114 protein-coding genes and 4 tRNA genes (2 of these 118 only partly in view) are annotated in these 115,343 nt (G+C 37.3%); 27 read left to right on the top strand and 91 right to left on the bottom strand.

The genetic code is table 11. The features are described 5' to 3' along the window. Positions 1 to 1,625, bottom strand: the 5' portion of a protein-coding gene (locus BELBA_RS08555) for a mechanosensitive ion channel domain-containing protein (protein ID WP_014772326.1). It extends 868 nt beyond the left edge of the window; only the first 1,625 of its 2,493 coding nucleotides appear in the window; its start codon is at positions 1,623 to 1,625; the stop codon falls past the left edge of the window. A 340-nt stretch (positions 1,626 to 1,965) separates the two neighbouring features. Between BELBA_RS08555 and BELBA_RS08550 the strand changes: the two genes are divergently transcribed. Further along, positions 1,966 to 3,462, top strand: coding sequence for a trypsin-like peptidase domain-containing protein (locus BELBA_RS08550; protein ID WP_014772325.1), 1,497 nt, complete (start codon positions 1,966 to 1,968; stop codon positions 3,460 to 3,462). 79 nt (positions 3,463 to 3,541) lie between these two features. On the opposite strand, the gene BELBA_RS08545 is transcribed toward BELBA_RS08550, so the two are convergent. Both BELBA_RS08545 and BELBA_RS08540 read right to left on the bottom strand, forming a co-directional pair. Next, a complete protein-coding gene (locus BELBA_RS08545; RefSeq protein WP_014772324.1) occupies positions 3,542 to 4,423 on the bottom strand; it encodes a hypothetical protein in 882 nt (293 codons plus the stop codon). Between the two features lie 10 nt (positions 4,424 to 4,433). Further along, the gene (locus BELBA_RS08540; protein WP_014772323.1) at positions 4,434 to 5,888 is read right to left on the bottom strand and encodes an MBOAT family O-acyltransferase; all 1,455 of its coding nucleotides are present in this window, start codon (positions 5,886 to 5,888) and stop codon (positions 4,434 to 4,436) included. Between the two features lie 273 nt (positions 5,889 to 6,161). Here BELBA_RS08540 and BELBA_RS08535 point away from each other — a divergent pair, with 273 nt between their 5' ends. Continuing rightward, entirely contained in the window at positions 6,162 to 6,371 is a 210-nt protein-coding gene (locus BELBA_RS08535; protein WP_014772322.1) for a hypothetical protein, read from the top strand. Between the two features lie 143 nt (positions 6,372 to 6,514). Here the strand turns inward: BELBA_RS08535 and eno are convergent, their stop codons facing one another. From eno to BELBA_RS08285, 50 genes are all read right to left on the bottom strand, one after another. Further along, on the bottom strand, positions 6,515 to 7,792 hold the full coding sequence (gene eno / locus BELBA_RS08530) for a phosphopyruvate hydratase (RefSeq protein WP_014772321.1): 1,278 nt from the start codon (positions 7,790 to 7,792) through the stop codon (positions 6,515 to 6,517). Between the two features lie 25 nt (positions 7,793 to 7,817). After that, a complete protein-coding gene (gene carA / locus BELBA_RS08525) occupies positions 7,818 to 8,915 on the bottom strand; it encodes a glutamine-hydrolyzing carbamoyl-phosphate synthase small subunit (RefSeq protein WP_014772320.1) in 1,098 nt (365 codons plus the stop codon). Positions 8,916 to 9,039: 124 nt separating this feature from the next. Then, positions 9,040 to 9,555 (bottom strand): 50S ribosomal protein L17, encoded by a 516-nt coding sequence (gene rplQ / locus BELBA_RS08520; protein ID WP_014772319.1) that lies wholly within the window; start codon positions 9,553 to 9,555, stop codon positions 9,040 to 9,042. A gap of 5 nt (positions 9,556 to 9,560) precedes the next feature. Further along, positions 9,561 to 10,550, bottom strand: a complete 990-nt coding sequence (locus tag BELBA_RS08515; protein ID WP_014772318.1) for a DNA-directed RNA polymerase subunit alpha — start codon at positions 10,548 to 10,550, stop codon at positions 9,561 to 9,563. A 31-nt stretch (positions 10,551 to 10,581) separates the two neighbouring features. Beyond that, positions 10,582 to 11,187 carry a 30S ribosomal protein S4 gene (gene rpsD / locus BELBA_RS08510; protein ID WP_014772317.1) on the bottom strand — a complete coding sequence of 202 codons (606 nt, stop codon included), beginning with the start codon at positions 11,185 to 11,187 and terminating at the stop codon, positions 10,582 to 10,584. 20 nt (positions 11,188 to 11,207) lie between these two features. Further along, on the bottom strand, positions 11,208 to 11,606 hold the full coding sequence (gene rpsK / locus BELBA_RS08505) for a 30S ribosomal protein S11 (protein WP_014772316.1): 399 nt from the start codon (positions 11,604 to 11,606) through the stop codon (positions 11,208 to 11,210). A 15-nt stretch (positions 11,607 to 11,621) separates the two neighbouring features. Further along, positions 11,622 to 11,999, bottom strand: a complete 378-nt coding sequence (gene rpsM, locus BELBA_RS08500) for a 30S ribosomal protein S13 (RefSeq protein WP_014772315.1) — start codon at positions 11,997 to 11,999, stop codon at positions 11,622 to 11,624. Positions 12,000 to 12,004: 5 nt separating this feature from the next. Then, complete coding sequence (gene rpmJ / locus BELBA_RS08495; RefSeq protein WP_014772314.1) at positions 12,005 to 12,121, bottom strand: 50S ribosomal protein L36; 117 nt, start codon at positions 12,119 to 12,121, stop codon at positions 12,005 to 12,007. Between the two features lie 6 nt (positions 12,122 to 12,127). Then, the gene (gene infA, locus BELBA_RS08490; RefSeq protein ID WP_009034195.1) at positions 12,128 to 12,346 is read right to left on the bottom strand and encodes a translation initiation factor IF-1; all 219 of its coding nucleotides are present in this window, start codon (positions 12,344 to 12,346) and stop codon (positions 12,128 to 12,130) included. 2 nt (positions 12,347 to 12,348) lie between these two features. Next, on the bottom strand, positions 12,349 to 13,122 hold the full coding sequence (map, locus tag BELBA_RS08485) for a type I methionyl aminopeptidase (protein WP_014772313.1): 774 nt from the start codon (positions 13,120 to 13,122) through the stop codon (positions 12,349 to 12,351). After that, on the bottom strand, positions 13,119 to 14,441 hold the full coding sequence (gene secY, locus BELBA_RS08480) for a preprotein translocase subunit SecY (protein ID WP_014772312.1): 1,323 nt from the start codon (positions 14,439 to 14,441) through the stop codon (positions 13,119 to 13,121). Before secY ends, map begins: the two co-directional genes overlap by 4 nt. 3 nt (positions 14,442 to 14,444) lie before the next feature. Next, positions 14,445 to 14,891 (bottom strand): 50S ribosomal protein L15, encoded by a 447-nt coding sequence (gene rplO, locus BELBA_RS08475; RefSeq protein WP_014772311.1) that lies wholly within the window; start codon positions 14,889 to 14,891, stop codon positions 14,445 to 14,447. A gap of 2 nt (positions 14,892 to 14,893) precedes the next feature. Further along, positions 14,894 to 15,073, bottom strand: coding sequence for a 50S ribosomal protein L30 (rpmD, locus tag BELBA_RS08470; RefSeq protein ID WP_014772310.1), 180 nt, complete (start codon positions 15,071 to 15,073; stop codon positions 14,894 to 14,896). A 4-nt stretch (positions 15,074 to 15,077) separates the two neighbouring features. Continuing rightward, positions 15,078 to 15,596 carry a 30S ribosomal protein S5 gene (rpsE, locus tag BELBA_RS08465; protein ID WP_014772309.1) on the bottom strand — a complete coding sequence of 173 codons (519 nt, stop codon included), beginning with the start codon at positions 15,594 to 15,596 and terminating at the stop codon, positions 15,078 to 15,080. An 8-nt stretch (positions 15,597 to 15,604) separates the two neighbouring features. After that, positions 15,605 to 15,952 carry a 50S ribosomal protein L18 gene (gene rplR / locus BELBA_RS08460; RefSeq protein ID WP_014772308.1) on the bottom strand — a complete coding sequence of 116 codons (348 nt, stop codon included), beginning with the start codon at positions 15,950 to 15,952 and terminating at the stop codon, positions 15,605 to 15,607. A 5-nt stretch (positions 15,953 to 15,957) separates the two neighbouring features. Further along, positions 15,958 to 16,515 carry a 50S ribosomal protein L6 gene (gene rplF / locus BELBA_RS08455; RefSeq protein ID WP_014772307.1) on the bottom strand — a complete coding sequence of 186 codons (558 nt, stop codon included), beginning with the start codon at positions 16,513 to 16,515 and terminating at the stop codon, positions 15,958 to 15,960. Between the two features lie 9 nt (positions 16,516 to 16,524). Next, positions 16,525 to 16,920 (bottom strand): 30S ribosomal protein S8, encoded by a 396-nt coding sequence (gene rpsH / locus BELBA_RS08450; protein ID WP_014772306.1) that lies wholly within the window; start codon positions 16,918 to 16,920, stop codon positions 16,525 to 16,527. Between the two features lie 83 nt (positions 16,921 to 17,003). Further along, entirely contained in the window at positions 17,004 to 17,273 is a 270-nt protein-coding gene (rpsN, locus tag BELBA_RS08445; RefSeq protein WP_014772305.1) for a 30S ribosomal protein S14, read from the bottom strand. Positions 17,274 to 17,275: 2 nt separating this feature from the next. After that, positions 17,276 to 17,836 (bottom strand): 50S ribosomal protein L5, encoded by a 561-nt coding sequence (gene rplE / locus BELBA_RS08440; protein WP_041779292.1) that lies wholly within the window; start codon positions 17,834 to 17,836, stop codon positions 17,276 to 17,278. Then, positions 17,829 to 18,173 carry a 50S ribosomal protein L24 gene (gene rplX, locus BELBA_RS08435; RefSeq protein ID WP_014772303.1) on the bottom strand — a complete coding sequence of 115 codons (345 nt, stop codon included), beginning with the start codon at positions 18,171 to 18,173 and terminating at the stop codon, positions 17,829 to 17,831. Before rplX ends, rplE begins: the two co-directional genes overlap by 8 nt. 2 nt (positions 18,174 to 18,175) lie before the next feature. Continuing rightward, positions 18,176 to 18,544 (bottom strand): 50S ribosomal protein L14, encoded by a 369-nt coding sequence (gene rplN, locus BELBA_RS08430; protein WP_009053184.1) that lies wholly within the window; start codon positions 18,542 to 18,544, stop codon positions 18,176 to 18,178. Between the two features lies 1 nt (position 18,545). Then, positions 18,546 to 18,809 carry a 30S ribosomal protein S17 gene (gene rpsQ / locus BELBA_RS08425; protein ID WP_014772302.1) on the bottom strand — a complete coding sequence of 88 codons (264 nt, stop codon included), beginning with the start codon at positions 18,807 to 18,809 and terminating at the stop codon, positions 18,546 to 18,548. Positions 18,810 to 18,817: 8 nt separating this feature from the next. Beyond that, complete coding sequence (gene rpmC / locus BELBA_RS08420; RefSeq protein WP_014772301.1) at positions 18,818 to 19,012, bottom strand: 50S ribosomal protein L29; 195 nt, start codon at positions 19,010 to 19,012, stop codon at positions 18,818 to 18,820. A gap of 8 nt (positions 19,013 to 19,020) precedes the next feature. Further along, on the bottom strand, positions 19,021 to 19,440 hold the full coding sequence (gene rplP / locus BELBA_RS08415) for a 50S ribosomal protein L16 (protein ID WP_010611207.1): 420 nt from the start codon (positions 19,438 to 19,440) through the stop codon (positions 19,021 to 19,023). Between the two features lie 22 nt (positions 19,441 to 19,462). Then, positions 19,463 to 20,197, bottom strand: coding sequence for a 30S ribosomal protein S3 (rpsC, locus tag BELBA_RS08410; protein ID WP_014772300.1), 735 nt, complete (start codon positions 20,195 to 20,197; stop codon positions 19,463 to 19,465). A gap of 9 nt (positions 20,198 to 20,206) precedes the next feature. Next, positions 20,207 to 20,596, bottom strand: a complete 390-nt coding sequence (gene rplV, locus BELBA_RS08405; RefSeq protein ID WP_014772299.1) for a 50S ribosomal protein L22 — start codon at positions 20,594 to 20,596, stop codon at positions 20,207 to 20,209. Between the two features lie 2 nt (positions 20,597 to 20,598). Beyond that, positions 20,599 to 20,877, bottom strand: a complete 279-nt coding sequence (gene rpsS / locus BELBA_RS08400; RefSeq protein ID WP_009034213.1) for a 30S ribosomal protein S19 — start codon at positions 20,875 to 20,877, stop codon at positions 20,599 to 20,601. Positions 20,878 to 20,879: 2 nt separating this feature from the next. After that, on the bottom strand, positions 20,880 to 21,704 hold the full coding sequence (rplB, locus tag BELBA_RS08395) for a 50S ribosomal protein L2 (protein WP_014772298.1): 825 nt from the start codon (positions 21,702 to 21,704) through the stop codon (positions 20,880 to 20,882). Positions 21,705 to 21,717: 13 nt separating this feature from the next. After that, positions 21,718 to 22,005 (bottom strand): 50S ribosomal protein L23, encoded by a 288-nt coding sequence (gene rplW, locus BELBA_RS08390; protein ID WP_014772297.1) that lies wholly within the window; start codon positions 22,003 to 22,005, stop codon positions 21,718 to 21,720. A 4-nt stretch (positions 22,006 to 22,009) separates the two neighbouring features. Then, positions 22,010 to 22,639: a 50S ribosomal protein L4 gene (gene rplD / locus BELBA_RS08385; protein WP_014772296.1), complete on the bottom strand. Its 630-nt coding sequence runs from the start codon at positions 22,637 to 22,639 to the stop codon at positions 22,010 to 22,012. A gap of 4 nt (positions 22,640 to 22,643) precedes the next feature. After that, the gene (gene rplC / locus BELBA_RS08380; protein WP_041779291.1) at positions 22,644 to 23,276 is read right to left on the bottom strand and encodes a 50S ribosomal protein L3; all 633 of its coding nucleotides are present in this window, start codon (positions 23,274 to 23,276) and stop codon (positions 22,644 to 22,646) included. A gap of 251 nt (positions 23,277 to 23,527) precedes the next feature. After that, positions 23,528 to 23,833: a 30S ribosomal protein S10 gene (gene rpsJ / locus BELBA_RS08375; RefSeq protein ID WP_014772294.1), complete on the bottom strand. Its 306-nt coding sequence runs from the start codon at positions 23,831 to 23,833 to the stop codon at positions 23,528 to 23,530. Between the two features lie 13 nt (positions 23,834 to 23,846). After that, on the bottom strand, positions 23,847 to 25,967 hold the full coding sequence (gene fusA, locus BELBA_RS08370; protein WP_014772293.1) for an elongation factor G: 2,121 nt from the start codon (positions 25,965 to 25,967) through the stop codon (positions 23,847 to 23,849). Positions 25,968 to 25,972: 5 nt separating this feature from the next. Then, the gene (gene rpsG, locus BELBA_RS08365; protein ID WP_014772292.1) at positions 25,973 to 26,440 is read right to left on the bottom strand and encodes a 30S ribosomal protein S7; all 468 of its coding nucleotides are present in this window, start codon (positions 26,438 to 26,440) and stop codon (positions 25,973 to 25,975) included. A 23-nt stretch (positions 26,441 to 26,463) separates the two neighbouring features. Further along, the gene (rpsL, locus tag BELBA_RS08360) at positions 26,464 to 26,847 is read right to left on the bottom strand and encodes a 30S ribosomal protein S12 (protein ID WP_014772291.1); all 384 of its coding nucleotides are present in this window, start codon (positions 26,845 to 26,847) and stop codon (positions 26,464 to 26,466) included. A 101-nt stretch (positions 26,848 to 26,948) separates the two neighbouring features. Beyond that, on the bottom strand, positions 26,949 to 27,272 hold the full coding sequence (locus tag BELBA_RS08355; RefSeq protein ID WP_014772290.1) for a DUF3467 domain-containing protein: 324 nt from the start codon (positions 27,270 to 27,272) through the stop codon (positions 26,949 to 26,951). A gap of 66 nt (positions 27,273 to 27,338) precedes the next feature. After that, positions 27,339 to 31,646, bottom strand: coding sequence for a DNA-directed RNA polymerase subunit beta' (rpoC, locus tag BELBA_RS08350; RefSeq protein WP_014772289.1), 4,308 nt, complete (start codon positions 31,644 to 31,646; stop codon positions 27,339 to 27,341). Between the two features lie 48 nt (positions 31,647 to 31,694). Next, the gene (gene rpoB / locus BELBA_RS08345) at positions 31,695 to 35,570 is read right to left on the bottom strand and encodes a DNA-directed RNA polymerase subunit beta (protein ID WP_014772288.1); all 3,876 of its coding nucleotides are present in this window, start codon (positions 35,568 to 35,570) and stop codon (positions 31,695 to 31,697) included. Between the two features lie 153 nt (positions 35,571 to 35,723). Next, positions 35,724 to 36,104 carry a 50S ribosomal protein L7/L12 gene (gene rplL / locus BELBA_RS08340; RefSeq protein ID WP_014772287.1) on the bottom strand — a complete coding sequence of 127 codons (381 nt, stop codon included), beginning with the start codon at positions 36,102 to 36,104 and terminating at the stop codon, positions 35,724 to 35,726. A gap of 51 nt (positions 36,105 to 36,155) precedes the next feature. Continuing rightward, on the bottom strand, positions 36,156 to 36,692 hold the full coding sequence (gene rplJ, locus BELBA_RS08335) for a 50S ribosomal protein L10 (RefSeq protein ID WP_014772286.1): 537 nt from the start codon (positions 36,690 to 36,692) through the stop codon (positions 36,156 to 36,158). Between the two features lie 2 nt (positions 36,693 to 36,694). Continuing rightward, entirely contained in the window at positions 36,695 to 37,393 is a 699-nt protein-coding gene (rplA, locus tag BELBA_RS08330; RefSeq protein WP_014772285.1) for a 50S ribosomal protein L1, read from the bottom strand. 10 nt (positions 37,394 to 37,403) lie between these two features. Then, the gene (gene rplK, locus BELBA_RS08325; protein ID WP_014772284.1) at positions 37,404 to 37,847 is read right to left on the bottom strand and encodes a 50S ribosomal protein L11; all 444 of its coding nucleotides are present in this window, start codon (positions 37,845 to 37,847) and stop codon (positions 37,404 to 37,406) included. Positions 37,848 to 37,850: 3 nt separating this feature from the next. Next, positions 37,851 to 38,408, bottom strand: coding sequence for a transcription termination/antitermination protein NusG (gene nusG / locus BELBA_RS08320; protein ID WP_014772283.1), 558 nt, complete (start codon positions 38,406 to 38,408; stop codon positions 37,851 to 37,853). Positions 38,409 to 38,425: 17 nt separating this feature from the next. Continuing rightward, on the bottom strand, positions 38,426 to 38,614 hold the full coding sequence (gene secE, locus BELBA_RS08315; protein ID WP_014772282.1) for a preprotein translocase subunit SecE: 189 nt from the start codon (positions 38,612 to 38,614) through the stop codon (positions 38,426 to 38,428). A gap of 18 nt (positions 38,615 to 38,632) precedes the next feature. Then, positions 38,633 to 38,703: transfer RNA gene (locus BELBA_RS08310), tRNA-Trp, on the bottom strand. 116 nt (positions 38,704 to 38,819) lie between these two features. Beyond that, entirely contained in the window at positions 38,820 to 40,007 is a 1,188-nt protein-coding gene (gene tuf, locus BELBA_RS08305) for an elongation factor Tu (protein WP_014772281.1), read from the bottom strand. A 67-nt stretch (positions 40,008 to 40,074) separates the two neighbouring features. Continuing rightward, a tRNA-Thr gene (locus BELBA_RS08300) sits at positions 40,075 to 40,146 on the bottom strand. A gap of 31 nt (positions 40,147 to 40,177) precedes the next feature. Beyond that, positions 40,178 to 40,250: transfer RNA gene (locus BELBA_RS08295), tRNA-Gly, on the bottom strand. 51 nt (positions 40,251 to 40,301) lie between these two features. After that, positions 40,302 to 40,384: transfer RNA gene (locus BELBA_RS08290), tRNA-Tyr, on the bottom strand. A gap of 152 nt (positions 40,385 to 40,536) precedes the next feature. Continuing rightward, complete coding sequence (locus tag BELBA_RS08285) at positions 40,537 to 43,137, bottom strand: M1 family metallopeptidase (RefSeq protein WP_014772280.1); 2,601 nt, start codon at positions 43,135 to 43,137, stop codon at positions 40,537 to 40,539. Between the two features lie 49 nt (positions 43,138 to 43,186). Between BELBA_RS08285 and BELBA_RS08280 the strand changes: the two genes are divergently transcribed. The 6 genes from BELBA_RS08280 (at position 43,187) to BELBA_RS08255 (ending at position 48,222) form a co-directional block, all read left to right on the top strand. Beyond that, on the top strand, positions 43,187 to 43,681 hold the full coding sequence (locus BELBA_RS08280; RefSeq protein ID WP_014772279.1) for an acyl-CoA carboxylase biotin carboxyl carrier protein subunit: 495 nt from the start codon (positions 43,187 to 43,189) through the stop codon (positions 43,679 to 43,681). A gap of 102 nt (positions 43,682 to 43,783) precedes the next feature. Further along, a complete protein-coding gene (gene pyrH / locus BELBA_RS08275) occupies positions 43,784 to 44,494 on the top strand; it encodes a UMP kinase (RefSeq protein WP_014772278.1) in 711 nt (236 codons plus the stop codon). Between the two features lie 16 nt (positions 44,495 to 44,510). Next, the gene (frr, locus tag BELBA_RS08270; RefSeq protein WP_014772277.1) at positions 44,511 to 45,071 is read left to right on the top strand and encodes a ribosome recycling factor; all 561 of its coding nucleotides are present in this window, start codon (positions 44,511 to 44,513) and stop codon (positions 45,069 to 45,071) included. A 159-nt stretch (positions 45,072 to 45,230) separates the two neighbouring features. After that, a complete protein-coding gene (locus tag BELBA_RS08265) occupies positions 45,231 to 46,811 on the top strand; it encodes a peptide chain release factor 3 (protein WP_014772276.1) in 1,581 nt (526 codons plus the stop codon). A gap of 78 nt (positions 46,812 to 46,889) precedes the next feature. Next, positions 46,890 to 47,624 (top strand): RluA family pseudouridine synthase, encoded by a 735-nt coding sequence (locus tag BELBA_RS08260; protein WP_014772275.1) that lies wholly within the window; start codon positions 46,890 to 46,892, stop codon positions 47,622 to 47,624. Between the two features lie 94 nt (positions 47,625 to 47,718). After that, complete coding sequence (locus BELBA_RS08255) at positions 47,719 to 48,222, top strand: SixA phosphatase family protein (protein ID WP_014772274.1); 504 nt, start codon at positions 47,719 to 47,721, stop codon at positions 48,220 to 48,222. 36 nt (positions 48,223 to 48,258) lie between these two features. Here the strand turns inward: BELBA_RS08255 and BELBA_RS08250 are convergent, their stop codons facing one another. Then, positions 48,259 to 49,020, bottom strand: a complete 762-nt coding sequence (locus BELBA_RS08250; protein WP_014772273.1) for a DeoR/GlpR family DNA-binding transcription regulator — start codon at positions 49,018 to 49,020, stop codon at positions 48,259 to 48,261. A gap of 124 nt (positions 49,021 to 49,144) precedes the next feature. On the opposite strand from BELBA_RS08250, the gene BELBA_RS08245 reads away from it, so the two are divergent. The 3 genes from BELBA_RS08245 (at position 49,145) to BELBA_RS08235 (ending at position 53,195) form a co-directional block, all read left to right on the top strand. Beyond that, on the top strand, positions 49,145 to 50,707 hold the full coding sequence (locus BELBA_RS08245; protein ID WP_014772272.1) for a glycerol-3-phosphate dehydrogenase/oxidase: 1,563 nt from the start codon (positions 49,145 to 49,147) through the stop codon (positions 50,705 to 50,707). A 251-nt stretch (positions 50,708 to 50,958) separates the two neighbouring features. After that, positions 50,959 to 52,449 carry a glycerol kinase GlpK gene (gene glpK, locus BELBA_RS08240; RefSeq protein ID WP_014772271.1) on the top strand — a complete coding sequence of 497 codons (1,491 nt, stop codon included), beginning with the start codon at positions 50,959 to 50,961 and terminating at the stop codon, positions 52,447 to 52,449. Beyond that, positions 52,449 to 53,195, top strand: a complete 747-nt coding sequence (locus BELBA_RS08235) for an MIP/aquaporin family protein (protein WP_014772270.1) — start codon at positions 52,449 to 52,451, stop codon at positions 53,193 to 53,195. Before glpK ends, BELBA_RS08235 begins: the two co-directional genes overlap by 1 nt. Before the next feature lie 229 nt (positions 53,196 to 53,424). Here BELBA_RS08235 and BELBA_RS08230 read toward each other — a convergent pair whose 3' ends face one another. From BELBA_RS08230 to BELBA_RS08220, 4 genes are all read right to left on the bottom strand, one after another. Continuing rightward, the gene (locus tag BELBA_RS08230) at positions 53,425 to 53,889 is read right to left on the bottom strand and encodes a hypothetical protein (RefSeq protein WP_041779290.1); all 465 of its coding nucleotides are present in this window, start codon (positions 53,887 to 53,889) and stop codon (positions 53,425 to 53,427) included. Continuing rightward, on the bottom strand, positions 53,886 to 55,067 hold the full coding sequence (locus BELBA_RS08225; RefSeq protein WP_014772268.1) for a DUF4221 family protein: 1,182 nt from the start codon (positions 55,065 to 55,067) through the stop codon (positions 53,886 to 53,888). Before BELBA_RS08225 ends, BELBA_RS08230 begins: the two co-directional genes overlap by 4 nt. A gap of 73 nt (positions 55,068 to 55,140) precedes the next feature. Beyond that, positions 55,141 to 55,317 carry a hypothetical protein gene (locus tag BELBA_RS19645; RefSeq protein WP_014772267.1) on the bottom strand — a complete coding sequence of 59 codons (177 nt, stop codon included), beginning with the start codon at positions 55,315 to 55,317 and terminating at the stop codon, positions 55,141 to 55,143. Between the two features lie 464 nt (positions 55,318 to 55,781). Then, positions 55,782 to 56,963, bottom strand: coding sequence for a DUF4221 family protein (locus BELBA_RS08220; protein WP_014772266.1), 1,182 nt, complete (start codon positions 56,961 to 56,963; stop codon positions 55,782 to 55,784). A gap of 452 nt (positions 56,964 to 57,415) precedes the next feature. Here BELBA_RS08220 and BELBA_RS08215 point away from each other — a divergent pair, with 452 nt between their 5' ends. Beyond that, positions 57,416 to 58,558, top strand: a complete 1,143-nt coding sequence (locus BELBA_RS08215) for an ATP-binding protein (protein ID WP_014772265.1) — start codon at positions 57,416 to 57,418, stop codon at positions 58,556 to 58,558. Between the two features lie 154 nt (positions 58,559 to 58,712). On the opposite strand, the gene BELBA_RS08210 is transcribed toward BELBA_RS08215, so the two are convergent. Beyond that, positions 58,713 to 59,852, bottom strand: a complete 1,140-nt coding sequence (locus BELBA_RS08210) for an acyl-CoA dehydrogenase family protein (protein ID WP_014772264.1) — start codon at positions 59,850 to 59,852, stop codon at positions 58,713 to 58,715. 234 nt (positions 59,853 to 60,086) lie between these two features. After that, a complete protein-coding gene (ade, locus tag BELBA_RS08205; RefSeq protein WP_014772263.1) occupies positions 60,087 to 61,721 on the bottom strand; it encodes an adenine deaminase in 1,635 nt (544 codons plus the stop codon). Between the two features lie 151 nt (positions 61,722 to 61,872). Here ade and cmk point away from each other — a divergent pair, with 151 nt between their 5' ends. From cmk to BELBA_RS08165, 8 genes are all read left to right on the top strand, one after another. Beyond that, the gene (gene cmk / locus BELBA_RS08200; protein ID WP_041779583.1) at positions 61,873 to 62,550 is read left to right on the top strand and encodes a (d)CMP kinase; all 678 of its coding nucleotides are present in this window, start codon (positions 61,873 to 61,875) and stop codon (positions 62,548 to 62,550) included. A gap of 13 nt (positions 62,551 to 62,563) precedes the next feature. After that, positions 62,564 to 63,466 carry a 4-hydroxy-3-methylbut-2-enyl diphosphate reductase gene (locus tag BELBA_RS08195; RefSeq protein ID WP_014772261.1) on the top strand — a complete coding sequence of 301 codons (903 nt, stop codon included), beginning with the start codon at positions 62,564 to 62,566 and terminating at the stop codon, positions 63,464 to 63,466. Between the two features lie 131 nt (positions 63,467 to 63,597). Beyond that, positions 63,598 to 64,983 carry a Na(+)-translocating NADH-quinone reductase subunit A gene (locus BELBA_RS08190; RefSeq protein ID WP_014772260.1) on the top strand — a complete coding sequence of 462 codons (1,386 nt, stop codon included), beginning with the start codon at positions 63,598 to 63,600 and terminating at the stop codon, positions 64,981 to 64,983. 5 nt (positions 64,984 to 64,988) lie between these two features. After that, positions 64,989 to 66,203: an NADH:ubiquinone reductase (Na(+)-transporting) subunit B gene (locus BELBA_RS08185; RefSeq protein WP_014772259.1), complete on the top strand. Its 1,215-nt coding sequence runs from the start codon at positions 64,989 to 64,991 to the stop codon at positions 66,201 to 66,203. Continuing rightward, entirely contained in the window at positions 66,190 to 66,966 is a 777-nt protein-coding gene (nqrC, locus tag BELBA_RS08180; RefSeq protein ID WP_014772258.1) for an NADH:ubiquinone reductase (Na(+)-transporting) subunit C, read from the top strand. The genes BELBA_RS08185 and nqrC overlap by 14 nt, the downstream gene beginning before the upstream one ends. 25 nt (positions 66,967 to 66,991) lie before the next feature. After that, positions 66,992 to 67,672, top strand: coding sequence for an NADH:ubiquinone reductase (Na(+)-transporting) subunit D (locus BELBA_RS08175; RefSeq protein ID WP_014772257.1), 681 nt, complete (start codon positions 66,992 to 66,994; stop codon positions 67,670 to 67,672). Positions 67,673 to 67,685: 13 nt separating this feature from the next. Beyond that, complete coding sequence (nqrE, locus tag BELBA_RS08170; RefSeq protein WP_014772256.1) at positions 67,686 to 68,297, top strand: NADH:ubiquinone reductase (Na(+)-transporting) subunit E; 612 nt, start codon at positions 67,686 to 67,688, stop codon at positions 68,295 to 68,297. Between the two features lie 83 nt (positions 68,298 to 68,380). Beyond that, positions 68,381 to 68,944: a DUF502 domain-containing protein gene (locus BELBA_RS08165; protein ID WP_014772255.1), complete on the top strand. Its 564-nt coding sequence runs from the start codon at positions 68,381 to 68,383 to the stop codon at positions 68,942 to 68,944. Between the two features lies 1 nt (position 68,945). Here BELBA_RS08165 and BELBA_RS08160 read toward each other — a convergent pair whose 3' ends face one another. Continuing rightward, a complete protein-coding gene (locus BELBA_RS08160; RefSeq protein ID WP_157466073.1) occupies positions 68,946 to 69,899 on the bottom strand; it encodes a hypothetical protein in 954 nt (317 codons plus the stop codon). 150 nt (positions 69,900 to 70,049) lie between these two features. Between BELBA_RS08160 and BELBA_RS08155 the strand changes: the two genes are divergently transcribed. Next, positions 70,050 to 70,229 (top strand): hypothetical protein, encoded by a 180-nt coding sequence (locus BELBA_RS08155; protein ID WP_014772253.1) that lies wholly within the window; start codon positions 70,050 to 70,052, stop codon positions 70,227 to 70,229. On the opposite strand, the gene BELBA_RS08150 is transcribed toward BELBA_RS08155, so the two are convergent. The 4 genes from BELBA_RS08150 to BELBA_RS08135 all read right to left on the bottom strand — a co-directional run bounded on the left by BELBA_RS08150 (position 70,226) and on the right by BELBA_RS08135 (position 77,732). Next, positions 70,226 to 71,443, bottom strand: a complete 1,218-nt coding sequence (locus BELBA_RS08150; protein WP_014772252.1) for an ISL3 family transposase — start codon at positions 71,441 to 71,443, stop codon at positions 70,226 to 70,228. The two genes, BELBA_RS08155 and BELBA_RS08150, sit on opposite strands and share 4 nt — an antisense overlap. A 315-nt stretch (positions 71,444 to 71,758) precedes the next feature. After that, positions 71,759 to 72,079, bottom strand: coding sequence for a thioredoxin (gene trxA / locus BELBA_RS08145; RefSeq protein WP_014772251.1), 321 nt, complete (start codon positions 72,077 to 72,079; stop codon positions 71,759 to 71,761). Positions 72,080 to 72,396: 317 nt separating this feature from the next. Beyond that, entirely contained in the window at positions 72,397 to 76,683 is a 4,287-nt protein-coding gene (gene dnaE / locus BELBA_RS08140) for a DNA polymerase III subunit alpha (protein WP_014772250.1), read from the bottom strand. Positions 76,684 to 76,895: 212 nt separating this feature from the next. Then, positions 76,896 to 77,732 carry a purine-nucleoside phosphorylase gene (locus BELBA_RS08135; RefSeq protein ID WP_014772249.1) on the bottom strand — a complete coding sequence of 279 codons (837 nt, stop codon included), beginning with the start codon at positions 77,730 to 77,732 and terminating at the stop codon, positions 76,896 to 76,898. Positions 77,733 to 77,884: 152 nt separating this feature from the next. Between BELBA_RS08135 and BELBA_RS08130 the strand changes: the two genes are divergently transcribed. Further along, the gene (locus BELBA_RS08130; RefSeq protein ID WP_014772248.1) at positions 77,885 to 78,409 is read left to right on the top strand and encodes an NADPH-dependent FMN reductase; all 525 of its coding nucleotides are present in this window, start codon (positions 77,885 to 77,887) and stop codon (positions 78,407 to 78,409) included. A 2-nt stretch (positions 78,410 to 78,411) separates the two neighbouring features. Here the strand turns inward: BELBA_RS08130 and ftsZ are convergent, their stop codons facing one another. The 13 genes from ftsZ to BELBA_RS08065 form a co-directional block, all read right to left on the bottom strand. After that, complete coding sequence (ftsZ, locus tag BELBA_RS08125; RefSeq protein WP_014772247.1) at positions 78,412 to 80,061, bottom strand: cell division protein FtsZ; 1,650 nt, start codon at positions 80,059 to 80,061, stop codon at positions 78,412 to 78,414. 114 nt (positions 80,062 to 80,175) lie between these two features. Continuing rightward, positions 80,176 to 81,504: a cell division protein FtsA gene (ftsA, locus tag BELBA_RS08120; RefSeq protein ID WP_041779582.1), complete on the bottom strand. Its 1,329-nt coding sequence runs from the start codon at positions 81,502 to 81,504 to the stop codon at positions 80,176 to 80,178. Between the two features lie 10 nt (positions 81,505 to 81,514). Next, positions 81,515 to 82,270 (bottom strand): cell division protein FtsQ/DivIB, encoded by a 756-nt coding sequence (locus BELBA_RS08115; RefSeq protein WP_014772245.1) that lies wholly within the window; start codon positions 82,268 to 82,270, stop codon positions 81,515 to 81,517. Next, the gene (gene murC, locus BELBA_RS08110; protein WP_014772244.1) at positions 82,260 to 83,654 is read right to left on the bottom strand and encodes a UDP-N-acetylmuramate--L-alanine ligase; all 1,395 of its coding nucleotides are present in this window, start codon (positions 83,652 to 83,654) and stop codon (positions 82,260 to 82,262) included. The genes BELBA_RS08115 and murC overlap by 11 nt, the downstream gene beginning before the upstream one ends. Beyond that, entirely contained in the window at positions 83,651 to 84,733 is a 1,083-nt protein-coding gene (murG, locus tag BELBA_RS08105) for an undecaprenyldiphospho-muramoylpentapeptide beta-N-acetylglucosaminyltransferase (RefSeq protein ID WP_014772243.1), read from the bottom strand. The genes murC and murG overlap by 4 nt, the downstream gene beginning before the upstream one ends. Positions 84,734 to 84,771: 38 nt before the next feature. Then, entirely contained in the window at positions 84,772 to 85,944 is a 1,173-nt protein-coding gene (locus tag BELBA_RS08100) for an FtsW/RodA/SpoVE family cell cycle protein (RefSeq protein ID WP_041779581.1), read from the bottom strand. Further along, entirely contained in the window at positions 85,944 to 87,296 is a 1,353-nt protein-coding gene (gene murD / locus BELBA_RS08095) for a UDP-N-acetylmuramoyl-L-alanine--D-glutamate ligase (RefSeq protein WP_014772241.1), read from the bottom strand. Before murD ends, BELBA_RS08100 begins: the two co-directional genes overlap by 1 nt. Position 87,297: 1 nt before the next feature. Then, a complete protein-coding gene (gene mraY, locus BELBA_RS08090; protein ID WP_014772240.1) occupies positions 87,298 to 88,509 on the bottom strand; it encodes a phospho-N-acetylmuramoyl-pentapeptide-transferase in 1,212 nt (403 codons plus the stop codon). Positions 88,510 to 88,513: 4 nt separating this feature from the next. Further along, entirely contained in the window at positions 88,514 to 89,974 is a 1,461-nt protein-coding gene (locus BELBA_RS08085; RefSeq protein WP_014772239.1) for a UDP-N-acetylmuramoyl-L-alanyl-D-glutamate--2,6-diaminopimelate ligase, read from the bottom strand. Then, positions 89,975 to 92,089 (bottom strand): penicillin-binding protein, encoded by a 2,115-nt coding sequence (locus BELBA_RS08080; RefSeq protein ID WP_014772238.1) that lies wholly within the window; start codon positions 92,087 to 92,089, stop codon positions 89,975 to 89,977. Further along, positions 92,086 to 92,466: an FtsL-like putative cell division protein gene (locus tag BELBA_RS08075; protein WP_014772237.1), complete on the bottom strand. Its 381-nt coding sequence runs from the start codon at positions 92,464 to 92,466 to the stop codon at positions 92,086 to 92,088. Before BELBA_RS08075 ends, BELBA_RS08080 begins: the two co-directional genes overlap by 4 nt. Before the next feature lie 4 nt (positions 92,467 to 92,470). Further along, positions 92,471 to 93,376 carry a 16S rRNA (cytosine(1402)-N(4))-methyltransferase RsmH gene (rsmH, locus tag BELBA_RS08070; RefSeq protein ID WP_014772236.1) on the bottom strand — a complete coding sequence of 302 codons (906 nt, stop codon included), beginning with the start codon at positions 93,374 to 93,376 and terminating at the stop codon, positions 92,471 to 92,473. 3 nt (positions 93,377 to 93,379) lie between these two features. Next, entirely contained in the window at positions 93,380 to 93,820 is a 441-nt protein-coding gene (locus tag BELBA_RS08065) for a division/cell wall cluster transcriptional repressor MraZ (RefSeq protein WP_041779287.1), read from the bottom strand. 591 nt (positions 93,821 to 94,411) lie between these two features. Here BELBA_RS08065 and BELBA_RS08060 point away from each other — a divergent pair. Continuing rightward, a complete protein-coding gene (locus BELBA_RS08060; protein WP_014772234.1) occupies positions 94,412 to 95,641 on the top strand; it encodes a peroxiredoxin family protein in 1,230 nt (409 codons plus the stop codon). Between the two features lie 263 nt (positions 95,642 to 95,904). Here the strand turns inward: BELBA_RS08060 and BELBA_RS08055 are convergent, their stop codons facing one another. Genes BELBA_RS08055 through BELBA_RS08045 form a run of 3 tightly spaced genes read right to left on the bottom strand, consistent with a single transcriptional unit; the run spans position 95,905 to position 98,731 of the window. Further along, on the bottom strand, positions 95,905 to 96,582 hold the full coding sequence (locus tag BELBA_RS08055; RefSeq protein ID WP_014772233.1) for a hypothetical protein: 678 nt from the start codon (positions 96,580 to 96,582) through the stop codon (positions 95,905 to 95,907). A 48-nt stretch (positions 96,583 to 96,630) separates the two neighbouring features. Beyond that, positions 96,631 to 97,170 (bottom strand): hypothetical protein, encoded by a 540-nt coding sequence (locus BELBA_RS08050; RefSeq protein ID WP_014772232.1) that lies wholly within the window; start codon positions 97,168 to 97,170, stop codon positions 96,631 to 96,633. Next, entirely contained in the window at positions 97,163 to 98,731 is a 1,569-nt protein-coding gene (locus BELBA_RS08045; RefSeq protein ID WP_014772231.1) for a hypothetical protein, read from the bottom strand. The genes BELBA_RS08050 and BELBA_RS08045 overlap by 8 nt, the downstream gene beginning before the upstream one ends. Positions 98,732 to 99,014: 283 nt before the next feature. Here BELBA_RS08045 and tnpC point away from each other — a divergent pair, with 283 nt between their 5' ends. Then, the gene (gene tnpC, locus BELBA_RS08040; protein ID WP_245531063.1) at positions 99,015 to 100,457 is read left to right on the top strand and encodes an IS66 family transposase; all 1,443 of its coding nucleotides are present in this window, start codon (positions 99,015 to 99,017) and stop codon (positions 100,455 to 100,457) included. 409 nt (positions 100,458 to 100,866) lie between these two features. Here the strand turns inward: tnpC and BELBA_RS08035 are convergent, their stop codons facing one another. From BELBA_RS08035 to BELBA_RS08005, 6 genes are all read right to left on the bottom strand, one after another. Further along, positions 100,867 to 101,937, bottom strand: a complete 1,071-nt coding sequence (locus tag BELBA_RS08035; protein ID WP_014772230.1) for a BF3164 family lipoprotein — start codon at positions 101,935 to 101,937, stop codon at positions 100,867 to 100,869. 50 nt (positions 101,938 to 101,987) lie between these two features. Next, complete coding sequence (locus BELBA_RS08030; protein WP_157466072.1) at positions 101,988 to 102,212, bottom strand: hypothetical protein; 225 nt, start codon at positions 102,210 to 102,212, stop codon at positions 101,988 to 101,990. Between the two features lie 544 nt (positions 102,213 to 102,756). Further along, positions 102,757 to 105,249 carry a hypothetical protein gene (locus BELBA_RS08025; protein ID WP_157466071.1) on the bottom strand — a complete coding sequence of 831 codons (2,493 nt, stop codon included), beginning with the start codon at positions 105,247 to 105,249 and terminating at the stop codon, positions 102,757 to 102,759. A 34-nt stretch (positions 105,250 to 105,283) separates the two neighbouring features. Continuing rightward, a complete protein-coding gene (locus tag BELBA_RS08020) occupies positions 105,284 to 105,745 on the bottom strand; it encodes a hypothetical protein (RefSeq protein ID WP_014772227.1) in 462 nt (153 codons plus the stop codon). After that, on the bottom strand, positions 105,735 to 106,910 hold the full coding sequence (locus BELBA_RS08015; protein WP_083833695.1) for a DUF4221 family protein: 1,176 nt from the start codon (positions 106,908 to 106,910) through the stop codon (positions 105,735 to 105,737). Before BELBA_RS08015 ends, BELBA_RS08020 begins: the two co-directional genes overlap by 11 nt. Positions 106,911 to 107,810: 900 nt before the next feature. Beyond that, positions 107,811 to 108,785 (bottom strand): polyprenyl synthetase family protein, encoded by a 975-nt coding sequence (locus tag BELBA_RS08005; protein ID WP_041779580.1) that lies wholly within the window; start codon positions 108,783 to 108,785, stop codon positions 107,811 to 107,813. A gap of 184 nt (positions 108,786 to 108,969) precedes the next feature. On the opposite strand from BELBA_RS08005, the gene BELBA_RS08000 reads away from it, so the two are divergent. From BELBA_RS08000 to BELBA_RS07990, 3 genes are all read left to right on the top strand, one after another. Beyond that, a complete protein-coding gene (locus BELBA_RS08000; protein ID WP_014772222.1) occupies positions 108,970 to 110,667 on the top strand; it encodes a 1-acyl-sn-glycerol-3-phosphate acyltransferase in 1,698 nt (565 codons plus the stop codon). Then, complete coding sequence (locus BELBA_RS07995) at positions 110,645 to 111,703, top strand: NAD(P)H-dependent glycerol-3-phosphate dehydrogenase (protein WP_041779579.1); 1,059 nt, start codon at positions 110,645 to 110,647, stop codon at positions 111,701 to 111,703. Before BELBA_RS08000 ends, BELBA_RS07995 begins: the two co-directional genes overlap by 23 nt. 100 nt (positions 111,704 to 111,803) lie before the next feature. Then, positions 111,804 to 113,090 (top strand): APC family permease, encoded by a 1,287-nt coding sequence (locus BELBA_RS07990; protein ID WP_014772220.1) that lies wholly within the window; start codon positions 111,804 to 111,806, stop codon positions 113,088 to 113,090. A 30-nt stretch (positions 113,091 to 113,120) separates the two neighbouring features. Here the strand turns inward: BELBA_RS07990 and BELBA_RS07985 are convergent, their stop codons facing one another. The 4 genes in view from BELBA_RS07985 to BELBA_RS07970 are tightly spaced (at most 48 nt apart) and all read right to left on the bottom strand, a layout consistent with a single transcriptional unit that may run on beyond the window. Then, complete coding sequence (locus BELBA_RS07985; RefSeq protein WP_014772219.1) at positions 113,121 to 113,426, bottom strand: type II toxin-antitoxin system RelE/ParE family toxin; 306 nt, start codon at positions 113,424 to 113,426, stop codon at positions 113,121 to 113,123. Further along, positions 113,423 to 113,644, bottom strand: a complete 222-nt coding sequence (locus BELBA_RS07980; protein WP_014772218.1) for an addiction module protein — start codon at positions 113,642 to 113,644, stop codon at positions 113,423 to 113,425. Before BELBA_RS07980 ends, BELBA_RS07985 begins: the two co-directional genes overlap by 4 nt. Positions 113,645 to 113,692: 48 nt before the next feature. After that, on the bottom strand, positions 113,693 to 114,670 hold the full coding sequence (locus tag BELBA_RS07975) for a YpdA family putative bacillithiol disulfide reductase (RefSeq protein ID WP_041779578.1): 978 nt from the start codon (positions 114,668 to 114,670) through the stop codon (positions 113,693 to 113,695). 34 nt (positions 114,671 to 114,704) lie between these two features. Further along, positions 114,705 to 115,343 carry the 3' portion of an NRDE family protein gene (locus BELBA_RS07970; protein ID WP_014772216.1) on the bottom strand. 132 nt of this gene lie beyond the right edge of the window, so only the last 639 of its 771 coding nucleotides appear in the window; the start codon falls outside the window, past its right edge — the gene reads right to left on this strand; it ends in the stop codon at positions 114,705 to 114,707.

Genomic DNA, 115,343 nt, shown 5'->3' with positions numbered 1-115,343 from the left:
ATTAAAGATCTTTCTGTAGAAAGAAAAACTCTGCTTTTCTCTATAAAAATGTCCAATAAAGAAATATTATCCAGAAAATAATAAGTCCAAATAAGGGCTGCTATTCCATAAAAAACTTTTTTTACACGCTTCTGAATTCCATGGAAATCAATAAAAGAGGTGAATTCGGTTTCTTTTTTTCGCCCTACTTCAATTTGCAAATAAATCACTTCCATAATTATCAACACAAACAAATAAAGCCCCACTGCCTGGGCAAAGCTCATTGTAGCGGCAGTTCCTAACAATTTGCTTAAAGTAAACCTTCCAAATACATTCGCAAGAATTGATAATACTTGCATTGCAATGTAAAATTTTACCAAAACCTCTATGAAAGTAGGAAGCAAATCCGGATTACTTCGTTGAAATTTTACTATTCTGAGAGCTAAAAAAATCCCAATAATACTCAGCGCAAAAAGATACCATCTTTCGGAATAATTAATGTCTCGATATAAATTGCTAACAGTATATATCAAAAATATAAATACGAAAGCCAGCCAATTTCTAAAAAGCGATTTCGGGAATTTACCATACAATAATACAGTCACTGTGACAACAATTATCCAATTCAAAACAGTGAGAAATGAGATCGTAGGGTTAGAAAAAATAAAAGGTAAGATTGGAAAAAAAACAACTATAACACTTAAAAAAGTATTCTTGGGGACATAATTGGCTCGTTCTAAAATAATATTTGAAAACTCCTTTTCTGCCTTTATCACCTTCAAAATATTATTGACCCACAAATAGAATAAAAGAAAGATGACACTTAAAAAAATTGTTAAACCTAATTGGTTTTTAATATACCTTGACAAAATCGCTTCATTTAATTTTAGAGACTCAAAAAACACTCCACTTAGATTAAGTGATGAATCTGTCTTAGATTTTTCCCATGGGAATGCCATATCTTTAGACAACAAGGCCTTTTCTGCCTTTCTCTTTTCAGCATCAATCATCTCCGAAAGTTCAGAGATTTTGATCATCATTCTTGAAATTCGAGTTTGATAATAAGCAGTAAAGACCCTTTGTTCGTTTAGAAGAGACTCAGTTTTTTCTGTTTGTTCTCTCAGCTGAACGATGGCTGTTTGATACTCTTTTAAAATTGAAGGGTCTCTAACATCCAATCTGAAAATTTGATCTTCTTTAATTTCCTGAATCTGCTCACGAACACTAACCAATTCTTCGGTTCTAGCAGTCACTTTTCGCTCTGCTACCTCAACTTGAGCACGGATATTTCTAAGCAGATTATCTAATTCATTTAAATATCGAATGCTAATAAGCGAAGTTGGGTCATTGAGTCTATTCTCTACTACTCCAGTAAGACGCTCTACCCAAGGAATATCTTCCATGATTTCGAGCGTATCCAACTCTTTACCCAAGATAAAATTCATTCTATTTAGCTGAATGGTATAATCCTGCCCCTTTCGAATACTACCTTCAAGAGAAGGTTTTTCCTCTTTATTTTTCTCTTGTTGTAGGCTCTCTTTTTCAGAAACCTTCAATAAGGTATCTAATCCCTGATAATCAAATAGAGTTGCCTCTGCCGAGGTTATCAAAAAAAATATGGAGATAAATATGCTGTAGAATTTCATATTTGTTTTTTACACTTTTCAAACCACTCTCAATATACATGATAAAATCAAAATTATTAAGTCAATTCACAATCCCCAAAATCTTCATTTCATTAACTGCTACCAAAATCAATGAAATTAATAGAAAAACATTGACCTAAGTAAAAGCTATTTTATAGAAAGTAAGATATTATTAAACTGATTTTGAAAATATATGTTAAATAGATGTGGGATTGACAAATCAATATAATCTGTTAAACCATGTTAAAAAACGCTATCAATCATCACAATAAGCTTGATTTTTGACAACTGTTGATTGTAAATTTCGTGTATCTTATTTCAAACATAAACGCAAAATGAAATGAATAAAAAGCAATTTTTCCTAGGTATTATCTTAGCCTCATTAATTGGTGGTATAGTTGCTTTAGCAGGTGTAAGCTATTTATCAAAGCAAAATACAGCAACCACCTTTTCTGAAAAACAAGATACAAGCTTCGTGAATTGGCTTTCAAATGACAAATTCACAGTTCCTGATGGAATTAACTTCGTAGCTGCCGCAGAGCTTGTGACTCCTGCTGTAGTTCATGTAAAGAGTTCAGTTACTGTATCTCAAAGACAAAGAGGTTCAGATCCATTTGAAGAACTTTTCGGATTTAGATCTCCCGAAAGAAACCAAATGCCCAGAGAGGCAAGGAGTTCTGGCTCTGGTGTAATTATTTCTGAAGATGGCTATATAGTCACAAATAATCACGTAATAGAAAATGCCACCAAAGTAGAAATATCCTTAGAAAACAATACGAGGTATACTGCAAGAGTGATTGGAACAGATCCTACGACTGATTTGGCCTTATTAAAAATTGAAAAGGATGGATTACCCTTCGTTAGGTTTGGGAATTCTGATGAGACAAATATAGGTGAATGGGTATTGGCAGTGGGAAATCCATTTGACTTAACTTCTACAGTTACTGCAGGCATTATCAGTGCTAAAGCAAGAAACATTGGCATTTTAAGAACAGGTGAAAATGATTTGTCTATCGAATCCTTTCTTCAGACTGATGCTGTCGTGAACCCAGGGAATTCAGGGGGTGCATTAGTCAATTTAGCAGGTGAATTAATTGGTATTAACACTGCGATTGCATCAAGAACAGGTACTTTCAATGGATATGCGTTTGCTGTTCCAAGTTCAATTGTCAACAAAGTAGTTGATGATTTACTCAAATACGGCACCGTTCAAAGAGGATTGCTTGGAGTCACGATAATAGATGTTTCCCCAGAGCTTATTGATCAGTTTGAGTTAGACATTAACGTCTCACAAGGAGTCTATGTAAATGGAGTAAATGAAGGAAGTGGCGGTGCAGATGCTGGCCTACAAAAAGGTGATATTATTATTGGTGTAGATGGGGTAAGCACAAATTCAGTTGCAAAACTTCAGGAAATGGTTGCAAGAAAGCGTCCGGGAGACCAAGTAAGTTTAAAATATCTTAGAGACGGAAAAGAAGAAGAAGTAAAAGCTACTTTGAAAAATATTTCTGGCGATACTAAAATAGTGAAAAAAGAGGTTCCAGTCGTGCTAGAATATTCAGGAGTCACTTTTGAGGATTTAAAATCGAATATTCAAGAAAAACTAAATATCCAAGGAGGAGCATCCATACTTTCAGTGGATAATAAAGAATGGGAAAAATCCGGAGCAAGACCGGGCTTTATTATTACCTCGATTATAGGTTCTGATGGAAGATACAGAATTAGTAACGCCAATGATGTCATCCAGATTTTAGGAGAAAATAAAGGAGAGGAAATAGTAATATTAGGTTTATATCCAAATGGCCAAGAATATTACTTTGAAGTTACTGTGGAATAAAGATTAATTTAGTGTTTGAGTTGTTTGGAAAAGACTGGTCAGTAGATCAGTCTTTTTTTTTGCTAGAAGCTCAGATTCCTTAGGGAATACTATCAATAGTATCAAACAAAATATCGGCAAAAACACCTCCCCCTTCTTTGTCCAAATGATCCATATCTCGGAAGAGTGAATCTTGTTCTAAGAGCAAATTGTCAAAATCCAATACTACTAGACCATTTTTAAAAAACAGACTATCAGCATGATAACTTTCTTCACCTAAGATCCCATAATACACTTTAGAAACTGGAAATCTCACTCCAAATAATTTAATGTTATTATCCTCACAGATAGAAATAATATTTTGGAGAGCTGCTGACATCTTTACAGAAGGGTCAGGCTTTTCAAAATAATTCTCAAATCGAGCTTTACTTTTTTCTTTTTGTTCCTCAACTGTTAATTTTTCCCATGGAATTTTGGAACTGCTCCCACCCCATTTGGAAAAAGCAAACAACTCTTCTTGAATGAAGTTCTTTATCACCAAACTGTAGCGGTCATTCAAGAAAATCAAATAATACTTTAAGTACTTATCATTGATATAATCAAAGTAATTTGAATAATCTTCTTTAGTCGTATAATACGCCGAACGATCTAAGTTATTTTGATTTTCTCTTGTAGGAGAAAGTGTATGATCGTCCACGCTTATATAAATTGTGTCAACATCTGTGTTTCTAATTAGGTATTTTAGCTTCCTTTCCATATCCAAATAAGAATCACTTTGACCTGAAAAATTATGGACATCATACTCCTCCGAAAAGTCTCCAATTGGAGTACCATGAGAATCTGCTAATAGAAAAGATGAAAATTTGAGATCAACATCTTCATAATCCTTGATATAAAAAAGTTTGATCAAGAAGAACATGAGCACATTTAAGACCAATAATAACAATAGAAAAATTGATGACTTTTTTAAGAATGACTTCATGGCTATCAAATTAAAATTGGAAATAAATGAATTCAATCTCTTCTGATGTATTTCCAAAAATATCTATTGAAAGAATAATCAATATATACATAGACCATCTAAAAAATCTACTTCTTTTTACTCCCAAATTTGAAATCGCATATTGCCCAACTCTGCCTTTCCATTCTATCAAGATAAATCCCGCAATCAAAACCAACAAAGTAAGAGCGCCTTCTAACTGAGTGAAATTAGGCATAGAAAATAAGCTTTTAGTGAATATCCCGCTAATGAAACTAGATGCATGACTCATATTTTCGACCCTAAAGAAGATCCAAGCAAACACCGTTAAGATAAAAGTACTCAATATGGAGATTGCTTCCCTGAAACTTGGCAATCGATTCCCTTCTGCGGGTACATCTAAATTTTTTCTATTTTTTCCTAAAATCAAAGAAGGAAGAAAATATATTGCATTGAGTGCTCCCCAAACTATAAAAGTCCAGTTGGCTCCATGCCAAAATCCACTGACAAGGAAAATGATAAATGTATTACGGATTTTTTCATACAGACTTCCTCTACTTCCTCCTAAAGGAATATAAACGTAATCTCTAAACCAAGTCGTCAACGACATGTGCCATCTTCTCCAAAATTCTGCAATGTCTCGAGAGAAGTAGGGGAATGCAAAATTCTGCATTAAATTAAACCCAAACAGTCTTGAGGTTCCTATAGCTATATCTGAATAACCTGAAAAATCACCATAAATCTGAAAGGCAAAAAAGAATGCTCCTAAAACTAAAGTACTGCCCGAATAATCTGAAGAATTATTAAAAATCAAATTGGCGTATTCTGCACAATTATCTGCAATTACCATTTTTTTAAACAAGCCCCACAATATTTGCTTTAAACCATCTACTGCAGCAGAAGAATCAAATATTCTCTTTTTATAAAACTGAGGCAAAAGATTTGTTGCACGTTCTATAGGGCCTGCAACTAACTGTGGAAAAAAGCTAACAAATGCAGTAAATGAAATCCAATCCCTTGTAGGTTCGAGCTTTCTTCTATACACATCAATAGAATAGCTCAATGTCTGAAAAGTATAAAAACTTATTCCGACAGGAAGAATAATATTCAGTGTATTAGCTTTTATAGGCATTCCAGCAATAGAGAAGGCTGTTATGAAATTATCTAGAAAGAAATTGTAGTATTTGAAAAAGCCGAGAAAACCTATATTAACTAAAATACTAATAATTAACAACCCTCTTCTTTTGAATCTATCCCCTTCCTTCCCTAATTCTATTCCTATTAAATAATCAACAAGAGTACTGAAAGCAATCAACGCTAAAAATCTCCAATCCCACCAACCATAAAACACGTAACTAGCTACTACAATTAAAAGATTTTGAGATCTTAAATTATTCTTAAAAACGAACCAGTATAAAAAAAATACAATCGGTAAAAAGACAGCAAAATCCAGGGAGTTGAAGAGCATGAATGAAAATTTCGAAAACCTTTTTTATAACCAGACAATCTACAAACTTAAAAAAAAAGTCTATTTATTAAAACGATTCAAAATAACCTCAAAAAATTCTTAAGGAAAACAAAACTTAAAAGAATGAAAAATCAAAACTATAATGCATTTAAAATCAATACCTTAAATATATTTTAACAGATAAAAATCAAGCCTACATAAACTATATAAAATAAGTGTTTCTAATGCGGAATTTGATCCTTATATTAAAGAAGTTTATAATTAAAATCACTCATGGGAAAATTTATCGAATCCAAACAGAAGGGTATTTGCCTTCAAACAAAAAAGACGATTAAAGTTGGAGACTCAGTATTTTACTTTCCTGGAAGAGGGATGTTTTGCATAGATTCTCAAATTTATCAAGAACATCTAAAAAATGGCGCTTATTCAGAAAATAACGAATCAGAGATAAGAGAAGATATTGCAGATATCTTTGTCGAATAGGAAATTAGGTCAGTTTCAACAAACAAATTGCACTCTACAATATAAGCCTTAGCTTGACTGCTAAGGCTTATTTGTTTATTGAACATCACAAAAAAAAGCAGCCCGAAGGCTGCTATAACTATATCTATTCAAACTGAATCATATTATTTCTTAGGGAAATAAGCTGATTCGCCCAATTGCTCTTCTATTCTAAGCAATTGATTATACTTTGCCATTCTATCAGATCTGGAAGCAGAACCAGTTTTAATCTGTCCGCAGTTTACAGCAACAGCCAAATCAGCTATTGTTGAATCTTCTGTTTCACCAGATCTATGCGACATCACAGCAGTAAAGCCCGCTTTGTGTGCTAGAGATATTGCATTCAAAGTTTCAGTTAATGTGCCAATCTGATTTACTTTAATCAAAATAGAATTGGCAGATTTCTCTTCAATTCCTCTTTGAAGGAATTTCACATTTGTAACGAACAAATCATCGCCCACTAATTGCACTTTATCTCCAATCTTAGCAGTCAACATTGACCAACCTTGCCAATCTTCCTCCGCAAATCCATCTTCAATAGAATCAATCGGATATTTTTCGGTAAGCTCAGCCAAATAAGCAACTTGCTCTTCTCTAGACCTGATTTTACCTGATTCACCTTCAAATTTCTTATAATCGTATTGACCATCTTCGAAAAATTCAGATGCTGCACAATCCAAAGCAATTGTGATTTCTTCACCAGCCTTGTAACCGGCTTTCTCAATAGCCTCAAGGATACAAGCCAAAGCTTCTTCAGTTCCTCCAGAGAAATTAGGAGCAAATCCTCCTTCATCACCCACGGCAGTACTTAGACCTTTGTCATGTAAGATTTTCTTCAAATGATGGAAAATCTCAGCACCCATTCTTATTGCTTCTGAGAATGTATCAGCACCTACAGGTCTGATCATAAATTCTTGAAACGCGATAGGAGCATCTGAGTGAGATCCACCGTTGATGATATTCATCATTGGAACAGGAAGTGTATTTGCATTCACACCTCCAATGTATCTATAAAGAGGCTGTCCAGCTTCCATAGCTGCTGCTTTAGCCACCGCCAAAGAAACACCAAGGATTGCATTTGCTCCCAGTTTACTTTTGTTAGGAGTACCATCAAGATCAATCATAATATGATCAATAAGATTCTGCTCAAAAACATCAAGTCCAAGTAATTCTGGAGCAATGACATCATTAACATTAGAAACCGCCTTTAAGACTCCTTTACCAAGATACTTTGATTTGTCACCATCACGAAGTTCAACAGCTTCATTGACACCTGTGGAAGCTCCACTAGGCACAGCAGCTCTTCCAAAAGCACCATTTTCAGTAAACACATCTACTTCAATAGTTGGGTTTCCTCTAGAGTCTAAAATTTGTCTTGCGTGAATTGATTGAATTAATGTCATAATTTTAATATGGTTTAAATAGGTTTTAATTTTTGTTCATTAAAGATACAAAATCATCAAATAAATACCTCGAATCATGAGGTCCTGGAGATGATTCTGGATGATACTGCACAGAAAATGCAGGTTTGTTCTTTAGTTTGATACCTGCAATAGTACCATCATTGAGATGGACATGTGTAATTTCAAGCTGATCATTGCTCTCAACACCCTCTCTTTTGACTACAAAGCCATGGTTTTGAGATGTAATTTCACTCTTTCCAGTCAAAATGTTTTTGATCGGATGATTCAAACCTCTATGACCATGATGCATTTTGTAAGTAGATACGCCACAAGCCTCAGCAAGTAATTGATGTCCCAGACAAATCCCAAATACTGGCTTTCCAGAGTCTAGTATTTCTTTCGTTGTTTTTACGGCGTAATCCATCACAGCAGGATCACCAGGCCCATTAGACAAGAAATATCCATTTGGATTCCATTCTTGCACTTCTTTAAAAGTAGTTTTGGCTGGAAAAACTTTGCAGTAAACACCACGATCAGCAAGGTTTCTCAATATATTTTTCTTGATCCCAAAATCCATACAAGCTACTCTCAGTGGCGAATTCTCATCTCCAAAGTAATAAGGCTCTTTAGTACAAACTTTAGAAGAAAGCTCTAAACCATTCATGTCAGGAACCAAATTCAACTGGGCTTTAAGCCCCGCTAAATCCTCTTCAAACTCTGAGCTAATTATTGCATTCATAGCTCCCTTCGAACGAAGATGTCTAACCAACATCCTTGTATCGATGTCAGCGATTCCTGTTATATCATGATTTACCAAATAATCTTGAAGCGAGCTGTCTGCATCAACTCTGCTGTATGTATTCGAAAAAGAATTTACTACTATTCCTGCTATAGTTGGCGAGTCTGATTCAACTTCCTCGTCAATCACACCATAGTTGCCAATATGAGAAGTTGTAGTAACTACAATTTGACCAGTATAAGATGGGTCAGTATAGATCTCTTGGTATCCTGTCATACCGGTATTGAAACATATTTCTCCACCATTTGTGCCTGGCTTTCCGATTAAAGTGCCACGGAAAATAGTTCCGTCAGCGAGTAGTAGGGTTGCTTTTTGTTTGTTCATTTTCACTGGAAGGTTTTACAAATTTAAGAAATTTCTAAAGATAAATATTCTTATACAGCAAAGGATATAAAAAAAGGGATTGAACAAAAGTCCAATCCCTCTCTATTAAGATAATAGCAACATATTATTCTGCAGCGTTATCATCTTTCTTATCATCTTCTTTAGCTTCTGTAGCTGTATCATCAGTCTTAGCAACTGTTTCTGTAGCAGTAGCAGCACCTGAACCTCTTCTACTTCTTCTAGTAGTTTTCTTAGCAGGTTTAGCGTCTTTCAACATCAATTCATTGAAATCAACTAATTCGATGATACACATTTCAGCATTATCACCAAGACGATTACCAGTTTTAATAATTCTAGTATATCCTCCAGGTCTAGTTGCAACTTTTTCAACTACTTCACCGAAAAGAGTCTTGATAGAATCTTTGCTTTGTAGATATGAAAATACAATTCTTCTGTTGTGTGTAGTGTCTTCCTTAGCTCTAGAGATAAGAGGCTCTACATATTTTCTCAATTCCTTAGCCTTTGCAAGCGTTGTAGAAATACGCTTGTGAAGAATTAGTGAGGAAGCCATGTTAGAAAGCATTGCTTTTCTATGACTTGCTGTCCTTCCAAGGTGGTTAAATTTCTTACCGTGTCTCATTTTATTTACTCTTCATCAAGTTTATACTTAGATAAATCCATTCCGAAGGTCAGGCCTTTTTCTTGGATTAATTGCTCCAATTCAGCAAGAGATTTTTTGCCAAAGTTTCTAAATTTCATCATATCAGAAATTTCCAATTTGGCAAGATCACCAAGCGTCTTCACGTCTGCAGCTTTCAAGCAATTAAATGCTCTAACTGACAGATCCAAATCACCAAGAGAAGTTTTCAATAACTTTCTCATGTGAAGGAATTCTTCATCAATAGGTTCAGGTTCCGAAACTCCAGTAGAGTCAAGTACCATAGTCTGATCAGAAAACAACATGAAATGCTGAATAAGAATCTTAGCTGATTCTTGAAGTGCCTTTTCTGGATGTATAGACCCATCTGTAGTAACCTCAAGGATCAATTTTTCGAAGTCAGTTTTTTGCTCTACCCTTGTATTTTCAATGCTATATTTCACGTTTTTGATAGGCGTAAAAATCGCATCAATTGGGATAACACCAAAAACTTGCTCCTTTGGTTTGGACTCTTCAGCAGGAAGATATCCTCTTCCCTTTTCTACTGTAAGTTCAACTTCTAAACTTTTTGACTCATCCAAGTGGCAAATCACCAAATCGGGATTCAAAACCTCAAAAGAGGAAGTAAATTTCGCGATATCTCCAGCAGTGAAAATAGACTGATTTTTAACTTCTACGGTAATTTTACCGTCGATAGCTTCATGAACCTTTTTAAATCTAACCTGCTTCAGGTTAAGAATTATATCAGTTACATCTTCTACAACTCCCTCAAGCGTGGAAAATTCATGAACCACCCCTGGAAGTTTCACAGATGTGATGGCATAACCTTCAAGAGAAGATAACAAAATTCTCCTCAAGGCATTACCAATGGTGACCCCATAGCCTTTTTCAAGTGGCTTGAAGGTAAATAGGCCGTGAAAATCATCTGCCTTTTCCATCACCACTTTTTCGGGCATTTGAAATGCTAGTATGGACATATCAATAGTTCTTTTTAAGTCTGAATTAATATTACTTAGAGTAAAGCTCGACAATCAGTTGTTCTTTGATATTCTCAGGAATATCATCTCTTACTGGAATGCTTACGAACTTACCTGCTAATGAAGTGTTATCCCACTCTAACCATGAATAACGCACTGTACCTTTTCCTGCCAAACTAGCAGTGATCGCTTCAAGAGACTTAGATCTCTCTCTTACCGATACAACATCACCAGGTTTTAAAGTATATGATGGAATATTAACCAATTCACCATTTACCAAGATATGCTTGTGAGAAGTCAGCTGTCTAGCAGCTCTTCTTGTTGGAGCAATACCTAATCTGTAAACGACATTATCCAATCTTGCTTCTAACAATTGTAACAAGTTCTCACCTGTAATACCTTGTTTTCTTGAAGCAATATCAAACATTTTGGAGAATTGTCTTTCCAAAATACCGTAGATGTATTTAGCTTTTTGTTTTTCAGCAAGCTGAATAGCATATTCAGACTGCTTTTTTCTTCTACCTCTACCGTGTTGTCCTGGAGGGTAGTTTTTCTTTTGAAGTGCCTTGCTTTGTCCTTCAATAGGCTCACCGAATTTTCTAGCAATCTTTGCCTTTGGACCTCTATATCTAGCCATTCTATATCTTCTTTAATGAATTAAACTCTTCTACGTTTTGGAGGACGACATCCGTTGTGCGGAAGTGGAGTCACATCAATAATCGTAGTCACATCAAGACCTACATTTTGTAATGTTCTTATAGCAGACTCTCTACCTGCTCCAGGACCTTTTACAAAAACCTCAATTTTTCTCAATCCTAAATCATATGCTACTTGACCGCAATTTTGCGCTGCCATCTGAGCTGCATAAGGTGTATTCTTCTTAGAACCTCTGAATCCCATTTTACCGGCAGAAGCCCAAGAGATCACCTGTCCAGAATTATTGGTAATAGAGATGATGATATTGTTAAAAGAAGCTTTGATATGCACTTGACCTACCGCTTCTACTTTAACTACTCTTTTTTTACCTTTAGCTTTATCGTTTCTTTTCTGAGCCATAATCTAAATCAAGATTTATTTAGTTGCTTTCTTCTTGTTAGCAACAGTCTTTCTCTTACCTTTTCTTGTTCTGGCATTATTTTTTGTCTTTTGACCTCTCAAAGGAAGACCTTTTCTATGTCTAAGACCTCTATAACAACCAATATCCATTAATCTTTTAATATTAAGCTGGATCTCAGATTTCAAAACACCTTCTGTTCTGTATTCTTCAGCAATAATATTTCTAATAGCGGTAGATTCTTCATCATCCCACTCACCCGCTTTCTTGTCAAAGGAAATGCCTGCTTTCTCTAGGATAGCCTTAGCTGCACTTCTACCTATACCGAAGATATAAGTAAGGCCGATTTCTCCTCGCTTGTTGTCTGGAATGTCAACTCCTGCAATTCTTGCCATAATTATTAACCTTGTCTTTGTTTAAACTTAGGATTTTTCTTGTTGATCACGTAAAGCTTTCCATTTCTTCTGATCACTTTACAGTCAACACTTCTTTTCTTGATTGATGCCTTTACTTTCATGACAGTTTATTTGTATCGATAAACAATTCTACCTTTAGAAAGATCGTAAGGAGAGAGCTCTAATTTTACTTTATCTCCTGGAAGAATCTTAATATAATTCATTCTCATTTTTCCTGAAATATGCGCAATCAACTGATGCCCATTTTCAAGCTCCACTTTAAACATTGCATTAGACAATGCTTCTACTATAGTACCATCTTGTTCAATAGATGTCTGTTTAGCCATATTTAGAATTTATAATTATCTTCTATATATTGATGTGTAGTCAGAATCTCGGTTCTATCCTTGAAAATGGCTACTGTATGCTCGTAGTGTGCTGATGCCTTTCTATCAGCAGTTCTTATTGTCCAACCATCTCTTTCTTGTACAATATTTCTGGTGCCAAGATTGACCATCGGTTCGATAGCTATAACCAAACCTTCATTGAGAAGAGGTCCGCTACCTCTTTTACCATAATTTGGAACTTCTGGAGCTTCATGAAGGTGTTTACCTAAACCATGACCAACTAACTCTCGAACTATTGTAAAACCTTTAGACTCGACAAACTTTTGAATTGCGTGGCCAATATCACCAACACGATTACCGAAAGTTGCTTTCTCAATCCCAAGATACAACGACTCCTTAGTCGCTTTGAGCAATGACAATATATCTGAAGAAACTTCACCGACAGGGTAAGTATAAGCGCAATCGCTATGAAAACCTTGGTGAAAGACTCCACAATCTACCGAGATTATATCGCCATCTTTCAATACGTAATTACTTGGAAAACCATGTACAACCACTTCATTTACTGAAATACAAAGTGATGCTGGAAAACCATTATATCCTTTGAAGGAAGGTACACCTTTGTGATCCCTTATATATTCCTCCGCAATTTTGTCAAGAAAAGAGGTTTGAACACCTGCTTTTACATGTTTAGCAACTTCCCCGTGGGCTTTGCCTAATATTTGAGCACTTTCTTTAATTAATTGGACTTCCTCGAAAGTCTTATATTGGATCATATCGCTGGAGCGTAATTAGAAGGATTATTTTTCATATTCCCACTTTTCATCATTCCTTCGTAATGTCTCATCAACAAGTAACTTTCAATTTGTCTCAAAGTATCCATGATAACACCTACCATAATTAGAAGAGAAGTACCACCATAGAATTGAGCAAACTCTCCACCAACTCCAGCTATAATAGCAAAGGCTGGTAAAATAGCTACTAATGCTAAAAGCACTGAACCAGGAAGCGTAATCCTTGAAATGATATTATCAATAAATTCTGATGTTGGAGCTCCAGGTTTGATACCAGGAACAAAACCACCATTACGTTTCAAATCCTCAGAAATCTGTTCAGGGTTAACTGTGATTGCTGTGTAGAAGAAAGTGAATAGAATGATCATTAAAGCAAAAACTAGATTATACTGCCATGATGTAAAATCAGAGAAAGTAGCTCCTATGTAATTTGCAATATCACTTTCACTAGACCAAATTTGAGCAATTAATGCAGGAAGAAACATCAATGACTGTGCAAAGATAATTGGCATTACACCAGAAGCATTAACCTTGATAGGAATATACTGTCTTTGACCCCCATAAACCTTTCCGCCCACGACTTGTTTTGCATATTGAACTGGAATTCTTCTAGTTGCCTCAGTAAGTGCTACTACACCATAAACAACAAAGAATAAAACCGCTGCTTCAATTAAAATGAGCAATAATCCAGAGGTTCCTTTTGATAACCCTTCTGCAATAATAGCTCCTGGGAATCTGGAGATAATACCAATCATTATCAACATCGAAATACCATTCCCAATGCCTTTCTCAGTGATTTTCTCTCCAAGCCACATACAGAACATAGTCCCAGCAGATAACAAAACAAGAGAACTAAACATAAAGAGGGTAGTACCTACCATTACTGCACCTGTTGGTAAAATAGTAGCCGTAATGTAGCCAATACCCTGAGCAACGGTAATTGCAATGGTCAAAACACGAGTAATTTGGTTGATTCTTTTTCGACCAGACTCTCCCTCTTTTTGTAATTTTTGAAAATAAGGTACTCCAACAGTCAATAACTGCAACACAATGGAAGCAGATATATAGGGCATAATTCCCAAACCAAAGATTGAAGCGTTACTAAATGCTCCTCCAAGGAATGTATCTATCAAACCGAAAATCCCTTCTGGTGCATCCTCTAATTTTGATGGATCAACACCAGGTAATACGATAAAAGAACCTAACCTGAATACAACCAGAAATCCAATTGTATTCCAGATACGGATTCTTAGATCTTCAATAGAAAAGATATTCTTAACTGTTGAGATAAACTTTTTCATTTATTAAATCTTGTTAACTGTTCCGCCAACTTTCTCAATAGCCTCAACAGCAGAAGCAGAGAAATAGTGAGCACTTACATTCAATTTCGCTGTAAGTTCGCCCATACCAAGGACTTTTACAACATCTTTCTTAGAAACTAATCCATGCTCAACCAAAACATCGAAAGTAATAGCATCTAAGCTATATTTCTCTGATAAATCTTGTAAAGCAGCAAGATTTATAGGCTTGCACTCTATTCTATTAAGACTTTTGAAACCAAATTTCGGTACTCTTCTTTGAAGTGGCATCTGACCACCTTCAAATCCTAATTTAGATTTGTAACCAGATCTAGATTTAGCCCCTTTATGACCTCTAGTAGAAGTACCACCTCTACCAGAACCAGTACCACGACCAATTCTTTTTCTATTTTTTACAGAACCTTCAGCAGGTTTTAATGTATGTAATTTCATGATTAAGCTTCCTCCACTTTTACAAGGTGACTTACTTTTCTTACCATTCCAGCGATCTGAGGAGTATTTTCAACTTCTACAGTTCTGTTGATTCTACCAAGACCTAAAGCTACAATCGTTGCTTTTTGATCTTTTGGTCTCTTGATAATGCTTCTTACTTGCGTTACTTTAATCTTAGCCATATCCTTAACCGTTAAAAACTTTTGACATTTTTACTCCTCTTTGCTGAGAAACGGCAATAGCATCTCTCAACTGCGTTAAAGCATCAATAGTCGCTTTTACTACGTTGTGAGGATTTGATGAACCTTTTGATTTAGCTAGAACGTCAGTAACACCAGCACTTTCAAGTACAGCACGCATTGCACCACCTGCGATAACTCCAGTACCTGGAGCAGCCGGTTTGATCAATACGAAACCACCACCATATTTACCTAATTGTTCGTGAGGAATAGTCCCTTTCAGGATTGGAACACGAACTAGATTTTTCTTAGCGTCTTCGATACCTTTAGTAATTGCGTCAGTCACTTCATTAGCTTTACCTAATCCGTATCCAACTACACCATTGCTATCTCCTACTACAACGATCGCAGAAAATGAAAATCTTCTACCACCTTTAACTACCTTAGCAACACGGTTGATAGCAACTACTTTCTCTTTTAGTTCTGTATCTGTTGCCCTTATGGGTTTTCTTTTAACTTGAGACATAATATCTATTAAAATTTAAGGCCACCTTCCCTTGCACCATCGGCAAGAGCTTTAACATTACCATGATATAAATAACCACTTCTGTCAAATACCACAGAAGCAACACCATTAGCAACTGCTCTCTCAGCCAATTTCAATCCTACTTCTTTAGAAACTGAAATAGTATTGTTTTTAGCACCAAGTTCTTTGGAAGAGGCTTGCGCAAGTGTATGACCCTTAAGGTCATCAACTAATTGAGCGTATATACCAGTATTGCTTTTAAATACTGACAAACGAGGTCTAGAATCTGTCCCGTTGATCTTTCTTCGGATACTTTTTTTGATTCTAAGTCTTCTTGAATTCTTATTAAAAGCCATCTTAATTATTTTTTACCTGCGGTTTTACCAGCTTTACGTCTTACAATCTCACCAACAAAGCGAACACCTTTACCTTTGTAAGGCTCTACTTTACGTAATGATTTGATTTTTGCTGCTACTTGTCCAATCAATTCCTTATCTATACCTTCTAAAGTCACTAAAGGATTTTTACCTTTTGGTGTCTCTGTTTTCAATGAAATTGAATCAGGAAGAGCAAAGAAAATGTTGTGTGAGTAACCTAGTGCCAATTCAAGAATTTGCCCTTGGTTCGAGGCTTTGTAACCCACTCCGACCAATTCTAATTCTTTCTTGTAACCATCGGAAACACCGATAACCATATTATTTAACAATGATCTATATAAACCATGAAGAGATTTATGTCTCTTTGATTCTGTAGGTCTTGTTACTACAATTTGGTTAGCTTCAACCGCAACGGTAATATCGGGATTCACATCCTGAGTTAGCGTACCTTTGGGACCTTTAACAGTGACAGTATTGTGTGCTGACACGTCTACAGTAACACCCGCTGGTAGATTTATTGGTTTTTTACCTATTCTAGACATAACGGTTAATTAATAAACGTAACAAAGTACTTCTCCGCCTATACCTTCAGTACGGGCTTCTTTATCGGTCATTACACCTTTCGAAGTGGACATAATAGCTACACCTAGGCCGTTGATAACTCTAGGTAGCTCATCATGTTTAACATATTTTCTTAGACCAGGCTTGCTAACTCTAGCAAGACTTACAATTGCATTCTGCTTCGTAGAAGGATTATATTTCAAAGCAATTTTGATAGATCCCTGAGGACCAACTTCTTCAAATTTGTAATTTTGAATATATCCTTTATCATGAAGAACTTTAGTAAGTTCTTTTTTGATATTAGAAGCGGGAATCTCAACGATTCTGTGAGATGCCTTAATGGCATTTCTTAATCTGGTCAAATAATCAGCTATTGGATCAGTCATATTTATATAAGTCTAACTGCACACCCATTTCGGGCGTGCAAAGTTACACAATGATTTTAAGAATAAAAACTTTTGTCCGATTTTTACCAGCTTGACTTAGTAACACCAGGAATTTTTCCAGCAGAGGCCATTTCTCTGAAAGTAACCCTGTTGATACCAAATTTTCTCATGTAACCTTTCGGACGACCTGTCAATTTACATCTATTATGAAGTCTAACAGGAGAAGAGTTTCTTGGTAACTTATCCAAAGCTTCGTAATCACCCGCAGCTTTTAATTCTGCTCTTTTCTTAGCGTACTTGGCTACAAGACGTTCTCTTTTTCTCTCACGAGCTTTTAATGATTCTCTTGCCATAATTATTCAGGATTATTTTTGTTGATAAAAGGCATTCCAAAAGCTTTAAGCAAAGAGAAGCTTTCTTCGTCTGTTTCGGCAGTTGTCACGAATGTGATATCCATACCTGAGATTCTGTTTACTTTTTCAATGCTGATTTCTGGGAAAATAATTTGCTCAGTAACACCAAGCGTATAATTTCCTCTTCCATCAAAACCTTTATCACTGATACCTTTGAAATCTCTTACTCGAGGAAGAGCAACAGTAGCCAGCCTATCAAGAAATTCGTACATTCTATCACCTCTCAAAGTAACCTTAGCTCCAATTGGCATCTCTTCTCTTAACTTAAAGTTAGAGATAGAGTTTTTTGCTTTAGTAGCTACAGCTCTTTGTCCTGTGATCAAAGAAAGTTCCTCAACTCCTTGATCTACTAATTTCTTGTCAGCAACTGCAGCACCAATACCTTTGTTCAACACAATTTTGGTCAATTTAGGTACTTGCATTGTTGACTTATACTGGAATTTCTCCTTTAATGCTGGAGCAATTTCAGTAAGATACTTATCTTTCATTCTAGGATTAGCCATTGATCACCTCCCCAGTTTTCTTAGAATATCTAACTAATTTTCCGTTTTCACCTAGTTTTCTACCAATTCTAGTAGCTTCACCTGATTTAGGATCTACCAACATAAGGTTACTAATATGTACAGCTGCCTCTCTTTTTTCAATTCCACCTTGAGGGTTTGTAGCAGTCGGCTTTACGTGTTTTGTTACTGTATTAATGCCTTCTACCACTGCTCTCCTTTTTTCAAGGTTTACAGAAAGTACTTTACCTGTCTTACCCTTATCATCACCAGCCAATACTTTTACAGTATCACCTGTTCTGATGTGTAATTTGGGTTGTTTATTGAATTTTCTTTCCATGATTACAATACTTCTGGGGCCAAGGATACAATCTTCATAAACTGCTTCTCTCTCAATTCTCTCGCGACAGGGCCGAAGATCCGAGTTCCTCTAGGTTCGTCGTTGTTATTAAGGAGAACAGCAGCATTATCTTCAAATCGGATATAAGAACCGTCTTTTCTTCTAATTTCTTTCTTTGTTCTCACGATCACCGCTTTAGAAACGGTTCCTTTTTTCATGTTACTAGAAGAAAGAGCGGATTTAACAGTCACTACAACTTTATCCCCGATAGAAGCATATCTTTTCTTGGTTCCTCCCAATACGCGGATCACAAGCACTTCTTTAGCACCTGAATTATCCGCTACGCTTAGTCTGGATTCTTGTTGTACCATGTTATTTAGCCTTTTCTATAATTTCTACTAATCTCCAACGCTTATTCTTACTCAGCGGACGAGTTTCGCTTATCTTAACGAGGTCGCCAGATTGGCATTCGTTATTCTCGTCATGAACCATAAATTTGGTAGTCTTGGCAACAAATTTACCGTAGATAGGATGTTTTACCCTTCTCTCGACGGCAACTGTGATGGATTTATCCATCTTGTTGCTGACTACTTTTCCTATTCTTTCTTTACGTAGATTTCTCTCAGTAGTAGCCATCTTGATTCTTATTTAGCTAATTGTGATGCCGTCAAAGCAGTTTTCAATCTCGCGATTGTACGCTTTGTCTCTTTTAATTTATTAGGATTCTCAATCGGAGAGATTGCATGGGCAAAACGCATCTTTGTCAAATTAGATTGCTCAGCAGCGATTCTCTCGATTAGTTCACTTTTTGAAAGTGAGTTGATTTCTGAATTTTTCATAGCTTTTATTATCCTACGTAATCCCTACGTACTACAAAATTTGTACTTACAGGAAGTTTCTGTTGTGCTAGTCTTAATGCTTCTTTGGCAACTTCAAGACTTACTCCAGTCGCTTCAAAAAGGATAGTTCCTGGCTTGATCACTGCTACCCAATACTCAGGAGCACCCTTACCTTTACCCATACGAACCTCTGCAGGTTTTTTGGTGATAGGCTTATCAGGGAATATTCTGATCCAAACCTGACCTTCTCTTTTCATCGCTCTCGTCATTGCAATCCTTGCTGCTTCAATTTGACGCGAGGTTATCCATCCAGCTTCAAGGGACTTGATACCAAAGTTGCCAAATGAGAGCGTGTGCCCTCTTTGTGCAATGCCTTTGACTCTGCCCTTGTGCATTTTTCTATATTTCGTTCTTTTTGGCTGTAACATGATTTCTCACTTAGGGTGAAAATTAGTTATTTCTCTTTCTTCTTTTTGGACCGCCTTCTCTTCTCTTTCCTCTAGCGTTATTTCCACCTTTTGGTTCATTGGCAGCACCTACATTCGGAGAAAGATCTCTCTTACCATAAACTTCGCCTTTGAAAATCCAAACTTTGATACCGATGATACCATAGATTGTGTTTGCTTCAGAAAGAGCGTAGTCGATGTCTGCTCTTAATGTATGTAGAGGGATTCTACCTTCTTTATACATTTCAGATCTTGCCATCTCAGCTCCACCCAATCTACCAGAAAGTTTCACTTTGATACCTTCTGCTCCTACTCTCATGGTAGCAGCTATAGATTGTTTCATTGCTCTTCTGAAAGAAATACGAGCTTGAAGTTGCTGAGCTATTGATTCTCCAACTAATTTAGCATCCATTTCTGGTCGCTTAATTTCAAAAATGTTTATTTGAACATCTTTGTTGGTCAATTTCTTCAACTCCTCTTTAAGCTTATCAACCTCAGCTCCACCTTTACCAATAACAACTCCCGGACGGGCAGTGTGTATTGTTAGGGTGATTCTTTTCAAGGTTCTTTCGATTATTACCTTAGAGATACCGCCTTTTGGAATTCTAGCATTTACATACTTTCTGATTTGTTGGTCTTCATAAAGCTTCTCGGCAAAATCCTTACCTCCGTACCAGTTAGAATCCCAACCTTTGACTACACCAAGTCTAAAACCAATAGGGTTTACTTTTTGTCCCATAGTCTAATCTTAATTAGAGTTTTCTTTTGTTTGTACTTCATCAGCGGTAACTGCAGTGCTGAATGCATCAACAACTAAAGTCACATGATTTGATCTTTTACGTATTCTGTGCGCTCTTCCTTGAGGAGCAGGTCTCAGTCTTTTCAACATACGACCACCATCAACTTGAATTGTTTTGATAAACAAATCAGCATCTTCAAGTTTTTCGTCTGGATTTTTTGCTTGCCAGTTGGCCACAGCAGAAAGAAGAAGTTTCTCTAATTTAATAGCACCATGATTTGGTGTAAACTTCAGTATACTTAATGCATGCCCTACTCTTTTACCTCTTACAAGGTCAGCTACCAATCGCATTTTGCGAGTAGAAGTAGGAACGTTGTTTAATCTTGCTATTGCTTCCATGATTATCTCTTTCCTTTATCTTTCTTGGCGATGTGACCTCTAAAGTTTCTTGTAGGAGCAAACTCTCCTAATTTATGACCTACCATATTGTCTGTTACAAACACTGGAATAAATTTATTTCCATTATGCACAGCAAAGGTATGGCCTACAAAATCCGGAGAAATCATTGATCTTCTCGACCAAGTCTTGATGACTGATTTTTTTCCGGACTCGTTCATTACATCCACTTTTTTGGCCAAGTGATGCTCTATATAAGGACCTTTCTTTAATGAACGTGCCATAGTTATTTAGATCTTTTACTGATAATGAATTTATTTGAATATTTTTTAGGAGATCTAGTCTTCTTACCTTTTGCAAGCAAACCAGTCCTAGATCTAGGGTGTCCACCTGATGAACGACCTTCACCACCACCCATAGGGTGATCGACAGGGTTCATGGCCACACCTCTTGTTCTAGGTCTTCTTCCTAACCAACGGTTTCTACCAGCTTTACCTAACACTACGTTCATGTGGTCTCCATTAGAAACAACACCAACAGTTGCCATACAAACACCAAGTATAAGTCTCATTTCCCCAGAAGGCAATTTAACTGTTACATACTTGCCATCTCTTGCAACTACCTGAGCGTATCCACCAGCACTTCTTGCTAAGGCGCCACCTTTACCAGGTTTTAACTCTAGATTGTGAACAATGGTACCCAAAGGGATATTTACCAATTGCATTGCGTTTCCAATTTCTGGAGCTACGCTTTCACCGGAAATCACTGTTTGTCCAACTTGCAAACCTTCCGGGGCAATAATGTAAGCCTTTGCACCGTCAACATAATATAATAGCGCTAGACGTGCTGTTCTGTTTGGATCATATTCAATAGATTTAACTACTGCTGGTACACCAAACTTCGTTCTCTTAAAATCAACGATTCTAAGTCTTCTCTTATGGCCACCTCCAATATATCTGGAGGTCATTTTACCTACATTATTTCTACCGCCTGACTTCTTCAAAGGAGCCAATAAAGATTTCTCTGGCTTTGATGCTGTAATTTCATCAAATGCAGGAGCGACTCTAAATCTGGTTCCTGGGGTTACAGGCTTTAATTTTTTAACTGCCATGATTTTGATTCAATTAAATTTCTCCGTAAAAATCGATTACCTCTCCTTCAGCAACTTGTACAATCGCTTTTTTGAAGGCATTGGTAAACCCACTTACAACTTTAGCTTTCGTGTATCTAGTTTTTGATTTACCTGCATATCGCATGGTTCTTACATCCACTACTTTTACACCATACATTTTCTCTACGGCTCTTTTGATTTCTGGCTTCTTCGCAGTTTTTTCAACTATGAATCCATAAACACCATTCTCGTTCATCGCAGAAATCTTTTCCGTAATCAAAGGTTTTTTAAGTATTTCCATTGTCTTACTTCAATAATAGGGTTTCTAAAATACCTACTGATCCTTCGCACAACATCAAACTGTCTGCGTTAAGTAGTTCGTAAGTGTTTACATCATTTACTGAAACAACCTTAGCTTTAGGTAAATTTCTGCTTGATAGATAAACATTTTTGTTGTCTTCAGGAAGAACCAAAAGTGTCTTCTTATCTGTCAAAGAAAGTCCATTCAAGAATGCTATGTAATCCTTTGTCCTTGGAGAATCAAATGAAACATTTTCCAAAATCATTAGGCTATTTTCTCTTACTTTATAAGTTAAAGCAGACTTTCTTGCCACTTGCTTCAATTTTCTGTTCAGTTTGAAAGAATAACTTCTTGGTCTTGGACCAAAAATTCTTCCTCCTCCTCTAAACACTGGAGATTTGATGGATCCGGCTCTTGCTCCGCCAGTACCTTTCTGCTTTTTGATCTTCTTAGTAGATCCAGCAATTTCATTTCTCTCTTTTGATTTATGTGTACCTTGTCTTTGGTTTGCCAAAAACTGTTTAACATCAAGGTAGATAGCGTGATCATTTGGCTCAACACCAAAAATCTCTTCTGAAAGCGTTACTTTTCTACCTGTCTCTTCGCCGTTATGTTTTAATACTGCTAATTCCATTGTCTTACTTCTCTAGGATAACGAAAGAATTTTTTGGACCAGGGACAGAACCACTTACTAATAGCAAGTTTTTCTCCGCGTAAATCTTCAACACTTTCAAGTTGATAACTTTAACTCTATCACCACCAGTTCTACCTGCCATTCTCATGCCTTTGAATACTCTCGATGGCCAAGAACATGCACCAATGGAGCCAGGGTGTCTACCTCTGTTATGCTGTCCGTGTGTTTGTCCACCCACACCCGCAAAACCATGACGCTTAACTACACCTTGGAAACCTTTACCTTTTGAAGTACCAATAGCATCTACGAAGTCACCTTCTATAAATACTTGGCCTGCTTCTACAGTTTTTCCAAGATCAACCTGACCTTCGAATTCGACCCTAAAGTCTCTGAATTCAACAACTTTCTGTTTCGGAGTTGTACCGGCCTTTTTAAAGTGTCCGATAAGTGGCTTTGGAGTGTTTTTCTCCTTTCGCTCACCGTAAGCCAACTGAACAGCGTTGTACCCGTCTGTTTCTAAATTTTTTACTTGCGTCACTACGCAAGGACCAGCTTCTATTAGCGTGCATGCGACGTTACGTCCATCGGCACTAAAAATGCTAGTCATTCCTACTTTTCTACCTATTATTCCAGACATCTTCTGATATATAATATAATTACACACAAACGAATTCACGTAAGTGCCTTTTTTAAAGGACTGCAAAGTTAGGAATTTAATTCCACCTTGCAAACCCCAACTTTAATATTTTCAATTATTTACGAAAAAATGTTTGGTAAAATGAAACTTATTTTAGCTTTTTAAGTAACAAACATCTAATCTTTGATAAAGGCAAAAGAAAAACCCATCCGTCAAGACGGACAGGTTTTCAATTTGTCTTATTTATTTTGTCAGACTTTGATCTCTACATCAACTCCACTAGGAAGTTCTATTTTCATCAAAGCATCAACAGTTTTAGAGCTATTGCTGTAGATATCAACCAATCTCTTGTAAGTACAAAGTTGGAATTGATCTCTAGCTTTTTTGTTTACGTGTGGAGATTTCAATACAGTAAACTTTTCCTTTTTAGTTGGCAAAGGAATAGGCCCTACTACAATTGCTCCAGTTGCTTTCACAGCTTTCACGATCTTCTCTGATGACTTATCCACCAGGCTATGATCATATGATTTTAATTTTATTCTGATTTTCTGATTCATTTTTGCTTAGAATTTAGGCTTTTTCACCTTTAACCTTTGCAATCACAGTTTCTGCGATATTGTTAGGTACAGGCTCATAATGTGAGAAGGTCAATGAAGCTGTTGCTCTACCTGAAGTGATTGTTCTCAAATCAGTAACATAACCAAACAACTCCGAAAGAGGTACACTTGCTTTGACTACAGTAGAAGTACCTTTCGTATCCATACCTTTCATCAATCCTCTTCTTCTATTCAAATCACCAGTAATAGGTCCAGTATATTCATCTGGAGTTACTACATCCACCGCCATAATTGGTTCCAACAAGGCTGGTTTACACTTTTTAGCTGCTTCCTTAAATCCTATTCTTGCAGCCAACTCAAAAGATAATGCATCTGAATCGACATCATGGAAAGAACCGTGAAACAATCTAACTTTCATTGACTCTACAGGATAACCTGCTAAAGGTCCATTTTTCATAGACTCAGCAAATCCCTTCTGAATGGCTGGAATAAATTCCTTTGGAATAACACCCCCAACGATACCATTTACAAAGTCTAAACCTGCTTTGATTTCATTTGTCTCAGGATCAGGATCTTTAGGACCAAGCTCGAATACAATATCCGCGAATTTACCTTTACCACCTGATTGTTTTTTGTAAACTTCTTTATGTTCAACTGAACCAAATAAAGCTTCTTTATAAGCTACTTGAGGAGCACCTTGATTAATTTCAACCTTAAATTCCCTCTTCAGTCGGTCAATGATGATATCCAAATGAAGTTCTCCCATACCTCTCAAGATTGTCTGACCAGTTTCGTGATCAGTATTTACTACAAGAGTAGGATCTTCTTCTACAAGCTTTGCGATAGCCATACCTAGTTTGTCTACATCAGCTTGAGTTTTAGGCTCAATAGCATAACCAATAACTGGCTCTGGGAAAATCATAGACTCAAGAACCACCTTACGCTTTTCATCACAAAGTGTATCACCTGTCTTAATATCCTTAAAACCAACTACAGCTCCAATATCACCGGCTACCAATCTTGGAATCTGATTCTGCTTGTTTGCATGCATTTGGAATACTCTGGAAATACGCTCTTTATTTCCAGAACGGCTATTGAAAACGTAAGATCCTGATTCCAAGACTCCAGAATATGCTCTTACGAAACAAAGCCTACCTACAAATGGATCTGTAGCGATTTTGAATGCAAGACCAGTAAATGGTTCACTTTCATCTGGTGCGATTTTCACTTCTTTTTCTTCATCTTCCAAAGCATGACCAATGATGTCATCCTTGTCTAAAGGAGAAGGTAATAATTCCATTACCAAGTCCAGCATAGTTTGTACACCTTTGTTTTTGAAAGATGAACCACAAACCATAGGAACTACTTTCATTGCGATAGTAGCTTGACGAAGTGCGTTAAGGATTTCTGCTTCTGTAATAGAATTCGAATCTTCAAAGAATTTTTCCATTAAAGACTCGTCGAATTCTGCAACTGACTCTAAAAGATATTCTCTATATTGAACCACTTCTTCCTTCATGTCTTCTGGAATCGGAACTTCTTCGAATGTCATACCGAAATCGTCTTCATTCCAAACGATTGCTCTGTTGTTGATCAAATCAACAACTCCTCGAAATTTGTCTTCTGCACCGATAGGTAACTGCAATGGAACTGCATGACTACCCAACATTTCTTTTACTTGCTTACAAACTTCAAGGAAGTTAGCGCCAGCACGGTCCATTTTATTAACGAATCCAATACGAGCTACTTTGTAATTATCAGCTAATCTCCAGTTAGTCTCAGACTGAGGCTCAACACCATCAACTGCACTAAAAAGGAATACCAACCCATCCAAAATTCTAAGGGAACGGTTTACCTCTACGGTAAAATCCACGTGTCCAGGAGTATCGATGATGTTGATTTGGTACTTGTTGTCTCTATAATTCCAAAAAACAGTAGTCGCAGCAGATGTGATAGTAATACCTCTTTCTTGCTCTTGTGCCATCCAGTCCATGGTAGCCGCTCCATCGTGAACCTCACCTATCTTATGGCTAACACCAGAATAAAAAAGGATACGTTCAGTTGTAGTAGTCTTACCTGCATCGATGTGTGCAGCGATTCCAATGTTTCTTGTAAATTTTAAGTCTCTTGCCATTTCAATTAAAATCTAAAGTGTGAGAATGCTTTATTTGCTTCCGCCATTCTATGGGTATCATCTTTCTTCTTCACAGCAGCACCTTCGCCTTTTGCGGCAGAGATGATTTCTCCAGCTAATCTATCCATCATGGTCTTCTCACCTCTTTTTCTGGCATAAGTGATCATCCACTTAATTCCGAGGGACAACTTTCTTTCAGGTCTAACTTCCATTGGGACCTGGAAAGTAGCACCACCAACTCTACGACTCTTCACCTCGACAGCGGGAGTTATATTGTTAAGCGCTTTTTTCCAAACCTCAAGACCGTTCTCACCTACTTTTTGTTCAACTTTCTCGACTGCGTCGTAGAAAATTCTGTAAGCAATACTCTTCTTACCATCCACCATCAGACAGTTAACAAACTTTGTTACCAAAGTGTCATTAAACTTCGGATCAGGAAGAATATATCTCTTTTTTGGTTTCGCTTTTCTCATTTTTTCTAAATGTTTTTGTAATATTATTTCTTAGCGGCCTTAGGACGCTTAGCACCATACTTGGAACGACCTTGCTTACGGTCTTTAACTCCTGCTGTATCTAGTGCACCTCGGATGATGTGGTAACGTACACCTGGAAGATCTTTCACACGACCACCTCTGATCAATACGATCGAGTGCTCTTGCAAATTGTGACCCTCTCCAGGAATGTAGGCGTTAACCTCTTTTCCGTTCGTCAATCTTACCCTAGCCACTTTTCTCATCGCTGAGTTAGGCTTTTTAGGCGTGGTAGTGTACACTCTTGTACAAACCCCTCTTCTTTGAGGACATGCGTCCAAAGCTCTAGACTTGGACTTAGTCTCAAGGGTAGTTCTACCTTTTCTTACTAACTGTTGTATAGTAGGCATTAACTGATAAAATTTATTTTGTTCCTTGTAAACTTGTGAATTTTGGACTGCAAAGGTAAACAAATAGGTAAAACAAACAAAATTAAGATGTTATATTTTTACTATGCTTCCCCGGGGGTCCCTCCGAAATTCAAAGGGAAAGAGGGACCTTCATCTCCACCTTGTATCTTCCCAAAAGAATTTTCATACTTATTGATATTATCCTTCAGTGCTGCAAGCAATCTTTTCGCATGATCAGGAGTCATTATGATTCTTGATTTCACTTTTGCTTTTGGCACTCCGGGCATGAGTCTTATAAAATCAATCACAAATTCTGAATTCGAATGTGCTATCATAGCTAAATTGGAATAAGTGCCTTCTGCCACTTCTTCAGAAAGTTCAACATTTATCTGTTGATCTTGATTGCCTAATTTATCGTCTTTCATCTTATGCTTAGATTAAAAAAGGCCTGCTTTTCAACAGGCCCTTTTATTGAATTATAATTCGAGATGTTATTTAACTACCTCTTTTGACTTTTTTACTGATCTTTCTTTCTCTGTAGAAAGTCTTTCGTATTCATCCAAAGATCCAACAATGATATCCTTGAAATTACGCTGACCTGTTCCCGCAGGAATCAAGTGACCAACGATTACGTTTTCTTTCAGTCCGAGAAGTTCATCACGCTTACCTCTGATAGCTGCCTCACTCAAGACTTTGGTAGTCTCTTGGAAAGATGCTGCTGAGATAAAACTTTCAGTACCCAAAGATGCTGCTGTAATACCTTGCAAGGTTGGTCTAGAAACTGCTGTTTCAGCATCTCTCACCTGTACCAATTTAAGATCTTTACGCTTCAAACTTGAGTTTTCGTCTCTCAATCTTCTTGCAGAAATAATCATACCTGCTTTCAATGTGCTTGAGTCACCAGGTTCCATAACAACTTTCTTATCTAGAATATTGTCATTTTCCTCTCTGAATGCCCATTTATCAACAACTTGATTTTGAAGAAATCCTGTGTCACCAGCATCAAGTATTTCTACTTTTTGCATCATTTGACTTACGATTACTTCGATGTGCTTATCATTGATTTTAACACCTTGAAGTCTATATACTTCCTGAATTTCATTTACTAGATATTCCTGAACCGCAGTTGGACCTTTGATAGCCAAGATATCATTTGGAGTAATTGCTCCATCAGAAAGTGGCTCGCCAGCTCTGATAAAGTCATTCTCCTGAACCAAGATATGCTTAGATAGAGATACCATGTATCTTTTTCTTACACCATCTTTAGATTCAATGAAGATCTCACGATTACCTCTCTTGATACCACCATAAGAAACAACACCATCGATTTCAGAAACTACTGCCGGATTGGAAGGGTTTCTTGCTTCGAATAATTCTGTAACTCTTGGTAGACCACCGGTAATATCTCTAGTCTTACCAACTGATCTCGGTATTTTAACTAGTATTTGACCAGCTTTTACTTTTTCACCTGCTTCAACAGCTAAATGAGCTCCAACTGGAATATTGTAAGATTTATTCTCCTCACCATAATTTACAATTACAGCAGGGTTCTTAGTCTTATCTTTAGTATCTATAATTACTTTTTCTCTGTAACCAGTCTGATCATCCGCTACTTCTTTGAAAGTAACACCTTCAATGATTGCATCAAATTCAATTTCACCATCAAACTCTGACAAGATCACAGCATTGTATGGATCCCAAGTACAAAGAGATTCACCTTTACCTATTTTTTGACCATCTTTTACATTCAAGATAGCACCATAAGGCACGTGGTTAGAAACGAGTAACTTACCTTTAGCATCATTGATTTTGATTTCTCCAGATCTACCCATTACAATAGCGATTGCCTCACCATCTTTATTCGTAGTATTGATCCATCTCAATTCTTCTTCAAATTCAATTACACCTTCAAACTTGGCATTGATGCTTGCTTCTACTGAAATGTTAGATGCAGTACCACCAACGTGGAACGTTCTCAATGTCAACTGTGTACCTGGCTCACCGATTGACTGTGCAGCAATCACACCCACAGACTCACCATTTTGAACCATGTTTCCAGTGGTCAAGTTTCTTCCGTAACACTTAGAACAAACTCCTCTACGAGTTTCACAAGTCAATACAGATCTGATCTCAACTTCCTCAACAGCAGATTCATCAATTCTCTTAGCAATATCATCAGAAATTTCTTCGCCAGAGCTTACAAGAATCTCTTCAGTTACTGGATCCACTACGTCATGTACAGAAACTCTACCTACGATTCTTTCAGATAATGGCTCAACTATTTCGTCGTTGTCCTTCAAAGGTTGAACAACAAGACCTCTTAGCGTTCCACAATCTTCTTCAGAGATAATCATATCCTGTGCAACATCGACAAGTCTTCTTGTCAAGTACCCAGCATCTGCAGTTTTCAATGCTGTATCGGCAAGACCTTTACGAGCACCGTGAGTGGAGATAAAGTACTCCAATACATCCAAACCTTCTTTAAAGTTGGAAAGAATTGGGTTCTCAATAATCTCACCTACAGATCCTTGAAGGTTTTTCTGTGGCTTAGCCATCAAACCCCTCATACCACCTAACTGACGAATTTGTTCTCTTGAACCTCTGGCTCCTGAGTGCATCATCATGTAGATAGCATTGAATCCTTGCTTATCCTCTTCCATTTGACGCATCAAGATGTTAGTCAAATTAGAGTTTGTTCTTGTCCAGATATCAATAACCTGGTTATATCTTTCATTGTCTGTGATCAGACCCATCAAATAGTTGTTCCAAACTTGGTCAACTTCTTCTTTAGCCTTATTGATCAATGGTTCTTTCTCGTCTGGAATGATGACATCATTCAGTCCCATAGAAAGTCCACCGGTATATGCCATTTGGAAACCTAAATTCTTGATATCATCAAGGAATTGAGCAGTTCTTGCAATACCACAGATTTTTACAACTTCCGCAATAATTTGCTGAAGTTTCTTTTTAGTCAATAGTTCGTTAACAAAGCCAACTTCAGCTGGAACAAATTGATTGAAAATCAATCTACCTGCTACAGTTTCAATTATTTTCTGAACCAGTTCACCATTTTCTTCCCTTACTGTTACTTTACATTTGATAAAGGCGTGTTGAGAAACTCGACCTTCATTCATTGCGATGATTACTTCTTCTTCGCCGTAGAAAGTTTGACCTTCACCAAGAACAACTTCATCAGAAGTTGACTTCTTACCTTTGGTAACATAGTAAAGACCAAGAACCATATCCTGTGATGGTACCGTAATAGGTGCACCATTGGCAGGGTTCAAGATGTTGTGTGAAGAAAGCATCAATGTAGAGGCTTCTAAAATAGCTTCATGTCCTAATGGAACGTGAACAGCCATTTGATCACCATCAAAATCGGCGTTGAATGCAGTACACACTAATGGGTGTAATTGGATTGCTTTTCCTTCAATCAATTTTGGTTGGAAAGCCTGAATACCCAATCTGTGAAGCGTAGGAGCTCTGTTAAGAAGTACTGGATGTCCTTTCAATACATTTTCAAGGATATCCCAAACTACTGGATCTTTTCTATCTACAATTTTCTTTGCTGATTTTACAGTCTTAACAATTCCTCTTTCAATTAATTTTCTAATAATGAAAGGTTTGAAAAGCTCTGCTGCCATATTTTTAGGCAAACCACACTCGTGAAGTTTCAATTCAGGCCCTACAACGATAACAGAACGACCAGAATAATCGACCCTTTTACCCAGTAGGTTTTGACGGAAACGACCTTGCTTCCCTTTCAACATATCAGAAAGAGATTTCAGCGCACGGTTACCATCAGATCTTACTGCATTGACTTTTCTTGAGTTATCAAATAAAGAATCCACAGCTTCCTGCAACATTCTTTTTTCGTTTCTCAGAATCACCTCAGGTGCTTTGATATCTATCAATCTCTTCAGACGGTTATTTCTAATGATAACCCTTCTGTAAAGATCATTTAAATCAGAAGTTGCGAATCTACCACCATCTAAAGGAACCAATGGTCTTAATTCTGGTGGGATAACAGGAACCATTCTTACTACCATCCATTCAGGGCGGTTTTCAATTCTAGTTCTTGCATCTCTAAAGGCTTCTACTACTTTCAATCTTTTCAAAGCTTCCGCTTTTCTTTGCTGAGAAGTATCTGTAGCAGCTTGGTGTCTTAAACTGTAAGAAAGGTCATCAAGATCTAATCTTGCCAACAACATTTCAATAGCCTCAGCACCCATCTTCGCGATGAATTTGTTCGGATCATCATCATCCATCATTTGGTTCTCTTTAGGAAGCTTGTCCATGATATCCAAATACTCGTCTTCTGTCAAAAAGTCAAGATATTGAATTCCGTCTTCAGCCTTTATACCAGCTTGAACGACAGCATATCTTTCATAATAAACAATCTGATCCAGTTTTTTTGTTGGAAGACCCAACAAGTATCCAATTTTGTTTGGAAGGGATTTGAAATACCAAATATGTGCAACAGGGACAACAAGCTCAATATGGCCCATTCTCTCTCTACGCACTTTCTTTTCAGTAACTTCAACACCACATCTGTCACAAATGATACCTTTATATCTTATGCGCTTATATTTTCCACAATGACATTCCCAGTCTTTAACAGGACCGAAAATCCTCTCACAAAACAAACCTCCCATTTCTGGCTTATAAGTTCTGTAGTTGATTGTTTCGGGCTGCGTTACTTCACCATGTGAACTATCCAGAATAGATTCTGGAGAGGCCAAACTAATAGTGACTCTAGAGAAGTCGTTGTTTAGTTTTTTGTTTTTTCTGAACGCCATAATATTTGATGAGTATGTTAAGGGCCTTGCGGCCCGTATTTTTTTGAATTAGTCTAATGTAATTTCTAGAGCAAGACTTCTAAGTTCATGAACCAATACGTTGAAAGATTCCGGAATATTTGGTTTCGGAAGGTTCTCCCCTTTTACGATTGCTTCATAGGCTTTTGCTCTACCTACTACATCATCTGACTTCACTGTAAGAATTTCTTGAAGTACATGCGAAGCACCAAATGCTTCCAATGCCCACACTTCCATTTCTCCAAATCTCTGTCCACCAAATTGGGCTTTACCACCAAGTGGCTGCTGTGTGATGAGTGAGTATGGACCAATAGATCTTGCGTGCATTTTGTCATCTACCAAGTGACCTAGTTTCAACATGTAAGCTATACCTACAGTAACTGGCTGGTCAAACTTCTTACCAGTCAAACCATCAAATAGGTATGTTCTACCGTATGCAGGCAATTCCGCTTTTTCCAATTCTGTAGCAACCTCTTCCATAGTGGCACCATCAAATATTGGAGTAGCATATTTTTTCCCCATTTTATGTCCAGCCCAAGCAAGAACAGTTTCAAAGATCTGTCCAATGTTCATCCTTGAAGGTACACCTAGCGGATTCAATACAATATCCATTGGTGTTCCATCCTCTAGGAATGGCATATCTTCTTCTCTTACAATTCGAGCTACGATACCTTTGTTACCGTGACGACCTGCCATCTTATCTCCAACTTTCAGTTTACGCTTTTTGGCTACATAAACTTTAGCAAGCTGAACAATACCAGCTGGTAATTCATCACCAACTTCTAAGGTAAATTTATCACGTTTGAAGATACCAGAAATGTCATTTCTAGAATTGATATAATTCTTCACCAATTTCTGGATCAAGCTATTCGTATGCTGATCATCTGTCCAATCATCCAAAATAATGTCAGAAACAAGGTTTGCTTCTTCTTGAACATTATAGTTGGACTCATCTCTGTAAGGATTTTTAGCAGGGAACAAATTCTGTTCAATGTTCTTAGCATTGAATTTCACGCCTTTGCTAATGATTTCATCACCAAATTTGTGTCTTACACCCTGAGAAGTCTTCCCATCCAAAAGTTGGACCAATTTATTGATCATTCGAGCTCTCATCCCTAAGAGATCCTTAGAATACTGAGCTTTCAGTTTTTCAACCTCAGCCTTAGACTTAGCTCTAAGATCTTTGTCTTTTTTAGGTCTAGAGAATAGTTTGGTCTCAATTACCACACCATTTAATGATGGAGAAGCTTTCAATGAAGCATCTTTAACATCACCTGCTTTATCACCGAAAATTGCACGAAGCAATTTCTCTTCAGGAGTAGGATCTGTTTCACCTTTTGGAGTGATTTTACCGATGATAATATCACCTTCTTTCAATTCAGCTCCAACTCTGATAATCCCATTTTCGTCAAGATTCTTAACAGCTTCTTCAGAAACGTTAGGAATTTCAGAAGTTAATTCCTCCTCACCTCTTTTGGTATCTCTAACTTCCAACTGGAATTCTTCAATGTGAATTGAAGTGAAGATATCCTCTCTTACTACTCTCTCTGAAATTACAATTGCATCTTCAAAGTTATACCCCTGCCAAGGCATGTAAGCCACACGAAGGTTTTTACCTAAAGCAAGTTCACCATTATTGGTGGCATAACCTTCTACCAATACTTGACCTTTAGCAACTTTCTGACCTTTCAGAACTAAAGGAGTCAAATTGATAGTAGTATCCTGGTTAGTTCTTCTGAACTTCACCAAGTTGTATGTTTTATATTCATCGCTGAAGTTGACCAAAAGATCATCCTCAGTAAGATCATATTTTACAGTAATTTTAGTTGCATCAACATACTCAATCACACCACTTGTCTCAGCAATAATCAAGGCTCTAGAGTCAATTGCTGCTTTTCCTTCTAAGCCTGTTCCCACAATTGGAGCTTCAGCTTTCAATAATGGAACTGCTTGACGTTGCATGTTTGAACCCATCAAAGCACGGTTGGCATCATCATGCTCCAAGAATGGAATCAATGAAGCTGCAACGGATACAATTTGATTAGGAGCCACATCCATGTAACTGATCTCTTTCGGATCCAATACAGGGAAATCACCTTCAAATCTTGCTTTTACTCTATCGTTGATAAACATTCCTTTTTCATCCAAAGGAGCATTTGCTTGAGCGATGTTATTGTCATCTTCCTCTTCAGCAGTTAAGAATACAATATCATCTGCATTCATACTTACTTTTCCTTCCTTCACTTTTCTGTAAGGAGTTTCCAAGAAGCCCATTGAATTCACTTTGGCATGTACACAAAGAGAAGAAATCAAACCAATGTTTGGACCTTCTGGTGTTTCAATAGTACAAAGTCGACCGTAGTGCGTATAGTGAACATCTCGTACCTCAAAACCAGCTCTTTCTCTAGAAAGACCACCTGGACCCAATGCCGATAATCTTCTTTTGTGCGTTAATTCAGCAAGTGGATTCGTTTGATCCATAAACTGAGACAACTGATTCGTACCAAAGAATGAGTTGATTACAGAAGAAAGTGTTCTTGCGTTGATCAAATCAACTGGTTTGAAATCTTCGTTGTCACGAACATTCATTCTTTCTCTGATCGTTCTTGCCATTCTTGCAAGACCTACACCAAATTGAGAATAAAGTTGCTCACCTACTGTTCTTACTCTTCTATTACTCAAGTGATCAATATCATCGACCACAGCTTTAGAATTGATAAGACCAATAAGGTATTTCACAATGTTGATAATATCTTCAGTAGTCAATACAATCTTTTCAGAATCGATGTTCAATCCTAACTTTTTATTGATTCTATATCTACCTACTTCTCCTAGATCATAACGCTTGTCTGAGAAGAACAATCCGTGGATTACTTCTCTCGCAGTCGCTTCATCTGGAGCTTCAGTATTTCTTAATTGTCTATAAATTACCTCAACAGCTTCTTTTTCAGAGTTTGAGTTATCCTTCTGAAGTGTATTGTAAATGATAGAGTAATCGGCTACGTTCACATCTTCTCTATGAAGAATTATTGATTTAGCACCTGATTCCAAGATCAATTCAATATCCTCATCAGATAAGATAGAATCTCTTTCTAAAAGAACTTCATTTCTATCGATAGAAACAACCTCTCCAGTATCTTCATCCACGAAATCTTCTACCCAAGTTCTCAAAACTCTTGCTGCAAGCTTTCTTCCAGATACTTTCTTAAGTGCAGCTTTTGTGGCAGCAATTTCTTCAGAAAGACCAAAAAGATCTAAGATTTGCTTATCTGAACCGAATCCAATTGCTCTCAGGAGAGTCGTTACAGGGAACTTTTTCTTTCTATCAATGTAAGCATACATGACATTATTGATATCTGTAGCAAATTCTATCCAGCTTCCTTTAAAAGGAATAATTCTGGCAGAATAAAGCTTAGTACCATTGGTATGTTTACTTTGAGCAAAGAATACACCTGGAGATCTATGAAGTTGAGAAACAATTACTCTTTCTGCACCATTGATCACGAAAGAACCCTTCGCTGTCATATAAGGAAGGTTTCCTAAGAATACTTCTTGCTCAATAGTTTCAAAATCCTCGTTATCCTCATCAGAACATAACAAACGAAGTTTTGCTTTCAGTGGTACAGAGTAGGTTAAACCTCTATCAATACATTCTTCAATGTTGTATTTCGGAGGATCTACTGTATAGTCAATAAATTCAAGTGTAAAGTTTTCCCTAGAATCACTTATTGGGAAATTCTCTGAAAACACTTTGAAAAGACCATCCTGTCTCCTTCGTTCAGCCGGAGTATCTAGCTGAAAAAAATCTTTAAAGGATTGTAATTGGATATCAAGGAAATCCGGATAGTCTTTGACTACCTTAATAGATGAGAAACTTTTCCTTTCGGTTTGATTCTGGATAGCCAAGGCAGTATATATTTATAGTGATAATTAATAACCAAATGCGACAATTTTCGCTTGAAATAGTGCAATTTTTTACCTGAGCACAAACAGGAAAAGACCTGACTTTACAGTCAGGTCTAATACTATAACCTTTACAAGCTGTAAAGGTTATTCAAATTACTTAACTTCAACTTCAGCTCCAGCCTCTTCAAGAGACTTTTTCAAAGCTTCTGCTTCGTCTTTAGCAATTCCTTCTTTAACAGCTTTAGGAGCGCTATCAACTAGTTCTTTTGCTTCTTTCAAGCCAAGACCAGTCAATTCTTTCACAAGCTTAACTACAGCTAGTTTCTGACCACCTGCAGCTTTAAGGATTACATCGAAAGCTGTTTTTTCTTCTTCAGCAGCACCAGCATCACCAGCAGCACCACCAGCTACCATTACAGCGCCAGCCGCAGCAGGTTCGATACCATACTCGTCTTTCAAAATATCAGCCAATTCTTTTACTTCTTTTACAGTCAAGTTTACCAACTGATCAGCAAGTTGTTTAAGATCTGCCATTGTATTAATATTTAAATTGTTGTTTTTAACTAATTGATTTGATGATTATGATTATTCTTTTTCAGAGAGTGTCTTAACAAGACCTGCAACTGTATTCTGTCCATACTGAAGGGCAGAGATAAGATTTTTTGCCGGTGATTGAAGAAGACCAATAACATCTCCCAAGAGTTCGTTTTTAGATTTAAGAGTTGACAACATTTCTAGTTGATTCTCTCCGATGAAAACATCAGAATCTATATACGCACCTTTGAAAACTGGTCTTGTTTCTTTCTTACCTTGTTTCTTTCTGAAATCAAGAATTACTTTTGCAGGAAGATTTCCAATTTCTTTTGAAAATACGATACCTGAAAAGCCTTTTAGAGTAGCTTCTGAAAATTTAGCATAGTCTCCATCAAGGTTTTCTAATGCTTTCGCAATTAGTGTATTTTTATAAACCTTATATTCTACACCCTTTTCAAAACAAGCTCTTCTGAAAGCATTTACCTGAGCAACATTAAAACCTGAAGCATTAGTAATGTAGAAATACGGGTTTTCTCTGAATTTCTCGGTAAGACTTTCGATTATTTCTCTTTTTTCGTCTCTAGTCATGATTAAATTCCTTGAATACTACCTTTATCTACAATAATTCCAGGAGACATTGTGCTTGACAAATGAATACTTCTGAAATAGGTTCCTTTTGATGAAGTTGGCTTCAGCTTAGAAATCGTATTGATGAGCTCTTTTGCATTTTCCTGAATTTGCTCAGGTGTAAATGAAGCCTTACCAATACCAGCATGAATAATTCCAAATTTATCTACTTTGAAATCAATCTTACCAGCTTTTACTTCCTTAACAGCTTTTCCAACTTCTAAAGTTACTGTTCCTGATTTTGGGTTAGGCATCAAGCCTCTAGGTCCCAAAACCCTACCTAATCTACCAACTTTAGCCATTACGTTTGGCATTGTTATGATGACATCAATGTCAGTCCAACCGCCCTCGATCTTAGCAATATAGTCGTCTAATCCAACATAGTCTGCACCTGCCTCTTTAGCTTCAGCTTCTTTGTCAGGGGTACAAAGTACCAAAACCTTAACATCTTTGCCTGTACCATGCGGCAATGCAACTACTCCTCTTACCATTTGATCTGCTTTTCTAGGATCTACGCCCAATCGAACGTCAAGATCTATAGAAGCATCAAATTTAGTGTTAGTGATTTGCTTCACAATTGAAGAAGCTTCTTCTAGGGAGTACTGTTGGCTTGCGTCGTACTTAGAAAGAGCTTCTTTTTGCTTTTTTGTTAACTTAGCCATAGTGTTTATTTTATTCCTCCCAAGGAGCTTTTCCAGATACTGTGATACCCATGCTTCTAGCAGTACCTGCAATCATTCTCATTGCAGACTCTATTTTGAAAGCATTTAAATCAGGCATTTTCACCTCAGCAATTTCTTTTACTTGATCCCAAGTAACAGATCCTACTTTTTTCCTGTTTGGTTCTGACGAACCACCTTTGATTTTTGCCGCCTCGATTAGCATATTTGCTGCTGGAGGAGTTTTTACTACAAAGTCAAAAGATTTGTCAGAGTAAACAGTAATCAAAACAGGCAACACAGATCCCATTTTATCTTGGGTTCTAGCATTGAATTGCTTACAGAACTCCATAATGTTCAACCCTTTTGAACCAAGGGCTGGACCTACTGGAGGCGATGGATTTGCCTGGCCACCTTTCACCTGTAATTTCACATAACCAGTGATTTCCTTAGCCATTTCCTAGTCTTGTTTTTCTACTTGTATAAAGTTTAACTCTACAGGGGTGTTTCGTCCAAAGATTTTGACCATAACATTCAATTTCTTTTTATCTTCAAACACCTCTTCTATTGTACCCGCGAATCCACTGAAAGGACCGTCCATTACTTTTACGGTCTCTCCAACTATAAATGGAGTATCTAATTTCTCTGCAAACTCATCAATCTCTTCAACTCGTCCTAAGATTCTATTGATTTCTGACTGACGTAATGGCTCAGGGGTTTTGGAAGCCCCCCCTTGGTTTGACCCTAAGAAACCGATTACACCCGGAATACTTGTAATTACGTGATTAGCTTCCCCATGTGTCAAATCCGCATTGACTAAAACGTAGCCAGGAAAGAAATTTCTATCTCTGACTCTCTTTTTGCCATTACGCATTTCGTAAACTTTTTCGGAAGGTATCAAAACTTCAGGAATATAATCCTCTAGTTTTTGACGAACAATTTCATTGTCTAAATAAGCTTTAGTCTTTTTCTCTTGTCCTGCTACCACCCTAAGTACATACCACTTATGTTCAGCCATCAGTAATTTTAATTCAATTAAAATAAATCATAAAACCAAGTCATCAAATTTTCAAAACCCAAATCAATTACTCCTATTAGTAAAGAAAAGATTAAGGATGCGACGATGACCAAAACAGCACTGTTTTGTAAAAACGAATGTGAAGGCCAGGTGACCTTGTTCTTCATTTCATCTATAGATTCAACGACAAAGTTTTTGATATTCATGGTTTTACTTTCTTGTTGCACGGGCAGAGAGATTCGAACTCCCATCAACGGTTTTGGAGACCGCTATTCTGCCATTGAACTATGCCCGTAGGATTTTTTGGTTCCTAAAAGGAACGCAAAGGTAGAAATAATTGGAATAAGAAACAAATGCGATCCCGAAAAATAATTCAAGATCGCATTTGCTAATATGTAATAATCTTAGTGATTAGTCAAGAATTTCAGTTACCTGACCAGCACCTACTGTTCTACCACCCTCACGGATAGCAAAACGTAAGCCTTTCTCAAGGGCAACTTTATTCAATAAGTTTACTTCGATTGTAACGTTATCACCTGGCATAACCATTTCAACACCCTCTGGAAGTTTGATCTCACCAGTTACGTCAGTTGTTCTTAAGTAGAACTGTGGACGATATTTGTTGAAGAATGGAGTATGACGTCCACCTTCTTCTTTCGAAAGAACGTAAACTTCAGCCTTGAAGTGAGCGTGTGGCTTCACAGAACCTGGCTTACAGATAATCATACCTCTCTTGATTTGAGACTTTTCAATACCTCTCAACAAAAGACCTACGTTATCACCTGCTTCACCTCTATCAAGGATTTTACGGAACATTTCAACACCAGTAACTGTAGACTTTAAGCCTTCAGCACCCATACCGATAATGTCTACTGGATCGCCTGAGTTGATTACACCTCTTTCAATTCTACCAGTTGCTACAGTTCCACGACCAGTGATCGAGAAAACATCTTCAACAGGCATCAAGAAATCTTTGTCAACAAGACGCTCTGGAATTGGAATGAACTCATCAACTGCGTCCATTAATTCCATGATTTTATCCATCCATTTTTCGTTACCTTCTAATCCACCTAGAGCAGATCCAGAAATAACTGGGATGTTATCACCATCAAAATCATAAAAAGATAACAGTTCTCTTACTTCCATTTCTACAAGTTCAAGAAGTTCAGGGTCATCTACCAAATCCACTTTGTTCAAGAATACAACAAGTGCTGGTACACCTACCTGACGAGCAAGAAGGATATGCTCTCTAGTTTGAGGCATTGGTCCGTCAGTTGCGGCTACTACTAGAATAGCGCCATCCATCTGAGCAGCACCAGTTACCATGTTCTTCACATAATCAGCGTGACCTGGACAATCTACGTGAGCGTAGTGTCTCTTTTCAGTTTGATACTCAACGTGTGAAGTATTGATAGTGATACCTCTTTCTTTTTCTTCTGGAGCGTTGTCGATAGAAGAGAAATCTCTTAGTTCAGAAAGACCTTTTCTGGCCAATACTGTAGTAATGGCAGCAGTCAAAGTTGTCTTTCCATGGTCTACGTGACCAATCGTACCGATATTAACGTGCGGTTTGGAACGGTCAAAGGTTGCTTTTGCCATGCGTGAAAATCCTCTGTTTTAGTTAAAGATATAAATTTATTTTTTTTACTTATTTTCTAATGTTCTGAGCCAACGACGGGATTTGAACCCGTGACCCCTTCCTTACCAAGGAAGTACTCTACCCCTGAGCTACGTCGGCTGTTAACACTCGATGCTATATAAAAGCATAGAGCGGGAGACGAGGCTCGAACCCGCGACCTGCAGCTTGGAAGGCTGCCGCTCTACCAACTGAGCTACTCCCGCTTTTAAATACGTGATTGCAAAAGTAATGAAAATTTTGACAATAACGCAATGTGGGGGAAACAGGATTCGAACCTGTGAAGACATAAGTCAACGGATTTACAGTCCGTCCCAGTTGGCCGCTTTGGTATTCCCCCAACTGATTTTGCTAAGATTTTGAAGCTTGTTCAGCTTTTTCTTGTCTTAACGGATGGCAAAATTATACCCTTTTCTCTAACATTCAAAATTATACTATTTTTTTTCTTAGCTTTTTTTTAAAGTTCAAATTAAACTTGTCGAAATCAACCAATTAATTTTTCTCGAGGTAGGGAGAAAGGTAATATTCCTTGTATCTTTTTGCATCTGCATCTGTCTCTTTTTCATACAATTCCTTGATTTTTTCCAAAACCCCCTCTTCATCTACAAATCCAAACAAGGATTGAAAGGCTGCAGCTCTGATATAATTGGCTTGGCTTTTCAAGCCAATTTCGTATAAGTTTTCAACAGCGATATTACTTTCTTCCTCAATTTGATTTTTAGCAAAGTAATCTCCATAGTACCCTAAAAAATAATATAAAGATTGGCCTGACATACTCTTAAGTTTGTTATGGAACCAATTGCTCTGTGAATCTTGATTTTCGGTGATAAAGTAATCTGCAAGCGCTACAACTATTCTAATATTATCTTCTTCTTCGAATCTTTGAGCTATTTCAGACCGATTCAAATTATTTTCACTTTCTAAATAAGCGCTCAAAGCTGCACCCGCGACATAATAGGATGGGTGATTCATCCAACGTAAAAATGAGCTTGAATATTTATCAGGGTCTATAGAAGATAATAATTCTACTGCTCCTGTTCTAACTGTATGCTGTTCATCATTTTCTGCCATCGCATATAAGATTTCTTCCAAACCTTTGATTTGCATGATCAAATCTGGGTTTCGAGCAATCTGAAGAAGGGCAAGCTCTCGGATAGACCAAAAAGAATCTTTTATAGCAGCTGAGACAATTTTTGGATATTCTTCATGATCTGTGAAACTTGTCCCCAAGCTATCAAGTGCTTCATACCTCGAAATCCCAAATTGACTGCGTTCAAATTGTCTTAAGAAATGTTCAGCTCCTCGAGCACTTTTCTTTTCTGCTAGTAATTCTAATTTTTCATCAAAATAAAGAGCGTAAACAGGATTAGCATTTTCAATAGCAAATTGTTGCCTTCCTTGATCGAGCAAAAATTCTTTTTCAAATCTTTCCCCATCTACATACCAACTTACTTTAAATGGAATTTTATACAGTGGCGTAGTTTGTAAATTTTGATTTTGTGAAACTGTCAATAGGAGATTTGTCCTTTCGCTGTAATCCACTTCATACTCCAAAATCGGATGCCCAGAAGCAAAAAACCATTGATCAAAGAACCAATTTAAATCCATGCCTGTCACTTTCTCAAAAGCCAGTCGAAGGTCATGCGCTTCTACGCTTGAATAGGCATGTGTTGTCAGATATAAATTTAAAGCTTTGAAAAACGCTTCATCCCCAATATTTTTTCTTAACATGTGAAGAATTCTACCACCTTTAGCATAAGAATGACTATCAAACATTTCTTCTGAATCTTCATGATAAAAACGAATTAAATCAACCTGCTTTTCTGTAGCTTCATCAAAATATTGCTCCATCTCAGAAATATGATGGAGGTCAGCATCATCTAACCCTTCTTTATATTCATACCAAAGGTATTCTGAGTAGTTAGCAAAAGCTTCGTTCAGCGTTAAGTTTGCCCAAGATTCAGTGGTAACATAATTTCCAAACCATTGATGAAAAAGCTCGTGCGCAATGATCCCATCCCATTCACTATCAATTGCTTCTCTTTCGGTAAGGTTAAGTTCCTCCATGAATACGGAAATTGTGGTATTTTCCATTGCTCCTGACACAAAATCCCTAACCACTACTTGATCATATTTCTGCCAAGGATATCGCACACCCAGTAATTTTGAGAAAAAGCCAATCATCTCTGGAGTATTCTTAAATACTGTCTTTGCCCCTTCGGCAAACGTCTCTTCCACATAATAATTCACTTGAATGTCCTCCCAAGAATCCATAATCTCAACAAAATCGCCCACAATCACCGCCGCCAAATAAGGCGCGTGAGGAAGATTCATATTCCAGTGGTCAGTTCTTGTTCCATTATCGTTTTCTTTGGAATCAAGGAGTTCACCATTGCTTATTGTTCTGAATTTTCGATCAACTGTAAGCTTAATTTCTTGTGTTGCTCTTTCATTTGGCGTGTCCAAAGTCGGAAACCATTTTGAGTTGTGTTCTGTCTCACCTTGTGTCCAAATTTGTATTGGCTTATCTCCTTCTCCAGAAGAATTTATGAAATACAGTCCCTTCGTATCAGTGATTGCTTCACTTCCTGATTTTGGATTTTCATTAGGCTTTGCAGTGTATTTTATTGCGACTTTAAGGGTATCATTTGAAGTGAAATTTTTAGGAAGATAAGCCCTCAATTTTTGAGTATCATATCGATAGTTTAATTCGATTTCTTCAACACCATTAATCAATTTAATAGAGTGGATATCAAAATCCTTTGCATCTAAAACCAACTGATTTTGAGTATAAAAATATGGCTTTAATGTCAACAGTGCCTCTCCAAAAACCCACTCCTTTTCATAGTCAAATGACAAGTTTAAGTCAGTATGAATCAGATCAAAATCTCTTGTTCTTGAAGGTTTATATTGTGCTATTCTATTCTCTTTCAGTTTTAATAATTCAGCTGAAAATGCCTTGTCATTTTCGTCATTTATGGAAATGGTATCTTGAACTGGATTATTTTCTTTGGACAAGTTTTTATTACCTTTACAAGCAGAGAAAATCAGAAAAAGAAGAAATGGAAATAGCTTTATATATTGGGTTTTCATAAAAAGAGCATTTTAAACATTAATCGTATATTGACGCAAAATAAAAGAAATGTATTCAGTAAGCATCGATAAGTCAGCAATAAAAGTAGAAAAATCAGGAGACTCCATTATTGTTAATGAAGAAATATTGATTTGGGACTTCAAAAAAACAAGCGAGAAATTCTACCATATTATCCAGGAAGGCAAGTCTTTTAACTTGGAAGTGGTCAGTGTAAACTCCGAAGAAAAAACTGTCACTCTGAAATTAAACAACAAGCCAGCGACGGTTAAAATGCAGGATAAATTTGATTTACTTTTAGAAAAGCTAGGGATGAATACCCTCAAAGGAAATCTTGCCAAAGAAATCAAAGCTCCAATGCCAGGGCTTATTTTTGATATCAAAGTGAGTGAAGGTGATGTGGTAAAAAAAGGAGATCCAGTACTTATTTTGGAAGCCATGAAAATGGAGAATATCATCAAATCACCAGGCGACGGAACAGTTAAAACCATCAAAATCAAAAAAGGTGATAGTGTGGAGAAAAACCAAGTTCTTATTCAATTTTAAAGATTCTTCTTTAGAATTCTAGAATGAAGCGTTTATATTTGTCAAATTTATCATTTGCATAAAATTATAAATCAATCTGCACTTTTCAAATAAAAACAAAAAATGAAGTACAAAAGGATATTACTAAAACTGAGCGGTGAGTCACTAATGGGTGAAGATAATTACGGAATTGATCCTAATAGACTGCAAAAGTATGCCGAAGAGATTAAGAAAGTGAAAGACCTTGGTGTGGAAATCGCCATCGTAATCGGAGGAGGTAATATCTATAGAGGCGTTCAAGCAGAAAAAACAGGGATCGATAGAGTGCAAGGTGATTACATGGGAATGCTGGCAACATTAATCAATGCTATGGCACTTCAAAGCGCTCTTGAACAAAACGGCATGTACACCCGATTGATGTCTGGAATTAAAGTAGAAAGTGTTTGTGAGCCTTTCATAAGAAGAAGAGCAATCAGACATTTAGAGAAAGGTAGAATCGTTATTTTTGGAGCTGGAATCGGAAATCCATATTTTACAACTGATTCTACTGCCAGTTTGAGAGCTATAGAGATTGAAGCAGAAGTAGTTTTAAAAGGAACAAGAGTTGATGGTGTTTATACTGCGGATCCTGAAAAAGACAAAACTGCCACAAAATACAACTCACTTTCATACCAAGAGGCTTATGAGAAAAACCTCAACATTATGGACATGACTGCGTTTACACTTTGCCAAGAAAACAACCTTCCAATTATCGTTTTTGATATGAATAAAGACGGAAATTTGATGAAATTGGCTCAAGGTGAAGAAATCGGAACATTAATCACATCATTATAATCCACATAAACTGATCATGGAAGAAATTCAATTGCACCTAGACGAAGCAAAAGAACTTATGCAAAAAGCAGTGGATCACACTGCCCAGGAATTAGTCAAAATACGCGCTGGAAAAGCAATGCCAAACTTGCTTGATGGCATAATGGTGAACTATTATGGAGCTCCAACTCCACTTCAGCAAGTCGCTTCAGTGACTACTCCTGATGCAAGAACCTTGTCTATCAAGCCTTGGGAAAGAAACTTGATCTCAGAAATAGAAAGATCAATTGTCAATTCTGACTTGGGTCTTGCTCCGCAAAACAATGGAGAAATTATCATTTTGACTATTCCTCCTTTGACAGAAGAGAGAAGAAGAGGATTGGTGAAAATGGCTAAAGCTGAATGCGAATCTGGAAAAGTAAGTATCAGAACTGTAAGAAAAGACACGAATGACTCTTTGAAAAAACTGCAAAAAGATGGGGCTTCAGAGGATGAAATCAAAAGAGCTGAGGATACAGTTCAAAAATTCACAGATCAATACTCAACAAAAGTTGACGACTTGCTTGTGAAAAAAGAAGCTGAAATTATGACGGTTTAATCCTATCAAAATATATCCTTTAGAAAAGTCTGTTCTTGTGATTCAAGGCAGACTTTTTTATTTCATGATTTTTCGAAAAAATGACTTCAAATCACTTTTATAAATTTCCAGCATAAAAGCGTACCTTTGCGCCTTGGAATAAAATTGAATCTTTTCCAGATGAGTTTAAACAAAGAAATTGCAAAGCGAAGAACTTTCGCCATCATTGCCCACCCTGATGCAGGAAAAACAACCCTAACAGAGAAGTTACTTCTTTTTGGAGGTGCGATTCAGACTGCAGGAGCTGTAAAATCCAATAAAATAGAGACTGCAACGAAATCCGATTGGATGGAAATAGAGAAGCAGAGAGGGATTTCTGTGGCTACTTCCGTAATGGGATTTGAATATAAAGACATCAAAATTAATCTTCTCGATACTCCTGGTCACCAGGATTTCGCGGAAGATACCTATAGAACTTTGACTGCTGTCGATTCAGTCATCATGGTGATCGATTGCGTGAAAGGTGTGGAAATTCAGACAGAAAAACTGATGGAAGTATGTCGCATGCGAAATACTCCTGTTATCTGTTTTATCAATAAACTTGACCGAGAAGGTCGAGATCCATACGAATTACTAGATGAAGTAGAAGAGAAACTCAACATCCAAGTTAGACCTTTGTCTTGGCCAATTGGAATGGGAAAAGGCTTCAAGGGAGTTTACAATCTATATGATAAAAAACTCAATCTATTTAGCCCAAGTCAAAGAAAGTTGAGCGATGATAGAGCAGTTTTTGATGACTTATCAGAAAGTAGATTAGATGAATTGATTGGTCAAAACAATGCCAATCAACTTAGAGAAGATGTTGAGTTGATAGAAGGCGTTTATCCGGATTTTGACACGAAGGAATATCTTGAAGGAAAAGTAGCTCCAGTATTTTTCGGCTCAGCCGTAAATAACTTTGGTGTGAATGAGATGCTCGATACTTTTATCCGCATCGCTCCTGCTCCAAAAAGCAGAAATACAGAAGATAGAGAAGTACTTCCAACAGAATCTAAGTTTTCGGGATTTGTTTTCAAAATCCACGCAAACATGGATCCCAATCACAGAAACAGGATTGCTTTCTTAAGAATTTGCTCTGGTAAATTTGAAAGAAATAAGCCGTACAATCATGTTCGTGGGCCAAAACCTCTTCGATTTTCGAATGTGACTCAGTTTATGGCGCAGGACAGAGAAATGGTAGATGAAGCATTTCCAGGAGATATCATTGGTCTATATGACACAGGAAATCTAAAAATCGGTGACACACTTACCGATGGTGAAAATATGACCTTTAAAGGTATCCCAAGCTTTTCTCCAGAGATTTTCAAAGAAGTCATAAATAAGGACGCTATGAAAACCAAGCAATTGGAAAAGGGCTTGAAGCAATTGATGGAAGAAGGAGTAGCACAGCTTTTTACTTTCGACATGGGTTCTAGAAAAGTAATTGGTACAGTTGGTCAGCTTCAATTTGAGGTAATTCAATTTAGATTAAAGCAAGAATACAACGCATCGGTCGAATTCGCACCAATGCAACTTTATAAAGCTTGTTGGATTAGCAGTTCTGACAAAAAGAAATTGGATGAATTTGTCCAATCCAAAAACAGGCATATCGCTCGTGATAAGGATGGGAAATTGGTTTTTATGGCCGAATCGAAATCTTGGTTACAAATGGTGCAGGACAACTATCCGGAAATCGAATTCCATTTCACATCGGAATTTTAATCATTATTGAAAGTGAAAATTAACCATTTCACATTCATAGCATTACAGATACTTTTTTAACTTACTAAATTTAGAAATATGAAAAAGAAACCGTTCTCAGTCGTCTATGAAGACAATCATCTTTTGGTGGTGAATAAGGCTGCAGGAATTTTGGTACAAGGTGATAAAACCAAAGATAAAACGCTCACAGATTATTGTCGTGAGTATATCAAAGGAAAATATAACAAGCCAGGAGATGTATTTCTCCATCCTGTTCACAGATTAGATCGACCGGTAAGTGGATTGGTCGTTTTTGCGCGGACTTCAAAAGGGCTCGAAAGAATGATGGAACTCTTCAGAAAAAGAGACATCCATAAAGTCTATTGGGCTATCGTCAAAAAGAAACCAAGGGAAGAAATGGACAAATTGACCCATTATCTGGTTAAAGACGAACAGCGCAATTATGTAAGTGCTTTTGAAAAAGAAGCCCCAGGTTCTCAGAAAGCTGAATTGACTTATAAACGAATGGGGAAATTAAATGACCATTGGTTGCTGGAAGTGAGGCCTGTTTCTGGTAGACCTCATCAAATCAGAGTTCAGTTGGCATCAATTGGATGTCCGATCAGAGGGGATGTGAAATATGGTTTTGCTAAGCCAAATCTTGATTTGAGCATCAATCTTCATGCTTTTCATTTGGTATTTATCCACCCAATCAAAAAAGAAAAATTAATTTTAAGAGCAGCTTTACCTGAAGAACCATTCTGGGAGCAATTCTTGGAATTTGAAGAAATCAAAGCAAAAGATCAGTATTTGGATAATACCTTTAGCGGCTAATTTATTCTGATGATTTGTACATCTGATTTTTTGATGTTCAATGATGTTACATATTTATAGATATTGCTTGAATTGAAAAGTTAAAACAACACAAATGAAAAATAATATATTAGTCATCTTGGCATTTTTAATCATTGGATTTGCTTGTACTCCGAAGCAGGAAGCAAAAACAATCTATATCGTGAGGCATGCGGAAAAAATGCTTGATTCCGATGACCCACAACTGAATGTTGCTGGAACTGTACGGTCAAAAAAACTCGGTCAAATCCTAACCGATAAACAAATCAAACATGCTTTTAGTACAAATACGATAAGAACAAAAGCCACACTACAGCCAATTTCAAATATTGCTGGAATTGCCATTGAGATTTATGATCCTCAAAATCATGATGATTTGGTCAAAGAACTCAGGAAGAGAAAAGGTAATGCAGTGGTGGTAGGTCACAGCAATACTGTTCATCATCTTGTCAATTATTTTGTAAGTGATGGTGAAAAATTCTCCGAATTAAGTGATATTGAATATGACTATATATTTGAGGTGACATTAGAAGAAGACGGAAGCTCGAATGTAAAAAGGAGTTTGTTTAAAGAGTATTAAACAGAAGAGACTTGGGCATATTCCAAGTCTCTTTTTTTATACCACCCTTACTTCTATACCCATTTCTTCAATTTTTTCTTTGTAATGCTCAGGAATTCCTTCATCTGTAATGATCATATCGATGTCTTCAAGATTACATATTTTACCAAATCCTTTCTTTCCAAATTTACTTGAATCGACCAAAACGATGGTTTTTTGAACAGATTGAATCATCTGTGCATTGAGATGCGCTTCCATCATGTGAGAGGTCGTCAATCCAAAATCTAAACTGATTCCATCCACACTCAAAAAAAGTTTGCTGCAAGCAAAATTGCGCATCATTTCTTCAGCATAATTTCCCACTACAGAGCTACTGCTTTTTCGGACCACACCTCCTAGTTGAACAATTTCCACTTCTGCCGCATCTATCAGCGCCAAGGTCACATTCATCGCGGCAGTCAATACGGTAAGCTTCTGATTCTTTGGAAGCATTTGTGCAAAAGACACCACAGTAGTACCCGACCCAATGATGATCGCTTCATCTGTCTCGACCAACTCAACGGCTGCTTGAGCGATTTTCATCTTCTCCTCAACTCTGACCAATTTTTTCTCATTGACAGGTTTGTCATTGACATAAGGAGAAGTTAAAGTGGCAGAACCATGTGAACGATAAAGAAGTCCTTTATCTTCCAAAAGTTTGAGATCCTTTCGTACAGTCACGACCGTAACATCAAGCTCCTTACTCAAATCCGCTACATGTACAATTCCCGCTTCATTGAGTCTGTCCAAAATAAATTTATGCCTTTCCGCAATGGTCATACTACTTTCTGTTAATTGCTAAATATAGCATTTTGGAGGCTAAAAGTAAAAAATACTATTTTTTAATTTCTATTTATTTCTTTTTGTTTCTTTTTATATTATTTTTGAAACAAATATTACTAAAATGGATAGGATAGAAAACTTAAAAAAACTCGAAGTAAAAGATAAGGTGTGGGATATTGCAGTGATTGGAGGAGGTGCTTCGGGTTTGGGAGTAGCACTAGATGCGCTTTCAAGAGGACTTTCTGTTGTTTTGGTAGAAAAATCTGACTTTGCAAAAGGGACTTCTAGCAGAAGCACCAAACTTGTTCATGGTGGAGTAAGATATCTGGCTCAAGGAGATGTGATGTTGGTATTCGAAGCGCTTAAAGAAAGAGGGAGATTACTTCAAAACGCACCTCACCTCACCCATAACCAACCTTTTATTATTCCCATTTATACATTTTTTGACAGGTTACAATATAGTATTGGATTGAAGCTGTATGATTGGATGGCGGGGAAACTTCGGCTAGGAAAATCCCGCTTTATCTCAAAAAAAGAAACCATCAAAAGACTACCTCAAATCAAGCAAAAGGGACTTCAAGGAGGCGTAGTCTATCACGACGGGCAATTTGATGATGCCCGACTCGCTTTAAGCATTGCCATGACTTGTGATGAAATGGGTGGAATTATGCTCAATTATACCAAGGTGAATGCACTAATCAAAAATGAAAAAGGCACAATAACTGGAGTTCAGGTTAGAGATTTGATTGGCAAGAAAAATCATAAAATCAAAGCCAAGATGGTCGTCAATGCAACCGGAGTTTTTGCGGATAAAATCCTACAACTTGATCAACCAGGTGCTCCAAAAAGCATTCAGCCCAGTCAAGGAATCCATTTAGTTTTGGACCGTTCATTTCTTGGTGGTAATGATGCGCTGATGATTCCCAAAACATCCGATGGACGTGTACTATTTGCTGTACCATGGCAGGATAAATTGGTCCTAGGAACTACAGATACTTTGAGAGAAAAAGCCAAACTTGAACCTGAAGCTTTGGCAAAGGAAATAAGTTTTGTTTTAGAAACTGCTACTGCTTATTTGACAAAAGCTCCAACTAGAGCTGACGTGCTTTCAGTTTATGCAGGCCTTAGACCTTTGGCAGCACCGAAAGAAGGTAGCACCAAAACAAAAGAAATCTCACGCTCTCACAAAGTCATCGTGTCAGAAAGTAAATTAATTACAATAACAGGTGGGAAGTGGACGACGTTTAGAAAAATGGGCGAAGACACTGTGAATTATTACAAACAAGTCACGGGTGAGCATCTTCCTGAAAGTGCTTCTGCCAATATCAAATATAAAGGATACACTACTAATCCACAAGATGGACATTGGAAGGGTTATGGTGATGATGCTGAGAAAATCCAGTCTTTGATAAATGAAAGTCCAGAATCAGGAGAATTGCTTCATCCAAAATACCCCTACACAACTGCCGAAGTTATTTGGTCAGTAAGAAATGAAATGGCTATGAAAGTAGAAGACATTCTTGCGAGAAGATTGCGTGTGTTATTCCTTGATGCCAAAGCTGCCAAAGCCATGGCTTCAAAAGTGGCTAATATCATGGCCGAGGAAAAAGGCTACAATGCTGCTTGGGTCAAAGAAGAACTCACTGATTTCGAGAAAACAGTAAATAAGTATATATTGAAATGAAAAAAATAGAAATATGGCTAAGCTGAAATATGCCTATGGCGAAATATAATTGAAATGAAATAATTAGAAATATTGCTTCGCTGAAATATACTGATGTGAAATAGATTGAAATATAGCTTCAAAGAACATATGTATGATGCTCCCAATTACATCAATTTTATTTCAATCATATTCCCACAATATTTCACATCTATATTTCACCTCTATTTCTACAACATTCAACCATCTAACAATACCTAAAAAATAAACCCATGCCTCAATACATTTTATCCTTAGATCAAGGAACGACGAGTTCTAGAGCAATCGTTTTTGATAAGAAAGGACAAATTATCTCTGTTGCTCAAAAAGATTTTAAACAGCATTTTCCCAAATCAGGATGGGTAGAGCATGATCCACAAGAAATTTGGGCTACTCAATCAGCAGTGATGATCGAATCTCTTGCCAATGAAGGCATCAAAGCTTCTGAAATTGCAGCTATCGGAATTACGAATCAAAGGGAAACAACTGTAGTTTGGGATAGGAAAACCGGTAAACCATTAAATAATGCCATAGTATGGCAGGACAGAAGAACATCCGCTTATTGTGATGAATTGAGAGCGGAAGGGAAAGCTGAAGTCATTGCAAAAAAAACAGGTTTAATTCTCGATGCTTATTTTTCTGCTACTAAAATCAAATGGATTTTGGATAATGTTGAAGGCGCAAGAGAACGTGCTGAGAAAGGTGAATTGGCTTTTGGGACAATCGATACTTGGCTGATTTGGAAACTTACAAGTGGCAAAACCCATGCGACCGATATCAGTAATGCCAGCCGAACAATGATTTATAATATTCATGAAGAAAAATGGGATCAAGAACTCCTTCAGCTCTTCGATATCCCTGAAAATATGCTTCCTGAAGTCAAAGAAAGTTCTGAACTTATAGGTGAGACTTCAGGGGATATTCTTTCGCACAAGATCCCGATTTCTGGAGTAGCCGGAGATCAGCAGGCAGCACTTTTCGGACAACTTTGTACGCAATCAGGGATGGCCAAGACCACTTATGGTACAGGCTGTTTTCTTGTCATGAATACTGGTGAAAAGCCAGTGACTTCACAAAACAAACTACTCACGACTGTAGCTTGGAAAATCAATGGAAAAATCAACTATGCATTAGAAGGATCTGTTTTCATTGGAGGTGCAGCAATACAATGGTTGCGAGATGGAATGGAGATGTTTGGACAAGCCAAGGAAAGTGAAAAGTTAGCAATCAGTCTGGATGATAATGATGGAGTATATTTTGTTCCAGCCCTCTCAGGACTTGGAGCACCACATTGGGATCAGAATGCAAGAGGGGCATTTTTTGGACTAACCCGTGGAACGACCATCGCACACATGACACGTGCTGCTTTGGAAGCCATTGCTTACCAAGTCAATGATGTCCTCAAAGCCATGGAGAAAGACAGTGGAGAAGTCACCAAAGAACTCCGTGTAGATGGAGGCGCAACTGCAAATAATTTCCTAATGCAATTCCAATCCGACATTTTAGGCTGCAAAATTACTCGACCAAAAATAATAGAAACTACTGCCATTGGAGCGGCATTTTTAGCAGGACTGGCCGTTGGATTTTGGAAAGATGAAGAGGAACTCAAATCCTTATGGGAGGCAGACAAAAGCTTTGAGCCAATTATGGATAAGGAAAAAGTCGAAAAATATCTACATTTTTGGCATAAGGCAGTTGAAAGATCTAAAAATTGGGTCGAATAATGGATGCATTCGTAGCAGAATTTGTTGGCACCTCTCTCCTTCTCGCAATGGGTTCGGGCGTTGTGGCCAATGTGGTATTGAATAAAACCAAAGGACAAAACAGTGGATGGATAGTCATCACCACAGCTTGGGCACTTGGAGTCTTTATCGGAGTGGTCGTAGCGGGACCTTATAGCGGTGCGCATCTTAATCCAGCAGTTAGTTTATCCTTGGCCATCGCAGGAGATTTTCCTTGGGCAGATGTCCCTAAATATGTTTTCGCACAGATACTCGGAGCTATGTTTGGTTCAGGAATCGCTTGGCTGGTTTACAAAGATCATTTCGATGCGACAGATGATCCCGGATTGAAATTCGCTCCATTTGCAACTGTTCCAGCCATTAGAAATTTACCCTCAAATCTGATTTCAGAAATCGTAGGAACATCTGTTCTGATTATCGTGATTCTATATTCGACAGAACCCATTTTACTGGATGGAAACAATACGCCGATTGGTTTGGGATCACTTGGTGCATTGCCTGTAGCCTTTTTGGTTTGGGTAATTGGCTTATCCTTGGGAGGAACCACAGGTTATGCGATCAATCCTGCCCGTGACCTTGGACCAAGGATTATGCATCAAATCTTACCTATCAGAGGAAAAGGAGAAAGTGATTGGGCATACAGCTGGGTGCCCATTATAGGACCAATCGTAGGTGCAGCATTAGCTGCTGGTATTTATCTTTTGTTGGGTGTGGGAGGAATGGTTTAAATTGATTTCACGCTTTTGATTCAAAGTGTTTCATGAATCGGGATTGATATTATGATTACTTATTTCTTATACGTGTCAATCCGTTGATTCTGCATCATCAGTGTTCAATTAATTCTTTCCTAAAATTCGCAATAATCTGAATATGTATAGCGAGAAAAACCTTTCAGGTTTCATTAGACTAAATCTAACAACCGATTGATTATAAATAAAACCTGAAAGGTTTGAGGATTTAGCTCTTTTCTAAATGTTTAGAGATTTTGAGAAGCTGTTCATCTACATTTTCAAAAGTAATCCCTCCTTTTTCGATTAATTTTCCTCCTTTCAGCAAATAATAGGATGGATTATTGTCAACCATTCCCATTTTCCATGCTTCATATTTGGGGTCTTTTTGTATTTGAAAATCTTCTAGACCTGCATCTGTAAGCGTCTCCTCAATCAATTTTCCAGAGCGAGCCGTGAAGATCAAATGTATGGAAGACTTTTCAATTTCTTCCATTCTAGGTAACTTAACGATTGTCATTTGGGAACAGGAGGAGCATGCATTTTCCAATGGAATTATCACTACTGCTTCAATTTCATCAGACATTTGATCTGCCAATAAATCAACCAATTTACCAAATTCTTCCTTATGTGTATTTTGACTTGTACACGCAAAAGTGCTTACCAAAAGCACCACTAAAAACATCTTTCTCATAACTTATCAACCGGTTTTATTCCAACAAAAATCAACTCATCTTCAGAAGGATTATTATCAGGATGATTGATTGAAACATATAACTTACCTTGATAGGTAAAGAACATCCTTGTGTAAAACTGATCTATAGGAAGATGATATTCACCTACCTTCTTCATCTCCTTATCCAAAATAATTATTGATGGCTTTTTATTATCCCATGTCCTTCTTCTGCCATCTAAATCCTTGTAATCCATTCCTTCATAGGCAAACCTATACAAGTAACCAGTTTCATTATCATAAGCTATCTCACGGTATGAATTACTCTCTAAATACTCTTGCTCGTCATGATCCTGGCTTGGTTTATCGAGTGGTAATATATCACCATATTCACTATGACCCGCCTCTCCGTAAGTAACCGTCTCTGAATCCAAATCATAAATTAAAAGATCATTTAAAAATGGTAAACTAACTATCAATTGGTTCTTTCCATATAGTAAGTGTGAGCTATGCGAAAAAAAAGCACTATATACTAAAGTCGACAAATGCTCTGGTAAACTTAATGAATGCTCCATGACTTGACCATCTAGCAATGAAAATTTAGCAAAATATGTCCCTGACCATAACCCAGGTGAATTGTAATCTTGATCAGCTTTAGCGAAAGTAAAAATAGATTGATTTTTTTCCCTATATATCAATGGTTTTTCAGTGTAGTAGATCTGAACATAAGGCTTCCCATCAGCCCTCTCCTTCTCTACTGAATTTATCTTATTCAGAACATTACCACTAAAATCTGTAACATACAGATCACGACGCCAAGAACTCCCAATCAATAGTGTACTATCAGACAAAACTTCAAATGCCTTGATTGTCCTGACTCCATTGGGGCCTTCTTGTTGATATTTTATGCTGAAATTCTCTGCATCATCTGATAATCCATAAAACTCTAAATGGTTGGTGTTTTCATTTACAAGTCCCAAGTAATCCTTGCCTTTGATTCTTTTTTTTGATATGTAACTAGAAAACACATTGGTTCTTTGTCCAATTGGAATAGATAACGTATCATCAAAAACCAATGTAATAATATTATCAAATTTTCTAGGTGAAGGATCAAGTGAATGACGCGTCGAAGCTTGTTCTTCACAACTTATTAAGCTAATAATGCTAAATAAAAAAAGAAGTAAATGTTTTTTTTCCATATTTCCTGATTTTAAAAAAACATCCCTCTTGCCCATGAAGCAAGAGGGATGAAAATTTTTAAATTGATTGATTTTAGCAATTACCTGCTTCTGTAACTAGACAACTGCCAGATCCTGTACAGCAGTTTTTTCCATCCCATTTCTTCCAACCTGTTTCCCCAACTCGTTGTGCTGACACTTCGAGGTAAACTCCTCCTGAAAACAATACCAACATGGCACCTGCTACTAATAATCTTACTTTCTTTTTCATCGTATTCCGATTTATAAATTTAAAAAACTCTTTACAGAGCAGCTTCAACCTAAAAGCTCTTCCAATATTGTTATTATTATTATTATGCGCAAGTAATTATTAATATTTTTCTGAAAATTGTTTCAAAAACAAGATAAAGGACATATTAATGATTATTTTGATATTGAGTATAACACTAAATTGATGTCGAGAATATCTAAAAAGCTGATTGATCTGATTAAAACTGATTATTTATCTGTGTCAATCTCCATAATCTGCTCTATTAGTATTCTTTCAATTCTTTCCATATTGCAATAATTGATTTATTTATAGCGATAAAAACCTTACAGATTTCATTAGACTTATTCTAATAACTGATTGATTATCAATAAAACCTGAAATGTTTGAGGGTTTAGCTCTCTTCTAAATGTTTAGAGATTTTAAGAAGCTGATTATCCACATTTTCAAACGTAATTCCACCTTTCTCATAACTTATCAACCGGTTTTAATCCTACAAAAATCAACTCATCTTCAGACGGATTATTATCTGGATGATTGATTGAAACATATAACTTTCCTTGATAGGTAAAGAACATCCTTGTATAGAATTGGTTTTGAGGGAGTACATATTCCCCTACCTTCTTCATCTCCTTATCTAAAATAATTATTGATGGCTTTTTATTATCCCATGTCCTTCTTCTGCCATCCAAATCCTTGTAATCCACTCCTTCATAGGCAAACCTATATAAGTAACCAGTTTTATCATCATAAGCAATCTCACGGTAAGTGTAACTTTCAATATAATCCTGCTCGTCTCTACTTGGAATCGGCTTATCTAAAGGAAGAAGATCTCCAAAACTGCTATGACCAGCTTCTGCATAAGAAATGTCCTCAGAATCTAAATCATACACCAACAAATCATTTAGAAAGGGTAAACTAATTACTATTTGATTTTCATCTTTTAATAAGTGTGAACTATGTGAAAAAAAACCTCCATATACCAATTGTGACAAATGTTCAGGCAAATTCAAAGTATGCTTCATTTCATGCCCTTCGAGGGTTAAGATTTCCACAAAATAAGTACCTGACCACAATCCCGGAGAAAAGTAATCTTGATCTGCTCCAGAGAAAGTAAAAACAGATTGAGTTTTTTCCCTAAAAATTAATGGTTTGTTTGTGTAGTAAATCTGAACATAAGGCTTCCTGTCAGCCCTATCCTTCTCTACTGAATTTATCTTATTTAGAAGATTACCACTAAAATCTGAAATATACAATTCACGACGCCAAGAACTCCCAATCAATAGCGTACTGTCAGACAAAACTTCAAATGCCTTGATTGTTCTGACTCCATTGGGTCCTTCTTGTTGATATTTGATGCTAAAATTCTCTGCATCATCCGACAATCCATAAAACTCTAATTGGTTGGTGTTTTCATTTACAAGTCCCAAATAATCCTTGCCTTTGATTCTTTTTTTTGATAGATAATTAGAAAACACATTGGTACTTTGTCCAATAGAAATAGATATTGTGTCAACAGAAACCAATGTAACTGCATCATCAAATTTTCTTGGTGTAGAATCAAGTGATCGACTTGTTGAACTCTTGTCTTCACAACTTAACAAGCTAAGAATGCTAAATAAAAAAAGAGTTAAACATATTTTCTTCATGTATTCTGATTATTTAAAAAACTCATTTTAACACAACTTCACCTAAAAGCTTCTTCAAGATCATGATTACTTTTGGTATGTCCAAGTGAATGTTTCTATTTTTAAAAAAATTTTGAATACTCTGATATTTTGTACAAATCCGAAATTAATTCCGGATTTATACAATATGGAAATCTAAATAAAATCCCTCTTAATTCAACTCAAAAGCTTGTACTTGCTGATAAACCTTACGCCTAATAAACAGACTACTCATTCAAAATAATGCCATTAACTTTACAAATGACGTTTTTCAGCACGCGCTAAATATAACTAGAATATAACATAATATAGAACAAAACATGTACAACCATTGAAATGAAATAAAATCTAAAATTACCTAATTTAGACCATTAAGTATTTTCATTATCAAATATTTTATGCATATTAGGAATTGAATTCCAAATTTTCATAAAATGATAAAAAGAGATTTACAAGAAAAAGCGATGGCTTTATTGGAAAAATTTCCATTTTTAGTTGTAAGTGGGCCAAGGCAATCGGGAAAAACCACTTTTGCAAAAATGATTCAGCCAGAATACTCCTACGTAAATTTGGAACTACCTGAAGAAAGAAATTATGCAAAAAATGACCCTATAGGCTTTTTAAATACTTATAAGGATGGGGCAATATTAGATGAAGTACAGTGGGTTCCTGAGCTTTTTTCCTATCTACAAGTCGTCACTGATCAAAGGGGGAAAGTTGGGGAGTATATTCTGACTGGTTCTCAAAATTTCCTCTTATCAAACCAAATCTCTCAATCTCTGGCTGGAAGGGTGGCTATTCTGCATCTAATGCCATTTTCTTTGGATGAAATTCGTCAAAACTATAGTCTAAAATCATGGGAGGAAATGGCTGTCAGTGGAGGATACCCAAGAAAATACAAATATGAAATAGCTCCCGAAGATTTCTATCCCAACTACATACAAACTTATATAGAAAGGGATGTTAGGCAATTATTAAACATTAAGGATTTGAATAGTTTTCAAAAATTCCTACAATTATTGGCTGGAAGAGCCGGTCAGATATTCAATCAAAGCAACTTCTCCAATGAACTTGGGATAGATCAAAAAACAATAAACTCTTGGCTCTCTGTACTCGAAGCATCATTTATTGCATTTCGACTACCTTCTTATTACAAAAATTTCAACAAAAGAATATTGAAAACACCAAAAGTATACTTCTATGATACTGGAGTATTAAGTAGCCTTTTAAGCATTCGCAAGGAAGAAGACCTTAAATTGCATTTTGCAAGAGGTGCTGTTTTTGAAAACCTTATTATCCTTGACTTAATCAAAAAAGAACTTAACAAAGGACATGTCCCAAATCTATATTACTGGAGAGACAGTAACCAAAATGAACTTGACCTCATACAAGAAAAAAATGGAAAACTGATCGCATATGAGATCAAATCTTCTGAAACTTATCACTCAGATTTTCTGAAAGGACTGAAATATTTCAAAAAATTAGCTCCAGAAACTGAATTAAAACTGGTCTATGCGGGCAATCTCCACCAAGAAAGAGAAGGTGTTCAAATCAGAAACTGGAAAAGCTTGGAATAAAAAACCCTTCCAAAGTTCGAAACTTTGGAAGGGTTAGACTTTTAATATAACTACGTGATTATCTATCAAATCAACTAAATGAAAGCTACGAACAATCTTCATAAGTTAGGAGAGTGCAATTAAACTCCATTGACCGTTGACCGTCGTCCGTTGACTACTTCAATATCTCTCTCGATATCACCAATTTCTGGATCTCAGAAGTTCCTTCACCGATTGTACAAAGCTTAGAATCTCTGTAATATTTCTCTACTGGATAATCCTTTGTAAATCCATAACCACCGAAGATTTGAACTGCTTCATTGGAAACAGAAACACAAACTTCAGAAGCATAAAGTTTTGCTTTTGCTCCAGCAAGGGTTACTTTTTGTCCTCTATTCTTAAGGTCTGCAGCTTTGAAAGTTAATAATTTGGCTGCCTCTACTTGCGTAGCCATATCTGCCAACTTAAACGAAACCCCTTGAAATCTACTGATAGGCTGATTGAATTGCTGCCTTTCTTTGGAGTATTGAATTGACTCTTCCAAAGCACCTTCTGCAATTCCCAATGATAATGCGGCGATAGAAATTCTACCCCCATCAAGGATTTTCATAGACTGAATAAACCCATCGCCTATTTCACCAAGAATCTGACTTTTGTGAACTCTGCAATCTTCAAATATCATTTCAGCAGTTTCAGATGCACGCATCCCAAGCTTATCTTCCTTGCGACCACCTTTGAATCCTGGCGTACCTCTTTCAACCACAAATGCAGTCATCCCATGTGAGTCACCCACTTCTCCTGTTCTTGCAATCACCACTGCAACATCACCAGAGACTCCATGCGTAATAAAGTTTTTCGCTCCATTGATGACATAATAGTCACCATCTTCAACTGCCACAGTGCGCATATTGCCTGCATCAGAACCTGTGTTTGGCTCTGTCAATCCCCAAGCACCTAAAAATTCACAAGTAGCAAGTTTTGGCAAGTATTTTCTTTTTTGCTCTTCATTTCCAAACATCATGATATGTCCAGTACAAAGAGAATTGTGCGCTGCCATAGACAATCCTATAGAAGGGTCAAGCTTAGACAATTCCAAAATAGCAGTCACATATTCAAAATATCCAAAACCAGAACCACCGTACTCAGTAGGGACCAATACGCCCATCAAACCAAGTTCTCCTAGCTTCTTAAATACTTCAACTGGAAAATGCTGCTTATCGTCCCATTCTTTTCTAAATGGGGTAATCTCTTTTGCTCCAAAATCTTTAATCATCTGGGCGATCATCGCCTGATTTTCATTGAGCTCAAAATTCATCATATGTTATTGTTATTTATTTGGGTTATATTTTTTACTAATATACTAACTTCCTATGAAACCAGAAGTTTGAAAAATACGGATCAAATCCGTCTATAGATTGCTTTCTTCTTAAATATCAATATAAAAAACTGATCTCCTATTCTTTAATATAAAATCTATTTCTCCATGATCAAAAAACTCCAAATTTTGATCTTGAAAAATTCATTGCATAAATTATGTAATCGGTTGATTTTAACCTGTAAAGACATCAACAAACTCGAATTTTTGTCCATCAAAAAGCCCTTTGTCACTTAATTTCAAATCTGGGATGACTAATAAAGCCATAAAACTCAATGTCATAAAAGGAGATTGGAGCTTGGAACCCATACTCTTTGCCATTTGGTCAATTTTCGTGTAGGCTTTGGCTACTTCATATCCATCCTCAGCAGACATAACCCCACCAACAGGAAGCGGAAGCACGATTTGTTCCTCTTTATCAACTGCCGCAACTCCCCCTTTTACTTCGATCAACAAATTAACGGCTTTGGCTATTGATTCATCATCCACACCCACTGATATGATATTGTGAGAATCGTGACCTACAGAAGAAGCAATCGCACCTGATTTCAATCCAAAATTTTTGATAAAAGCTACAGCAGGTTTTGCCTCTTTATAACGATTGACTACTGTGATTTTTAAAATATCTGATTCTACATTTGCAACTGCAAATCCATCTTGAATGCTGATTTGACCAAGTATTTCAGGTGTGATCAATTGTCCATCCAAAGCTTCAATCACTCGTACAATTGCACCATTGGCTTTCAACTGAAAATCAGTACTTGACTTGAGCGAAGTCTCGAAATTATTGATGATTTTATTTTCCACCTTTTTGATAAGTGTCGTGCCATTTTTAGCGACTAATTCCCCATTGATATAAGTGGCATTCACCTTGAAATCTTCAAGGTCTTCAATCAAAATAAAATCCGCAGGATCTCCAACTTTTAACATACCTACATCTAATCGATAATGAAGAATAGGCGTGATACAAGCAGCTTTTAACACGTCGAAAAGATTTTTACCTTTCTTCACCGCACGAGACACCAATTCGTTGATATGTGATTCTGCCAGATTATCAGGATGCTTATCGTCCGAGCAAAACATAATCATTGAAGGGTAATCATCAATCAAATCAATTAGTGCATCAAAATTCTTTGCTGCACTTCCCTCTCTAATTGCGATTTTCATTCCCAATTGAAGCTTATCAAGCGCTTCTTCGTTGGTAAAACATTCGAGGTCTGTAGTGATTCCTGCAGAGGCATATTTGGCTGCTAGATCTCCTTTCAGTCCTGGGGCATGACCATCGATAGGCTTTCCGTATTTCTTTGCCAAAGCAATCTTTTCCATGACCAAAGGATCTCTATTGACAGTTCCGGGCCAATTCATCATCTCTGCCAAATAAACGATTTCCTTTCTCTCCAAAAGTTTATTGATATCACTGGCAGTGATTTCCCCTCCAGCAGTTTCAAAAGGTGTTGCAGGCACGCAGGAAGGTGCTCCAAAGTAAAATTTGAAAGGGACCTTTTTTCCATTCTCAATCATGTAATTCACCCCTTCCATTCCACATACATTGGCAATCTCATGTGGATCTGAGATCGTAGCTACGGTTCCGTGAACCACAGCCAATCTTGCAAATTCTGAAGGTACCAGCATGGAAGATTCCACATGAACATGCGCATCAATAAAACCAGGAGAAATGTAGGGCAACTTACTATTGTGTTGGATCTTTCTAATGGAAATAATTTTTCCAGAACCTATTTTTATTTCAGCAGAAAAAATCACACGATTCTCAATATCAATAAGTTGACCTTCTACACAAAAACAATTCATTTCTTTGACATTTTGATTTGAATAAGAGCAAATTTAAGGAATAATTCTCCACCAAACTTGAGATACAAGAATACATTTGTATCCTAGAAGAAATAGATTTAAAACCCCTATATTTGCTGCTGAAAAGAAAAAAGCAAGACAACTTTTAGTAATGGGTAAAATCGTAATTGCAATAGATGGATTTTCAGGATGCGGGAAAAGTTCTACAGCCAAAGCAGTAGCCAAAAAACTCGGCTACACTTATATTGATTCTGGAGCCATGTATCGTGCTGCAACTTTACACTTTTTAAATAATCATACTGTTCTCACAAATATCAAAGAAGTCAATAATGCTTTAGATAGTCTCAAAATAACTTTTCATTTCGATCCTGAAAAGCAAACTCAAGAAACCTTCCTAAATGGTCTCAATGTAGAGCAAGAAATCCGAACCATGCGCGTATCAGATTACGTTAGTGAAGTGAGTAAATTAAAAGAAGTTCGACACTCACTTGTTGCACAACAACAAAAACTTGGAAAATCTAAGGGAGTTGTCATGGATGGCAGGGACATTGGAACTGTAGTCTTTCCGCATGCAGAATTAAAGATATTTATGACGGCAGATCTATCGATTAGAGCAGCGAGAAGACAAAAGGAAATCTTGGAAAAAGGTGAATTGATAGCGCTAGAAAAAATCAAAGAAAACCTTGGTGAAAGGGATAGAATGGATTCAACTAGGGTTGAAAGTCCTTTTATAAAAGCGAAAGATGCCATTGAAATAGATACAAGTTTATTAGAATTTGATGACCAAGTCGAACAAATCCTATCACTAGCTAAAGAAAAAATTAGCTAAAAACAGCTGTAATATGAATGTTACCATCGATAAAAATTCAGGCTATTGTTTTGGTGTAGAATTCGCCATCAAAATGGCCGAAGATGAAATGCAAGAATCCGATCAGCTTTTCTGTTTGGGTGATATCGTCCACAACGACATGGAGGTCAAAAGACTTAGTGAAAAGGGTCTGGTAGTGATCGATCGCGAAAAACTTCAAGAATTGACAAATTGTAAGGTTTTGATTCGTGCACATGGCGAGCCACCTGAAACTTATAAAACTGCTATAGAAAATAACATCGAATTGATTGACGCTTCATGTCCTGTAGTATTGAAACTTCAACATAGAGTAAAAACTGCCTTTGACAAAATGGAAAAGGAAAAAGGACAGATCGTCATCTATGGTAAAAAAGGACATGCGGAAGTAATTGGTCTTACAGGACAAACTTTAGAGAAAGCCATAGTCGTGATGGAAGAAAAAGATTTGGATAAAATCGATTTCAACAAACCGGTTACTTTATTCAGTCAGACTACAAAAAGTACCAAAGGATTTTATGAATTGAAAGAGCGAATTGAGAATCGCATCAAAGAGACCAAAGGGACTTTAACGGAAGTTGATTTCAATGCCAATGACTCCATTTGTAGACAAGTATCAAACAGAGAACCTCAATTATTGAATTTCTCAAAAGAGAATGACGTCATCATCTTCGTTTCTGGTAAAAAAAGCTCAAACGGGAAGGCGCTTTATCAAGTATGTAAAAGCCAAAACGAAAAAAGTTATTTTGTAGAAAACGAATCTGAGATAGACCCAAGTTGGTTTAGATCAGAAGATAAAATAGGTATATGTGGTGCCACATCAACTCCAATGTGGCTCATGGAGCAAATCAAATCACATATTACCTCGCTTGAACATAACCTTGCTTTAGAAAATAATTAACTGAAAAGGCCTCAAATAAGTATGTTAAGTTAGCAACTCGCTGACAAATAATAACAGAATTATCTTCTAATAACTGATGTATTTTATTAGATTTGAGGCGTTTTTCAAAAGACCATACAGTTCAAAATAATATGTCAAAACTAGTTAAGCTTAAGAAGGGATTCGACATTAAGCTCGTTGGAAAAGCTGATAAGAAGCTTGTAGAATTCCAGCCAGCAAAGACCTTTGCAATCAAACCTACGGACTTTATTGGTTTACAAAGACCAAAAGTTACTGTAAACGAAGGTGACACAGTAAAGGCTGGAACTCCGATTTTATTCGACAAAGCACTGGAGCAAGTTCAGTATGTCGCACCAGTTTCTGGTGAAATCGTTGAGATCAAAAGAGGTGAAAAGAGAAAGTTATTAGAAATCAAAATCTTGGCAGATTCAGAAATCAGCTATGAAAGTTTCGAGAAATTCTCAGAATCCTCCATAAAAAACCTGTCTAGGGAAGATGCTATCGCCAATCTTACCAAAGGTGGGGTTTGGCCTCAAATCATTCAAAGACCTTTTGGGATTGTGGCTAATCCTGCTGATAGCCCAAAAGCTATATTCATTTCAGGCTTTGATTCGCATCCTTTAGCTCCAGATTATGCAGTGACGCTAAAGGGAGAGGAGAAATATTTTCAAGCTGGAATAGATGTTTTGAAAAAACTAACGGATGGTCTTATTCACTTGAATTTGAACGCTGATGCGGAAGTACCTGCCGTATTTGCCAATGTTCAAAACACACAAATCAATAAATTTTCTGGCCCACACCCTGCTGGAAATGTTGGTGTTCAAATACATCATATTGATCCAGTCAACAAAGGGGAAATTGCTTGGACAATCACACCCTTCGGTGTGACTCAAATAGGCAAATTATTCCTTGAAGGAAAATATGATGCCTCAAAAGTAATTGCCATCACTGGCTCAAGAGCGAAAAATGCTGCATACACTAAAACCTTCATTGGGGCTTGTGTAGACACCATGGTAAATGGCAATATCCAAGAAGATGAAAAATCTGAAATAGCACCAGAAACAAGGGTAGTTTCAGGAAATGTTTTGACAGGTGAAAAAATTAATAAAGATGGATATTTAGGTTACTATAGTAACCAAATCACTTTACTTCCAGAAGGTGAATATCATGAATTCTTAGGCTGGATGAAGCCAACAGCAGATAAATTGAGCTTTCACAGAGCTTTAGGATTACTTTCATTCTTGAAGCCAAGCAAGGAGTTTGTTTTGGACACCAACGTAAGAGGTGAAGAAAGAGCATTCGTGCAGACAGGCGTTTTTGAAAGCGTAACTCCGATGGATATCCTTCCTGTATATTTATTGAAAGCTATCATGGCTGAAGATTTTGACGAGATGGAAGAACTTGGAATCTACGAAATAGTAGAAGAGGATCTTGCATTATGTGAATTTGTAGATGTTTCCAAACACCCAGTACAGGAAATAGTTAGAAAAGGTATAGACTTAATTCAATACAGTTAATCAATATGAAGTTTCTAAGAGATCTGTTGGACAAGCAGAAGCCCCTTTTTCAAAAGGGAGGAAAATTAGAGAATCTTTATTATGCATTTGAAGCAGGTGAGACATTTTTGTTTTCACCAAAGCATACAAATGGCATTAAAGGAGCTCAAGTAAAAGATGCAATAGATTTGAAAAGAATGATGATCACAGTAGTGATTGCCATGATTCCATGTTTATTGTTTGGTATTTATAATACAGGTCATCAGCATTTTTTGGCTACAGGTCAAACAGCTGGACTTTGGGATAATTTTGCAGATAAAGCGATTTTAGGTTTAACCCTAGTATTACCAATTGTCATCGTGGCTTATGCTGCAGGTGGATTGGTTGAAGCAGCTTTTGCAGTAATCAGAAAGCACCCAATCAACGAAGGCTTTTTGGTGACAGGGATGTTGATTCCTTTGGTTGTTCCTGCGACTATGCCATTATGGCAAGTTGCTTTAGCGACAATCTTCGCAGTAGTGATTGCAAAAGAAGTTTTTGGTGGAACAGGGATGAATATCTTGAACGTAGCCATGACTGCTAGAGCATTTTTATACTTCGCTTATCCTGCTCAGATTTCGGGTGACCAAGTATGGACATATTTAGGAGATAAAGCTGCGGTAGATGGATTTTCAGGAGCGACGGCCCTTGCAGTAGCATACAATGCTGGAGTAGAAGGTGAAGCAGTGAATACAGCGCTCTCCTCACACAACAGTGCTTTAGGTTCCGGAATTTATGAATTCGCAAACTTATTTATGGGTTGGATTCCAGGTTCGATTGGTGAAACATCTACGCTAATGGCACTTGTTGGTGCAGCAATCCTAATCGGTACAGGAGTAGCAAGTTGGAAAATCATAGTAAGTGGTTTTGCTGGCGCATATGTAATGGGCTTCATTATGAACCTAGTAGCAGTAAATGAATACATGGCGATGGGTCCTGAATATCATTGGGTGATGGGAGGATTGGCTTTCGGGATTGTATTCATGGCAACTGACCCTGTATCAGCCGCTCAAACAGAAACTGGAAAGTGGATTTATGGTCTTTTGATAGGAGCATTGACTGTCATCATTAGAGTAACAAACCCAGCTTATCCTGAAGGTATTATGCTTGCCGTTCTTTTCTTGAACGTCTTTGCACCTTTGATCGATTATTATGTAGTAAAAGCAAACAAGAAAAGGAGGTTACAACGTGCAACAGTCTAACGGTTATATCATCACTTTCTCAATAATCCTTACAGTAGTTTTAGGGTTATTACTTTCAGGTACTTCTCAAGTTTTAGGACCAATTCAGAAGAAAGCCGAAGATTTGGACAACAAAGAGCAAATCTTGGGTGCTGTTATGGCTCCAGAAGAATTGAAAGCTTTGAAACCTGAAGAAGTTCTCACTTATTATGAATCAAGAATCGCTTCTAAAGTAGTGGACATTGAAGGCAATGAAGTAGAGCAAGATTCAGAAGGCAATCCTGTAGTAGCAGAGACGGTTAATGTAGGTAAAAATTACAAAAAAGCGCCAGCTGACAGACTTTACCCAATTTTCATTTATCATGAAGAAGGCAACGAAGAATCTGTGGAGTCTTACATTCTTCCAGTTTATGGTGCAGGTCTTTGGGACGAAATCTGGGGCTATGTCGCTCTTCAGACTGACTTGAATACCATTGAAGGTGTTACTTTCTCACACAAAGGTGAGACTCCTGGTCTTGGAGCAAGAATCACTGAAAACGGCGTACAAGCGAGATATCAAGGCAAAAAAGTTTTTGATGAAAATGGCGAATTACAAGCTGTAATCATGCAAAAAGGTGAAGGAAAAGACTATGATGGAGAGGTGCATAAGGTGGATGGCTTATCAGGAGCAACCATTACTGCAAATGGGGTTAATGATATGTTGAAAAACTACATTGGTCACTACAAACCCTATCTAGAAAAAAGAAAGTCTGGAACTAACACCGAAGTAGCGATATTAAATTGATTTTGAACGTTTCAATCTTTATATAATGAGTACAGAAACAGCACAAGTAGAAGTAAAAAAGCCAGCAGAGGCACTTCTTTCTAAAAGAAGAAGAAAATTAGTATCTGACCCTCTCGTAGATGACAACCCTATCACCATTCAGGTATTGGGTATTTGTTCAGCTTTAGCGGTGACCACTCAGATGCAGCCAACTCTAGTAATGGCAATCTCAGTAATCTTTGTAATTGTAATGTCTAACTTGACTATTTCAATATTGAGAAAAACGATTCCATCTAGAGTTAGGATTATTGTTCAGTTAGCAGTAGTTGCTACTTTGGTTACATTGGTAAATGAAGTCTTGAAAGCATTTGCTTATGATATGTACAAAGAACTTTCCGTATTCGTGGGTCTGATTATCACCAACTGTATTGTAATGGGTCGTTTGGAAGCTTTTGCTTTGGGAAATAAGCCTTATGATGCAATCCTTGATGGATTTGGAAATGCTTTAGGATATTCTTGGATTATCTTGGCAGTAGCTTTCTTCAGAGAGTTATTGGGCTCAGGTTCAGTATTTGGTGTTCAAGTATATGATGGTATCAGCGGTCTATTCGGTGGTGAATTCAGCTTAGCAACCAATGGCTTGATGGTATCTCCTGTAGGTGCATTTATCATCTTAGGATTGATCATTTGGGTACAGCGTACCAAAACAGGATATGTTGAACATTAATAAATAAAGAGACATGGAATTATTTAATTTAGCTATACGATCAATATTTATTGACAACATGGTATTTGCCTACTTCTTGGGAATGTGTTCATTCTTGGCAGTTTCCAAAAAGGTAAGTACAGCTTTAGGTCTTGGTGCAGCTGTTATCTTCGTATTGACAGTAACAATTCCTGTGAACTGGCTTTTGAATGAATATGTATTGAAAGAAGGAGCTTTATCATGGGCAGGAGCAACTTTTGCCACAATTGATCTGTCTTTCTTGAGGTTTATCATGTTCATTGCCATCATTGCTGCCATGGTACAATTGGTAGAGATGGTAGTAGAGAAATTTGCACCTGCACTATATGGCGCTTTGGGTATCTTCCTTCCTTTGATCGCAGTAAACTGTGCGATTCTTGGTGGTTCACTATTCATGGCACAAAGAGATTATACCTTGGCAGAATCAGCAGTATATGGTTTCGGTTCAGGTACAGGGTTCTTCTTGGCAATCATTGCTTTGGCAGCCATCAGAGAAAAATTAAAATACTCAAATGTTCCTAATGGTCTAAAAGGTCTTGGCATCACGATGCTCATTACTGGATTGATGGGAATAGCATTTATGTCATTTATGGGTATTGATTTATAATCAACCTAATAAGGTTCTTTTAAAAAAGCCTCGGAGAAATCTGAGGCTTTTTTTTTGTAGTTTTGAGTTCTAATATTTTCAATATGTCATTTACATACAAAAGATTCATTACTTACTTCTTCAGAGGCATTCTATTTGTCATCCCACTAGCCCTTACGATCTATATTATCATATTGACGATCAATTTCCTTGATGGCATTATTCCAATTTCTGTACCTGGTTTGGGGATTTTGATCATGTTGGGCTTCATTACTTTTGTAGGATATCTGGCAGGCTTGTTTATAACAAAGCCCCTCTTTGAGATCTTTGAAAAATGGATTTTTAAAATCCCCCTGATCAATATCGTCTATACAAGTATCAAAGATTTGATGTCAGCTTTTGTAGGTGATAAGAAAAAATTCAACATCCCTGTAATCGTCAAGCTCTCAGAAGGCATGTCAAGATTGGGATTTATTACACAAGATGATTTGAGTATTTTGGAAGAAGAAAACCTTGTAGCCATCTACTTTCCCCATAGCTATAACTTCTCTGGTAACCTTTACCTTGTACCAAGACATAATGTACGAATTCTCAACAATGTCAAAAGTTCAGACATCATGAAGTTTATTGTATCTGGTGGGGTCTCGAATCTAAGTGAGTTGAATTAATTTATGGCAAATTAAACACGTCTATTCCATATGTCCGTACATTAAAAGCAAAAAGAGTATTTCTATCTCCTGTGATGCAATTATAGTAATCGCCTCCATCAGAAAGATCAAAATGTGCATTAAACTTCAATGTTTTTTTACTTTCAAGAATTTCTATTTCGATAATTTTATTTTGCCTCAAAAGTGGTTTTTTACTTTCCTGTACTTCATAATTTTCAAAGATTGATAAGAAGATTAAATTACCATCTTGATAAGCGTCTCCAATTAAATAGTAATAATCTTCAGAAGGGTCACCTTTATTAATTTTGGTTTCATAAAAGGAAAGGGTTTCCTTTATATGATCAACATACTCACTTAAATCCAATTGTGCTACTAAGTTGAATTCGCCATCTAAAAGATCTACAATCGGATCAGAATGTCTTATTAAAACAAAATGATTACCAGAATTAGAAACAAATACATCCCCAGTGCTCATTCCTCTTACTTTTGTCTTTGATCCTTTTATTTTAGACCAACTACCAAAAAAATCTAATTCTCCCGTATTAATATTAAATCGATTAATTGGGGCATCCCCTTCAACAGCAGTATAAACAATGGTAGAATCTCCCAACCATGCTGAATGAAATTCCATTGAAACCTGCTTTGTTAAGGTTTCTTTGAAAAAATTTCCCTGCGAATCAAAGATTTTATATTTCTCAAGGCTTGGGATTGAAAAGTACTTTTTATTATATAGAGTTGGCTTTTCTATAAACACCAAATCATCTGGCCCTTCCCCTGCTTGACTTATCTTTTCTACAACTTTAAAATTATCCTTGACAATTAGAAGTCTTGCTAAATCTCCTGATTCTGCAAACATAAGATTACCATCAAGATATGACATTCCAATTGGTGGACGCATCGGGAACTCTTCTTTTGCACCTTCACCAAAATAAGAAGCCTCTAATTTTAAAGACAAATCCAGTTCCTTCTGTTCTGACGTGCAACAGATAAATAAAAAAAGAGACATAATCAAATTGGTGTCCCTGAACTTTAAACTACTTAACTTCATTGAATTAATTATCAACAATATTTCCTAAGTGAGTTATCACATTTAACCCATCTTTCAATGGCATTAGCTGAACATACTACTTCACCTGTACACGAAACCTCACTAGATTCAGAGCATCTAACAATAGCAGCACAACCTGGTTCTTCTGATTCTTCTTCTTCCTCAGGTGGATTTGTTGTTTGTGCAGTTAAACTAAAACTAACGAATAATGTAAGAATTGTAAATTTAAGGCTCTAGGTGGAATATAGTGGGTAGTCGAATTTGAGTTTTCCAGAGATGAAGTAAATCATGTTGATAAAGTTGGAGATATTCCTATAACCTCTTGCTCTTTTTTTTGCCAATTGGATTTTTGAATTAATACCCTCGAGTATGCCGTTTGTCAAATTGGTTTCTGTATAGGTTATGATCCCGAACCAATGTGCTTGAATTGTCTTTACAGCATCAATAAAAGGAAAGATTCCGGATTCTTTTACAAGGTCACACCAATATGCTAGATAAGCTGTTGCCTGTTCTTTATCCTTAAAAGTCCAGAATTCATTGAATAGCTCCTTTAATCTGTAAGCATTTGCCAAGTTTGGCATCAGCATCAGAATATTGTATTTATCTTCTTTGGCACTTTCACTTAGGTTTCGGTTATTTTTCAGGAATGTATATTTATATCCCTTCAACATAGCAAACTCCTTTCGCTCAAGTTTTCGAACTTTATCCATAGCCTCATTGATGAATTTGACAATGTGGAATTTATCAAAAGTAATCGAAGCATCCTTGAAGTTATGTAGAATTCCTGATACGAATGCAGGTGACATGTCTATACAGGTTTGTCTTATCTGTTCTCTTTTACAGCCCTTATTTTCAAGATGTTTAGCAACTTTGTCAATTGTATCCGCACCTTTTCCAGGCACTGCATAGACTACTTTCCGTTCGTCCATATCAACAGCTACAGTAACGTAAGAATGGCCTTTCTTGGAGGATGTTTCGTCTATTCCTAATATCTCAATTCCTGAATGATCTGCAGACTTATGGGCCTTGTTGATCCAATATGAAAACACGTTCCATATGCGTTGGGGGTATACATCCATAATGTCAGCTGCTTTGGTTACAGGCATTTCAGACTCAATGAGCAGCATACTGTAAGCCTCAAACATTAGCGTAAAACCACTGCCAGGACGCGCCCATGGAACCTTAACGGTCTCAGTTTTGCCATCCGCTGTTTGTATTCTTGGAACCCTTGCATGCAAAAAACATTTATGCTGAAAAAAATTGAGATGTTGCCATGTTCTTTCAACAGTATCGTGGGTCTTACCTCCATGGAATTTGTGTCCCCTTTCAAAATCAATATGAATATCTATCTGACCTTGATTTACTCCATCAGGTTTAGTCATTACTATTTCTTTTATCTGCCAAGGCTTCTCCAAGCAAAGCGCCATCTCAAAAATCTGGTTGCTGTTCATCAAACAAATTTAAGACTTTCTTAACTTTTGTTTCAGTTACCCACTACAAATCATATAGAGCCTAAATAAATAAATAAATAAGCAAATTTTTAGTTTAAAAAATTTTGAACAATTTAAATTATGTTCATTAATAAAATACACTTTTTTGTATAAACCAATCTTATAAATTCAACATTTTTTAGATAATTTTATAATCGTATAAACCTCCAAAAAACTCAAGAAAGGAGGCCCATCTATTTACTTTAAGCCAATTAGTAAAACAAAAAACCGTAAAGATTTAACTTTACGGTTTTCAAAAATTTATTTTTTATGAGCTTAAAGCTGTGCGTCTAGCTTTTGAGCCAAAACTGACTTTGGAACTGCACCTACTTGCTTATCTACAATCTGACCTCCTTTGAAAAACAAAAGGGTTGGGATACTTCTGATTCCAAACTGTGCTGCTACAGCAGGATTGGAATCTACATCCACTTTGCCAATTACGGCTTTCCCATCATAATCACCCGCTAGTTCTTCAACTACAGGTCCGATCATTTTACAAGGTCCACACCACTCAGCCCAAAAATCCACTAGGATCGGCTGCTCAGATTTCATGATCTCTTCAAAGTTAGAGTCAGTAATTTCAATTGCTTTTGCCATTTCTATACAAATTTTAATGTTTCTTAATTTTCAAATATAATACTAAAGTTAATTCATTTGTAATAAGTTCATTTTTAAGGATAGAAATGAGATAAGAGACTTATGAAATTAGAATAAAGAGACAAGATTCAAGAAGCGAAAGAGTTTAAGATATTTGGCTAAAGCCTCTAAACTTGACTCTATATTTTTATGAATGAGCTATAGCACCAACCCAATTGAAAACCTTACAATAGCTTGAACTCTCCCAAATTTTAAAATCTTTTAATTTTACAATCTTTTCCCCTCCCCCACGGCGGCCAAGTTCTTCCAATCCATAATTAAATGATCTGATACACCACCTCCGGCAGCTGTCCCAATTCTTGGATCATCTCATTAGATGGGTCAACTTTGAATTTTGTGGACATCAAATCAAGGGTGATATTTTCTTTACTGTCAATTACATTGATATACAACTTGGCTTCACCTTTATACTTAGCAGTGATCTTTTCTAATTTTTCCATAAGATCCAAACTCAAGTCATCTAGATCAATATTTACCCGAAGACCTTTGATCATTTTACCTCGAATCTCATCCAACAAGGTGATGTTATTGATTTTGAACTCAAATTCATTTTCCTTCCATTTATTTGGATGAACTGAACCTGTGATGTACAAGAACCAACCCGTCATAAAGTATTCTTTGAACTTCACATAATCATCCCCAAAAATAAAGAACGTGTGTGCCCCATGATAATCTTCTAAAGTCAAGGTTCCAAAAGGCTTACCCGTTTTGGTTGTACGATGAGCAAAGCTAGATACAGATCCTGCTGTTTTGATGTCTCCTTTTTGTCGAAGAATATCCATATTTGAAAATTCCGGTAAAGGAGTATTGGTAAAAGATTCTATTTCTACTCTGAATTGATCCAAAGGATGACCAGAAATATAAAGTCCAACCACCTCTTTTTCAATATTCAATTGCTGCAATTGACTGAACGGCTCTATTGGAGTAAAACTTGGCAAAGGCACTTCCATACCTGTCCCTCCGCCAAACAAACTCACCTGTGAGCTGTCTGCTTCTTGCTGTACTTTTTGGGCGTACTTCACCGCTTTTTCCAACACTGTCCCGTCATTATCCACTGATTCTAGATACTGCCTTCTATGGTGTTCTGGAAAACAGTCAAATCCTCCCGCCATAGCAAGAGATTCTAAAGTCTTTTTATTTACGGCTTTGGAATTCACCCTTTTTGTAAAATCAAAAATATTTTGATAAGGTCCCGCTTTTTCTCTTTCTTCGATGATAGACTGCACAGCGGCAGTTCCAGATCCTTTGACAGCAGCCAGTCCAAAGCGAATTTTTCCTTCTTGATTTACAGTAAAGCCACTTTTGGATTCATTGACATCAGGACCCAAAACAGCTATACCCATTCGCTTACATTCTTCCATAAAGAAAGTCACCTGCGAAATGTCATTCATATTATTGCTGAGTACTGAAGCCATGTATTCTGCAGGATAATGCGCCTTGAGATAAGCTGTCTGATAAGCTATCCATGCATAGCAAGTCGAGTGGGATTTATTGAAAGCATAAGAAGCAAAAGCTTCCCAGTCCGTCCAAATTTTAGCAAGTTTCTTTGCATCATGACCTTTAGCAGCTGCTTGTTCGATGAATTTTGGCTTCATTTTATCCAAAACGTCCTTCTGCTTTTTACCCATCGCCTTTCTCAAAACATCCGCCTCACCTTTGGTGAAATCTGCTAATTTTTGAGAAAGTAGCATCACTTGCTCCTGATAAACTGTAATCCCATAAGTCTCCTCAAGGAATTCCTTCATGTCATCCAAGTCATAGGAAATCTGCTCTGTCCCATGCTTTCTCTTGATAAATGACGGGATATAAGCCAACGGTCCTGGTCTATAAAGCGCATTCATGGCAATCAAATCAGCAAAAACTGTTGGTTTCAATTCCCGCATGTACTTCTGCATTCCAGCAGATTCATATTGGAATATCCCGACTGTTTCACCTCTTTGGAAAAGCTCGTAAGTCTTCACATCATCGATCGGGAAATTATCTGGATCAAGAAGAATCCCATGTCTTTCTTTGACAATCTTCACAGCATCTTTGATCAAAGTCAGGGTCTTTAAACCTAAGAAGTCCATCTTGAGTAGACCTGCACTTTCTACCACGGAATTGTCAAATTGGGTACAAACCAAATCCGAATCTTTGGCCAAAGCCACTGGCACAAAATTGGTGATATCATCTGGCGTAATAATCACCCCACAAGCATGAATCCCAAGGTTTCTCACAGAACCTTCAAGCATGGTCGCTTGATTGATTGTCTTTGAGGTTTCGTCTTGACCTTTGGAGATTCGGATTAACTCATCCGCTTTTCCGATATCTTCATTGTTATTTTTCAGCTTGTCAGACAGCTTCGCTCTATCCTTTGCAAGCGCAAAAAGTGCTTTTAGCTTAATATCTGGAACGAGCTTCGCAAGTCTATCCGCTTCTGAAAGCGGTAGGTTCAAGACTCTCGCTGTATCACGGATGGCAGATTTGGCGGCCATCGTACCATAAGTAATGATTTGCGCTACCTGCTTTGAACCGTATTTCTTAATTACATAATCAATTACACTCTGACGACCTTCATCATCAAAGTCAATATCAATATCGGGAAGTGAAACCCGATCCGGATTTAAAAATCTCTCAAAAAGGAGGTTGTAAGCGATCGGGTCAACATTCGTAATCCCTGTACAATAGGCCACTGCTGAACCCGCTGCTGAACCTCTTCCTGGTCCAACGGAAACGCCCATATCTCTTGCAGCCCTGATGAAATCCTGAACAATCAAAAAATATCCGGGATAACCCGTGTTTTCAATTGTCGCCAATTCAAAATCCAGTCGTTCTCTGATTTCATCTGTAAGTTCAGGATATCTTTTTTTAGCTCCCTCGTAGGTCAAGTGTCTGAGGTAAGCATTCTCTCCCCTCTTTTTACCATCTTCCTCATCTTGGGCATCTTTGAATTCTTCTGGAATATCGAATTTTGGAAGCAGAACTTCTCTTGCGAGTTTATAAGTTTCAATTTTCTCTACAATCTCATTGGTACAAGCAATGGCTTCTGGAAGGTCAGCAAAAAGCTTCTTCATTTCCTCAGGACTCTTGATGTAGAATTCATCATTTGGAAACCCATAGCGAAATTCTCTCCCACGCTTTCCTATATATTTCTTTGGCTTCTCAACCAACTCCCCATCTTTTACACAAAGTAAAATATCATGTGCTTTGGCATCAGATTTTTGATTATAATAGGTGTTGTTTGCAGCAAAATATTTAACGCCATATTTTTTGGCTAATTTTAAGAGGACTTCATTGACTTTTTCTTCCTCAGGAATACCATGACGGCTTAGCTCTACATAAAAATCCTCTCCAAACTGTTCTTTCCACCAGATAAAAGCTTCTTCGGCTTGTGTTTCTCCCACATTAAGAATCAAGTATGGAATCTCTCCCCACAGCCCACCTGTCGTGGCAATCAAATCACTTTTATACTCCACCAAAACATCTCTATCGATTCTTGGCACGTAGTAAAACCCTTCAATATTTGCGTAAGAGGCTAGCTTTGCAAGATTGTGATAGCCTGATTTATTTTTTGCTAAAAGCACTGTTTGGTAACCATCATCTTTCTGGCTTTTGTTCTTTCGATCCTTAGTCAAATTGAACTCACATCCAATAATCGGCTTGATTTCTTTAGCTAACGCTTCCTTTACAAAGTTGAATGCAGCCATCATATTGCCATGATCGGTCATGGCAAGCGCAGGCATACCCATTTCTTTGGCAAGGGCAACCATAGCCGGAATTTCTGATGTTGATTGAAGAACAGAGTACTGCGTGTGAACATGAAGATGGGAAAAAGGAACTTCTACTAAATCAGAAATGTCAGCATTTCCAGCAGCTCTTAAGACATCTTTTGCAGCTGCCTTCTGATCATCTTTTGCATCTACAAAATTGGCTTCCTCCAATTGAGGTTCTTCATAGACTACCTCAGAAACCTCTACTCCTGACACAGGAGGATGAACTTTTTGTGTGATCAGACCAAAGAAACATTTGGCTGTTGCTGCCACATCATAAGCCGCATCATGGGCATCTTCAAATCCAACTCCAAAAAGTTTCTTATGCAATTCGGTAAGTGTAGGCCATTTAAATTTCCCACCTCGTCCCCCTGGTAGTGCACAAAATTCTGTTGAAATATCTTTGGTATCCAACTCCTTCATTTGCTGAAGCTGCATTGGAATATCTTTTCTCAAAAACTCCGAGCCTACTACATTGATATCAAAACCAATATTATGACCAACCAGATACTTCGCTTTGACTACGTCTTGATGAAAAATCTCCAAGACCTTCACCAAGTCATGCCCTTCCTTCAAAGCCCTATCAGTGGAAATCCCATGGACTTTCTCGGCATTATAAGGAATGGTAAAACCTTCTGGTTTGACAATAAAATTATTGTTGGAAATCAGCTTACCCTTGGCATCATGAAGCTGCCAAGCAAGTTGGACCAGTCGGGGCCAGTTGTCATCAGCAGACATTGGAGCATCATAACTCCTTGGTAATCCTGTGGTCTCGGTATCAAAAATAATGTACATAAATACTCCTTGAATTTGGGGAGTCTAAATTAACAAACATCTGAGGATGCAGACAAATTAGTGTCGGAAATTGTCGAGAAAAAAGACGCGAGATTTAAGAAACGAGATTTGCGAAAAAAAGAAGTCAGATATAAGAAACAAGATCCAAGATCAAAAAAATAGTTTGCTTCTTGGATCTTTCATCTTGAATCTCAAGTCTTACATCTCTCCCCTCACATCTTCCCAATCAATTCCTTAATGATTAGCGACATTTTTGGTTCGGCGATGGCGGCGGCGGCAAGTACTTCAGCAATACTGATTTTTTTAATATTTCCTGGGGAACAAAGATCCGTAATGGCAGAAATTGCAAAGACTTTCATATCCATGTGTCGAGCAACAATCACTTCCGGAATGGTACTCATTCCTACAGCATCTGCACCGATCGTTCTGAGATAGCCATATTCAGCTTTAGTTTCCAAGTTTGGACCTTGTACACCTACATATACACCTTGGTGAATTTCTATTCCACTTTCCTCAGCAATTTTCAATGCAGAAGAAATCATTTCTAAAGCATAAGGCTCGCTCATATCAGGAAAACGAACTCCTAATGATTCCAAATTTTTTCCTCTTAGGGGATTTTCAGGAAACAGATCAATATGATCATTTAAAATCATAAGACCACCCACTTTAAAATCGGGATTCAATCCTCCTGCTGCATTTGAAACATAAAGATTTTTCACTCCTAATGCTTTCAAAACGCGGACAGGGAAGGTAACCTCCTTCATATTGTAGCCTTCGTAATAATGAAATCTACCCTGCATGGCTACAACAGCTTTACCAGAAAGCGAACCTATGATTAACTTTCCGCTGTGACTCTCTACTGTAGAAACAGGAAAGAAAGGAATGCCTTCATAAGGAATTTCATGTCTAATTTCAATCTGATTGATCAATTGTCCAAGTCCGGTTCCAAGAATGATTCCTATTTGAATCTCTTCTGGAAAAATGTTTTGAATGTGTTCTTTTGCATGTTTGATCTGCTCTAGATAGTCAATTTCTGGTTCTTGGCGCATGATTTTTAATTTTGGTCTAAATTACGGAATTCATTCAAATATAGACTTATTGAAAGTACTATTGAATTTAGTTATAAAGGGGAATTTTCAACTTTTCTAAACTTAATAAGCTTCTCGCTTGTATTATTGCAGTTGAAATTGAAATTTTAGATATGATAAAAATAATAGTAGGCACGAATCGTAAAAACTCAATCTCTAAAAAGATTGCAACTATTTACCAGCAAGTTCTTCTAGAACTTGATACAAGATCTGAAATTTTAGAACTTGAAGACCTGCCAAATGATTTTTTATTCACAGCCATGTACAGTAATAATGGAAAAAATCCAGCTTACAATGTATTTCATGAAAGGGTAAAGTCAGGCGATAAGTTTGTCTTCGTTGTCCCAGAATATAATGGTTCTTTCCCAGGGGTATTAAAGTCATTTATTGATGGAATGACTTACCCAAATAGTTTTAGGGATAAAAAATGCGCACTTGTCGGCATTTCCTCAGGAATAGGCGGAGGTGGCATCGCATTGAGCCACCTTACCGACATCTTCCATTACCTAGGAATGCATGTACTCGCTCTCAAACTTAAGTATGCAAAGATCGAGGAGAATATGTCAGATAACCTGCTCACCAACAGGCTGTACATGGAATTGCTTCGCTCCCAGGCTGAAATGTTGATTAAGTTTTAGGCTTAATCAACATTGTCATGCAGAAATCTGTTATTTTTCAAGAATTCATTATCATCTGTCAAATTGAATCTCGAAATGCTTCTTTCAGAACTGTGTTGCACATCATTTAATTTGATTTGCTTTCTGACATAAGCTGGAGTTTCCAATTTATCCTTGAATTCCTCTGGATTCTGATTGTAGCTTTTGATGCTTTTCAGCTTTTCGAATCGCTCGTGTGCTCTTTGAATTGCTTTTTGCTTCAATTGCTCGTAGTAATCATTGTTATAAGCCGGATTTTCAACAGGCTTTTCCTCTTCTACCGCTGCCTTTGCTGCAGGCATTTCCTCTTCATCTTCTAAGGTAAATACCTTTTTATTCGAATCAGCACCATTTGCTATCTCAAATTCAAATTCAGCCTCTTGATCAACTTCAGTTTGCTTTGGAGTTTCTTCTCTATTGGGCTCTTGAGCTTTTGAAGATTCTACAGAGGTTTTGCTTTCTGTAGCAGTTGGAAAAAGTGGCTTTTGGAAAGTGAAAGTATATGTCTGACCAGATTCTGCCGCAGCTTCTTCTTCAACTTGTGATGTTTTTCCTGATTCCAAGTGAATTACTTTTTTCACAGGCTCAGCTTCTTCAGTGACTTCGATAGATTTCTTCTGTGGCTCAACTGCAGAGTTTGCAGGAGGAGCTAAAGTAGTCAATCTGTCCATTTCAAAACCAGTAGCGATAACAGTTACACGAATACCCTTACCCAAGTCAGGATCGATACCTTGACCAAAGATCACTTCAGCTTCGTCACCTGCTCTTTCTTGGATATATTCAGTAATTTCGCTCAATTCATCCATAGACAATTCATCATCTTCTCCAGACATGATCGAAAGCAAGATTTTTTGTGCTCCTTTGATATCCACATTGTTCAACAAAGGTGAAGCGATTGCTTTTTCAGCGGCTTTGATTGCTCTGCCTTCTCCTTCTTCTGTAGCTGAGCCCATTACAGCTGCTCCAGCATCTTTCATCACTGTCTTGACATCTTCAAAATCAACGTTGACATCCTGATGAACGGTGATGATTTCTGCGATAGATTTAGCAGCTGTAGAAAGGATATTATCTGCTTTCGCAAAAGCAGATCTAATGGCCAAATTGCCATATATTTCTCTAAGCTTGTCATTCAAAATAACCAATACAGTATCGCAATTATCTCTTAAAGCTTCTATTCCAAGTTGGGCGGAATTCATCTTCTTTTTTCCTTCGAAAATAAATGGTGCCGTGACAATTCCTACCGTAAGAATGTCAAGATCTTTGGCGATTTTGGCAATCACAGGAGCCGCACCAGTTCCTGTACCTCCACCCATTCCGGCTGTGATAAATACCATTTTGGTATTGTCTGATAAAAGCTCTCTTATTTCTTCTTTGCTTTCCAAGGCAGCATTTCTACCTTTTTCAGGATTTGCTCCTGCTCCAAGGCCTTCTGTTAAGTTTGCACCCAACTGAAGTCTTAAAGGGACTGGACTGCTTTTCAAAGCTTGTGAGTCTGTATTGACTACGACAAACTCTACATCCTTGATTCCTTGGTTGTACATGTGGTTCACCGCGTTGGAACCACCTCCTCCAACACCTATCACCTTGATGATAGATTTGTGATTTTTTGGAAGATCAAATTTGTAATCTTTCATGTTATCTGACATTTTAAATTTATTTTGGTGAACTAGTTTTTCATATATTTTTGAGGACTTTAAAGAAGGGGAAATGAAAGACAAAATCTTTCAACTCCCCATAATCGATAAGCCCTAGTAATTACCTCCTTCGTCTCCTACATCTCCACCGATGATATCTTTGATTCGGCTTCCGATTTTAGAGAATAAGTTATCTCCTGATGTTGGGAATCTCTCTGATTTACCAACAGGTGCAGAAGTCTTAGCCCCTACGGCTAAAGATCTTTCGTTATAGACTGTTTCCCTATCATCAAGTGACTTGAAGCCAGCCAAAACAAGCCCTACTGTAGTTGCATACATCGGGCTTTTCACTTCTTCAATTTTGCATTTACCTAAGTGTTCGTTAGGGTATCCAATTCTTGTATCCAAACCTGTCATGTATTCAAATAGCTGCGCAACACCTTGTAATTGTGCCCCTCCACCAGTAAGCACAATCCCACCAGCGAGCTTTTTATAATGACCACTTGCGACCAATTCATTTTGAACGTACTCAATGATTTCCTCCATTCTTGCCTGAATAATGGCAGCAAGATTTCTGATTGAAATCTCTTTTGGAGGTCTATTTCTCAGTCCTGGAATTGATACGATTTCATTTGGATTGGCTTCTTCGGCTATGGCTTTTCCAAATTTGGTCTTTAATAATTCCGCTTGATGATGTAGGACCATGCATCCTTCCTTTATATCTGTTGTGATGATATTTCCACCCAATGGAATGACAGCAGTATGGCGAATAATATTATCATAGAAAATGGCAATGTCTGTTGTACCCCCACCGATATCTACCAAGCAAACACCCGCTTCCTTGTCAATATCTCCTAATACAGAAAGTGAACTTGCCAATGGTTCAAGGATCAAATCCTGAGAAATCAGATTGGCTCTTTTCACACATCTGTTGATATTGTTTATAGCAGTGGTCTGTGCAGTAATGATGTGAAAATCAGCCTCCAACCTAGAGCCAGACATTCCAACTGGATCTTTGATCCCATCTTCATAATCTACTGTATAATCCTGTGGCATTACGTGAATGATAGAATTCCCTGGAGGAACTACAATATTCTCCATGTCGTTGGAAAGTCCTCTGACATCTTCGATCGTAATTTCATCCTGATTCTGACGCCTAATCGTCACTCCATGGTGAACTGTACTTTTGATATGCTGTCCAGCTATCCCAACAATGACCTCGGCAATATCCACATCAGCCATATCAGATGCATCTGAAACAGCTTTCTGAATTGCATTTACGGTCTTGTCGATGTTGGTCACTATTCCTCGGATGACACCATCCGACACAGCTTTACCCATACCAAGTACTTCCAGTTTACCAAATTCATTTTTGCGCCCGATGATTGCGCAGATTTTGGTCGTCCCGATGTCGAGTCCTACGATTAATTTGTCATTTTCCATAGCCATTCAATTATTCACAAATAATTTGATCCTTATATTTTACACTTACTCTACTATATGTATTCCATCCTTTTGCTGGTAGAATTTCATCATAGAAAAGCATGATTTTTTTAAATTTCTCTTCGATATCCTGAGCGTTACCAAATTCTATGACTTGCTTGCCCACTTGTTGGAATAATTTGATATCTCCTTTTTTTGTAATCTCCAATCCTGTGATTTGAGCCTTCCAAAACTCGTCTTTTTCAATAAATCTGATCAATTCCAAAATATCAGAATGTTTCTCAGTCAAATCCTCTTCCTGTAGCAATCGCTCTGCATATGCTCCTTCCAAAGTCAATACTCTTGTAGTATATCTTGGAGATGTCGGAAGAATGATTCCTTCTGATGAAATATAGCCGTCAGCTGCCATTGGCCTCACGATTCTAGCCATTGGCTTATACTGATCTATTTCAATCCAAACATTTCCCTTCAAATCAGCAAACACTTCCGAATTCTTCACGAATGGATGATTTTCAACTTTTTTCTCAATTTTGTTGAAATTCAATTCAGTCATTGAAATTCCTGTATTTAGAAGTGGAAATTCTGTTTTTAACTTCTCCAATATTTCCTTTTCATCTACAAAATACACATCGGCTATTGCGTTAACTTTCACTTGGATATTTGCCAATCTTTTCTCAGAATGCTTTTTCTCCACAAAGCCAATGAAGACTACCAAAACCATCAAGATGATAGTAAAGACGATATATTTCTTTGTATTAGTTTTCATTTCGCATCCATTTAGCAATCGGTTCTACCAATCTGTCTATATCCCCAGCTCCTAGCGTCACCAAAACCTCTGGCTTATTCACATTCAAATAGGTTAGGATATTTTCCTTACTTTGAATCGACTTCATTCCTGATGTGATATTTGGCATCAACATCCCTGAAGTCACACCCTCAATCGGCTGCTCTCTTGCAGGGTAGATATCCAACAAGACCACCTCATCTGCAATCGACAAACTTTCAGAAAATCCTTCTGCAAAATCTCTTGTTCTACTGAATAAATGTGGCTGAAAGATCGCCGTCAATCTCTTTTCAGGATACATGGCTTTCACTGAATTCAGAAAAGCTCTGATCTCCTCAGGATGATGGGCATAATCATCGATATATACTTTATCATCAGCTTGGACGTGAATTTCAAATCTTCTTTTGACACCTTTGAAACTCTTCAGTCCTTCTCTGATTTTATCTTCTTCAATTCCAAAATCCATCGCAATAGCAATAGCTGGAATCGCATTTTCTACATTGTGAAAACCTGGCATTCTCAATTCCAGATTTTCTATCCTTGTATTCTCGCGGATAAAATCAAAGGTAAAATGACCTGGCAAAGCTTTTACATTAGTAGCTTGGATCGCTCCAGCGTTGATTCCGTATGCAGTTACTGAATGTACTTTGTAATCTACCTTGGCTAGCTTCGCAAAAGCTTTGGAATGAATAAACAACTTTCCACTTGGCGCAACCAAATCAATGAATGCACTGAAGCCTTCCAACATCACTTTATCATCGCCATAGATATCCAAATGATCTGGATCTACGCTGGTCAAAACAGCTACATTAGGATGCAAATGCAAGAAGGAGCGATCAAATTCATCCGCCTCCACAACCACAGTTGCATCTTCCTCGGACTCATCATGAAGGATCAAATTACTCTCGTAGTTTTGAGTAATTCCACCCAAAAATGCCGCTATATTTTTCCCGCCAAACTTGAGCAAATGCGCAATCATGGAAGAAGTAGTTGTCTTTCCATGTGTGCCCGCCACAGCGATGGTCGGCATATCGGAAGTAATCAATCCCAATACAGCAGCTCGCTTTTTCAAGTTGTATCCTTCAGACAGGAAGAAATTTAGCTCTGCAGAATCCTTTGGCATCGCAGGAGTCCATACAATCAGCGAATCAGCTTTGAAATCCTTGACCTGAGTTGGGATTTCTTCTATCGCATCCACATAAGAAATAGCCATTCCTTCCTCTTCCAACTTTTTGGTCAAAGGAGAAGGTGTCTTATCGTATCCAGAAACTTTGATCCCAAGATGGTTGAACCATCGGGCCAAAGCACTCATGCCGATACCACCGATACCTAGAAAATGGACGCTATGAAGCTTTCTTACATTCATACTATGATTTGTTCCAATGCTTCAATGATTTCATTTGCCGCATTGGGTTTTGCTAGTTTTTTTATGTTTGAAGCCAAGTGCTCGGCTTTATTTTCATCTTTCATGATGGAATCTACCGTCAGTTTTAGCTTACCGATTGCCTGTGAATCTTTTAGCAAAATTGCTGCATCTTGACTGACATAGGCCATCGCATTTTTAGTCTGATGATCTTCTGCCACATTCGGAGAAGGAATGAAAACCACCGGCTTTCCTACCAAACTTAATTCAGATACAGACAAAGCTCCAGCTCTAGAAACGACTACATCGGCAGCTGCATAAGCCAAATCCATTTCTCGAATAAATTCCAAAACATGGATATGCTTCAATTCAGCAGATTTGACTTGCGTTTCCATTTCAGAGAAATAGAAACGACCACACTGCCAAAGCACTTGGTAACCTCCTTCTTCAAGGGCTTTCATATCAGCAAGCATAGCTTGGTTGATTGTTCTTGCCCCCAAGCTTCCACCCAATACCAAAAGCGTCTTTTTGCCTGACTCTAGTCCGAAATGCTCCATGGCAGTTTCTTTCTTTCCAGCCAATTCCATGATGTCTTTCCTCACAGGATTCCCTGTGTATATCAATCGATCCGCAGGGAAAAATTTCCCCATATTTGGATAGGCTACGCAAATTCTTTTTGCTCGCTTTGAAAGCAACTTGTTTGTCAAACCTGCATAAGAATTCTGCTCTTGTAGGAGCGTCGGAATTCCTTGGTTTTGGGCTGCATATAACAATGGACCACTTGCATATCCGCCAACACCCACCACTGCATCCGGCTTAAAGTTTTTGACTAGCTCTTTTGCTTTTTGTAAGCTTCTCAACAACTTAAATGGAAAACTCAAATTGGCTAAAGTCAAACTTCTCTGCAGTCCAGCTACTTTCAATCCTTCGATTTTATAGCCTGCTTCAGGGACTTTTTGCATTTCCATTTTCCCTTCCGCACCAACAAATAGAAAATCTGTGTCAGGATATTTTTCCTTCCAGGCATTAGCAATTGCGATCGCAGGATAAATATGTCCTCCGGTTCCCCCGCCGCTAATCATGATTCTATATGTTGCTTTATGTGCGATAATCTTTTTATTTAAGCTGGTTGAAATGCTTTTCTTGGCCTGTTATTTCCTTCAACAATTGGTTCCACCGCATCTTCATGATCTCCGCGACTGACACTCAGAATAATTCCAAGTGAAAATCCTGTGAAAATCAAAGATGTTCCTCCCATGCTGAGCAATGGAAGTGGCAAACCTGTGATTGGCCCTAGTCCAACTGCAACGGCCATATTGACCATAGCTTGCAAGACGAGGGCAAAACTCAAACCTGCAGAAAGTAATCCTCCAAAAGGTTTGGTTGAAGAAGCGACGATGCGCATTCCTCTATATAATAAGGCGAGGTAGAGGAACAATACTGTTGCTCCGCCTACTAATCCATATTCTTCAATGATGATAGCATAGATGAAATCCGAATACGGGTGAGGAAGTGAATTTCTTTGCTCAGAATTTCCCGGCCCTTTACCAGTGATTCCACCTGTTGAAATGGCGATGTAGGATTGCTCTGCTTGATATGGGATTTCATCTCCAGAGACAAAATTTTCTATTCTGGAGAAAAATGTTCCTCCACGCTGACCCAGCAAAAGCGAAGTCGTCAATGCCAGACCACCTATCAAAAGCACCATGACAATAAATCTCATCGGAACTCGACCGATAAACATCAGCAATAAGCAAGTAGCCAAAAGCAATACTGCTGTAGACATATTCGCCATCCCGATTAGTCCGCAGACTATGCCGATCGCAATCATCATTGGCAAGAATGTTCTTTGGAAATCTCTGATATTTTGCTGCTTCCTTGCCAACAAACTTGCCAGCGTAGCGATCAAAGCCAGTTTTGCTAAATCTGAAGGCTGAAATGCCTGATCGATCACAGGAATCGTCAACCATCTATTGGCTTCATTGATGTTTGAGCCAAAGAAGTAGGTGAAAATCAACAAGGGAATAGAGGCCAACAAAAGCATTCTTCCAATAAGACCGAAAGTCTTATAAGGAATCTTATGCACTGCCCACATCACTGCGAAACTGATGAAAATCAAAAAGCCATGTTTGATGATGTAGCTTTCGGTATTTCCACCGCGGTATTTGTACGCAAGAGAACCTGTCGCTGAATACACGACCAGCATACTGATAATAGACAAAATGATAACGATACCCCAAATTATTGGGTCGCCTTTCAAATTTTCATCTACAAATTTCTTCGCTGCGTTCATCATGATTGCTTACTTTTTAATGCTTTCACAGCAGATTTGAACTGATCTCCTCTGTCTTCGTAATTTTTAAAAAGGTCAAAACTCGCACATGCCGGTGACAGCAATACGACATCTCCCCTTTCACCATATTCCAAACCCCAAGCTACTGCCTGAGCGATATCTTCTGTTTCTTTTATCTTTTGTACTTTTCCTGCAAAAGCTGATTTCAATTTCTCATTGTCAACTCCCAAGCATATCAAGGCTTTCACTTGATCTTCTACTACTGGAAAAAGTACTGAATAATCATTGCCTTTGTCCACTCCTCCTGCAATCCAAACCAAAGACTCCTCAAAACTCTCCAATGCATATGCTGTCGCATCGACATTGGTCCCTTTGCTGTCATTGATAAAGGTGATTCCTTTGATTTCTTCCACAAACTCCATTCTGTGAGGTGCATTTTTGAAATCTTTCAATCCAGCAAGAATTTGCTTTTCCTCAGCGCCTACTGCCAATGCTGCCAATACTGCACACATCACATTTTGCATGTTATGCGCTCCCTTGAGCACTACTTCTGAACTTTCAATTTTCATCGACCTTCCAGCATGCTTTAGCAAAATTGTATTTCCATTGAAATAACCACCTTTTTCGACAGGTTTTGAAGTTGAGATGGTGGCTAAACTTGCTGAAATTGGCGCTTTTACCAAGCCATTGTGAATATTCAAATCATCAGCGTAATAGATCGCTAGATCATCGGATTCCATATTTTTGAATAAAGACACTTTTGAAGCGATGTAATTTTCCAGTTTGTAATCATATCGATCCAAATGATCAGGAGTGATGTTAGTCAAGATCGCGATAGCAGGCTTGAAATCTACAAAACCATCAATCTGAAAACTGCTCACCTCAATCACCCACCATGCTCTGTCTTGCTCCACCAACTGACCTGCCCAGCTTTTACCGACATTTCCTGCCAAACCCACGTCCAAACCTGCTTTTTGAAGCAAATGGTAAGTCAATAGAGTTGTGGTGGTTTTTCCGTTAGTTCCGGTGATTGCAATTACTTTTCCTTTAGAAAATCTGAAGGCAAATTCCAATTCATCTATCACAGGAATACCTTTTTCCACAATTGCTTTCACAATCGGTGCTTTGGAAGGAATGCCAGGACTTTTAATTACTTCATCTGCAGAGAGAATTTTTTCCTCCGTATGTTTTCCCTCTTCAAAAGGAATCTCAGCTTCGACCAAAATGGATTTTCTGGCATCACTTATCATTGCCATATCCGATACCCATACCGCATAACCCTGCTGCTTTGCGAGCAATGCTGCTCCCAAACCACTTTCTCCGGCTCCTAGTATGACTATCTTCTTATTCATATTATCTTAATTTCAATGTTGCAAGGGTGATAATGGCAAGTAGAATTCCTAGAATCCAAAACCTCGTCACAATCTTCGCTTCGTGAATATTTTTCTTTTGATAATGGTGATGCAATGGAGACATTAAGAATACTCTCCTACCTTCCCCGTATTTTTTCTTGGTATATTTAAAATAGGATACCTGAATGATTACAGATGCATTTTCTATCACGAAAATTCCACAAAGCACAGGGATCAATAATTCTTTTCTTAAAGCAAAAGACAAAACAGCAATCACTCCACCCAACATCAAACTTCCAGTATCTCCCATAAAAACCTGTGCTGGGTAGGAATTGTACCACAAGAAACCGACACAAGCGCCGACAAAAGCAGCACAGAAAATTACCAATTCGCCAGAATTCGGAATGAAGAAAACATTCAAGTATTGAGAAAATATAGCGTTGCCAGAAATGTAGGCGAAAATCGCAATCGTCAACCCAATAATAGCTGAAGTTCCCGCTGCAAGTCCGTCAATTCCATCTGTGATATTCGCACCATTGGATACTGCTGTCACGATGAAAATCACGATTAGAATGTAGAAAATCGGTGTAGCTGAATCTCCCAAGAATCCGAAAATCTTCTCGTAATTCAACTCATTATCCTTCATAAAAGGAATGGTCGTCTTCATCGTCTTTACATCCTTGAATGCAGGAGTTTCTACCATTCCCTGTTCGATAGATACAGGATTGGTGAATTCACGAACGACAACTCCTTCATGAAAATAAAGCGTAGCACCAACAACAATTCCAATGACTATCTGTCCAATGATTTTGAACCTTCCAGCTAAACCTTCCTTATTTTTTCTGAAAACCTTAATATAATCATCCAAGAAGCCAATTCCTCCTAACCAAACGGTAGTTATCAGCAAAAGAATGATGTAAATATTGTTGATATTGGCGAAGAGTAAAGTCGGGATAATAATCCCTGCCATGATCATCAAACCACCCATTGTTGGTGTGCCTTTTTTCTCATTTTGACCTTCCAGACCCAAGTCCCTTACCGTCTCACCAATCTGCTTATTTCTGATCCAATTGATAATATTCTTCCCAAAAGTGATTGTGATGATCAAAGAAACAAGCGCTGCCATCCCTGCTCTGAAAGAGATATAGCGAAACACACCCGTTCCTGGGATATCCAATACTTGGTCGAAATATTCGAAAATTGGGTATAACATCTTTTTATTGGTTCAATAGGTTTAACAATTCCTTCACCACTGCCCTGTCATCAAAAAGGTGTTTCACACCTTTAATTTCTTGATAGGTTTCATGCCCTTTACCGGCAATCAGAATAATATCTCCCTTATTTGCCATGATTCCTGCTGTCTTGATGGCTTCTCTCCTATCCTCGATAATCATGGTTTTTTTGAAATCAACAGGATTAATTCCTGCTTCCATTTCTTTCAATATTGTCATTGGATCTTCATCACGTGGATTGTCAGAAGTCAGAATAACCTTATCGCTCAATTGCGTGGCGATTTTCGCCATAATAGGACGTTTGGTTTTATCTCGGTTTCCGCCACATCCAACTATTGTAATTACTTGCTCACCTCCAGAACGAACACCCTGAATGGTTTTGAGTACATTTTCCAAAGCATCCGGCGTATGCGCATAATCGACGATTGCAGTAATCCCTGCTATAGCTATTTTATCAAATCTTCCTTGAGCACCTTCTACCTTAGAAAGTTGCATCAGGATTTCTTCCTCATCCTCTCCAAGTAAAACGGCGGTTGCCAAAACACCAAGAAGATTGTAAGCATTGAATTCGCCAATCATGCGAAACCAAACTTGCCTTCCATTGATATCCAACTCTAAACCTTCAAGTGCATTGGTGAGGATTTTCGCTTTGAAATCTGCGGGATATTTCAACCCAAAAGACTGGCGTGTTGCTTTGGTATTTTGGAGCATCACCATGGCTCTTTTGTCATCCGCATTGATGAGAGCAAAGGCATCTTTCGGCAATTCATCAAACAGTTTTTTCTTCGCTTTGATGTACTCGTCAAAAGTCCCGTGATAGTCCAAATGATCATGTGTGATATTGGTAAAAACAGCTCCGGTCAATTTGATTCCTGCTGTTCTTTCCTGAACGATTGCATGCGAACTTGCTTCCATAAAACAATGCGTACAACCTTCATCAACCATTTCTTTGAGCAAACTTTGCATGCTCAAAGCATCTGGGGTGGTGTGTGTGGATGGAATAACTTTACCGCTGATCTTATTTTCCACAGTGGACAAAAGGCCAACGACATAGCCCATTTCTATAAACAACTGATAGAGAAGTGTGGCGGTTGTGGTTTTACCATTGGTACCCGTCACCGCCACGATCTTCAACTTTTCAGATGGATTTTCATAATAATTAGCAGCCATGATGCCCAATGCTCGGGCTGAATTCACCACTTGAACGTAGGTGATTTCTTCATGTAGAACTTCCGGTAAAGTCTCGCAAACGATCACTTTTGCTCCCTTGTCCAAGGCTGCATCGATAAAGACATGACCATCAACCTGTGTTCCGCTGATGGCAACAAAGACACTGTCCTCAACCACCTTTCGGCTATCAAAAACAAGCTCACTGATTCTCCTATCCATATTTCCTATGGTAGAATTGAGTGAAACTTTATAGAGTATGTCTTTTAATATCTTCATTTAACCTAATACTAATTTGATTACTGTATTTTCATAAATGGTCATTCCGGGAGTCATAGACTGATTTCTTACTCTTCCTTTCCCTTCGTAAACCACTCTCAGACCTTTGTTTTCCAAAACATAAAGTGCGTCTCTCAAAGAAAGTCCACTCACATCTGGGACTGTTGGGGCTTCTACTTTATTCGCTTTCCATTGAATAGATTTGTTACTCACTGAAGATTTTACCCAACTTTCGTCTCCTTCATTGTTGTAGTGATTGGAAATGCCAAACTTGTTGCAGAGCAACTGTAATTCATCAACTTTGCCTGCTTGGATAAATGGAAATTCGTCTGTTTTCATATCAGCAAACTGGAATTTTGGCTGACTCTTCACATTGATCTCTAAATCTTGAGCATAGATCTTATCTGCTATTTCCTTGAAAACTGGTGCAGAAATATCCCCTCCATATGCCGCAAAGCCCTTAGGACTGTCAATCACTACGATGGCAGAGTACTTAGGATTGTCAGCAGGAAAATAGCCTGCAAAGGAAGTGTAATACAATTGGGTATATCTTCCGTCAATCAATTTCTGAGCTGTCCCTGTTTTACCAGCAATTTTATAATCTGCATTGTATATATTTTTGGCAGTACCATTATCAACTACCCCTTGCAATAGCATTTGAAGTTGCTTGATGGTCTTATCCGAAGCGATACTTTTTCTGATCACTTCTGTCTCAAAATTTTTCTCCAATTTATTCCCTCTTGCAATCCCCTGAACGATCATTGGCTTGACCATTTTCCCACCATTGGCAACAGCATTGTAAAACATCAAGGTATGAAGCGGCGTGAGTTTGGTTTCATAGCCGATAGACATCCATGGCAAGGTGGTTCCGTACCAATATTTATCCTCAGGATTTTTGAAATATGGTGCTCCTTCTCCTTTTAGTTGAAATCCTATTGGCTTGTCCAAGCCAGCTTTCTCGATGTAGCTAATAAATTTCTTTGGCTGATGACCGAAGTTTACCTCTACCAGTTTGGAGATTGCAACGTTGGAAGATTTCTCAAAAGCATCTTTGATCGTAATGGTACCATAACCGCCGTTTTTGGCGTCGCGCATGATGCGGTCATAAAATCTGAAAGTACCATTTCCAGTTTCAATGGAATCATTCAAGTTGATTTTTCCCTCTTCCAAAAGTGCCAGCATAGACAAAAGCTTGAAAGTAGATCCTGGTTCAGTCAATCCTTGATCTCCAATTGCGTAGTTGTAATTTTCACCATAACCTCTTCCTCCAGCATTCTTTTCAAGATTGGCAATTGCTTGGATTTTTCCAGTTGCCACTTCCATAACAATCACAGAACCAAAAGCTGCATCTTTAGCAATCAATTGCTTAAGCAGAGCAGATTCTGCCACATCCTGAATATTTACATCCAGCGTAGTCAGTACATCAAATCCATCGTCAGGCTTTACATCTTCCGCATCAAAAACTGGCTTCCAACTCCCTCCAGCAATTCTTTGGAATAAAGCTTTCCCATTTTGACCCTCCAAGTACTCATTGAAGCTGTATTCGATACCTGCTCCATATTTATCTTCATTGATATAACCTACGGTACGGTTTGCCAAGTTATTGAATGGTCGGTAGCGCTTTTCAACTTTTTCAAAAATCACTCCTCCTGACAATCTTCCATTACGGAAAATAGGCCATTTGCTCATGGCTTGCATATCCTGATAACCTACTTGACGTCTGTTCAAGATCAAATAACGTTTGCCATTGGCTCGCGCATCCTTGATCGCTCTTTTGTAAGAGTCTGTTGATTTGTCTTTATAAAAAGACGATAACATGTAAGCAAGTGAGTCTATTCCTTTGTTGAAAATCTCTTCTTTGGCCACTACGGGGTCAATGACAACTCTATAAAAAGGCAAACTGGTAGAAAGCAAGCTTCCATCGGCCGCGTAAATATTTCCACGGGTAGCGCTTACCTGTCTAAATTGAAAATTGAGGCTCTCGGATTTCGCCTGCCATTTGTCACCCTCCACAAACTGCAAATGGGCGATCCTGTAAAAGATCAACCCAGCAAATAAGAACACCAGGATAAAGGCGATTCTTACTCTCAGTACTATGGAACGTTTTATATTCACTTCTTATATTTAATTTTTATCGGTGGTTCGTCAATTTCATAAATGCCCAAAGGCTGTATTTTCTTGGCTACTTCTGACTGCTTGCTGCTCAACATATATTCAGCTTCGAGCGTCGTCACGTCAGCGCGAAGGTCTTCGACTTCCTGCTGCATCTTTTCGATTTTGCGGATCATATTGTCTGCGCGGTGATTGCTCCAGATGTAGATCATGGCCAAGAATGCAGCAAAGAAAAACGGAGGTCCGAATTTGACTGGAATCCCTTCTCCAAGAAGTCCAGTCACATTGAGCTTCTCTTCGATCAGTGTAAAAAGAGTTTTCTTCTTACCCCCCGGAGTAGATCCTTGCTTGATTTTCTTTTTGAAAGTGTTCTGACTCATTTTTCTATACTTTTTTGGCAATCCTCAATTTGGCACTTCTCGATCTGTTGTTCAAAACCAACTCTTCAGCAGAAGCTGTGACCGCCTTCCTCGTGATCGGTTCTAGTGGTCTGATCAGATTTCCGTAGAAATCCTTTTCTACTTCTCCCTGAAATTTCCCTTTGGTAATGAAATTCTTCACCAAACGGTCTTCAAGCGAATGATAACTCATGACCACCAATCTGCCTTCCGGCTTCAACACTTCGATGGTTTGCAAAAGCATCTCCTCAAGTGCTCCCAGTTCATCGTTGACTTCTATGCGTAGTGCTTGAAAAACCTGCGCGAAATATTTGAATTCCCTTCCTCTCGGGGCGAATTTCTGTAATACCGCCTTGAATCCTTCTATCGTCACAAATGGTTCTGCAGCTCTGTGAGAGACGACCGCTTGTGCTAGTGTTTTGGCGTTTTTGATCTCTCCATAAATCCCAAAGATCTTATGAAGTTTTCCTTCTTCGTAAGTGTTGAGGACGTCTTTGGCAGACAGTTCCATGGAATTACTCATCCGCATGTCCAAATCGCCTTCAAACCTTGTCGAAAAACCTCGACTCGGCTCGTCTATTTGGTGGGAAGAAATTCCTAAATCCGCCAAAATCCCATCTACTTGCGTCACACCGTATAAGCGCAGGTATTTTTTCAAATCCCTGAAATTCGCAGATACGAAAGTGAAATTCTTACTATCAGGAATATTTGCTTCCGCATCCACATCTTGATCAAAACCATAGAGATGACCTTTGTCCAGTTGCTTCAGTATTTCCCGAGAATGACCTCCACCCCCAAATGTGAGATCTACATAGATCCCATTGGGATTGATAGCCAATCCTTCAATGCATTCAAAAAGCATCACAGGGATATGGTACACTTGATCAGCCATAACTTAAGAGAGATATTTATCCATCAACTCGGAAAGCTCTGCTTGATCCGACACTACATTATTTTCATATTTTTCAGGACTCCATATTTCTACATAGGAGCCTAGCCCGATCACGTAGGCATCTTTTTCGATGCTAGCGAAGGCCATAAAATTTTTGGGAATCAAAAATCTTCCCGCATTGTCCAACTCCACAGTTACTAACCCATCAAAAAAACTCCTTTTGATTTTTCTCAAAACAGGATCACGATCAGAAAGTGAGTTGATTTGATTGTAAAGTTTTTTGAATTCCACTTCCGTGTAAAGCGCAAGACAGCCATCGTCCCCATATCGGAGATACAGTTCACTCCCATTGGACTCCGGAATTGCCGCCTTGATCTTGGCGGGCAATGCCAGACGACCTTTGGCGTCAACCTTGCATTCGTACCGACTGTTAAACATTCCCATGGACTTATCTTGAGTTTACTTCAAACACAAAAGTAATAAATGCTTTTACACATCCCACCACTTCTTCCCACTTTTCACCACTTTTTCTTAAAAGTATCTAAAAGTTTTAATTATCACAATATTTATCGAAAAAATTAAAGGTTTTTTTGCTTGATCATCAAGGCTTTGAGGCAGGAGGGCATCTCACAAAAAATATAGGAAAACAGTCATAAAATTAGGTTTTTCTAGTGAATATGACCTAATGAAATTTATTCTCACTGATGTAGAAAGTAAATAAGGGTAAAGAGTGGGGGGAAATCCCAGGAGTCAACGGTCGACGGTCGATGGACAACAGATGATTAAAATATAATGAGTTTATTATTTGGAATCGCTACATGTAAGAAAGGGGATAGACAGCATTGGTTTAATCACTTTCATCCAATTAACCACAAAAAAAAGCTAATCAGGCTAATTCCGTCCACAGTTGACTACGCCACGGCGCACAACTGCTGACCGTCGTATGTGGACAGCTCAAAAAATAAACCCTATAATATTTGTAGGTTAATAAGAATTATGATATAAATTTGCTGCTTAGAAAATCACCTCCCTTTTATGAAAAAAATATATTGGTCTCTTATTATCTTGGTTTTTGGGTTAATAAGCTGTGAAAGAGAAGATAATTCAAATGTTTCTTTGGAAGGAGTCTGGCATGCAGAATTGGAGATGTCTCCTGATGTGTTGCCCTTCGGACTGGAGTTGATCCAAAGTGGGGAAAAGTGGAGTGCTGTCTTGATCAACGCAGAAGAAAGATTGGAAATAGAGGGGATTCACGTGAGTGCGGATTCAGTTTGGATTCCTTTGGGGATTTTTGATTCAGACATCAAAGCGAAGATTACTGAAAGTGGAGACTTGGAAGGTAGCTATATGAGAAACTATGCTTCGGATTACAAAATGTCTTTTTACGCTACCAAGGGTGCAACTCAGCGTTTTACAACTTCAGCGAAACCAAATCTTGATTTTTCGGGTAGATGGAAGACTGTTTTTCAGGATGATAATGGAAAAACTTATGATGCTATTGCCATTTTGGAGCAAAAAGGAGATCAGTTGACAGGGACATTTTTGACAGCTTTGGGAGATTATAGATATCTGGAAGGCAATGTCAGCGGGAGTACATTTTACCTGAGTGCTTTTGATGGAAGTCATGCCTTCTTTTTCCAAGGAGATGTGCTAGATGATGGCTCTCTCCAAGGTAGATTTAGAAGTGGTCCAAGGTATAAAGAGACATTTATTGCAGTACGAGACGAGGAGTTTGAGCTCCCTGATGCTGGAAGCTTAACCTATTTGAAAGAAGGTTATGAAACCTTGGACTTTACTTTTCCAGATACCGATGGGAAAATGGTGAGTATCCAAGACGAGCAATTCAAAGACAAAGTAATCTTGGTACAGCTATTTGGTACTTGGTGCCCAAACTGCATGGATGAAACCAAATACCTAGCTCCTTGGTATGAACAAAACAAAGACCGAGGAATAGAAATCATCGGCTTGGCATTCGAGAGCAAGCCTGACTTTGACTATGCAAGTAAGCGGGTAATAAATGCTGCTGAGCGCCTGGGAGCAAATCATACTTTCCTGATCGCAGGAGTAAGCAACAAAGAAAAAGCATCCGAAGCACTCCCTGCCCTCAACAGCGTAGTAGCCTTCCCTACTCTTATCTATATCGATCACCAAGGCAAAGTCCGTCATATCCACACCGGCTTCAACGGGCCAGGCACTGGAGGACTATATGATAGATGGATTGAAGAACATGAAAGTTTGGTGAATGGACTTTTGGGGGAGGGGTGATAAAACACACAACAAACCGACTAGGTGTAGTTTGAAACTACACCCTAAATATCTTGACTTCGTGAGTCATTTTATTTGAAAGTGGAATTACAAATTCCATAGATATGAAAGCGTAGATGCAATCTACGCCTAGGCGACACAGTCAAAATAATGGTCAAACCGCAGAGGGCGCAGCACTTTGTGTTTCTCTATAGCTAAAAGGAAAACTAAAGTGGACCCTTTAAGACGCTAAAGAGAAAACCAATCTATTCTGATTGTTTATATCAAAACCCAATTTTCTCCCAAAATTTTCTTCGCTTTAAGTACTTTCCTTTTGGGCAAGTACAATCAGCAACTGTAAATTTACTTCCTTTTTTAGCACCGCTCCACAATGTCCTAAAAGATGACCCAAAGTTGAAAAATTCAATATCATCCTCGTTGTTTTTGCTATATTCCTTGTCACTGTTATTAAAAGCTACTTTATAAACCACTTCTTCGGTAGCCGTCTCTATCAACTCAAATTCTAGCAGTGATCTGTTTAGTTGAGGCGATCTAGGAATAGGGTAAATTGACTCACTTGGATAAATCACATCATATCCTTCTGCCTCTCTCAAATTCAAAACAGTGGGCTTAAGAATATATTTGATATTCAGTTTTCTATTGAGTTGCTCTCTATCTTCTGTACTTTCGATTCCTATGATGTTATTGGTTAAAAATTCATAATCCAGCTCGTATTTATCATAAACATTGATCATACCTTCAGATTGAAGCATAGCGATGATAAGAACTCTAAGATCATTATTCCTCCTTTCAGAAAGCAAAGGACTATTCAAATCATCCACTATAATCCCGTCTTCTACATCCAAACAAATTTTACAATACTGAATCACTGAAGTTTTGGTAGCTTGACAGGAGCAAATAAAAATTGTTAAAACGATTAATACTCTAGTAATATTCTTCATAGATTTTCAAATAAAATAGGGAGGTTTTTTGCCTCCCTATTTAAGAATTTATCGTCCAAGATTATACCCAAAATTTATTTCCAATATCAGAGGAAACCAATTGTGACTTCCACTAGTGTTAAAATAATATATTGGACCCATACTATAAGCTAAATTAAACTTCCCATAAGCTCTTTGAATCCCCCAAGTAGGTCCTACAGCAAATGAATTATTATCAAATCGAATAAAATTACTTGCAACATCTGGGCCTGTATAAAGCATTCTCAAGGCAAAGAAATTTCCGGAATTTGACCCTATTTTTTTGCCCTTATTTTGTCGTTTTTCCAGGTTATAATAATATCTGCTCTGAAGATCCACAAACCCTGCAAATATATATTGAATCCCACTTTCTGAGGCAAATGCCAAATCAGGATACGAACCATTATACCCAAAACCAACACCAGCCTCAAAAGTTGTTTTTGGACTTAGAACCCTTTCTATTGTAAGACTTGGATTTAAGAAGTTTATTCTAACAACATTTTCTGTTTGTCCAAAGGTGTTACCAATGAAACAAAATAAAAAACAAATAAAAACAATAGATCTAATCATTTATTTCCTTGGTTATTCTAATACCTTTTATTTGATTTCTAAATTGAGCTGCTGCATAAACTGATGCTCCTTCAATATCGTACATCTTTTTTTGTCCTAGAGTAGGAATAATTAAATTTTCATAGAAGCCATCTCCTGATTGGTTGTTATAACTTACTCTAAACTGTCTATCAATGTTCAGATTTATTTCATTAGAGTTATTCAATACTGCTTCAAATCTACTTAACATCATTTTTGTCTTGTTAGGAAAGATTTTTCTGTAGGTTTTTATTCTTTCTTGAGTTATTTCATAAGAAGCAGTTGCAAAAGACTTTTCAGCCTCTTTCCAAACCTTTTCTGTAAGTTTTGCTAGGGACAATTTAACCGTACCATTCAAAGCTTTTTCTAAATCATTATAATCTATCAGCTGAACATTGCCTAAGACTAACCTAGCATCCGATAAAGACGCTACTGCCATATCAAAATTAGAAAATTTAAGAATCTCCTTAGCTATTTTTTTTGAGGGTAACTGAGTATATCTAAGATCTAGCGATATTGGATGATTAATATTAAATAACATAACATCCCAACCAACTACAAGTTTATCCGCTCGAGAATCTTTATGTTTCGCCCAAAACCCTGTCCAGCCTCTTTTTTGCATTTTCCCTTTTACACCAACACTTTGATATAGCCAATAATTAAAAGCATATAATTTAGCTTTTAACCTATAGTTATCTGAAAAATTCAAAGTAAATCCTTTGTTATTTCCAACAATCCCTTCCATTAATTTCCCAACATCAGTTTTTCTCCCAAAACTATATTCTTGAAACTTGTTATATTCTGAATCTGGAAGGGCCCAACTTACAACTGGTGCACAAACCCCACAAAAGTTGTTTAATTGATAAAACTCACTACTTATTGACACATTAGGCACATTAAATATAATTTCGTCATCAAAATCATAATCATAATACGTATCAAAAAGATAAACATCATCTTCTAAAAGATAAGCATCTTCATAAAGTGAAGGTTCTTGAAAATACATTCTTGCATTGGTATTTTTTGTATTTCGGAGATCTTCAAGCTTTGAAATTTTAAAGTCATCAACAATTTTAATAAGATTCCCGTAATTCTCTGTACGAGAAAAAAAAGTCCCAAATGGGGTTATTTTAAAAATAACATTTTCAACTTCAATTTCTAAATTTTCATTTAATAACTCAGCAAATACTAAATCAGGAACCATCTCAGAGTAAAGTTCAGGATTAAGATTTTTATTATTTTCTGAATTCGTTCTGAATTTGATACGTTCAAAACTTTCTGAATCAATTAAACTTTTTAATGAATTAAAATATTCGGGTTTTTCAGCATACTTTTCAATAATACTTTTTGAATTAGCATTAGAGTTTTGCCCAATTTCAGAAATTGCATTTGTAAATGAATCATAAGAATTGAATTTTAGTCTATTTTTTTGTTCAATTGAATGATTATTAAGATCATTTTCTTTGAACAATTCTTCTTCAAATGCAGAACAGCCAAAAAACATTCCAGCAATAAAAATTGCGATTGGTAATAATTTTCTCATCTTTTTTTGAATTATGTTAAAATATGATTTTAATGACTCTAAAAGTTTGACCACTAATAAAGCTGGTAACAAGAAAGAAAGAAAGAAAGAAAGAAGCAAATTTTTAGTTTAAAATATTTTAAAAAATTTAAGTTTATAAAAACAACAGTAACTACTCAGGTACATTATTTACTGACCAATATTCAAGTATTTGGAGTCTTGTTGCCCTCTGTGGTGTATTGATGCGTATTTGTATGTGAATGTACGAAAATCAGCTTTAAAGTTGGTTTATCCACATTTTTTTGTGGGGAAAAACAGCGTGGATTATTGGTATTCATGGGATTATGTGCTGATATTCAGGAAACATTTCTATAGTATATTGGACCACAGGGATACGCTTATTCAGGAACTGATCAAGATGAACCTCCAGCTTATGGAGCAGGTCAAGTCTTTAAAATCTAGGGTATCCGATTTGGAAAATGAGCTTGCCCGTTACCGTAATCCCAAAAACAGCCGCAACAGCTCGGTTCCCCCTTCAAAAGACGAGAACCGCCCCAAAAAAAATCAGAGTCTCCGTCAGGATACAGGGCGCAAAACCGGCGGTCAGCCTGGACACAAAGGCCATACCCTTGAAATGACATCCTCCCCGGACATAATAGAAAACCACATCCCTTTATTCTGTACCTGCTGTGGTGGTGATCTGTCGGCGGTTCCAGCAGAACTGTCCTCCAAAAGACAGGTCCTGGATCTTCCTGTGATTAAAGTGGTATGTACCGAGCATAGAATCTTTTCCAAAAACTGTTCCTGTGGAGAAAAGATCAGTGGGTCATTCCCTGACAATATCAATGCTCCCATACAGTACGGGAGCGGTGTTGAAACCATTGTCGGTTATCTGCATGCCAGACAGTATGTTCCCTATAGAAGGATGAAAGAACTTCTCAGGGACTGCTTCGGTATTAATCTCAGCGAGGGGAGTATCGATAACATTATCGGTAGGTTTGCCCGCAAGTCTGCACCAATATATGCAAAGATAAAGACGGCAGTCTCTAAAAGTCCTGTGATAGGAGCTGACGAGACTGGGGCTAAAGTGGATGGAAACAAACAGTGGGTCTGGACTTATCAGACCGAGGAACTCACCCTGTTAGCTATATCTGAATCACGTGGACTTAAGGCGATGAATACACATTTTCCCGATGGGTTCGGAAAGGCAGTATTGTGCCACGATGCATGGAGGGCATACTTCAACTATTCGGAAAACCTGCACCAGCTCTGTTGTGCACATCTGCTTAGGGAGCTCAACTACATTGTTGAACGCTATAAATCTAAATGGGCTGACAGCCTTAGGGCCCTGTTCAGGGAAGCTATCTCACTGAAGAGAAAACTCAAAAAACTACCAGATCCAGAGAATAGCAGGAGTATTGCTTCCATTGAAGAGAAGATGGATAACCTACTCGCCCAACCTGTAGAGTCAAAACATAAAGAAGCAGTATCCCTACAAAAAAGACTCCTGAAATACAGAAAGTCACTTTTTACTTTTCTCTATCACCAAAAAGTACCACCGGATAACAATGCCTCTGAAAGAGCCATACGCAACATCAAGGTGAAACAAAAAATATCAGGACAGTTCAAATCCAACAATGGAGCTGAAAACTTCTGTGTTATAAGATCCGTCGTGGATACCCTGATCAAACGTTCGGGAAATATCTTAGAAAATCTAAATCATATAGCTAATTTACAACCTGAGTAGTTACGATTTTTTTAGTTTGAGAAAAATTGAAAGTCTTTGAGGTTTTTCAATTTGATTGGGGGTTACAATGGGTTCTCTACGGCATTCATATCGCCCGTCCCGATGGGGCTTTTGGGTCTTCCTAGTCATCTGGGACGGTAGGTTGAAACCTACCGTTAATATGTAGGCCGTCCCGATGGGACTAAGAGAGGTTTGGATAGGTGATGTTTTCTTTGCGGCACTTTGTGTTTCTCTGCGGTGAAAATAATATCAAACCGCAGCGAACCGCAAAGCAGCGCAGAGATATACAAATCATTATACCCAATATTCCCAACTAATTCTATCAAAAATTGAAGTGGAAATAAACGCTTAAACATTCCCCTTGAACCTATCTCACAATAAGATAAAAATATTAGCCTTGAATTTTGTATTAGGGATTATTCAATAAATGCTTTGGGAAGTCAAATACTGCAATACCTGGATTTTCGTCTCTGGTCACGCCATATATTTTCCCTAATCTTTCGTCAACAGCTAAACTTCTGATTCCTATATCTAGTGTAAATTTTGCGACTAATTTACCTGAAGTAGTCATCATGTAAACGGTGAGTGCTTCTATTCCTGTTTGACTTATCTCAAGTTGGCTATAACCACTGTATAGCAAGAATAAAAAATTCTCTGTGATAGAAACGTCCCGATAACCGTATATTTGATCAAACCTAAAACCCATTGAGGCATTTGATCCAGTTCCAGAAATATTTACCTCAGGCAATTCCATTCTAGGACCGTCAATAATATTGAAAGACTTTGAGTTATAATCAAAAATTTCAATTCTATCCCTGTATAAGCTAACTTTAACAAAGTAATCTTTTTTTGAATTAGTCTTTAATTCTCCCTTATTATAAGTTCCCAATAAATAATCGTCAAGTTCTTTATATTTAGCTATAGGCTCCCACTTTCCATGACCTTTCAAGAAATTTCCCTGACTATCAAATTCAACTAATTTGTAGGGACTATCTGCCATCAAGCATAGAAAAGTGTTATCTCTTGTCAGGTAAACTTTGTAAGCCAAAATCATCGGTTCTGTTTGCCTGAATTCATTGACAGCCAATCTAGAGGTGTCTAAGAGTGAAAATTCAGATAGTTTTTTACCCGTCACCGAATTGACCCAAAAAGTATCTTCGGAATTCCCTGGGTCAAATATATGGGCATCTGTAATCTCTAGAGGACCAAATCCTATGACTCCTTTCGAATTAACAATTTCATTTGTTTTCTTATCTATAATATGTATCAGTGGTTGATCCTCTGGAATGATATCTTTTTCTTGTATAATTATGTAAGAGTTCTTTTGGTCTATCTTCCACGGGTCTATAATCTCTTTATACTCAAGCTTAACACCTTTCAATTCAAATTCTGGATGTTTTTGATCAAAAATGGATTTTTGGTCTTTTTCAACACAACTGAGAAGACAAAACAATAAAATTATCAAAGAAATATTTTTCATAGTAAGTTAAATATAATAAAGGAGACAAGAGTTGTCTCCTTTATTGGTTCTTAATGAATTTCAGGCTCAGCTACAGTACAAGTAGAAGCTACCCTACTTTCATCATACTTAAACTCATATCCTTGCCTATCAACACATCCATTACCCGTTGGACAACAAATATGGTTACCAGGAAGAGGATCAACAGATTGAGCTGTCAAAAATGGATTGCTAAACATAAATGCTGATCCTACAAGAAATGCGAGCATTAAAGAGCTTTTTAATTTTTTCATCATAACAATTTTTGTTTTGGTTAAAATATGATTTTATTGACTCTAAAAGTTTGACTACTAATAAAGCTGGTAACAAGAAAGAAAGAAAGAAAGAAGCAAATTTTTAGTTTATAATAATTTGAATAATTTAAGTTTATAAAAATAACAAAACAACAGTTATTTACACATTTTATCCGTTTAAATCACAATTGTATTTGTTTACACTAGATGTCTTTAGTTTAGGAAAAGTTAAAAGTTTTTGTGATTTTTCAATTGAATAGAAGGTTAGTATCGGAGTATTTAGGCATTTATATCGTCCTTCCCGATGGGACTTTAGGGATTATTTACCATTGCCTGCCATCATGTTACTATACAGATAGATACCCCAAATAAATGTTGTTAAAAATTCAATTCCCCTTCTTCATCACAACAGCGTCTATAAAATCAATACCAACCTTCTTCTTCTTGTCAGGTTTTTCATTGGTGTCTTCATGAAAAACAAGCTTCCCGTTTATCCTATTACATGTAAAAGAGATACATAAGCAATAAAAAAATAGGCTAATAATGCTTATTTCACAACAAACTCAAAGTTCACTTTACCCATTTTTCCATCTGCACTAAGGACTTCAAAATTGCCTGCAAATATGGATCGATTGTCTGAAGTATAAAGCTCAATCTCCGCTTTTCCATTGGAATCTGTAAAAAGATAAGGATACCATCCCAACGTATTTCTATAATCAGCCTCAGGATCATTTTTTGATTCATGATCAGGATATTCTTTGAATTGAAACCCTGACCCCACAAAAAAACCCTTGGTCCTTGTCATATTATACAACTTCATCAATTCTTCATCGGTGTATTTTGGGTATTCGTAAATTTTGTGACTATGTGTATAACTAGGATCTTTTTTGATAATGTAATGACTTCCTCCAGCGATTTTTAGGACATCACCTGTAATTACAAGATATTCTTTTCCTTCTATCGGTTTTTTGTCAGTATAACTACAAATAGGACAATTTAATAGGTCACCATATTGACAAACAAAATCATCATTAAAATCAAATTTTGCTCTTTCAGCTAATTCACCAATGAATTTTTCTCTGTCCTGCTCCATTCGCTTTCCTCTTACTACAAATTCACTTAGAAGGATCATATTCCTATCAAAAGTAGGAAGATCCAGTTTTTGATTTGAACCACCATAATCTATACTTGGGAAGTTAAATCTCGCTGTTTTTAGAATCGATGATAATTCTTCAAAGGGGTCTTTTATTTTAAGAATTATTTCATTTGACCCTTTTGGTAGGGCTTTTATGTAGAGGTATTCATCTTTACCAAAGTCTAACTCTTCAGGGTAGATTTCAAAATTCCCCTCTTGATCCAATGGAATAAATGCTGTATTACCTTCATTATCTCCCCTAAATAAAAGCCCATATTTGGAATCATTCTCTTTGCTAGAATTCCTATATTTTATCTGGCCAGTAAGCTTATTTCCTAGAGGGTATTCTACTGTTCTATAGTTTTCAAATTTTTGTTCCAACCAAATGTATTTTTCAATATTGCTCGATTCTAGAATATTATTGATTTTTCTAAAATCATTTTCCTCTGATAAACTTAGTATTGATTCAAGATTTGGATTCGTCCCCATTTGCGTAATTATATGGGCAAAGGTATATAAGCTTCTATTGTATCTAGAATTCTGGTAAAGCTTGTCCGATACAGTTCCTCCTAATTGTACACCTTCAAGCGGGGTGCCTTTTGAATCTTTCACTGTAAAGGTGACTTTAACTTTTTCTCTGCTTCCGTACTCCTGTTGATTGAGCTTGGCTTCAACAATCAGTTTTCCATTATTCTCTATCCATGTTAATCTTTCCCCAAGTGGTTCAGCTTGATCATTGAATATCGCGATCTCTGCTATTCCTGAGGGAATATTTGTCAATGGAATCTTAATTTGGGAATTGTCTTCAAGTATCAATTCATGGAAAACATGCACGATACCCCTCACTTGTAGCCTCAAAAAGTGTTTTTGACCAGGCCAAGAGGTTTGTATTGTCATCAGGAGGGTGTCAGCCAAAGTATTTAGGTTAATGGTGACTCCGCGATCCTCGATCTGATCAAATACGGTCATTGTATCTGAGGGTGTATCATTCCATAAAATTCTGTAAGATGACCCTTTCTCTGGCTTTACTTTAAATTTACCCAATCCATCACTTCCCATATTGATGAATTGAAGTATTTCTCCATCTTTCAACAATACTCCCTGCCTTGTTTGATTTTCATTATTATCCCCAGCAGCTGACAGCATTACAAAGCTTTCTTGATTATGAATTAATTTTCCACTTTCTGGGTGAAAGGTTATCTCTTTGGGATTTGTGATGTCTTTCAGCTCTATTCTTTGGAAAACATGCTTATTTCCTAAAGTAACATCCAGGTCAATCCATTGACTTCCTGTTCTATTGAGAGGAATTTCTAATCTTCCTTCAAGATTTGACTGAAAGGTGGTTTCATGTATTGATTTCCTTTTTGAGTTGAGCCAAGTAATTTGAATTTTAGCATCTGACAATCTATTACCCTGCTTATCAGATACGATCAGGTTTAAAGTGTCAGAATAATCATCTTGATCAGATAAATTGTGTCTGATGATGATCTCTGGATTGATAAACTGTCTGATCTCTATCTCCTTAAAAGCATGGTAGTCTTTCATTTCATGATAGACGGATGAAGGCGAATAGGCTTCCAAATTGTAAATACCGGGATTTAGGTTTTCATTTAAGAGAACCATACCATCTGTGAATCCTGAGTAAATGCCATACTTCTCTTCCCAAAAAACTTCCCTACTTATTTGATTCACTAATCTTAGATACAAGATGCTATCTCCTTGGTATGGACTTAAAAATTGTCCATCAAGTTGCAAAAATTTGAACCAAAGCTGCTCTCCAGTCTCGTAGATATCTTTGTCTGTCTGCAAATACTCAATAGGTCTGGCATTTTTCCTTGCTTTTTCTTCAAATTCTGCAACCAATACTTTCTCGTACAAAGTTTGGCTTTGAACAAAATTGCTCAAGCTTAAAAAAATTAAATATAAAATAAAGCGGTATTTAATCATCCCAAGTTACTATATCTACTAATGTTTTGTCTGTTTCTGGTGATATATAATCCAATGCTTTGATATGTGACCCTTCCAACCTCAATACAATGGGGTAAATACTTTTATTTGAAGTTAATAAAAACTCATTATCTAAATCAATCAATACATTATCTCTATTTCTTAAATCAACACCTATTTTATTTTGTAACATTTTCAATGATTCAATAGCTGTGAGTATAAAAAAAATATCATTTCTCTCAATGTTATTTTTAATGTATTCTTCTACACCTGAGATACACCCTTGACAACCTAGTCCCGGGAGTATTATCACATATTTATAGGACGAAATTCCATCCAGCTTTGTTAATTGTTGTTCGTAATACACTTTGCCTTCGTCTTTACTTTCACAAGAAAATAAAAAACAAATTGAGGCACAGATAATGAATACTGAACTTAATAACCTAATTTTCATTCTCTATTAGCTTAAATAGTTTAAAAATCATATAATCTTCATTGCTTGATTGAAAATCAATGTACTCTATAAGAAGTCCATCTTGAGACACCATCATATTATCAACATTCCAGTTTTTTAATGTCCCAATATTCGTTTTTCCCAATAAATTGAACTTGTGATCATAAATGATGATGCTGATCGACTTTCCAGATAAATCTTTAAAACCTCCAGTATCTGACAATCCATTCATCAAAACCCGATAATATACATTTTTATATTTATCAAATTTGATCCCTGCATAGATATCTGATTCGATCAAGTGATTGAGCATCATTTCTCTAGTAGGTCTCTTATTTGAGATGGGCTTTACCGTTTTTGAACCACTTTCAAGCGCCTTGATTTCATTCAAATCTTCACTTTCAAGGGAAGCAGTGAATAGGCTATTGGATATCGGAAAACTATAGACCATTAATTTTTCAATTGGGTTCCAATCATAATGTACGGTGGTATAGTAAGGATCATCCCAATTGAACTTGCTACCATATATAGTTTTTGGATAAGAGTGGTTATAAACTATTTCATTGTTGTCTAAACTCAAAGAAGCCGTGAATTTGAAAGAATTCAAGATATTATCAGGAATAGCCCACATGAAACTACCCGAAAAAACCAATTTGTTATCGACCTTAATGAATGGGGTAACGGTTTTAGGGAAAAACTGCGGATAAGATAATATCCAATTATTATCATTCATTGGTGCATTGTTTATCAGCGAAGTTACACTTAACTTTTTTCCTTTATCATTTAACAAAACCAAGTCATTCTTGAGCATATCGAAGACAAATATTGAATCTCTATTCAAGATATGGTATCCCACTGGTCTTAGTACTTGATTCTCTCCCTCAGATGTAAGAACCGTTCTTTCCAGGTATTCATTTTGACTTAAATCGTACCAATAAATTGAGGTGTTGTAGGCATTGAAAAAAGTTAGGATATTATCTTCTTCTAATAATTGAATAAAAGGAGCTTTGGGTGGGCTGACACTATCTAATGGGATGACTAGTCCGTCTTCTTCAGTTAGGGCAAACCTGTCTTGGAAATCACTACTATCAATAGATTTTTGATTACAATAAACCAAAATCAAACATGAAAGCATTAGAATAATTAGTTTAGTAAATTTAAACATGTAGATAGAATAAAGAATTTAAAAAAGAGGCTGTCGTCAAAATTAGATCAGCCTCTTTATATTTAGAAAGTTTTACAAGTCAGATTTCATTAAACTAAGTTTTTTTGAACTATCATTGACTTATAAAAAATATTATCCTCTTACGGCTCTAAGGTAGGAGGTGGCGGAAGTTCAGAACCTCCTCCAGTACCGGGCTGACCATTTTGTGGAGTTGTTGGATCACAGTCAGTATAACCAATAGCAGCAAAGCACATTTTCGACAACGAGCACTTCCCATTCATTATGGCCCCGCTAGGACATTCTGCGAATGTTAAATTAATTCCACTGAATGCAATCAGTAAGGAAAAAGCCGCGATAAAATTTAAACATTTTTTCATCATAACAATTTTTGTTTTGGTTAAAATATGATTTTCATTGACTCTAAAAGTTTGACTACTAATAAAGCTGGTAACAAGAAAGAAAGAAAGAAAGAAAGAAAGAAAGAAGCAAATTTTTAGTTTAAAATATTTTGAATAATTTAAGTTTATAAAAACAACAAAATGACAGTTATTTACATATTTAAACTATTTAAAGTGATATTTCATTTGTTCGTACTTGATTTTTTTAGTTTGAGAAAAATTGAAAGTCTTTGAGGTTTTTCAATTTGATTAACAGCAGCGTGGGTGTTATTTGAATGCGGAATTTCAAATTCCAAGGATAGGTAAGCGTAGATGCAATCTACGCTTAGGGGCACACACCCATTTTTTGAGAAAACCTTAAAACCAACTACTAACCATCTAGGTGTAGTTTGCAACTACACCCTAAATATCTTGACTTCGTGAGTCATTTTATTTGAAAGTGGAATTTCAAATTCCATGGATATGGAAGCGGAGATGCAATCTACGCTTAGAAAAAATCTCCCTACTTCTTCCGCTCTATCGTGTACCTCACCAATCCTTCAAGGGAAGTTTTGTATTCTGAATCGGGGAATTCATTGAGTAGAGTCAGCGCCTCTTCGAAATAGGTATTCATGACTTTATTGGCATATTCCAATCCCCCTGATTTTTTTACAAAATCGATCACTTCATTCACTGCCTTTTTGTCTTCATTCCTATTACGAATCATATAAATGATTCTTTTTTTGTCCAACCAACTAGCATTATTGAGCGCAAAGATTAGCGGAAGAGTCATTTTCTTTTCTTTGATGTCAATTCCTACAGGTTTCCCAATCTCGTCTTCACCATAATCAAAAAGGTCATCTTTGATCTGAAAAGCCATTCCAACTTTCTCTCCGAAATCTCGCATTTTCTCAACCATCACGGCATCTGCACCCGAAGTAGCAGCACCAACAGCACAACAGGAGGCGATCAAACTTGCTGTTTTCTGACGAATGATGGTGTAATAAACTTCTTCGGTAATATCGAGTTTTCTTGCTTTTGCAATCTGCAACAATTCTCCTTCTGACATTTCTCTAACTGCGTGTGAAACAATTCGCAGCAAGTCAAAATCTCCGTTATCAACGCTTAGCAATAATCCTCGGGATAAGAGATAGTCACCAACTAAAACAGCGATTTTATTTTTCCACAGTGCGTTGACAGAAAAAAATCCACGACGATAATTGGCATCATCTACTACATCATCATGCACCAATGTCGCTGTATGAAGCAATTCTATCAGTGCTGCACCCCTGTATGAAGACTCTGAAATCTGACCACTTACACCTGCTGTCAAAAAAACAAACATAGGACGCATTTGCTTTCCTTTCCTCTTTACAATATAATTGGTGATATGATCGAGTAGCTTGACTTTACTTTTCATAAAGTCTCTAAACTTCTTCTCGAACTCCGCCATCTCGGTGGCAATAGGTTGCTGTATTTGTTTGAGGTCAGGCTTCATAGCGCTTTGGTGCTGCAATAATACGACGGATTCCATGTTAGACAAAGCCGTTGGTTTAATAATTCCTATATGAAACTCCTCAAAAGGGAAAACGTTTGCTAAAAACAAGTTTACTTTGACTAAATTGTCACCTAAGGCAAATCTAATTTTTGCTATCTTTGCACATCCTTAAAACCTGAAAGCCTTGACAGACGACTATATTAAACGTAGATACGAACCTATACTTCCTCAAAAGGATGAATGGCCTGTAGTCCGACTCAGCAAAAGCAGGAAGGAGTTCGTAAAAAATGTAGCTGAAGCTAGTAAGAAAAGAATTTTAGAACTCACTGGAGGAAATGTAGCTGTACTCAAAGAAGAACTTGAAACGACACTTTATAGAGAAAAGCTAAGAATCAAGCAGAATCCGTGGGCTGTAGATCCAGATGATGAATATGAGTTTTGGAATACAGTCAAATCCTCACTTCTTCAACTCAGTGCTGATACTTCGACCAATAAATCTGAAAAGAAAAAAAGATATGTTGCCATATTAGACGACATTACAAAGCGCTATGCGGAAGAAATCGCCAGTAATTTCAAACATACTCATTATAAATTCACCAGAACCATCATTACCACAGGTTTTGCAAGGCTACTCAATGCTGCAAGAGTAAAAGGGATTAAAAGGCTTTTTAGCAATCAGTATTCTTTACAGGATAAGATTCAAATAATAGGAGAAACAGAACAACTTCGGGACTTGGCATCAAAGGGAACCATTATTATGGTACCTACACATTTTTCTAACTTAGACAGTATCCTGATCGGGTGGATTATTTCAGTATTGGGGCTCCCGCCTTTCATTTATGGAGCGGGACTGAATCTCTTTAATATTGACATTTTCGCATACTTTATGAATTCACTAGGAGCTTATAAAGTAGATCGCCGAAAAAAAAACCTCCCCTATCTGGAGACATTGAAAACCTATTCTTCCGAGGCAATACAATTTGGAGTTCACAGTTTATTTTTCCCAGGAGGCACACGATCTCGAAGTGGTAAAATCGAGTCTAAACTCAAACTTGGGTTGCTCAGTACCGCTGTAGAGGCACAAAGAGCAAACTACCAAAAAGGAATCAATGATATCAGTGGAAAAGTTTTCATTGTCCCAGTTACGATCAATTACCATTTTGTCCTAGAAGCCCCAAGCCTCATCAAAGAATATTTAAGTATGACAGGCCAGGAAAGGTATTATGCTGAATCAGATGAGTTTTCTACTTCCTACAAAATTTCGAAGTTTCTCCTCAAATTTTTCACTAAAGGATCTGATATTTCTGTGTCAGTAGGAAAAGCCATGGACGTGCTCGGCCATTATGTGGATAAAGACGGGAAAAGTTTGGATAAAAATGGAAGAATCATCAAAACAAGAGATTACTTCATTGCAGACGGAAAAGTCAATGTAGATACCCAAAGAGAAGAGGAATATACAAACAGGCTTGGGAATAGAATTGTACAGGAATTTCACTTAATTAATAGAGTCTTTAGCTCACATTTGGTGGCGTTTACTGCTTTTCAGATGATCAAGAGAGCCAATAAAAAATTAGATTTATTTAATCTACTCAGACTTCCTGAAGAGGATATCATTATTCCTTACGGTGAATTTAAAAGTGAGTGCCAGCGTGTTTTGGATCAGATTTTTGAATTAAAAGCCAACAATAAAATCCATGTTGCCCCTCATTTGAGAAAAGGAATCGATGAAATCATAGCACATGGCTTGGATAATGTCGGCATGTATCATGCAAAACGCCCTTTAGTAAAAGACAGCCAAGAAAATATCATTACAGAGGATATGAGTCTTCTGTATTTTTACCACAACCGACTTGATGGATATGACCTCGAAAAACTCTTCTAAAAAAAAATCAATCGGCGTAGTAGGGATGGGTAGTTTCGGAACTGCCATTGCAAACATGCTTGCCGAGAAAAACCCTGTTGTAGCTTATGCGAGAAGAGCCGAACTTGTTGACGAGATCAACCAAGAGCATAGCGTAGACGGATCTCCGGTGAGTGAAAATATCCTTGCTACACAAGATCCAGAAATGCTTTGCAAATCTTGTGAAATCTTGTTTTTTATGGTTCCTTCCAGTGCTTTTCAGGAAGTAGTGAAGGCATTTTCCCCTTATTTGTACCCATATCATATTATCATTCATGGCACAAAAGGTCTTTGTCTGAATTTACCGAAGGGTAAAACACTCGCAGAAATGGAAGTCATCAAGCGAGAACATATTCTTACAATGAGTGAAGTCATTCTGAAAGAAACTGTCGTAGTAAGAGTTGGCTGCCTTGCGGGTCCCAACTTAGCAAAAGAGCTTGCAAAAGGTCAACCAGCTGCAACTGTTGTAGCAAGCAAATTCAATGAAGTCATTCATCATGGTCAAAACCTATTGCGTTCTGACAAATTCCAAGTTTATGGCAACTCTGACATCATCGGCGTGGAGCTAAGTGGGGTATTGAAAAATATCATCGCTATAGCTGCAGGCGCATTGGCGGGTTTGGGTCTTGGTGAAAATGCGAAGGGCTTGTTGATTTCTCGAGGAATGGTGGAATTGATTTATCTGGGAAATGCATTAGGTGGAAGTTTAAAGTCATTTGTAGGCTTGGCAGGAATTGGAGATTTGGTGACAACATGTAACTCCACATTATCCAGAAACTACACAGTGGGATTCAGGCTTGCACAGGGAGAAAGTCTAGAGATCATCCAAAACACCATGCAGGAAGTAGCAGAAGGAATCAATACAATCAGGCTAATGAAAACATTTGTAGAAGGAACAGGCATGCGAGCGCCAATTACAGAGAATCTGTACAAAGTACTATTTGAGGATTTACAAATTGAAGATGCGCTTCAATATTTGATGAAATATCCCTTCAGTGTAGATGTAGATTTCTTGTAAGAACCATTGGTGTATTCAGATTTGGAAATTGTATATTTTTTAGCCTGATTGAGAATTGATTTTGAATCAGAACCAATCAATTTCAAAAAAATCTAGAATTTTGAAAAATCCACTATCCCTCAAAAGAGGAATTCAGAGATGGGATCTCGTATTTTTGATTATCAACTCAGTGATTGGAGCAGGAATTTTTGCGTTACCAGCAAAAGTTTTTGCTTTGTCAGGCACTTATTCTATTCTAGCTTTTTTGGTTTGTGCTTTCGTGATGATGGTATTGATCTTGGTCTTTGCAGAAGTGAGTTCTAGGTTTGAACAGACTGGTGGCCCTTATCTTTACGTTTACAAAGCTTTCGGAAGCATTCCTGCTTTTGTAATTGGCTGGCTTTTAATGTTGACCCGTCTTTTTAGCTACGCGACCTTGATCAACCTCTTGGTCTTGTATCTCTCCTTTTTCTCAGAGGCATTTAATCAACCTGAAGTGAGAGTAGGAATGATTCTATTAATCACTGTATTGATCACCTATTTCAATTGGATTGGGATCAAGAATACGGCTAAAGTCAGTAATATATTGACAATAGCAAAACTCTTTCCTTTATTGGTTTTTATCCTAATCGGGCTGTTTTTTATTGATTTTGAAAACTTTAAGGATGGCCCTACTCCAACTTTAAATGACTTCTCAGCAGCTTCTCTCCTATTGATTTTTGCCTTTGGGGGTTTTGAAGCCGGCCTAGTCAACAGTGGCGAAATCGTAAATCCTAAAAAAAATCTTCCATTCGGGTTGATTACCGCTTCGGCAGTAATTGCAGGAATTTATATTTTGATACAAGTCGTATCCATTGGCACATTACCAGAATTGGCAAGTTCTGACAAGCCACTTGCTGATGCTGCAACAAGATTTATGGGCTGGTGGGGAGGCGTATTTATCACTATTGGTGCGGTAATTTCTATTTTAGGCACGCTCAATGTCCAAATATTAAGTGGATCAAGATTGCCCTATGCCTTGAGTGAGGAAGATCAACTTCCAAAAATTTTCGGGAAAATCCATCCCAAATTTGCTACTCCCTACATCTCGCTATTGTTTTTTTCTGGACTTGTTGCCTTTGTCGCCATATTTTGGGGATTTATGAATTCTCTTGCCGTATCGGTTATTTCTAGACTTTTGCTTTATGCCTTGGTTTGTGCATCCTTAATCAAACTTCGCAAAAACCAACCTTCTAGTAAGAAATTCTTCAAAATCCGATATGGCAATCAAATGGCAATTGCAGGGATTTTGCTTACCGTTTGGCTTCTTTCAGGAACACAAGCAGAAGAAATCATTGATACCTTGATCTGGACGGGAGCGGGATTAGTGATTTTTATGGTTCATAGTTTGACTAAAAAGAGGGGGTAAAAACGCTAATTATAATTTCGTTAAAGAGAGTTATTTCAACCTTTTCTTCCAAACCTCAGGATCTCTACTTGTGTGAGTAATAGAAAAAACAATTATTAAACTAGTGTCCTCCTCAACCAAAAAATGTATTTGATATGGAAATTTATCAATTAAAATACTTCTAATTCCTTTGTATACAACTTGACAATGCAAAGGGTGCTTTTGTATGTATTTTAATTTTGATCTTAAGCCGATTAAAAATTTCTTCGCTGCTATTTTGTTTTGTTTTTCATACCAAGAAAAAATTTCATCAATATCTCCTTTTGAAGCAGGTAAAAATTTTACTTTGAAGATCATAACCTATCTTCTAATTCTTTTAAAAGGTCTTCCCAATCTAATAAATCGTCAGGATTATTTTTGTAAGATTCGAGCCTTTCATCTAAAAGATTCTTCTGAGCTTCCGATAAAGTAAATCCATGCTCTTCTTTTACCGACTGTAACTTCTGCAAAACTGAAGCATCTTGCAATTGAGAAAGCCAGAGTATTAGATCTAATTTTATAGTCTGAATATCCATAGTGCCAGTTTTTTTAATAAAGATAGCAAAATATCATGTTTTTGCTTATCATCTTTTCCCCAAAATATGTCCTACTATATTCTCTGCATGGACGATGGAGTTTTCAATAAAAAACTCCCTGGTATTTAACCCTCCACAAACTACTCCAGCCAAATAAACTCCAGGGATATTTGATTCTTGATTGGTTTGATCGTAGCAAGGCTGTCGTTTATCATCCAAACTCAATTCTACTCCCAGTTGATTCAACAACGAAAAATTAGGAACATAACCTGTCATCGCCAAGACAAAATCATTTTCGACGACTATTTCACCATCAGGTGTAATGATTACAACTTCAGTTTCTCTAATTTCCTTGATCATTGAATTTGAGAAAGCCTTGATAGATCCTTCTTTTATTCTGTTTTCTACATCAGGTTTCACCCAATATTTGACATTTTCATCAATCCCGTTATTCTTCAAAACCATGGTGACGTCAGCGCCTTTTCTCCATGTTTCGAGTGCAACATCTACAGCTGAATTTGCACCACCAACCACAATGATTTTTTGACCAATATACGGCCAAGGCTCTTTATAATAATGGGAAACTTTCGGCAAATCCTCACCCGGAACATTCATCAAATTGGGAAGATCATAAAAGCCAGTGGACATAATGATATTTCTTGTCAAGTAGGTTTCTTTGGTAGTGACGATTTCAAAAACATCTTGCTTTTTGTTCAAAGTCTTTACCTCTTCATAAAGCCTGATTTTGAGCTTCCATGTTTGAGCTACCCTACGGTAATATTCCAAGGCCTCAGTCCTAGTTGGTTTATGAGAAACAGACATAAAAGGAATTCCACCCATTTCCAATTTATCAGAAGTGGAGAAGAATGTCATGTTCAACGGATAATTGTAAAGCGAATTTGTCAATACACCTTTTTCAACAATTATGTATTTCAAATCTGCTTTTTCACACTCAATCCCGCATGCCAATCCAATCGGGCCAGCTCCAACTACCAGCACATCTAAAATCTCTTTTTGATTTGTCATCATACTATATTAACTACTCTTATAAAAACCTGTTTTATAAAGGATTGAGTACTTCAAATTCTACTTTAGAATCTGAGATTTCTTCTTTCAATTGATCAAAAGTACGCTCCAACATCATCACATGACCTGAATGTTTCCAAAGCAAAACAGTAGAATTTACTGTTCCATAGTAGTCATCAATTCTGATGAATTGTGCGGATAAATGCTTCTCTTGGTGATATGTGGCACCTGTATCAGGAAGCAACTCGTCGGGATCCATTTTCTTTGAATGAACGACTTGAAACATTGAATTGTAATCCAATTGACCTTCCTCAATGTTTTTTGACAAGCGATTTTTAGCCATATTTAGCTTTGTCCAAGGTGTGTCCAAAAGAGCATTACTCAACCCATAAAGTCCTGGCTGAAGTTCTTCGATGCCATCTTTATAATTGGACAAATAACATAAATGTTCTTGATCAGCTACTAGAAGATTAAAGCCTTCATAATTGTGCTTTTCAGCTTCAATTTCTTTCAGATATTCTAATGGAGGAATTTGACTTTCCAGAAAATCTTTAACCAAATCACCTCTAGTTTTAGGGTTTATTTTTGGATTCTTTAGATCTCTGTAATTAGTCAAAGCGGCAAATCTACCATTGGGATGCATTCCCATCCACGTTCCTCCAGCCTTGAGATC

Source organism: Belliella baltica DSM 15883 (assembly GCF_000265405.1).
GTDB classification, from domain to species: Bacteria; Bacteroidota; Bacteroidia; order Cytophagales; family Cyclobacteriaceae; genus Belliella; species Belliella baltica.
This window is presented reverse-complemented; position numbering and strand designations above follow the sequence as displayed.

Bases quoted from the DNA above. Each gene is read 5' to 3' on its own strand.
- BELBA_RS19645 (WP_014772267.1), bottom strand. From the start codon at position 55,317: ATGAAAAAGAAAGTAAGATTATTAGTAGCAGGTGCCATGTTGGTATTG.
- rpsL (WP_014772291.1), bottom strand. From the start codon at position 26,847: ATGCCTACTATACAACAGTTAGTAAGAAAAGGTAGAACTACCCTTGAG.
- rplQ (WP_014772319.1), bottom strand. From the start codon at position 9,555: ATGAGACACGGTAAGAAATTTAACCACCTTGGAAGGACAGCAAGTCAT.
- ade (WP_014772263.1), bottom strand. From the start codon at position 61,721: ATGAATTGTTTTTGTGTAGAAGGTCAACTTATTGATATTGAGAATCGT.
- rpsJ (WP_014772294.1), bottom strand. From the start codon at position 23,833: ATGAATCAGAAAATCAGAATAAAATTAAAATCATATGATCATAGCCTG.
- murD (WP_014772241.1), bottom strand. From the start codon at position 87,296: ATGAATAAGAAGATAGTCATACTAGGAGCCGGAGAAAGTGGTTTGGGA.
- BELBA_RS08210 (WP_014772264.1), bottom strand. From the start codon at position 59,852: ATGAATTTTGAGCTCAATGAAAATCAGGCGATGATCGCCCAGATGATT.
- BELBA_RS08065 (WP_041779287.1), bottom strand. From the start codon at position 93,820: ATGGGAATGTTTAACAGTCGGTACGAATGCAAGGTTGACGCCAAAGGT.
- rpsM (WP_014772315.1), bottom strand. From the start codon at position 11,999: ATGGCAAGAATTGCAGGAGTTGACATTCCAGACAACAAGCGAGGAGAA.
- BELBA_RS08515 (WP_014772318.1), bottom strand. From the start codon at position 10,550: ATGTCCATACTAGCATTTCAAATGCCCGAAAAAGTGGTGATGGAAAAG.
- BELBA_RS08130 (WP_014772248.1), top strand. From the start codon at position 77,885: ATGATAAAAATAATAGTAGGCACGAATCGTAAAAACTCAATCTCTAAA.
- murC (WP_014772244.1), bottom strand. From the start codon at position 83,654: ATGAATGTAAGAAAGCTTCATAGCGTCCATTTTCTAGGTATCGGTGGT.
- ftsZ (WP_014772247.1), bottom strand. From the start codon at position 80,061: ATGAAAGATTACAAATTTGATCTTCCAAAAAATCACAAATCTATCATC.
- BELBA_RS08545 (WP_014772324.1), bottom strand. From the start codon at position 4,423: ATGAAGTCATTCTTAAAAAAGTCATCAATTTTTCTATTGTTATTATTG.
- rplX (WP_014772303.1), bottom strand. From the start codon at position 18,173: ATGGAAAGAAAATTCAATAAACAACCCAAATTACACATCAGAACAGGT.
- frr (WP_014772277.1), top strand. From the start codon at position 44,511: ATGGAAGAAATTCAATTGCACCTAGACGAAGCAAAAGAACTTATGCAA.
- BELBA_RS08050 (WP_014772232.1), bottom strand. From the start codon at position 97,170: ATGATTAGATCTATTGTTTTTATTTGTTTTTTATTTTGTTTCATTGGT.
- BELBA_RS08005 (WP_041779580.1), bottom strand. From the start codon at position 108,785: ATGAAGCCTGACCTCAAACAAATACAGCAACCTATTGCCACCGAGATG.
- rplC (WP_041779291.1), bottom strand. From the start codon at position 23,276: ATGTCTGGAATAATAGGTAGAAAAGTAGGAATGACTAGCATTTTTAGT.
- nusG (WP_014772283.1), bottom strand. From the start codon at position 38,408: ATGGCTGAACATAAGTGGTATGTACTTAGGGTGGTAGCAGGACAAGAG.
- mraY (WP_014772240.1), bottom strand. From the start codon at position 88,509: ATGTTATACCCAATTTTCGAATATTTCGACCAAGTATTGGATATCCCA.
- secY (WP_014772312.1), bottom strand. From the start codon at position 14,441: ATGAAAAAGTTTATCTCAACAGTTAAGAATATCTTTTCTATTGAAGAT.
- pyrH (WP_014772278.1), top strand. From the start codon at position 43,784: ATGAAGTACAAAAGGATATTACTAAAACTGAGCGGTGAGTCACTAATG.
- BELBA_RS08055 (WP_014772233.1), bottom strand. From the start codon at position 96,582: ATGAAGAATATTACTAGAGTATTAATCGTTTTAACAATTTTTATTTGC.
- rpsE (WP_014772309.1), bottom strand. From the start codon at position 15,596: ATGTCTCAAGTTAAAAGAAAACCCATAAGGGCAACAGATACAGAACTA.
- rplO (WP_014772311.1), bottom strand. From the start codon at position 14,891: ATGAAATTACATACATTAAAACCTGCTGAAGGTTCTGTAAAAAATAGA.
- rplD (WP_014772296.1), bottom strand. From the start codon at position 22,639: ATGGAATTAGCAGTATTAAAACATAACGGCGAAGAGACAGGTAGAAAA.
- BELBA_RS08165 (WP_014772255.1), top strand. From the start codon at position 68,381: ATGTCATTTACATACAAAAGATTCATTACTTACTTCTTCAGAGGCATT.
- BELBA_RS08215 (WP_014772265.1), top strand. From the start codon at position 57,416: ATGATAAAAAGAGATTTACAAGAAAAAGCGATGGCTTTATTGGAAAAA.
- rplK (WP_014772284.1), bottom strand. From the start codon at position 37,847: ATGGCTAAGGAAATCACTGGTTATGTGAAATTACAGGTGAAAGGTGGC.
- rpsG (WP_014772292.1), bottom strand. From the start codon at position 26,440: ATGAGAAAAGCGAAACCAAAAAAGAGATATATTCTTCCTGATCCGAAG.
- BELBA_RS08015 (WP_083833695.1), bottom strand. From the start codon at position 106,910: ATGTTTAAATTTACTAAACTAATTATTCTAATGCTTTCATGTTTGATT.
- fusA (WP_014772293.1), bottom strand. From the start codon at position 25,967: ATGGCAAGAGACTTAAAATTTACAAGAAACATTGGAATCGCTGCACAC.
- BELBA_RS07975 (WP_041779578.1), bottom strand. From the start codon at position 114,670: ATGACAAATCAAAAAGAGATTTTAGATGTGCTGGTAGTTGGAGCTGGC.
- rsmH (WP_014772236.1), bottom strand. From the start codon at position 93,376: ATGGCTGATCAAGTGTACCATATCCCTGTGATGCTTTTTGAATGCATT.
- BELBA_RS08115 (WP_014772245.1), bottom strand. From the start codon at position 82,270: ATGAAAACTAATACAAAGAAATATATCGTCTTTACTATCATCTTGATG.
- BELBA_RS08355 (WP_014772290.1), bottom strand. From the start codon at position 27,272: ATGAAAGACGATAAATTAGGCAATCAAGATCAACAGATAAATGTTGAA.
- BELBA_RS08250 (WP_014772273.1), bottom strand. From the start codon at position 49,020: ATGACCATTGCGGAAAGGCATAAATTTATTTTGGACAGACTCAATGAA.
- rplL (WP_014772287.1), bottom strand. From the start codon at position 36,104: ATGGCAGATCTTAAACAACTTGCTGATCAGTTGGTAAACTTGACTGTA.
- BELBA_RS07980 (WP_014772218.1), bottom strand. From the start codon at position 113,644: ATGGATATTCAGACTATAAAATTAGATCTAATACTCTGGCTTTCTCAA.
- rpmD (WP_014772310.1), bottom strand. From the start codon at position 15,073: ATGGCTAAGATTAAAGTAACGCAAGTAAGAAGCATTATCAAGAGACCA.
- BELBA_RS08030 (WP_157466072.1), bottom strand. From the start codon at position 102,212: ATGATGAAAAAATTAAAAAGCTCTTTAATGCTCGCATTTCTTGTAGGA.
- glpK (WP_014772271.1), top strand. From the start codon at position 50,959: ATGCCTCAATACATTTTATCCTTAGATCAAGGAACGACGAGTTCTAGA.
- BELBA_RS08045 (WP_014772231.1), bottom strand. From the start codon at position 98,731: ATGAGAAAATTATTACCAATCGCAATTTTTATTGCTGGAATGTTTTTT.
- BELBA_RS08280 (WP_014772279.1), top strand. From the start codon at position 43,187: ATGTATTCAGTAAGCATCGATAAGTCAGCAATAAAAGTAGAAAAATCA.
- ftsA (WP_041779582.1), bottom strand. From the start codon at position 81,504: ATGGAAAATGACAAATTAATCGTAGGACTCGACATCGGGACGACCAAA.
- rplF (WP_014772307.1), bottom strand. From the start codon at position 16,515: ATGTCTAGAATAGGTAAAAAACCAATAAATCTACCAGCGGGTGTTACT.
- map (WP_014772313.1), bottom strand. From the start codon at position 13,122: ATGATCCAATATAAGACTTTCGAGGAAGTCCAATTAATTAAAGAAAGT.
- cmk (WP_041779583.1), top strand. From the start codon at position 61,873: ATGGGTAAAATCGTAATTGCAATAGATGGATTTTCAGGATGCGGGAAA.
- nqrE (WP_014772256.1), top strand. From the start codon at position 67,686: ATGGAATTATTTAATTTAGCTATACGATCAATATTTATTGACAACATG.
- BELBA_RS08075 (WP_014772237.1), bottom strand. From the start codon at position 92,466: ATGAGTCAGAACACTTTCAAAAAGAAAATCAAGCAAGGATCTACTCCG.
- BELBA_RS08245 (WP_014772272.1), top strand. From the start codon at position 49,145: ATGGATAGGATAGAAAACTTAAAAAAACTCGAAGTAAAAGATAAGGTG.
- rpsQ (WP_014772302.1), bottom strand. From the start codon at position 18,809: ATGGCTACTACTGAGAGAAATCTACGTAAAGAAAGAATAGGAAAAGTA.
- BELBA_RS08195 (WP_014772261.1), top strand. From the start codon at position 62,564: ATGAATGTTACCATCGATAAAAATTCAGGCTATTGTTTTGGTGTAGAA.
- BELBA_RS07995 (WP_041779579.1), top strand. From the start codon at position 110,645: ATGACCTCGAAAAACTCTTCTAAAAAAAAATCAATCGGCGTAGTAGGG.
- BELBA_RS08020 (WP_014772227.1), bottom strand. From the start codon at position 105,745: ATGAAAATTAGGTTATTAAGTTCAGTATTCATTATCTGTGCCTCAATT.
- BELBA_RS08035 (WP_014772230.1), bottom strand. From the start codon at position 101,937: ATGAAAAATATTTCTTTGATAATTTTATTGTTTTGTCTTCTCAGTTGT.
- rplB (WP_014772298.1), bottom strand. From the start codon at position 21,704: ATGGCAGTTAAAAAATTAAAGCCTGTAACCCCAGGAACCAGATTTAGA.
- BELBA_RS07985 (WP_014772219.1), bottom strand. From the start codon at position 113,426: ATGATCTTCAAAGTAAAATTTTTACCTGCTTCAAAAGGAGATATTGAT.
- BELBA_RS08185 (WP_014772259.1), top strand. From the start codon at position 64,989: ATGAAGTTTCTAAGAGATCTGTTGGACAAGCAGAAGCCCCTTTTTCAA.
- BELBA_RS08085 (WP_014772239.1), bottom strand. From the start codon at position 89,974: ATGAAGATATTAAAAGACATACTCTATAAAGTTTCACTCAATTCTACC.
- BELBA_RS08550 (WP_014772325.1), top strand. From the start codon at position 1,966: ATGAATAAAAAGCAATTTTTCCTAGGTATTATCTTAGCCTCATTAATT.
- BELBA_RS08225 (WP_014772268.1), bottom strand. From the start codon at position 55,067: ATGGAAAAAAAACATTTACTTCTTTTTTTATTTAGCATTATTAGCTTA.
- BELBA_RS08235 (WP_014772270.1), top strand. From the start codon at position 52,449: ATGGATGCATTCGTAGCAGAATTTGTTGGCACCTCTCTCCTTCTCGCA.
- BELBA_RS08135 (WP_014772249.1), bottom strand. From the start codon at position 77,732: ATGCGCCAAGAACCAGAAATTGACTATCTAGAGCAGATCAAACATGCA.
- BELBA_RS08265 (WP_014772276.1), top strand. From the start codon at position 45,231: ATGAGTTTAAACAAAGAAATTGCAAAGCGAAGAACTTTCGCCATCATT.
- rpsN (WP_014772305.1), bottom strand. From the start codon at position 17,273: ATGGCAAGAGAATCATTAAAAGCTCGTGAGAGAAAAAGAGAACGTCTT.
- rplA (WP_014772285.1), bottom strand. From the start codon at position 37,393: ATGGCTAAGTTAACAAAAAAGCAAAAAGAAGCTCTTTCTAAGTACGAC.
- BELBA_RS08150 (WP_014772252.1), bottom strand. From the start codon at position 71,443: ATGAACAGCAACCAGATTTTTGAGATGGCGCTTTGCTTGGAGAAGCCT.
- rpsK (WP_014772316.1), bottom strand. From the start codon at position 11,606: ATGGCTCAGAAAAGAAACGATAAAGCTAAAGGTAAAAAAAGAGTAGTT.
- BELBA_RS08155 (WP_014772253.1), top strand. From the start codon at position 70,050: ATGGCATTAGCTGAACATACTACTTCACCTGTACACGAAACCTCACTA.
- rpsD (WP_014772317.1), bottom strand. From the start codon at position 11,187: ATGGCTAGATATAGAGGTCCAAAGGCAAAGATTGCTAGAAAATTCGGT.
- rpmC (WP_014772301.1), bottom strand. From the start codon at position 19,012: ATGAAAAATTCAGAAATCAACTCACTTTCAAAAAGTGAACTAATCGAG.
- rplE (WP_041779292.1), bottom strand. From the start codon at position 17,836: ATGGCTAATCCTAGAATGAAAGATAAGTATCTTACTGAAATTGCTCCA.
- eno (WP_014772321.1), bottom strand. From the start codon at position 7,792: ATGACATTAATTCAATCAATTCACGCAAGACAAATTTTAGACTCTAGA.
- rplN (WP_009053184.1), bottom strand. From the start codon at position 18,544: ATGGTACAACAAGAATCCAGACTAAGCGTAGCGGATAATTCAGGTGCT.
- secE (WP_014772282.1), bottom strand. From the start codon at position 38,614: ATGAATATCAAAAACTTTGTCGTTGAATCTATAGATGAAATGAAGAAC.
- BELBA_RS08100 (WP_041779581.1), bottom strand. From the start codon at position 85,944: ATGAACGCAGCGAAGAAATTTGTAGATGAAAATTTGAAAGGCGACCCA.
- dnaE (WP_014772250.1), bottom strand. From the start codon at position 76,683: ATGTACATTATTTTTGATACCGAGACCACAGGATTACCAAGGAGTTAT.
- rpoC (WP_014772289.1), bottom strand. From the start codon at position 31,646: ATGGCGTTCAGAAAAAACAAAAAACTAAACAACGACTTCTCTAGAGTC.
- rpsS (WP_009034213.1), bottom strand. From the start codon at position 20,877: ATGGCACGTTCATTAAAGAAAGGTCCTTATATAGAGCATCACTTGGCC.
- BELBA_RS08255 (WP_014772274.1), top strand. From the start codon at position 47,719: ATGAAAAATAATATATTAGTCATCTTGGCATTTTTAATCATTGGATTT.
- rpmJ (WP_014772314.1), bottom strand. From the start codon at position 12,121: ATGAAAGTAAAGGCATCAATCAAGAAAAGAAGTGTTGACTGTAAAGTG.
- BELBA_RS08535 (WP_014772322.1), top strand. From the start codon at position 6,162: ATGGGAAAATTTATCGAATCCAAACAGAAGGGTATTTGCCTTCAAACA.
- BELBA_RS08260 (WP_014772275.1), top strand. From the start codon at position 46,890: ATGAAAAAGAAACCGTTCTCAGTCGTCTATGAAGACAATCATCTTTTG.
- rplP (WP_010611207.1), bottom strand. From the start codon at position 19,440: ATGTTACAGCCAAAAAGAACGAAATATAGAAAAATGCACAAGGGCAGA.
- rplR (WP_014772308.1), bottom strand. From the start codon at position 15,952: ATGGCTTTTAATAAGAATTCAAGAAGACTTAGAATCAAAAAAAGTATC.
- trxA (WP_014772251.1), bottom strand. From the start codon at position 72,079: ATGGCAAAAGCAATTGAAATTACTGACTCTAACTTTGAAGAGATCATG.
- rplW (WP_014772297.1), bottom strand. From the start codon at position 22,005: ATGGAAATACTTAAAAAACCTTTGATTACGGAAAAGATTTCTGCGATG.
- carA (WP_014772320.1), bottom strand. From the start codon at position 8,915: ATGAACAAACAAAAAGCAACCCTACTACTCGCTGACGGAACTATTTTC.
- tuf (WP_014772281.1), bottom strand. From the start codon at position 40,007: ATGGCAAAAGCAACCTTTGACCGTTCCAAACCGCACGTTAATATCGGT.
- BELBA_RS08060 (WP_014772234.1), top strand. From the start codon at position 94,412: ATGAAAAAAATATATTGGTCTCTTATTATCTTGGTTTTTGGGTTAATA.
- murG (WP_014772243.1), bottom strand. From the start codon at position 84,733: ATGATTAGCGGCGGGGGAACCGGAGGACATATTTATCCTGCGATCGCA.
- BELBA_RS08175 (WP_014772257.1), top strand. From the start codon at position 66,992: ATGAGTACAGAAACAGCACAAGTAGAAGTAAAAAAGCCAGCAGAGGCA.
- BELBA_RS08220 (WP_014772266.1), bottom strand. From the start codon at position 56,963: ATGAAGAAAATATGTTTAACTCTTTTTTTATTTAGCATTCTTAGCTTG.
- BELBA_RS08230 (WP_041779290.1), bottom strand. From the start codon at position 53,889: ATGAGAAAGATGTTTTTAGTGGTGCTTTTGGTAAGCACTTTTGCGTGT.
- infA (WP_009034195.1), bottom strand. From the start codon at position 12,346: ATGGCTAAACAGACATCTATTGAACAAGATGGTACTATAGTAGAAGCA.
- BELBA_RS08190 (WP_014772260.1), top strand. From the start codon at position 63,598: ATGTCAAAACTAGTTAAGCTTAAGAAGGGATTCGACATTAAGCTCGTT.
- rplJ (WP_014772286.1), bottom strand. From the start codon at position 36,692: ATGACTAGAGACGAAAAAAGAGAAATAATCGAAAGTCTTACCGAGAAA.
- rpsH (WP_014772306.1), bottom strand. From the start codon at position 16,920: ATGACTGATCCAATAGCTGATTATTTGACCAGATTAAGAAATGCCATT.
- rpsC (WP_014772300.1), bottom strand. From the start codon at position 20,197: ATGGGACAAAAAGTAAACCCTATTGGTTTTAGACTTGGTGTAGTCAAA.
- BELBA_RS08285 (WP_014772280.1), bottom strand. From the start codon at position 43,137: ATGAAAACCCAATATATAAAGCTATTTCCATTTCTTCTTTTTCTGATT.
- rplV (WP_014772299.1), bottom strand. From the start codon at position 20,596: ATGGAAGCAATAGCAAGATTAAACAACGTTCCTACTTCTACTCGCAAA.
- BELBA_RS08540 (WP_014772323.1), bottom strand. From the start codon at position 5,888: ATGCTCTTCAACTCCCTGGATTTTGCTGTCTTTTTACCGATTGTATTT.